Source organism: Kineothrix alysoides (assembly GCF_000732725.1).
In the GTDB taxonomy this organism is placed as follows: Bacteria; Bacillota; Clostridia; order Lachnospirales; family Lachnospiraceae; genus Kineothrix; species Kineothrix alysoides.
Genome location: NZ_JPNB01000003.1, coordinates 1 through 115343, shown reverse-complemented (window position 1 = coordinate 115343; position 115343 = coordinate 1). Strand labels below are relative to the sequence as shown.

Annotated in this window: 94 protein-coding genes, 1 tRNA gene and 2 pseudogenes (1 of these 97 running past the window's edge); 88 read left to right on the top strand and 9 right to left on the bottom strand. The window is 39.9% G+C overall.

The window, feature by feature from the left end:
- The 13 genes from CC90_RS0120325 to CC90_RS0120260 all read left to right on the top strand — a co-directional run.
- Nucleotides 1-274: the end of an S-layer homology domain-containing protein gene (locus CC90_RS0120325; RefSeq protein ID WP_031392552.1), read on the top strand. 6590 nt of this gene lie to the left of the window's left edge; only the last 274 of its 6864 coding nucleotides appear in the window; its start codon lies beyond the left edge, outside the window; the stop codon is at nucleotides 272-274.
- 559 nt (nucleotides 275-833) lie between these two features.
- On the top strand, nucleotides 834-6953 hold the full coding sequence (locus CC90_RS0120320) for a glucoamylase family protein (protein WP_165919327.1): 6120 nt from the start codon (nucleotides 834-836) through the stop codon (nucleotides 6951-6953).
- Nucleotides 6954-6973: 20 nt separating this feature from the next.
- Nucleotides 6974-9406, top strand: coding sequence for a GH36-type glycosyl hydrolase domain-containing protein (locus tag CC90_RS0120315; protein ID WP_051869898.1), 2433 nt, complete (start codon nucleotides 6974-6976; stop codon nucleotides 9404-9406).
- 637 nt (nucleotides 9407-10043) lie between these two features.
- Nucleotides 10044-10751, top strand: coding sequence for a LytR/AlgR family response regulator transcription factor (locus CC90_RS0120310; RefSeq protein ID WP_031392549.1), 708 nt, complete (start codon nucleotides 10044-10046; stop codon nucleotides 10749-10751).
- Nucleotides 10751-12064: an ATP-binding protein gene (locus CC90_RS0120305; RefSeq protein WP_031392548.1), complete on the top strand. Its 1314-nt coding sequence runs from the start codon at nucleotides 10751-10753 to the stop codon at nucleotides 12062-12064. Before CC90_RS0120310 ends, CC90_RS0120305 begins: the two co-directional genes overlap by 1 nt.
- Before the next feature lie 136 nt (nucleotides 12065-12200).
- Nucleotides 12201-12332 (top strand): GHKL domain-containing protein, encoded by a 132-nt coding sequence (locus CC90_RS25200; RefSeq protein ID WP_334291795.1) that lies wholly within the window; start codon nucleotides 12201-12203, stop codon nucleotides 12330-12332.
- 315 nt (nucleotides 12333-12647) lie between these two features.
- A complete protein-coding gene (locus tag CC90_RS0120295; protein WP_031392547.1) occupies nucleotides 12648-15827 on the top strand; it encodes a glycoside hydrolase family 3 C-terminal domain-containing protein in 3180 nt (1059 codons plus the stop codon).
- A gap of 99 nt (nucleotides 15828-15926) precedes the next feature.
- Complete coding sequence (locus CC90_RS0120290; protein ID WP_031392546.1) at nucleotides 15927-16565, top strand: carbohydrate-binding protein; 639 nt, start codon at nucleotides 15927-15929, stop codon at nucleotides 16563-16565.
- A 188-nt stretch (nucleotides 16566-16753) separates the two neighbouring features.
- On the top strand, nucleotides 16754-19768 hold the full coding sequence (locus CC90_RS0120285) for a glycoside hydrolase family 3 protein (RefSeq protein ID WP_035316000.1): 3015 nt from the start codon (nucleotides 16754-16756) through the stop codon (nucleotides 19766-19768).
- Nucleotides 19769-19830: 62 nt separating this feature from the next.
- The gene (locus CC90_RS0120280) at nucleotides 19831-22278 is read left to right on the top strand and encodes a glycoside hydrolase family 3 C-terminal domain-containing protein (RefSeq protein ID WP_081906087.1); all 2448 of its coding nucleotides are present in this window, start codon (nucleotides 19831-19833) and stop codon (nucleotides 22276-22278) included.
- A 350-nt stretch (nucleotides 22279-22628) separates the two neighbouring features.
- Nucleotides 22629-24374, top strand: coding sequence for a methyl-accepting chemotaxis protein (locus CC90_RS0120275; RefSeq protein ID WP_031392543.1), 1746 nt, complete (start codon nucleotides 22629-22631; stop codon nucleotides 24372-24374).
- Nucleotides 24375-24520: 146 nt separating this feature from the next.
- Nucleotides 24521-26938: a glycoside hydrolase family 3 C-terminal domain-containing protein gene (locus tag CC90_RS0120265; protein WP_031392542.1), complete on the top strand. Its 2418-nt coding sequence runs from the start codon at nucleotides 24521-24523 to the stop codon at nucleotides 26936-26938.
- Between the two features lie 15 nt (nucleotides 26939-26953).
- Nucleotides 26954-27553 (top strand): hypothetical protein, encoded by a 600-nt coding sequence (locus CC90_RS0120260; RefSeq protein ID WP_330373267.1) that lies wholly within the window; start codon nucleotides 26954-26956, stop codon nucleotides 27551-27553.
- 362 nt (nucleotides 27554-27915) lie between these two features.
- Here CC90_RS0120260 and CC90_RS0120255 read toward each other — a convergent pair.
- Together CC90_RS0120255 and CC90_RS0120250 are read right to left on the bottom strand one after the other, a co-directional pair.
- Nucleotides 27916-27988: transfer RNA gene (locus CC90_RS0120255), tRNA-Val, on the bottom strand.
- An 81-nt stretch (nucleotides 27989-28069) separates the two neighbouring features.
- On the bottom strand, nucleotides 28070-28927 hold the full coding sequence (locus tag CC90_RS0120250) for a DUF6544 family protein (protein ID WP_031392540.1): 858 nt from the start codon (nucleotides 28925-28927) through the stop codon (nucleotides 28070-28072).
- Nucleotides 28928-29211: 284 nt separating this feature from the next.
- Here CC90_RS0120250 and CC90_RS0120245 point away from each other — a divergent pair, with 284 nt between their 5' ends.
- Entirely contained in the window at nucleotides 29212-30387 is a 1176-nt protein-coding gene (locus tag CC90_RS0120245; protein WP_031392539.1) for an IS110 family RNA-guided transposase, read from the top strand.
- Between the two features lie 204 nt (nucleotides 30388-30591).
- On the opposite strand, the gene CC90_RS0120240 is transcribed toward CC90_RS0120245, so the two are convergent.
- Both CC90_RS0120240 and CC90_RS0120235 read right to left on the bottom strand, forming a co-directional pair.
- Nucleotides 30592-30987: an FMN-binding protein gene (locus CC90_RS0120240; RefSeq protein WP_031392538.1), complete on the bottom strand. Its 396-nt coding sequence runs from the start codon at nucleotides 30985-30987 to the stop codon at nucleotides 30592-30594.
- A complete protein-coding gene (locus CC90_RS0120235; RefSeq protein ID WP_031392537.1) occupies nucleotides 30984-31592 on the bottom strand; it encodes a TetR/AcrR family transcriptional regulator in 609 nt (202 codons plus the stop codon). The genes CC90_RS0120240 and CC90_RS0120235 overlap by 4 nt, the downstream gene beginning before the upstream one ends.
- Before the next feature lie 333 nt (nucleotides 31593-31925).
- On the opposite strand from CC90_RS0120235, the gene CC90_RS0120230 reads away from it, so the two are divergent.
- From CC90_RS0120230 to CC90_RS24280, 5 genes are all read left to right on the top strand, one after another.
- A complete protein-coding gene (locus CC90_RS0120230; RefSeq protein WP_031392536.1) occupies nucleotides 31926-32576 on the top strand; it encodes a TetR/AcrR family transcriptional regulator in 651 nt (216 codons plus the stop codon).
- Complete coding sequence (locus CC90_RS0120225; protein ID WP_031392535.1) at nucleotides 32566-33141, top strand: flavodoxin family protein; 576 nt, start codon at nucleotides 32566-32568, stop codon at nucleotides 33139-33141. The genes CC90_RS0120230 and CC90_RS0120225 overlap by 11 nt, the downstream gene beginning before the upstream one ends.
- 81 nt (nucleotides 33142-33222) lie before the next feature.
- The gene (locus tag CC90_RS0120220) at nucleotides 33223-33654 is read left to right on the top strand and encodes an FMN-binding protein (RefSeq protein ID WP_031392534.1); all 432 of its coding nucleotides are present in this window, start codon (nucleotides 33223-33225) and stop codon (nucleotides 33652-33654) included.
- A gap of 261 nt (nucleotides 33655-33915) precedes the next feature.
- On the top strand, nucleotides 33916-34224 hold the full coding sequence (locus tag CC90_RS24285; protein WP_031392533.1) for a hypothetical protein: 309 nt from the start codon (nucleotides 33916-33918) through the stop codon (nucleotides 34222-34224).
- Nucleotides 34225-34226: 2 nt separating this feature from the next.
- Nucleotides 34227-34601 carry a MarR family winged helix-turn-helix transcriptional regulator gene (locus CC90_RS24280; protein WP_051869896.1) on the top strand — a complete coding sequence of 125 codons (375 nt, stop codon included), beginning with the start codon at nucleotides 34227-34229 and terminating at the stop codon, nucleotides 34599-34601.
- A gap of 69 nt (nucleotides 34602-34670) precedes the next feature.
- On the opposite strand, the gene CC90_RS0120205 is transcribed toward CC90_RS24280, so the two are convergent.
- Genes CC90_RS0120205 through CC90_RS0120195 form a run of 3 tightly spaced genes read right to left on the bottom strand, consistent with a single transcriptional unit; the run spans nucleotide 34671 to nucleotide 37703 of the window.
- Nucleotides 34671-36371 (bottom strand): FtsX-like permease family protein, encoded by a 1701-nt coding sequence (locus CC90_RS0120205; protein WP_031392531.1) that lies wholly within the window; start codon nucleotides 36369-36371, stop codon nucleotides 34671-34673.
- A gap of 3 nt (nucleotides 36372-36374) precedes the next feature.
- Nucleotides 36375-37076, bottom strand: a complete 702-nt coding sequence (locus CC90_RS0120200; protein WP_031392530.1) for an ABC transporter ATP-binding protein — start codon at nucleotides 37074-37076, stop codon at nucleotides 36375-36377.
- Between the two features lie 15 nt (nucleotides 37077-37091).
- Nucleotides 37092-37703, bottom strand: coding sequence for a TetR/AcrR family transcriptional regulator (locus tag CC90_RS0120195; RefSeq protein WP_031392529.1), 612 nt, complete (start codon nucleotides 37701-37703; stop codon nucleotides 37092-37094).
- Nucleotides 37704-37911: 208 nt separating this feature from the next.
- Here CC90_RS0120195 and CC90_RS0120190 point away from each other — a divergent pair, with 208 nt between their 5' ends.
- The 68 genes and pseudogenes from CC90_RS0120190 (at nucleotide 37912) to CC90_RS0119845 (ending at nucleotide 113899) form a co-directional block, all read left to right on the top strand.
- Nucleotides 37912-39546: a glycoside hydrolase family 43 protein gene (locus CC90_RS0120190; RefSeq protein WP_031392528.1), complete on the top strand. Its 1635-nt coding sequence runs from the start codon at nucleotides 37912-37914 to the stop codon at nucleotides 39544-39546.
- Nucleotides 39547-39692: 146 nt separating this feature from the next.
- The gene (locus tag CC90_RS0120185) at nucleotides 39693-40799 is read left to right on the top strand and encodes a PQQ-dependent sugar dehydrogenase (RefSeq protein WP_031392527.1); all 1107 of its coding nucleotides are present in this window, start codon (nucleotides 39693-39695) and stop codon (nucleotides 40797-40799) included.
- Nucleotides 40800-41061: 262 nt separating this feature from the next.
- Entirely contained in the window at nucleotides 41062-42708 is a 1647-nt protein-coding gene (locus CC90_RS0120180) for a S8 family peptidase (protein ID WP_081906085.1), read from the top strand.
- Nucleotides 42709-43134: 426 nt separating this feature from the next.
- Nucleotides 43135-43959: a ParA family protein gene (locus tag CC90_RS0120175; protein ID WP_051869894.1), complete on the top strand. Its 825-nt coding sequence runs from the start codon at nucleotides 43135-43137 to the stop codon at nucleotides 43957-43959.
- Complete coding sequence (locus CC90_RS0120170) at nucleotides 43913-44968, top strand: ParB N-terminal domain-containing protein (protein ID WP_035315999.1); 1056 nt, start codon at nucleotides 43913-43915, stop codon at nucleotides 44966-44968. Before CC90_RS0120175 ends, CC90_RS0120170 begins: the two co-directional genes overlap by 47 nt.
- Nucleotide 44969: 1 nt before the next feature.
- A complete protein-coding gene (locus tag CC90_RS22725) occupies nucleotides 44970-51881 on the top strand; it encodes a DUF6908 domain-containing protein (protein WP_242843376.1) in 6912 nt (2303 codons plus the stop codon).
- Between the two features lie 8 nt (nucleotides 51882-51889).
- Entirely contained in the window at nucleotides 51890-52087 is a 198-nt protein-coding gene (locus CC90_RS0120160) for a hypothetical protein (protein WP_031392522.1), read from the top strand.
- 16 nt (nucleotides 52088-52103) lie between these two features.
- Nucleotides 52104-52877, top strand: a complete 774-nt coding sequence (locus CC90_RS22720) for a JAB domain-containing protein (protein WP_051869889.1) — start codon at nucleotides 52104-52106, stop codon at nucleotides 52875-52877.
- A gap of 58 nt (nucleotides 52878-52935) precedes the next feature.
- Entirely contained in the window at nucleotides 52936-53403 is a 468-nt protein-coding gene (locus CC90_RS23435) for a glycoside hydrolase family 71/99 protein (RefSeq protein WP_051869887.1), read from the top strand.
- Nucleotides 53404-53426: 23 nt separating this feature from the next.
- The gene (locus CC90_RS0120145) at nucleotides 53427-54458 is read left to right on the top strand and encodes a DUF3991 and TOPRIM domain-containing protein (protein ID WP_035315998.1); all 1032 of its coding nucleotides are present in this window, start codon (nucleotides 53427-53429) and stop codon (nucleotides 54456-54458) included.
- Nucleotides 54459-54722: 264 nt separating this feature from the next.
- Entirely contained in the window at nucleotides 54723-56972 is a 2250-nt protein-coding gene (locus CC90_RS0120140) for a coiled-coil domain-containing protein (RefSeq protein WP_031392518.1), read from the top strand.
- Nucleotides 56947-57498, top strand: coding sequence for a hypothetical protein (locus CC90_RS0120135; protein WP_242843360.1), 552 nt, complete (start codon nucleotides 56947-56949; stop codon nucleotides 57496-57498). Before CC90_RS0120140 ends, CC90_RS0120135 begins: the two co-directional genes overlap by 26 nt.
- Before the next feature lie 13 nt (nucleotides 57499-57511).
- The gene (locus CC90_RS23430; RefSeq protein ID WP_031392516.1) at nucleotides 57512-58594 is read left to right on the top strand and encodes a DUF5688 family protein; all 1083 of its coding nucleotides are present in this window, start codon (nucleotides 57512-57514) and stop codon (nucleotides 58592-58594) included.
- Nucleotides 58595-58627: 33 nt separating this feature from the next.
- The gene (gene mobP3 / locus CC90_RS0120125; protein WP_031392515.1) at nucleotides 58628-59839 is read left to right on the top strand and encodes a MobP3 family relaxase; all 1212 of its coding nucleotides are present in this window, start codon (nucleotides 58628-58630) and stop codon (nucleotides 59837-59839) included.
- The gene (locus CC90_RS0120120) at nucleotides 59829-60167 is read left to right on the top strand and encodes a hypothetical protein (RefSeq protein ID WP_031392514.1); all 339 of its coding nucleotides are present in this window, start codon (nucleotides 59829-59831) and stop codon (nucleotides 60165-60167) included. Before mobP3 ends, CC90_RS0120120 begins: the two co-directional genes overlap by 11 nt.
- 28 nt (nucleotides 60168-60195) lie before the next feature.
- Nucleotides 60196-60888 carry a hypothetical protein gene (locus CC90_RS0120115; RefSeq protein WP_035315997.1) on the top strand — a complete coding sequence of 231 codons (693 nt, stop codon included), beginning with the start codon at nucleotides 60196-60198 and terminating at the stop codon, nucleotides 60886-60888.
- 13 nt (nucleotides 60889-60901) lie between these two features.
- Nucleotides 60902-61717: a hypothetical protein gene (locus tag CC90_RS0120110; RefSeq protein WP_031392512.1), complete on the top strand. Its 816-nt coding sequence runs from the start codon at nucleotides 60902-60904 to the stop codon at nucleotides 61715-61717.
- Nucleotides 61718-61728: 11 nt separating this feature from the next.
- Nucleotides 61729-62418: a DUF7768 domain-containing protein gene (locus CC90_RS23425; RefSeq protein ID WP_051869886.1), complete on the top strand. Its 690-nt coding sequence runs from the start codon at nucleotides 61729-61731 to the stop codon at nucleotides 62416-62418.
- A 170-nt stretch (nucleotides 62419-62588) separates the two neighbouring features.
- Nucleotides 62589-64685 carry a VirD4-like conjugal transfer protein, CD1115 family gene (locus CC90_RS0120100; protein ID WP_242843359.1) on the top strand — a complete coding sequence of 699 codons (2097 nt, stop codon included), beginning with the start codon at nucleotides 62589-62591 and terminating at the stop codon, nucleotides 64683-64685.
- On the top strand, nucleotides 64672-65019 hold the full coding sequence (locus CC90_RS0120095) for an Mbov_0395 family pilin-like conjugal transfer protein (protein WP_031392509.1): 348 nt from the start codon (nucleotides 64672-64674) through the stop codon (nucleotides 65017-65019). The genes CC90_RS0120100 and CC90_RS0120095 overlap by 14 nt, the downstream gene beginning before the upstream one ends.
- Nucleotides 65020-65092: 73 nt before the next feature.
- Nucleotides 65093-65326: a DUF6133 family protein gene (locus tag CC90_RS0120090; protein WP_108702680.1), complete on the top strand. Its 234-nt coding sequence runs from the start codon at nucleotides 65093-65095 to the stop codon at nucleotides 65324-65326.
- 61 nt (nucleotides 65327-65387) lie between these two features.
- Complete coding sequence (locus CC90_RS0120085; protein ID WP_031392507.1) at nucleotides 65388-65663, top strand: SpoVG family protein; 276 nt, start codon at nucleotides 65388-65390, stop codon at nucleotides 65661-65663.
- 42 nt (nucleotides 65664-65705) lie between these two features.
- Nucleotides 65706-66548, top strand: coding sequence for a conjugal transfer protein TrbL family protein (locus CC90_RS0120080; protein ID WP_031392506.1), 843 nt, complete (start codon nucleotides 65706-65708; stop codon nucleotides 66546-66548).
- A 10-nt stretch (nucleotides 66549-66558) separates the two neighbouring features.
- Nucleotides 66559-66765, top strand: coding sequence for a hypothetical protein (locus tag CC90_RS0120075; protein WP_031392505.1), 207 nt, complete (start codon nucleotides 66559-66561; stop codon nucleotides 66763-66765).
- A gap of 147 nt (nucleotides 66766-66912) precedes the next feature.
- Nucleotides 66913-67617, top strand: coding sequence for a hypothetical protein (locus tag CC90_RS0120070; RefSeq protein ID WP_051869884.1), 705 nt, complete (start codon nucleotides 66913-66915; stop codon nucleotides 67615-67617).
- Entirely contained in the window at nucleotides 67614-67940 is a 327-nt protein-coding gene (locus tag CC90_RS0120065; protein WP_031392503.1) for a hypothetical protein, read from the top strand. The genes CC90_RS0120070 and CC90_RS0120065 overlap by 4 nt, the downstream gene beginning before the upstream one ends.
- A gap of 121 nt (nucleotides 67941-68061) precedes the next feature.
- Nucleotides 68062-69537, top strand: coding sequence for a DNA cytosine methyltransferase (locus CC90_RS0120060; protein ID WP_051869883.1), 1476 nt, complete (start codon nucleotides 68062-68064; stop codon nucleotides 69535-69537).
- A gap of 72 nt (nucleotides 69538-69609) precedes the next feature.
- Nucleotides 69610-70182: a prepilin peptidase gene (locus tag CC90_RS0120055; protein WP_051869882.1), complete on the top strand. Its 573-nt coding sequence runs from the start codon at nucleotides 69610-69612 to the stop codon at nucleotides 70180-70182.
- Nucleotides 70183-70221: 39 nt separating this feature from the next.
- Nucleotides 70222-71040, top strand: coding sequence for a Flp pilus assembly protein CpaB (gene cpaB / locus CC90_RS0120050; RefSeq protein WP_051869880.1), 819 nt, complete (start codon nucleotides 70222-70224; stop codon nucleotides 71038-71040).
- 12 nt (nucleotides 71041-71052) lie between these two features.
- Nucleotides 71053-71898: an AAA family ATPase gene (locus CC90_RS0120045; protein WP_051869877.1), complete on the top strand. Its 846-nt coding sequence runs from the start codon at nucleotides 71053-71055 to the stop codon at nucleotides 71896-71898.
- Nucleotides 71899-71973: 75 nt separating this feature from the next.
- Nucleotides 71974-73323, top strand: a complete 1350-nt coding sequence (locus tag CC90_RS0120040; protein ID WP_330373284.1) for a CpaF/VirB11 family protein — start codon at nucleotides 71974-71976, stop codon at nucleotides 73321-73323.
- A gap of 20 nt (nucleotides 73324-73343) precedes the next feature.
- Nucleotides 73344-74276 carry a type II secretion system F family protein gene (locus tag CC90_RS0120035; protein WP_031392497.1) on the top strand — a complete coding sequence of 311 codons (933 nt, stop codon included), beginning with the start codon at nucleotides 73344-73346 and terminating at the stop codon, nucleotides 74274-74276.
- 14 nt (nucleotides 74277-74290) lie between these two features.
- The gene (locus CC90_RS0120030) at nucleotides 74291-75166 is read left to right on the top strand and encodes a hypothetical protein (protein ID WP_031392496.1); all 876 of its coding nucleotides are present in this window, start codon (nucleotides 74291-74293) and stop codon (nucleotides 75164-75166) included.
- 9 nt (nucleotides 75167-75175) lie between these two features.
- The gene (locus CC90_RS0120025) at nucleotides 75176-75586 is read left to right on the top strand and encodes a DUF4320 family protein (RefSeq protein ID WP_031392495.1); all 411 of its coding nucleotides are present in this window, start codon (nucleotides 75176-75178) and stop codon (nucleotides 75584-75586) included.
- Nucleotides 75587-75617: 31 nt separating this feature from the next.
- Entirely contained in the window at nucleotides 75618-76157 is a 540-nt protein-coding gene (locus CC90_RS0120020; RefSeq protein WP_031392494.1) for a hypothetical protein, read from the top strand.
- A gap of 184 nt (nucleotides 76158-76341) precedes the next feature.
- Entirely contained in the window at nucleotides 76342-76875 is a 534-nt protein-coding gene (locus CC90_RS0120015; RefSeq protein ID WP_031392493.1) for a DUF6550 family protein, read from the top strand.
- A 111-nt stretch (nucleotides 76876-76986) separates the two neighbouring features.
- Entirely contained in the window at nucleotides 76987-77664 is a 678-nt protein-coding gene (locus CC90_RS0120005; protein ID WP_132038533.1) for a hypothetical protein, read from the top strand.
- Nucleotides 77665-77885: 221 nt separating this feature from the next.
- Complete coding sequence (locus CC90_RS0120000; protein ID WP_031392491.1) at nucleotides 77886-79010, top strand: hypothetical protein; 1125 nt, start codon at nucleotides 77886-77888, stop codon at nucleotides 79008-79010.
- Between the two features lie 200 nt (nucleotides 79011-79210).
- Nucleotides 79211-79690 (top strand): hypothetical protein, encoded by a 480-nt coding sequence (locus CC90_RS0119995; RefSeq protein WP_031392490.1) that lies wholly within the window; start codon nucleotides 79211-79213, stop codon nucleotides 79688-79690.
- A gap of 191 nt (nucleotides 79691-79881) precedes the next feature.
- A complete protein-coding gene (locus CC90_RS0119990; protein ID WP_035315996.1) occupies nucleotides 79882-81645 on the top strand; it encodes a hypothetical protein in 1764 nt (587 codons plus the stop codon).
- Nucleotides 81646-81660: 15 nt separating this feature from the next.
- On the top strand, nucleotides 81661-82350 hold the full coding sequence (locus CC90_RS0119985; RefSeq protein WP_031392488.1) for a hypothetical protein: 690 nt from the start codon (nucleotides 81661-81663) through the stop codon (nucleotides 82348-82350).
- Between the two features lies 1 nt (nucleotide 82351).
- Nucleotides 82352-84178, top strand: coding sequence for a VirB4 family type IV secretion system protein (locus CC90_RS0119980; protein WP_031392487.1), 1827 nt, complete (start codon nucleotides 82352-82354; stop codon nucleotides 84176-84178).
- An 85-nt stretch (nucleotides 84179-84263) separates the two neighbouring features.
- Nucleotides 84264-85085 (top strand): C39 family peptidase, encoded by an 822-nt coding sequence (locus tag CC90_RS0119975; RefSeq protein ID WP_031392486.1) that lies wholly within the window; start codon nucleotides 84264-84266, stop codon nucleotides 85083-85085.
- A 21-nt stretch (nucleotides 85086-85106) separates the two neighbouring features.
- Complete coding sequence (locus CC90_RS0119970; protein WP_132038532.1) at nucleotides 85107-86117, top strand: hypothetical protein; 1011 nt, start codon at nucleotides 85107-85109, stop codon at nucleotides 86115-86117.
- Between the two features lie 19 nt (nucleotides 86118-86136).
- Nucleotides 86137-86814 (top strand): helix-turn-helix domain-containing protein, encoded by a 678-nt coding sequence (locus CC90_RS23850; RefSeq protein ID WP_081906082.1) that lies wholly within the window; start codon nucleotides 86137-86139, stop codon nucleotides 86812-86814.
- Between the two features lie 117 nt (nucleotides 86815-86931).
- Nucleotides 86932-87143 (top strand): annotated as a pseudogene (locus CC90_RS23845) (DNA methylase); the annotation flags it as partial.
- Nucleotides 87144-87322: 179 nt separating this feature from the next.
- A pseudogene (locus CC90_RS25325) lies at nucleotides 87323-88302 on the top strand (polyprenyl synthetase family protein).
- Nucleotides 88299-89918 carry an SPL family radical SAM protein gene (locus CC90_RS0119945; protein ID WP_031392481.1) on the top strand — a complete coding sequence of 540 codons (1620 nt, stop codon included), beginning with the start codon at nucleotides 88299-88301 and terminating at the stop codon, nucleotides 89916-89918. Before CC90_RS25325 ends, CC90_RS0119945 begins: the two are co-directional and overlap by 4 nt.
- Before the next feature lie 4 nt (nucleotides 89919-89922).
- Nucleotides 89923-90543 carry a class I SAM-dependent methyltransferase gene (locus tag CC90_RS0119940; protein WP_031392480.1) on the top strand — a complete coding sequence of 207 codons (621 nt, stop codon included), beginning with the start codon at nucleotides 89923-89925 and terminating at the stop codon, nucleotides 90541-90543.
- A complete protein-coding gene (locus CC90_RS0119935) occupies nucleotides 90536-91753 on the top strand; it encodes a hypothetical protein (protein ID WP_031392479.1) in 1218 nt (405 codons plus the stop codon). Before CC90_RS0119940 ends, CC90_RS0119935 begins: the two co-directional genes overlap by 8 nt.
- Nucleotides 91750-92979 (top strand): U32 family peptidase, encoded by a 1230-nt coding sequence (locus CC90_RS0119930; protein WP_031392478.1) that lies wholly within the window; start codon nucleotides 91750-91752, stop codon nucleotides 92977-92979. Before CC90_RS0119935 ends, CC90_RS0119930 begins: the two co-directional genes overlap by 4 nt.
- Before the next feature lies 1 nt (nucleotide 92980).
- Entirely contained in the window at nucleotides 92981-94351 is a 1371-nt protein-coding gene (locus CC90_RS0119925; RefSeq protein ID WP_031392477.1) for a B12-binding domain-containing radical SAM protein, read from the top strand.
- 8 nt (nucleotides 94352-94359) lie between these two features.
- Nucleotides 94360-95562, top strand: a complete 1203-nt coding sequence (locus tag CC90_RS0119920; RefSeq protein ID WP_031392476.1) for a radical SAM protein — start codon at nucleotides 94360-94362, stop codon at nucleotides 95560-95562.
- Between the two features lie 30 nt (nucleotides 95563-95592).
- The gene (locus CC90_RS0119915) at nucleotides 95593-96528 is read left to right on the top strand and encodes a UbiA family prenyltransferase (RefSeq protein ID WP_031392475.1); all 936 of its coding nucleotides are present in this window, start codon (nucleotides 95593-95595) and stop codon (nucleotides 96526-96528) included.
- A complete protein-coding gene (locus CC90_RS0119910) occupies nucleotides 96525-97817 on the top strand; it encodes a B12-binding domain-containing radical SAM protein (RefSeq protein ID WP_051869875.1) in 1293 nt (430 codons plus the stop codon). Before CC90_RS0119915 ends, CC90_RS0119910 begins: the two co-directional genes overlap by 4 nt.
- A complete protein-coding gene (locus CC90_RS0119905) occupies nucleotides 97792-101325 on the top strand; it encodes an ABC transporter permease (RefSeq protein ID WP_031392473.1) in 3534 nt (1177 codons plus the stop codon). Before CC90_RS0119910 ends, CC90_RS0119905 begins: the two co-directional genes overlap by 26 nt.
- A 9-nt stretch (nucleotides 101326-101334) precedes the next feature.
- Nucleotides 101335-102027, top strand: a complete 693-nt coding sequence (locus tag CC90_RS0119900) for an ABC transporter ATP-binding protein (protein WP_031392472.1) — start codon at nucleotides 101335-101337, stop codon at nucleotides 102025-102027.
- Complete coding sequence (locus tag CC90_RS0119895; protein ID WP_031392471.1) at nucleotides 102008-103018, top strand: peptidase U32 family protein; 1011 nt, start codon at nucleotides 102008-102010, stop codon at nucleotides 103016-103018. Before CC90_RS0119900 ends, CC90_RS0119895 begins: the two co-directional genes overlap by 20 nt.
- Nucleotides 102993-103829, top strand: a complete 837-nt coding sequence (locus CC90_RS0119890) for a hypothetical protein (RefSeq protein WP_031392470.1) — start codon at nucleotides 102993-102995, stop codon at nucleotides 103827-103829. The genes CC90_RS0119895 and CC90_RS0119890 overlap by 26 nt, the downstream gene beginning before the upstream one ends.
- 16 nt (nucleotides 103830-103845) lie before the next feature.
- Nucleotides 103846-105084: a methyltransferase domain-containing protein gene (locus CC90_RS0119885; protein WP_031392469.1), complete on the top strand. Its 1239-nt coding sequence runs from the start codon at nucleotides 103846-103848 to the stop codon at nucleotides 105082-105084.
- A gap of 17 nt (nucleotides 105085-105101) precedes the next feature.
- Nucleotides 105102-106061, top strand: a complete 960-nt coding sequence (locus CC90_RS0119880; RefSeq protein WP_108702672.1) for a prenyltransferase/squalene oxidase repeat-containing protein — start codon at nucleotides 105102-105104, stop codon at nucleotides 106059-106061.
- Between the two features lie 26 nt (nucleotides 106062-106087).
- Nucleotides 106088-106882 carry an acyl-CoA dehydratase activase gene (locus CC90_RS0119875; protein ID WP_108702671.1) on the top strand — a complete coding sequence of 265 codons (795 nt, stop codon included), beginning with the start codon at nucleotides 106088-106090 and terminating at the stop codon, nucleotides 106880-106882.
- On the top strand, nucleotides 106882-107508 hold the full coding sequence (locus tag CC90_RS24900; RefSeq protein WP_031392466.1) for a 2-hydroxyacyl-CoA dehydratase family protein: 627 nt from the start codon (nucleotides 106882-106884) through the stop codon (nucleotides 107506-107508). Before CC90_RS0119875 ends, CC90_RS24900 begins: the two co-directional genes overlap by 1 nt.
- The gene (locus CC90_RS24895) at nucleotides 107502-107915 is read left to right on the top strand and encodes a 2-hydroxyacyl-CoA dehydratase (protein WP_031392465.1); all 414 of its coding nucleotides are present in this window, start codon (nucleotides 107502-107504) and stop codon (nucleotides 107913-107915) included. The genes CC90_RS24900 and CC90_RS24895 overlap by 7 nt, the downstream gene beginning before the upstream one ends.
- A 14-nt stretch (nucleotides 107916-107929) precedes the next feature.
- Complete coding sequence (locus tag CC90_RS0119860; RefSeq protein ID WP_031392464.1) at nucleotides 107930-109090, top strand: 2-hydroxyacyl-CoA dehydratase subunit D; 1161 nt, start codon at nucleotides 107930-107932, stop codon at nucleotides 109088-109090.
- A 9-nt stretch (nucleotides 109091-109099) separates the two neighbouring features.
- Nucleotides 109100-111052: a non-ribosomal peptide synthetase gene (locus CC90_RS0119855; protein WP_031392463.1), complete on the top strand. Its 1953-nt coding sequence runs from the start codon at nucleotides 109100-109102 to the stop codon at nucleotides 111050-111052.
- Nucleotides 111053-111962: 910 nt separating this feature from the next.
- On the top strand, nucleotides 111963-113486 hold the full coding sequence (locus tag CC90_RS0119850) for a Y-family DNA polymerase (protein WP_031392462.1): 1524 nt from the start codon (nucleotides 111963-111965) through the stop codon (nucleotides 113484-113486).
- On the top strand, nucleotides 113483-113899 hold the full coding sequence (locus CC90_RS0119845; RefSeq protein WP_031392461.1) for a hypothetical protein: 417 nt from the start codon (nucleotides 113483-113485) through the stop codon (nucleotides 113897-113899). The genes CC90_RS0119850 and CC90_RS0119845 overlap by 4 nt, the downstream gene beginning before the upstream one ends.
- A gap of 13 nt (nucleotides 113900-113912) precedes the next feature.
- On the opposite strand, the gene CC90_RS0119840 is transcribed toward CC90_RS0119845, so the two are convergent.
- Nucleotides 113913-114224 carry a hypothetical protein gene (locus CC90_RS0119840; RefSeq protein WP_031392460.1) on the bottom strand — a complete coding sequence of 104 codons (312 nt, stop codon included), beginning with the start codon at nucleotides 114222-114224 and terminating at the stop codon, nucleotides 113913-113915.
- A 131-nt stretch (nucleotides 114225-114355) separates the two neighbouring features.
- The gene (locus tag CC90_RS0119835) at nucleotides 114356-114967 is read right to left on the bottom strand and encodes a hypothetical protein (RefSeq protein WP_157837571.1); all 612 of its coding nucleotides are present in this window, start codon (nucleotides 114965-114967) and stop codon (nucleotides 114356-114358) included.
- A gap of 191 nt (nucleotides 114968-115158) precedes the next feature.
- Here CC90_RS0119835 and CC90_RS0119825 point away from each other — a divergent pair.
- Nucleotides 115159-115343 (top strand): helix-turn-helix domain-containing protein (locus CC90_RS0119825; protein WP_198528800.1); only part of this gene is annotated, 185 nt, incomplete at its 3' end.

Genomic DNA, 115343 nt, shown 5'->3' with positions numbered 1-115343 from the left:
CGCGGTAACGGCTATGCAGCAGGCAGGTATCATGATGAGCGGCAACGGAAATAAGTTTAATCCCAAAGATCATGCCACACGTGCCGAGGTTTCGATTATGCTGCATCGCTACATCAAGCTGACCATCGATCCTTCCACCGCTCAGGGCTGGGCATTGAACGATGCCGGACAGTGGTTGTATTACAAAGACGGAAAGCCACTCACCGGAACGCAGACCGTTGACAGCGTGGAGTATTATTTCAATGCCGATGGGATACGGGGAATCGGCCGTTAAAAAACAGAAAGAGCCTGTCTCTATTCAAGGAGGCAGGCTCTTTTTATGTAACAGGAAAATACGCCTATTACATAAAGATGGATGCGCAGCTACGCGCGCGGAATAAAAGCTGTGCTGCTGAAGCCCTTGGCGATGAGAGTGTATGAAGCACACTTTTGTTTTGTCCAAGAACAAAAAAGTTAACCGTTTCCCCTTTTGCTGATTTATGGAAAAACGGGAAGGGGTCTGTATAAATAATATAAATTTGGCAGGTAATTAATAAAAAAGATAAAAAGTGCAATAATACAGTATTGTGCTATTTTTATATCGTAGAAAAAACCTTGTTGTTTTAACGTGTGAAAGTACTGTCTTCCTATGATATAAATACGAGTGAAAAACACTCGTGCCGCCCTCAGGGCAAACGATGCGCAGCTACGCGCTCCCAAGCAAAAGCTATGTTGCCGGAGTGCCTGGCTGCAATAGGATGCGAAGCACATTTTGGTTCTTGAAAAATAAGCAGGTTGTCTGTGAAGAGATGTCATTATGTTTGAAGGATTTCTTAAATAAGGAGGAACTTCAATTGCAGGATTTATTCAAAGGAATTATTTTTTATATAAATTCACCGTTTATGCTGGTCGTTTTATTGCTGGTGATTGCATTATTTGGTTTTGTTCTATTAATGTTATATTATCGGCTCAAATATTGGGGGAAGAAAGTACATTTCCCGGTAAATTCCCTAAAAGAGGAAGAGAAATCCGGTCCGAGTGAGTGGGAAAAGCAGATGCTTATTCTGGCAGAAAGCCATAGTCAGGTCAAGCTGACCAGATATAGCTTTGTTCTTAGCGACTATAATCAGGCTGCATATATAAAACTAAATATAATCAGAGATAACATCTCTGCCGTATCGGGTGATATGATTTCCCTGATTCCGGCAGCGCGCTGGCTCTTTGACAATTTCCAGATGTTGTACCGGGAGATTAAAAAAGTGCGCACCTCAGGAACGAGCTATGCCGTATTACCGGTTCTGAAGGGAAAGGAAAACTGTAACTTTCCCCGTGTTTATGTTGTAGCAAAAAAGATGGTAGCTCTTTCCGGCGGGCATTTAAGTGAAGAAAATATTAGCCTGATGCTTAAGGCTTATCAGCAAAAGGTGTTGCTGACGGATAAGGAAATATGGGTCTTACCGGAGATGCTCGGTTTTTGCATTCTTGAAGAAATCCTCGATATCTCGGATGAAATTCTTGATATTATCGATGTAAAATCAAAAGCGGAAGACTTTCTTTGGGATAAGCTCGCAAATAAGCAAGGACCGGTCAGTATATCTGCACTGCTTTGCAAAATAAAGGATAGTTTAAAGCTGAATTACTCGTTTCATGCCCATGTAATATACTTGCTGAAGAACATGTCTTTCGATGAGGCATCCATTCAAAGATATCTGGAATATCATTTTACTTCCATGGAAAGACAGGTGAAGGCCTCAGGAATCTTTCTGGAAGAAGGAAAGATTGAATCGTTTCTTGAGACAAATATCAGAACTTTAATCGTCAGCCTGCGAGACATCAATGAAATGGATGAAGAAAAGTTCTTTGAGGAACATTCCTGCCTGGAGCAAATTTTGTCACAGGATCCGGATGGTGTCTATGCAAAGATGGAAGCACAAGCCAAGGGCATGTACCGTGAGGTCATCGTTAAATTGGCGCTTCGTCACCGGCTGAGAGAAGAGGAGGTAGCGAAGAACTGTTTGGAACTGGCCGCAGAGGGAAGGGATGACCTGCATTGTTCTCATCATGTAGGGGCCTATCTTTTGGGAAACGGTTATCCGGTTTTGAAGGCAAAGGCATTAGGAAAGCCTGCTCCGGAAAGTATTAAGAAAAGGATGAATATAAAAGGCCTTCTTTATTTTCTTGCACTTTTTCTCATAATTCCGGGGCTGAGTGTCTTCCTGCTCTATACGTTCCGGACCCTTGGCGGGCTGCAGAATACCAGCCGCAATGCAATTATCCTTTTGGCGTCAATGCCGCTTCTGATGGGCATTTCCATAGAGATTACAAATTTTATATTTACAAGAAGTATCAAGGCTAAGAAGCTCCCTTATCTGGATTATCATGAGGAAATACCGGAGGAAGCGAGAACCTTTGTGGTCATGCCGGTTATCGTTTCATCTAAGGAACAAGGGCTTCAGTATATGGACCGTCTTCAAAAACATTATCTGGCAAACAGGCAGTCCAATCTTTATTTTGCATTGATGCTTGATTTCGAGGATTCCCCGGACCAGTCTACGCCAAAGGATGGGGTGATTGAAAGTGCTCTTGTCTCGCGTATGAATGAACTGAATGAGCTATATCCGTCAGAGCATCAGCGTTTTTCGCTGTTCCTGCGCCGCCGCAAATGGAATAAGGCGGAGAATTGTTATATGGGATGGGAGCGTAAGAGAGGGAAGCTGGAAGAATTCAACAGTCTTTTAAATGGGATGGAAAGAGAGAATACCTCTTTTTCCGCTATTTACTGCGATGAAAAGCTTCTTACTACCTTCCGGTATGTCATTACATTGGATGCAGATACAAACCTGATTCATGATAATGCTTCGAGACTGGTAGGGCTCATCGATCATCCTCTGAATAAACCAATTCTGGATTTGGCGGGGCAAAAGGTGAAAGAGGGCTATGTCATCATCCAGCCTTCCGTAAGAAATCATATTGTGGATAAGAACGGCAGCAGGTTTACGAAAATCTTCGGAGGAGAATCGGGCCTCGCTCATTATGGGAGTGTGATATCGGATATCTATCAGGATATTTGGGACGAAGGAATCTATATAGGAAAAGGCATCTATGATATTAAGGCTTTCCAGAAGGTGCTTCAAAATAAGGTGCCGGAAAACCGGATTCTCAGTCATGACCTTTTTGAGAGCTGCTATGCGCGGACAGCTTTTTCCAGCACGGCCAAGATTATGGATACTTTTCCCGGCAGCGTTTTATCCTTTACCCAAAGGGAACACCGGTGGCTGCGCGGGGACTGGCAGTTGCTGCCTTGGCTGTTCATGAAGAGGACGAAGGACGGGAAGAATTTGCAGGCATTGTCAAAGTGGAAAGTCTTTGACAACCTGAGAAGAAGTCTGGTTCCCTTAAGTAAGACGTTGCTTGTACTGTTGAATCTGGCATGGGTGCCAAACGCATATTATCTTTGGTTACCCCTTGTTTTCTTTAATGATATATTTGCTCTGGTACTTTTGTTGTTTTCAGTGCTTGTTCAGAAGCTGTTACGGCCGAAACTTGTGCTTGTTTATAAGAGCTTCTTTAAAGAAATTGCCACGATGCTTAAAAGGGCATTTTTGGAGTTTACCATTACCCCTTACCGCGCTTACGTAGCATCGGATGCTATCGTCAGAACATTGTATCGGATCTTTATAAGTAAAAAGAATCTGCTGCGCTGGAATACGGCGGAAGCAGTGGATGCTTCCATTGTCAATACTCGAAAAGGATACTTCCTTACTATGTGGAGCTCCTTTCTTCCGGCGTTCCTGCTTGCAATAATTTTATTTATGGGATATTTGAACCCGGCAGGAATCATTCTGGCAGCAATTGTAATTGCTGATTGGAGCCTTGCATTTGAAATCGCATACCGGATCAGTCAGCCGGAGAAGACTCTTCCTGCGAGGGACAAAGCGCAGGATGTCGAGCTGCTTTTAGAAACCGCACGCAGAACCTGGCAGTTTTTCAAGGAATTTTCTACAAAGGAAAATAACTGGCTTTGTCCGGATAATTACCAGACTTCGGTAGTTAGAAAAATAAGCGATAAAACATCCCCGACTAATATCGGACTTCAGTTTCTGGCAATTCTGTCCGCCAGAGATTTCGGGTTTGAAACTTTTAGCGCTACGGTTGAAGCCGTGGAAAAGCTAATGGAAACGGTTCAGAAAATGTTGAAATATAAGGGACATCTCTACAACTGGTATCATATCAAGACATTAGAGGTGCTGGCTCCTGCCTATATATCGACCGTAGACAGCGGTAACTTTCTAGGGCATCTGGTCGCTCTGAAAAATGGACTTTTGGAGCAGATTGACAAGCCTGTATTTCCGGATAATTTTATATATGAACTCAGGTCCCTGCTTAAGAACAGCAACGAAGAAATGCAGATGAGGACAGGCAATCCTGCCGGAAACGGGCTTAAGCCTGAGTATACAAAAATAGGTGAGTTAATAGAAGATATTGCGGAGATTCGCGAAAACTTAAGTATCAGAGAGCTTAGGCCATCTGCGCACTATCGCCAGACCAGGCAATTGATGAATCTCATTGACAGCATTATTAATGAAGCGTCTGATTTAGGACTGAAGGAAGAGAACTTTTCTTCTTATCCTACGCTTCGTCTTATCGCAGCGGAGGGCAATGAATTCGCAAACGGCATGATCAGGCGTATCAAAGTGATATGCGATAAAATAGACGGCTTTTTGGAAGAGGCAGATTTCCACTTCTTATTTAATGAAAAGAGAATGTTATTCCATATCGGATATCATGTATCCTCGAACATGCTGGATGATGGATGCTATGATCTGATGGCATCGGAATCGGCACTCACAAGCCTTCTTGCAATATCCCTGGGAAAAGTGCCGTTAAAGCATTGGTATAAATTGGGAAGGCCTCTGACTATCGTAGGAGGTATTCCATGCTTCGTATCCTGGAGCGGCACGATGTTCGAATATCTGATGCCTAATCTCGTATTCAAAGAATATGAAGGCTCTGTCTACGCGCAAACTTCCAGGGCAGCGGTACTCCAGCAGATGAAGTATGCGAAGGAGGCCCGGATACCATGGGGGATATCGGAATCCCAGTATTATCGTTTTGACCTAAACTCTAACTATCAGTACAAAGCCTTTGGTGTTCCAAAGATAAGGCTTCAGCCGGTCCGTAAGAATTCCATGGTGGCCACCCCATATGCGACAATGCTGGCTCTGGATATTGCACAAGAGGAATGCATGAGTAATTTAAGGAGGCTGAAAGAATTAGGTGCCTTCGGCGTTTACGGTTTCTATGAGTCCGTTGATTTCGATGTGCCGAATTCCATGGAGATGACGCCTTACTGTATTGTAAAATCCTATATGGCACATCATCAAGGGATGAATCTGGCTGCAATCAATAATTATCTGAATGAGGGTATCCTTAGAGAGCGGTTCCATGCGGAGATGATAATAAAGGCCTCGGAAGTATTACTGGAAGAGAAGCGTCAGTCCTATTTGATTTCCATTGCCAGACAGGGATATACAATAAAAATCGGGAAGTCTCTTTTTAAAGAAAGTATATACAGCAGCAGAACGATAGGAAGTGCAGGCGTGAATGCACCGGTTGTAAATTATTTGTCAAACGGTAAGTATTCACTGATGATAACATCGGATGGAGACGGCTTCAGTAAATATGAGGACCGGATGCTTTACCGTTTTCGACCGGATATTTATGAGAATACAGGTAATTATATTTATATTAAGGACATGAAGCAGGGGAAGCTTTGGAGCGCTGCCTATCACCCTACAAGAACGGAACCGGAGAGCTATCAGGTAGTTTTTTGTCCTCATCAGGTGGAATTTAAGCGCAAGGACGGAGATATTTCATCAGACATGATCGTCAGTCTGGATGCGGATCGTAATCTTGAGATACGTAAGATTACATTTACCAATCACGGGAATGAAGAAAAACAACTGGAAGTGACCAGCTATTTGGAAGTGGTGGATGATACTCATTTGGCGGAATTAAGCCATCCCGCATTTAACAAGCTCTTTCTGGAAAGTGAATATCTGGAAGAGCAGGAGATATTTCTTGCCAAAAGGCGGAGGAAGAAGAAAAATGATAGTTCTTACGTGATGCATATGATAAGAACGGGAACGGCACTGTGTAAGAAAATAGAATATGAAAATGACAGAAAACGATTTATTGGAAGAAACAATACGCTGGAGAATCCTGACTGCGTGGTGAACAGCGTCGCTTTTTTCAATAATTCAGGTTTTTGTAATGATCCGATTATGAGCCTGCGGGCGCAGCTTAGCATAGGAGCAGGGGAATCTGTCTGTATTTCTTTCATTACCGGAGTATGCGGCAGTAAGGAGGAAGCAATAAAAATAGCAGGGGAATTGAATGTAAGTTATAGGATCGATGATATTTTGGAAAAATTTAGGCTTCAAAAGAATCTGGAGTTAAAGTATCTGGAGATTACCAGAAACCAGCTGAATGCTTTTCAGGATCTGATCAGTCCGATTTTCTATCCCGCAAGTATTTACAGAGGGCCGAATGAAAATATAAGACGAAACTTTTTGAATCAGAGTTCCTTATGGAAATTCGGCATATCCGGCGATAATCCTATTCTGCTTCTAATGGTCCGGTCTATGGAAGCGGAAAGGATTGTGAAGGATGTATTAAAGGCTTACGAATATCTTAGAACCAACCACGTTATGGTAGACCTGGTTATCCTGATTGATTCCAAGCATGGTTATCTTCAGGAAGTGGATGAATTAATAAACGATATGACCAGCTCTCTTCGAATTTATGATTCGGGAAGCGAGAAGCCAAGCTTTTTCACCCTGCATACGTATGAGATGAAACCGGCGGAAATCGACTTGCTGTATACGGTAGCACAGGTTGTATTTCCGGAGAGAACCGGGATTTATTTTACCAATGGTAAAGAGAATCTGTATGAGTTGCTCGAAGAATATTAGGCGTTAAGGAGGAAGAGGCTTTGGACAAAGCATATGCACAGACGGCACAGGAAGAAGAAACGCAAAATCACGAGTTTTTTAATGGATTCGGGGGGTTTGCCAATGAAGGCAGAGAATATGAAATTCTGCTGGAGGGTAATAACAGACCGCCGGTTCCCTGGATTAATGTTATTTCGAATGAGAGCTTTGGATTCCAAATATCTGAGTCGGGGGCCGGCTTCACCTGGAGTATCAACAGCAGGGAAAATAAGATTACGCCCTGGTCCAACGATCCCGTAAGTGACAGAGCCTCTGAAGCAATCTATATTCTGGATGAAATGACCGGTGAGGTAATGACACCTATGTCCCTTGGAAGGTCCGACCGGGGTATATACCGGGTAAGGCATGGTTTCGGATACAGCAGATTCCTTCATGAGGAGGCGCTTATCGGTCAGGAACTGACGGTTTTTACCCCTTTGGATGAGTCGTTGAAGCTTTGGAATCTCAAGCTCACGAACCGTTCGGATAAAGTGAAATACCTGAGCTTGACCTATTATGTGGAATGGGTCATGGGGACGGTGAGGGAGCATACCAGCCCCTACATTCTGACCTCCTATGATAATGAGAATGAATGCTTATACGCAAAGAACATTTATGCCATGAACTTTCAAAACATTTATTCCTACCTGTTTTCCAGTGAAACAGTAGTCGGCTATACCGGAGACAGACAGGAGTTTCTGGGGCACGGGAGCAGCATCCGAGCTCCGCGGGGAGCGGAAGTAAAGTTATCCTGCAATACGGGTGTATGCTTTGACCCCTGTGGAGCGATTCAGATATCCGTTGTAATGCAGCCGCAGGAGTGCAAGGAGGTACTATTCGGACTGGGACAGAGTAAAAGTCTTAACGAGATATATAAAATGAAAGATAAGTATCGAGCGTGTGCTGCCGCTGAAAAAGAGTTTGACAGGGTGAAAGCCCACTGGGATGGATTATTAGGGACGGTTCAGGTAAAGACGAAGGATAGGGCGGTGGATATCCTTGTTAACGGCTGGCTGCTCTATCAGACGGTGTCTTGCCGTATTCAGGCAAGGGCAGGCTTTTATCAGTGCGGAGGAGCATATGGATACCGGGATCAGCTTCAGGATTCCCTTTCACTTCTCATTGCAGATCCGGGCATATTACGCAGGCAAATTCTGATTGCCTGCAGCCGGCAGTTTGAAGAAGGGGATGTGCAGCATTGGTGGCATCCTCCGATGGGAATCGGGGTAAGGACGAGAATAACCGATGATTTGCTGTGGTTGCCTTATTGCACGGTTGCCTATATCCGAGGTACCGGAGACTCGTCAATCCTAAAGGAGTCAGTATCTTATATTAAGGGCCCGGCACTTAGAGATGAACAACAGGAGATCATGTTTGTACCGGAGATTTCCGAGCGCATAGAAAGTGTCTATGAGCATTGCAAAAAAGCCATCGATAGAACTCGTTTCGGAGAACACGGACTTCCTCTTATGGGAGGAGGTGACTGGAATGACGGTATGAATGAGGTGGGGATGCAGGAAAAAGGAGAAAGCGTCTGGCTGGCCTGGTTTTTGTATACTGTGCTTAGCGATTTTATTCCTCTGTGCCATCAGGAAGGTGATGGGGCCTATGGCCGGGAATTGGAGAAGAAGCGGGAAGCCCTGCTTCAAAGCATTGAAGAGAATGCATGGGATGGGGAGTGGTACCTTCGGGCTTTTTATGACGATGGCTCAAAGCTCGGATCGAAGGAAAACGATGAGTGCAGGATAGATTCCATCAGCCAGTCGTGGAGCGTAATATCGAAGGGAGCGGGAAAGGAACGGACAGAGGCGGCAATGCAGTCGGCCTGGCGTTATCTGGTAAGGGAAGAGGATGCCCTTTCCTTACTTCTTGCCCCTCCCTTTAATAAGACGAACAAAAATCCGGGTTATATTAAAAATTATATCCCCGGCATACGTGAAAACGGAGGTCAGTATACTCATGCGGCGGTCTGGCTGGCAATTGCCACATCGATGCTGCATGATTACAGCATGGCGGAGACCTTGTTTACCATATTGAATCCGATTCACATTACGCAAAACAGGAAAGATGTGCTTAAGTATGAAAAGGAGCCGTATGTAATGACGGCGGATATATCCTTAAGTCCGCCTTATACGGGAAGAGGCGGCTGGAGCTGGTATACCGGTTCCGCAGGCTGGATGTACCAAGGATTATTAAATTGGTTTCTGGGTATTCGCAAAGAGGGAAATGAGCTGATCATTGATCCGGCAACGCCGGCAAGCTTCGGTGACTTTTCCATTGAATACAAATACGGGAGTTCTTCCTATGAGATTAGTGTTGAAAGCAGAAGCAAGGGAATACTGATAACGGAAGCAATTACCGTGGATGACAGATCAATTCAGGGGAATAGAGTCATGCTTCAGGATGACGGGAAAAGGCATCGGATTATTGTATAATATTTTAACAATATTATACTGCGCCGAGCAGAGCGAGTGTGCATAAACATACTTTGTCCGCTTGCGGACAAGGTATAGCTATAAGCACTGCGGGATGTATCTGAAAATTGCAACGCATGATTTCTGCAATGGGTCGCAAGCGGCACGGGAAGCGGGTCTTTTTATGGAGGTTTTTATGGGGAAAAAATTAGTTTTAAGGTACAAAGCTTTAAAGCAGTCAGATTTATAGGCAAAGAAGTAATTGTTCCAAATGGATTCTCCCCGCTATATTCCTGATTGTCTAATGGGAATTGGCCGGATACAAGGTAATACATCCCACTTGGAAAAAGGAGCTCAAATGCTTTCTAAATAATTTTTTTGGTAAATTTTTTCCCGTTTGTGTAATAAAAGATGCAGTTTGTGAAATGCTTAGTGTATAGGTTAGGATTATATGGTAGTTTGTTTACAGTACAAAAGATGTTATACAGCATTGGTTGTTGTAATGTGTCAGGCAAGTAATGGCATTGTTTTAATAATTAAAAAGTATATGGAGAATAGGTGTTGCGGGGAAATTGACCGGCAATGCCTATATTTTTTATTATAGGAAAAATTATAAGCTTATTGTATAATATTGATAAATAAAGGAAGGAGAAATCCTATGATTCGTATTGCTGTTGTAGATGATGATTCAATAAGTATTGAACAGTTAAAAGAATATTTAATGCAGTATCAGAGAGAGCGAAGTCAGGAGTTGTGTGTCGTAACCTTTTCGGATGGGGATGAGATTGTTGAGAATTACAAGGCGGAATACGATATCATTCTTCTTGATATAGAAATGAGATTCATGGACGGGATGACGGCAGCCTCCGTTATCCGTAAAAGTGATCCTGAGGTAATTATTATTTTTATAACAAATATGGCTCAATATGCCATTAACGGATATACGGTAAATGCTACGGATTATGTTTTAAAACCGGTGTCTTATTTTTCATTTTCTCAAAGTCTGGATAAGGCTATCGGGCGTATTAACAAAAAGGTAAAGAATTTTATTGCGGTAGGAGTAAAGGGGGGGACAGTTAAACTTTATGTTTCTGATATATGTTACATTGAAAGTCAGGGACACCGGTTAATTTTCCATACCCGCTCGGAGGAATATGTTACCTTTGCCACAATGAAAGAGGCGGAAGAGCGATTAAAGGACTCGGATTTCTTTCGTTGTAATAAGGGCTGTCTCTTGAACTTGGCTTATGTTGACAGCGTACAGAATGATTGTGTAATTATTAACGGTGAAAGCATAGCTATCAGCAGGGGAAGGAAAAAAGAATTTATGGAGGAATTGACGAATTATTTGGGAGGAGCGATGTAATGGATCATGTAACCCTTACGGAGATTCCGAGATTGTACACTGGAATAGCAGAGTGGGCGGCGTGCAGCATATATATTCTCATGCTGAAGAAGAGATATAGCGGCATTTTTATGGGAATTCTTATGGGCGCAACGCTGATTGTACAATGTTTAGTTCAGGAGCTGGCAGGTCATTTTTCTGAAAATTTTTGGCTTTTGGGCATGTTTCTTGCGATTGGTCTGATGCTTCTTTACTTTTATTTTTCTTGTGAGATAACCTGGATTAACGCAGGATACTATTGTATAAGAGCTTTTATTTTGGCGGAGTTTGCGGCTTCCTTGGAATGGCAGTTGTATTATTATGCAGTGGAAAGCACGGAAAACTTAAGTTTATGGTTAGGCGTGGCCGTTTTGGCAGCAACTTATACAATGGTATATGCAGGGATTTTCTTTTTGGAAAGAAAGCACATGTATCTTTCTCAGGAAAAAACAACTGTAAAGGAATTGATCTTCGTCATTGCGATTGGCGCAACAGTTTTTTTCGTGAGCAATTTGAGCTTTGTTTATGCTAATACACCTTTCAGCAGCCAGATTACGAGGGAGATTTTTAATATTCGTACCTTGGTTGATTTAAGCGGTCTCACTATTTTATACGCATATCACATTTTGAGAAGAGAGATGCAGGCAAAATACGACTTGGATGCTATGCGTAATATTTTGCAGAGTCAATACACTTTGTATCGTAAATCGGGAGAGAGTATTGATATTGTCAATCGTAAATATCACGATTTAAAGCATCAGATAGCGGTTCTGCGGGCAGAAGAGGATTCGGCAAAGCGGTTGGCTTTCCTGGATGAAATGGAAAGCGAAATCAAGATGTATGAGGCACAGAATAAAACAGGAAACTCTGTAGTGGATACGATTCTTACGGGAAAAAGCATTACCTGCCAGAAACATAATATTGAATTGACCTGCGTGGTAGATGGTAAGCTCTTGAACTTCATGCATGTGATGGATATTTGTACGTTATTTGGTAATTCGTTGGACAACGCTATTGAATGCGAGATTCAGATTGAGGAACAAGAGAAACGGCTCATTCATGTGGAGGTGGTTTCGAAAAAGGATTTTATCGTGCTCCGTTTTGAAAACTATTTTGAAGGAGACCTTGAAATCGAGGACAATCTTCCGGCCACTACGAAGTTGAACAAGGATTTTCACGGATATGGAATAAAGAGTATCAAATATACAGCAAAAAAATATGGCGGATGGGTAACGATAAACAAAAAAGGAAACTGGTTCGAGCTTAATGTTGTGATCCCATCGCCAAAAGAATAAAATCCCATCTTTGACAGTTGAGAAAGTTCAGAACCGTTGTAAAGCCTTGAAATATTTGGCTTGCAGCGGTTCTAAACTGTTTCATGGAGTATGGTAATTTATCGCTTGCCCTTATTTTTTTCTGAATGGTTTTCATTTGACTTTTAGTGATGGACTGATAATCAGTGCGAAAGCCGCAAATATCAGGGATATCTGTACAATTTTTGGAAATACTTTGGACAACGCCATCGAGTGTAAAAAAAGGTTCCCGATAAGGAAAAAAGGCTGATTCACATGGCTGTTTTCTCCCAAAAGGACTTTCTGATTGTGCGGTTTGAGAAAAAGAAATATGGCGGTGCGGTACGTATCAATATAGAGGATAAATGATTTAAATTAACAATATTGATACCTTTTAACAAAAGAAGAATAAGATTGATGAATCTGTACAAAAATGCATCTTCAAATTTGTTAAATATACATATCTAAAAACAGTTTATGAAAAAAAGAGGACAGTTTGTGTAAACCAAGTCAAAAAAAGAAAAATTGTGATATATTTTAATTGTCTAAGTGATTTAAATATAGGCGAGAAAAAAGGAGGGAAAAAATGATTGAGAAAAAGTTAAAAAAATTAATGGCTCTGATGTTATCCGGAGCTCTTGTACTTGGTCTTACAGCCTGCGGAAACAATGCGGGACAGACTGAAAGCGCAACCGAACCCCCAAAAACATCTGCGAGTTCAGAAGAAACGCAGACAGAGTCATCGGAAACGCCTGTTCTGTATGAGTCTGCATATGCAAGTAAGGCAGAAGCATTACAGGCGGGACTTGATTTAAATGTGAAGATTTCTGAAGAGGGTATGATCCTTTTCAAGAATGAAGGTGATGCACTTCCGCTTGCAAGCGGCGCAAAAGTCACGATGCTTGGTTACGCGGCAGTCAATCCGAATGCAGGTGCCAGCCATAACGTCGTTGATGCTTCCGGCGGAGCAGCTATTGCGCAGGCTACCGTGATCTCCGGCATGGAAGATGCAGGGTTTGCCCTGAACAAAACAGTCCTTGACCTCTATGCTCAGTGGGCATCAGAGGATATAGAAGGAGCGGAGGCAGATGACAAAGGGAATGTTCCCAAGAAGACTTCCGATATTCTGGTTGCAGATGATTTTGCAAAAGCTTCCGGGACTAATGAATGGAAAGCATCCCTGGGAGAGTACGGCGATGCGGCTATCGTTGTCATTTCCCGCGGTACCGGTGAGATTGCAAAGGACGGTAGAATTCATTCCCTGCAGCTTGATGATGAGCAGTATGATCTGATCGATTATGCAGCTGCAAATTTTGATAAAGTTATTGTACTGGTAAATAGCTGTACTCCGATTGAAATCGCACAAATTCAAAAAAATGATGCAGTTGATGCGATTCTGAATATCGGCGAGCCCGGCGACAACGGATTTGAGGCGCTGGGGAGAGTTATTGCCGGTGAAGTGAATCCTTCCGGCAGAACGGTTGATACTTGGGCGGTGGATTTCACGCAGAGTCCGTCTTACAAGATTTTCAACACCAGAACCAGTGAAACTGCAAAGGGTGAAGACGGCAACGGCACAATGACCGGTTATACCCAGTACAGTGTAAACGGCGAACCGGTAAATACATGGTCCGTAGGTTATGAAGAAGGCATTTATGTGGGTTACAGATATTATGAAACCAGAAGCTATGAAGAAAACAAAGCAGGCACGGAGGATGCATGGTGGAATACGAATGTAAACTATCCCTTCGGTTATGGTCTTTCCTATACTGACTTTACATGGGAAGTTACTCCTTCTGCAGCAGCAGATTCTGCGGTGACCAAAGCGGATACTCTGTCATTTGACGTCAAAGTAACCAATACCGGCGATGCCGCAGGTAAGGAAGTTGTCCAGTTATATTATACGGCTCCTTACGGCACAGAGGAAACAGGTAATGATACGGTAATCGAAAAATCATATGTTGTTCTCGGAGATTATGCAAAGACAGGTATCCTTGAACCGGGCGCAAGCGAGGTCGTACAGGTTTCTATTGATGTTTCCGATATGGCTTCATACGATGATGTGACAGATAAGACATACGTTTTGGATGCAGGTACTTACAATGTTAAGGTTGCAGGCAATGCTCACTATGGTATGAGCGCCAATGACGCCAGCTTTAATTACACTGTTGCGCAGAAGGAATTGTGCAATGAAGCGGTTACAGGTGCGGAAATCACCAATGCTCTGGACGATGTAACAGAAGGTTTTGCAAGCGAAGGATATACAGCTTTATCCCGCAGCAATTTTAAAGGAACAATGCCGGATGGATTTGAGGCTGTAAAAGAAATCTCTGAAGAGGAATATGCTACATGGGACTATGATGATGCGGCATACAACGCTCATTATGATGCGGCGGCAATCGGCACACCCGTTTATGAGACAGATGCTGCAAACCGTACAGCAGATAAATATTCCATCGTTTTGTCCGATCTGACCGGCGCAGACGCAGACGATGCAAGATATCAGGAATTGGTTGAACAACTGACGTTACAGGAATTAGCAGATTTGGTCAATGTAGGCGGATTCAATTCCGTCGGCGTACCGTATATCGGTAAACCATATTCACGTGATACGGATGGCCCTAAGGGATGGACAGGTAACTACACCGATACAAATGACAGGTTCAACTACTTTGGATCGGAACCTATGATTGCATCTACCTTTAATGAAGACCTTCTTTATCAGATGGGAGAAATAATCGGCGAGCAGGGCTTGTGGGGTAACAGCACGGTATCGGGCGGAATCGTATACAGCTATACCGGGTGGTATGCACCGGGTATGAACATTCATCGTTCCCCTTTTGACAGCCGAGTATCAGAGTATTATTCTGAAGATCCTTTCCTGACAGGAAGTCTGGCTGCTAACGTATCTCAGGGTGCAAAAACAAAGGGATGCTATATTACTCTGAAGCATTTTGCATTCCATAATGACGGCGGCGGTGCTATGACATATCGTTTTGGACCTATATCAACCGGTACGGCAATGGATGGTCTGTCCGCATGGATGACAGAGCAGACAGCCAGAGAAGTTTACCTGAAAGGGTATCAAAAAGCAGTAGAAGAAGGCGAAGCTACTTTCGCAATGGGATCCTTTACCAGAATCGGCAAGACGTGGTGTGCTGCAAGCTATGGTGTTATGAACCAGATTACTCGAGACGAGTGGGGATTCAATGGTGCTGTTGTGACGGATATCGTAATATACAATGCTTGTAATGCATATCAGTTGATTAAAGCAGGCGCTAATATGATGTTAGATGCCAAGGTTTATGGCATTGAAGGCGGCACATATCTGGATGTAGAAGAGATCCTTGCTATGGATAAAGATGAACAGAATATTACAATCCACTGTATGCAGGATGCTGCCAAGCAGATTTTGTACATGGTTGCAAACAGTAATGCGATACAGCTTCCCAAGGGCACGAAGGTAATTTATACAGATACCGTTGAAGTTGATGGTGAAGATGTTGCTATAACGCTGGCAGATGCCAAGGTTGGTGAAGCATATACTTCAGATGCGTTGAATACTGCTGTTTTAAATACCTACTATGCATATTCTGATATTGCTTATGCGGTAGAAGGATTGCCGGAGGGCATGACCTTTGATGCGGCAACCGGTATTATCGGCGGAACACCGTCTGCAGCAGGCGACTACACGATTAAGATTACGGCAGAAGCGACGGGTTATGAACCGGCTTCTATTGAGCTTCCGCTTATAGTTGCTGAATAATCATATGGAATAAATAATAAGAAAAATAAATCGGAACAGATGCAGATGCAGCGCGGTAGGCAGGTGCATCTGTTTCGCTAAATCAAAAGGAGCGATGTAATGAAAAAGAGAGTAATAACAGCTTTGCTTATGGCGGCAGCAATGGTATTGATGACTGCCTGCGGAGGCGGCGGTGGCGGTACAGAAGCCGGAAGCCAAACTACGGATGAAGTGAAGAAAGCGGACGGAACAGAATTTATTTTTGAAGCAGAATACACTGTATTGGAAGGATTGGAGGGGCTTGGAGTATCCGGTTCCCCGACAGGCATCGGTCTTGCAAAAGAAAATGCCAATGCAAGCAATGGCTTTTATGTAGGAGAGCTTGGCACAAAAAGTCCGATTACCTTTGTGATCACATCAGATGCGGATACGACAGCTACGTTGAAAGCAGTACTTGGCTCGAATACATTAGGAAACTGTACGTGGAATCCTACAAGCTTCGTAGTTACCGTAAATGGTGAAGCAGTTCAGTATGAGGAGTTTACAACGGATAACGGTATGGATGCAAGCGATCAAGAAAATTTCAAAACAAAGAATCTTGGAGAGATCCAGTTGAAAGCAGGCGAGAACGAAATTGTTTTTGTTGCCGGTGAGAATACCTACCGCAGCAATATGCCAAGTGCGCCTTCCATTGACTGTCTGAAGATTACGGCAGGCTCAGAGCTTTCCATGGAAGATGTTGTAGAAAACATTGAGTAAAAAAGCAAAGATTGCTTTGTGAAAATCCATTAAAGTCACCTTCGGTGATGGGATTTTCACTTACTGTTCTACGTATCTTTACGGTCAGCGCAGTAAATGCGCAGACCTGTTGAATAGTTACGAGTAATACCATAAAAATTGTGTTCGCGGGCCGGAAATAAGAAGCCGCGGCAGAAAAGGAGATAATTATGGGTTTTATTTGGACTCATAAAAAAACAAAAATCTGGTTTATTGTGACAGCTATCGTACTTGTTCTGGAAATTACGGTAACGGCTGTTTTATTAAGCGTGCCCATTGTTACAAATTCATTAAGCCTTGTTTTTGGCGGAGAACGCGCCAATGTGGTAGAGGATAACAGAGCTGAGTGGTATGACAGACAGTATTCCAGTAAGGAAGAAGTATTAAATGCAGCCAATGATTTTGTGGTCGAGGTGGAAAAAGAGGGAATCGTTCTTCTCAAAAATGAAAATGATGTGCTTCCCTTGTCCGTCGATGGCGCACGTGTCAGTGTATTTGGCAAGAACTCAGTGAATATTGTTTATTCCGGTTCCGGTTCAGCCAGCAACAGTAGTTCAGCAGTGCAGAAGACGTTATATGAAAGCCTGGATGCAGCGGGAATCTCCTATAATGAAACGCTTAAGGGTTTTTATGAGGATTCCGGCAAATCCGGCAGCGGAAGACCGGGAAATCCTGCCATGACATCAGGACAGCGGTTGCCCGGTTTCGGAACCGGGGAAACGCCGATTGATTCCTATACCTCTGATGTGACGGGCAGCTATGCAGATTATCAGGATGCGGCAATCGTTGTTTTTTCCAGAATTGGCGGAGAAGGCTTTGACCTTCCCAGAACAATGGCAGACAGCTTTGGCGGCGGTGCCGTTTCGGGGGCTTCTTCTGCAGACAGCCATTATCTGGAATTGGACGCAAATGAAAAAGCTCTTTTGGAACATGTAAAGGAAAATTTTTCTAATGTTATCGTTGTTTTGAACGTGGGCACCACTATGGAAATACCGGAATTGAAGGCTGATGAAGGAATCGATTCCATTCTCTGGATGGGCTTTCCGGGGGCAACGGGCGTTATGGCTTTGGGACAGATTTTGACGGGAATAGATACGGAAGGGAACCAGATCAGTCCCTCCGGCCATACGGTAGATACCTGGGCTGCAGATTTTACAATGGACCCGACCTGGTATAATACCGGCGTTTATGGAAGTGAATTCGGCAACCGTTATCTTTATGACGGCGACAAAACGGATTATGCTTTTGTAAACTATGAAGAAGGTATTTATGTAGGATATCGTTATTATGAGACCCGCGGATATGAGGAGACGAAAGCGAACCCGCAGTCCACATGGTATGAAGACAGCGTAGTCTATCCGTTCGGATATGGTCTTTCCTATACTACGTTTGATTGGAATGTTTCCTTTGCGGAAGCGGATGGAAGCGCTATTACGGAAGAGGATACGCTGGAGGTATCCGTGACGGTTAAAAATACCGGGAATTATGCCGGAAAAGATGTTGTAGAGTTGTATTACAGCGCACCTTATGATTATGAAGGGCCTGCAATCGAAAAGGCACATGCTGTTTTAGGTGATTTTGCCAAAACAGGACTTCTTGCTCCGGGAGAAGAAGAGACGCTTACGCTTACTCTTGATGTGAAGAATATGAAGTCATATGACTATGCAGACACCAATGAAAATGGTTTCAGCGGCTATGAACTGGAAGCAGGGGATTATAATATCATCGTAGGAAGCGATTCACATACGGCGAAGGCAAATGCAGTATATACCCTGAATGACAGTGTGCAGATGCCCACTGATATGGATGCGGACGGTGAGGAAGCAGAAGTTGTAAATGCATTTGATGACGTGAGCGCCGGTATTTTCGGTACAAACACCTATGCATCCTATGTATCCCGTAAAGATTTTGCAGGTACGGTTCCCACAGCTTATCTGGATGACAGTGAGAGAACCCTGACGGATGACTTAAAGGAAGCGCTGGATGAATCCATCAAGCGTAAATACACAGAACCTGATGAAGGAAAGCCATGGGAAGTAATGGGCGATGCGCCCTCTGCCACACCGGTAAATAACGGGCTGTCTCTGAGGGATATGCTTTATGCCGAGGACGGAAATTATGTAGGAGAGGTGTCCTTCGATGACCCGCGCTGGGAAACGCTGCTGAATGAAATATCCATTGAGGAGATGAAGAATCTGGTCGGTTTCGGCGCTTTCCGCACCAATGAAGTAAATGGCATTGACGGGGTGGTCGACAAACCGCTCACGATAGACGCAGATGGTCCCAGCGGGTTTACGAGCTTTTTATCAGAATCAGTCGTATACGGGACTTGTGCTTATCAGGCAGAATGTGTAATGGGTTCCACCTGGAATGCTGCGCTGGCAGAGAGAATGGGTGAGCTGGTAGGTGAAGAAGGTCTTGCAGGCAATGAAAAAGGTGATGGATTGCCTTATTCCGGTTGGTATGCACCGGCCGTGAATATCCACCGTTCTCCTTTTGCAGGAAGAAACTGGGAATACTACAGTGAGGACGGCCTGCTGTCCGGCAAATTCGCCGCAGGTGTGGTTCGGGGAGCAGAGAAAAAGGGCGTCTACTGTTACGTGAAGCATTTTGCAATCAATGACCAGGAGACGGATCGTGAATATAACGGTATTCTCGTATGGGCGAATGAACAGGCAATGAGGGAGATTTATCTGCAGCCTTTTGAGATTGCAGTGAAAGAAGGCGGGGCAACAGGCATGATGACTTCCTTCAACCGTGTGGGGATGAAATGGGCTGGCGGCAGCTATGCACTGCTTACGCAGGTGCTTCGTGATGAATGGGGCTTCCATGGCTCGGTCATTACGGACTATAGCTTAAATACCTATACACACGTGGACGAGATGATTCGTGCCGGCGGCGACCTGTTCTTAACACAGGATGCCAAGACATTTGCTATGACTGATGATGCAACACAGATTACGCTTCTTCGGCAAGCGACAAAGAATATTTTGTATTCGGTCGTCAACAGCAATGCCATGAGTATTCAATCAGATGGCTATCTGTTGCCAATATGGATGCTGGTGATGATATTCGCGGACATTGCCATTATTGCAGCTTTAATCCTTTGGGGCGTGTTTGCAATCCGTTCCGTAAAAAGTGGGAGAAGCACGAAAAAACGTAATGTTATAAACAAAGTGTTATAAAAGATTAAAGAGCTGCCGCCAAAAGGTGGCGGCTCTTTTTCGCTGTGGAAGGGAAAAAAACAATGGAATTGAAATATAATGAGATTATTTCACAGATGTCTCTGGAAGAAAAATGCTATATGTTCTCCGGCAAGGATTTTTGGCTGACCAGAAGCGTAGAGCGTGTTGGAATAAAGAGCATCATGTTGGCGGACGGACCGCATGGAGTCAGAAAACAAGAAGGCAGGGGGGATCAATTGGGTATACATGGTTCCGTTCCCGCTACTTGTTTTCCGACGGCAGCGGCGATTGCAAATAGCTGGAATCCGTCCCTTGGTGAAGAAATCGGGCACTGCCTGGGCGAGGAAGCAGCCAGTCAGGGTGTAGGCGTTATTTTGGGACCTGGCCTGAATATTAAAAGAAACCCGCTGTGCGGCCGCAATTTTGAGTATTTTTCTGAGGATCCGTATCTTGCAGGAAAGATGGCGGCCGGTTATATCAGGGGAATTCAGGAAAACGGTGTGTCTGCCTGTCCGAAGCACTTTGCGGCAAATTCGCAGGAGATGAGGCGCATGGCAAGTGATTCAGTCATGGACGAGAGGACTTTGCGGGAGATTTATTTAACCGCTTTTGAAATCGCGGTCAAGGAATCAAAGCCAAAGAGTATCATGTCGTCATATAACCGTATAAACGGAGTCTATGCCAATGAGAATAAGCATCTGCTGCAGGACATTCTGCGGGATGAATGGGGCTTTGACGGATTTGTGGTTTCGGACTGGGGGGGAAGCAATGACCATGTGGAGGGTGTAAGGGCCGGCGCCCATCTGGAGATGCCTACCACAGGCGGTGACAGTGATGAAGAGCTGATTCAGGCGGTAAAGGATGGAAAAATCGGTGAGAGACTAATCGATAAGCGATTAGATGAGCTTTTAGATGTTATTTTTTCCGCAGGAGCGGCGGTAGAGAAGGCTTCAGGAAAAGCCTTTGATGTGGAAGCACATCATCAGATGGCAGAAAAAGCCAGTGAAGAAAGCATTGTTCTGTTGAAAAATGAAGATACTATTCTGCCGCTTAAGAAGGGGACTGCCGTGGCCCTTATCGGGGATTTTGCAAGGACACCACGGTATCAGGGAGCAGGTTCATCTGTGGTGAATCCCACAAAGTTGGATTCCGCAAAGGAAATGACCACGTGCTTCGAGTTAAAAGTAGTTGGGTTTGAGCAGGGATACACCAGGGTCGGACCGGAAAATGCTGAGCTGCAAAATAAGGCAGTGGAGCTTGCAAAGAAGGCGGATGTTGTTCTTTTGTATCTGGGACTGAATGAGATTTCAGAAGCAGAGGGGCTTGAACGCCCCCATATGAAGATGCCGGAGAATCAGATTTCTCTATTAGATGCAATTGAAAAAGTAAACAAAAATATAGTGGTGGTTATGTCTGCCGGTTCTTCAGTGGAGATGCCCTGGCTTTCAAAGTGCAAGGCGTTAATCCATGGATATCTGTGTGGTCAGGCAGGAGCGTCAGCTATGCTGAAAGCAATTATGGGGGAAGTGAATCCGTCAGGGAAGCTTTCAGAGACTTATCCGCTTACATATGAGGATACGCCGTCTGCTCCCTATTTCCCATCAAGGCAGAGGAATGCGGAATACAGAGAAGGCTTATTTGTGGGCTACCGGTATTTTGAAACGGTGGGTAATGAGGTGTTATTCCCATTCGGATACGGAATTAGTTATACCACCTTTACCTATTCCAATCTGCAAATTGAGAACCATAAAAAAGATATGGAAAATCCGGCGACGGTGACATTCACAATCACTAATGCAGGAAAAATGGATGGTGCAGAGATAGCACAAATATATGTAAGCGCCAAGGCGCCTGCTGTGTACCGCTCTGCAAAAGAATTAAAGGGCTTTAAAAAAATATTTTTGAAGGCCGGCGAGAGCAAAAAGGTCACGATTCCCTTGGATGATAAGGCATTCCGATATTTTAATGTAAAAACAAACCGTTTTGAGGTTGAAGGCGGCGAGTATGAGATTATGGTAGGCGCCTCCGTAGCGGATATTCGTTTAGCGGGAAGTGTGGTCATAGAAGGTACAAATGCGCCGTCTCCGTACGATATGGCAAAACTGCCAAGTTATGCGAATGGAGATATTTTATCTGTAACGGACAAGGAGTGGAAAGAGCTGTTGGGGCATGAAATTCCGGACGGAAGCTGGAGTAGGACGCTGGAAGCAAATGACGCAATCTGTCAGTTATACTATGCGAAAAGCGCGCCGGCAAGGCTGGTCTATAAGATATTGACAAGGATGCTGGATAAGAGCTTGGAAAAAGGAAAACCGGATTTGAATATCTTGTTTATTTATAACATGACCTTCAGAGGAATCGGAAAGATGACAGGCGGAATGGTCAGCAGTTATATGGTAGACGGAATCATGAGGATTATCAACGGGCATTTTTTTGGAGGACTCAGACAGGTGATTTCCGGATTTTTCAAACAAAGAAAAGTTGTGAAAAAAGCGAATAGAATGAAGTAAGGAAATAATTGGTATAATTTCGGCAGGTCTGTATAGACTTGCCGAAATTAATATATGGGATAGAATTAGAAGAAAAAAGCTATTGATGTCTGGAAACGGATTTTAGAATACGATGGGTATTGATTGCGGATAGCATCTATTATTCTGGCATGCGGGCATCGCGGAATACATAAGAAAGCCAGGAAAGCAGACTGTTTAGAATACACTCACATTTCATAACGGGAGTAAATGTTTAAAGTACAGTTTATGCTTTAAAACCAACAGTTTATGACATAAAAATACGTCAAAATAAGATATATGATAAGATAAAATCGCTGAAAATATATAAAAAACATTTCAAGGGGGAAGTCATGCGCAAATCCATAGTATCTCGTATCTTATTTATTCTAGTGTTTCTCACAGGATTGTTTGTGGTGAATACTGCTTTAAGCGGAGTTACCAATTCACAAGTCCGGTTGTCCTCAGATTTAATTTCGGACTCGTTTCTCAGTCTGGAATATAATCAGGTAAATCTGGTGAAGGGAATGGATGGAATCAATTTGTCCATCAAATCTTATTTGTTAGCTAACGCTGAAGGCAGTGGAAAGGAAGCAGCACAGGAAATTCAGGAATCGGCGCAGCGAAGCGGAGATGTTGTAAGCGATATTGCCGCCATTTGTGAGGAGTTTTCCGATAAAGCCATGAATACGGCATTGATGGAGGCATATGAGCCTTATTACAAAGCGATGGACTCCTATTTACAGCAAGTGTCTGTCATTGCCGGATATATAGAAAACGAGGACAGGGCATCGGTTGAAGTAGAATATGAAATATTAGAAAAATTATTCGCCAATATGACGGATGCCGAAAAGGGATTTCAGAAGGTACTGGATTTAAGTATCGAACATGAAACCGAACTGATACATTCGAGAGTGACCAGATCCACAGTAATCATATGGGTTATGGCGAGTTTGTTCATATTATCCGCAGGAGCAGCCTTTTTTATTTGTATGAAGACTATAATCAGACCGTTGAAAACGACGAAGGATGATTTGAACAGCATTATTGAGAAGCTGGAAGCCGGAGAGGGAGACCTGACGGTACGGATAGGCTGCAGCAGCAAGGATGAAATCGGGCAGATTGTAAAGGGAATTAATAGCTTCCTGGATGCTTTGCAGCGGGCTATGTTATCTATTAAATCCGGTTCCCATACCATTCAGGGCACCACTCAGATAATAAATAACCACATATTAGAATGTAAGGATTCTGCTTCTGATATTTCGGGTGCGTTGAACGAAATGTCGGCAAGCATGGAGGAAATAAGCGCAACCCTGCAAAACATGGACGGCGCGGCACAGAATGTTCTGCAGGCATCTAATACCATGGAAGAGTCTGCCCGATCCGGTTCTCTCCAGGTTGGAAACATTGTAACCCGGGCACAAGCGGTCAGTGCGCAGGCGGAAGAAAGCAAGGAGAGGACGAAAGATATATTGAAACAAATAGGCGGAAGGATGGAAGCCTCTATTGAAAAAAGCCGCTCCGTAGAGAAAATAAATGAGCTTACGGAGGCGATTCTGGGAATTTCTTCCCAGACCAATCTTCTTGCTTTAAATGCCTCCATAGAAGCGGCCAGAGCAGGCAATGCGGGAAAAGGCTTTGCTATTGTAGCGGAGGAAATAAGAAAGCTGGCAGAGAATACCAGGAACATTGCCGGTGACATCCAAACAACGAATACGATTGTAGTAGATTCCGTAAAGGAGCTTGCTTATAACTCTGATGAGATTATGTCCTATATTACGGAGATAATCTTAGAAGATTATGCTGAGTTTGCAGCCATTACAGGGGGCTATAAGGAGGATACAAGAGCGATAAATGAAATGCTTTCAGGATTTGAGGATAAGTCGCAGGAACTGCGGGAAACAGCATCTCATATGGCAGAAGGCTTAAGCGGAATTACTATTGCCGTAGAGGAAAGTGTGAAGGCGGTGGTACAGTCGAACGAGGATACTAATATTTTATTTAGTTCAATTACCACAATAAGCGACGAGGCTGCCCGCAATCTGGAAACAGTAAATACGTTAAGCGGTGAAGTGAATAAATTCAAGAAAGTAGAGTAAATAAAATACATTTTGTGAAACAGATGACGCATTTTGCGCAAGGAATAAAAAATGCCGGAAAGCTGTGATATGATGAACATAGTGAACAAAGTGTGGATAAGTAAAAAGCTATCATATGCAGGGAAGAAGAAAGGCGTGTGGAATACATGATAGATTATAAAGAATTGATAAATAAGATGACGCTGGAGGAAAAGGCATCCTTATTATCTGGAAAGGATATGTGGGAAACCAAGACCATAGAGCGGCTGAACCTTCCGACCATTATAATGTCGGACGGACCTCACGGGGTACGCAGGCAGGTAGGAGCGGGAGACCATCTGGGACTGAATGCGAGCTTGCCCGCCACCTGTTTTCCAACTGCGGCAACCGTGGCAAATAGCTGGGACCCCGAGATAGGAGAGCTGGTGGGTTCTTGTATCGGAGAGGAAGCGCTTGTGCAGGGTGTGGGTGTAATCCTGGGCCCCGGAATGAACATAAAAAGAAGCCCTCTTTGCGGACGTAACTTCGAATATTACAGCGAAGATCCCTATTTGTGCGGAAAAATGGCAGCAGCAGAAGTAAGAGGACTTCAAAGTAAAGGGATTTCTGCCTGTCCGAAGCACTATGCGGTGAACAGTCAGGAGCTGAGAAGGATGTCCAGCGACTCCATCGTCGATGAGAGGACTCTGCGGGAAATCTATCTGACGGCATTTGAAATCGTGGTAAAGGAAGCGAGGCCTAAGAGCATGATGACCTCCTACAACCGCATTAACGGAGTATATGCCAGTGAAAATGAGAAGCTTCTCCAGGAAATCCTCAGGGATGAATGGGGGTTTGAAGGCTTTGTGGTGACGGACTGGGGCGGTTCCAACGACCATGTAGAATCCGTTAAGGCCGGAAACCATTTGGAAATGCCTACCACGGGCGGAGACAGCGACAGAGAGCTGGCAGAAGCCGTGCGCAAAGGAATTCTGAAGGAAGAGATATTAGACCGGAGAGTGGAAGAGCTTTTAAAGGTCATTTATGAAATACATCCGGTCATGAAAGCGCATAAAAGTAAGGATATACAAATAGAGGAGCACCATAATGCGGCGAGGAGAGCTGCGGCGGAAAGTATCGTGCTGCTGAAAAATGAAGAAAATCTGCTCCCTGTTTCGAAGGACACAAAAGTGGCGATAATCGGAGATTTTGCAAAGACTCCCCGCTATCAAGGTGCGGGATCGTCCATCGTTAACTGCACGAAGCTGGAGAATACGATAGATGTTCTAAAGGACTATGAACTTACTGTCGTTGGCGTTGAAAGAGGCTATGCGCGGGGAGGCAGGGAGGATGCCGATATGCGCAGGGCTGCACTGGAGTTGGCGAAGAAAGCGCAGGTCGTTTTATTTTATCTTGGATTGGATGAAATCAGCGAGACTGAAGGACTGGACAGAACCCATATGAGGATCCCGGAAAGTCAGGTTTCCTTACTTGCAGAGGTGGCAAAGGTAAATCCCAATATCGCAGCGGTAATCTCCGCAGGTTCCGCTATCGAAATGCCCTGGATGGACAAATGTAAGGCGGCACTGCACGGTTATCTGGGGGGACAGGCGGGAGCGGGGGCAATGCTTCAGGTGATTACCGGTCAGGTATGTCCCAGCGGGAAGCTGGCAGAGACTATTCCTCTCAGGTGCGAAGATACCCCGGCCTACCATTATTTCCCGGGAAAAGAATACAGTGCGGAATATAGAGAGGGACTTTACATCGGCTATCGATATTACGATAAGGCAGAGGTTTCTGTGCAGTTTCCTTTTGGATATGGACTAAGCTATACTTCCTTTGCCTATTCCGAGTTAGGCGTTGCAGAAAAGGAAGTGAGCTTTATTCTGACGAATACCGGAGATACGGACGGCGCGGAAGTAGCGCAGCTTTATATCGGTGCGAAGAATTCAGAGATTTACCGTCCGGTAAAGGAGCTTAAGGGTTTTTCTAAAGTATTTTTAAAGGCAGGAGAGTCAAAGCGGGTGGTTATTCCGTTGGATGATAAAGCTTTCCGCTATTTCAATACGGGAAATAACCGATGGGAGGTGGAAGAGGGTGAATACCATATCTTTATCGGAGCCTCCAGTGCGGATATAAGGCTTAGAGGCAGTTTGCATATCTTAGGTGAGGCGGCAAAATGCTGGTATGATAAAGAAGCTATGATACCCTATGAAAGCGGCAGGATACAAGCAGTAAGCGATAGAGAATTCGCCGCACTTTTGGGGCATGATATACCCGATGGGCGCTGGAATGAGGACGGTATCCTGGATGTAAATGATGCCCTATGCCAGATGTACTATGCGCGAAATGGTTTGGCCAGATTAGCTTATAAGGTGCTGACGGGACTCAAGGAGCGCAGCGAGAAAAAGGGAATTCCCAACTTGAATGTGCTGTTCATTTATAATATGCCCTTCCGCGGAATTGCTAAGATGACTAACGGTATCATTACGATGGAGATGGCAAGGCAGCTTGTCCGGATGGTAAACGGTCACTTTTTTGCAGGATTTAAGGGATTCGTGGGAGGCTTTTTCAGAAGCCGAGGAGCTCAGAGAAATACGAAATAGGGCAGGAGGATGGTTTTGGACACGATAAAAAAGGATAATAAAATAGTAAGTATATGGAAGAGCTGGAGGAAGAAGCATCCGAATATCATGGAATTTTTAATTTTCTTTCTCATCAGTAACGGAGTAACGGTGCTGCAAATGGTGCTAATGCCCCTCATCAAGTTCATTTTCGGATTTACGGCTCTGGTGAACACGGCCTTTCAAGTAATTCCCGTTGGGACTAATCTGGATGGAAGCATTTATTATGTATTCGACTATGCGGTAGGAGCTATCGCGGCGGGCGGCGGCGGAGGACTGGCTTACTTCCTTGCGGTAGAAATCACTTTGCTCATCGCCCAGGTCATTAACTTTTTTTTGCAGAGGAATGTGACCTTCCAGTCCAACTCCAGTGTAAGAAAGGCGGCATTTTGGTACTTCGTGTCGTGGGTACTCATTTCTATCGGAGCGGCGGCATTGCAGGGACTTTATAAGACTCCGGTATACAATCTGCTGATGCAGATGTTCGGAACCTCTTTTGGAATGACACTGGCAGATATCGTGACGATGTTCGTCAACAGCATTATATCCTTCTGGGTATTCTTCCCGATTATGAAGATTATTTTTAAGAAACAGTGATGTGCTTTTTCTGCTTATGTATAAACATATTGTGAATTTGAATTGGTAAGGCAGCGCTCTTTGGCTGCCTTATGGACAATTGCATTTCCAAAGCCCACAAAACCAATGCCGGACAGAAGATGAATCAGTCGGTACAATTAATACATACCGAAAAATAATTTCATAATAACTCGTTACATTATTTCTTCATAATTTTTAGTGTGTAAAGTGGTTGAAAAAATATGTTTGGATAATAAGAAAAGAGTAACATTCTGCTTCCGGGCCAATTATAATGCAGTAGGAAACAGGAAGGAGTATCGGATAAAGAGTTAATTGAAGAAGTGATGTGATATTATGTGAGCAATAGGAAAGTAAAAAAATAATGGAGACAACTGGACTTGAACCAGCGACCCCTTGCTTGTCGAGCAAGTGCTCTCCCGGCTGAGCTATGCCTCCATAATATAAAATTGTAACATGACTTGATGTATTTCACAAGTATTCAATAAAGGCTGTTGATAAGAATACCAAATAATTAAGCTATAAAATTGTTTCATCTATTGAGTATTGAACCTCAATGTGGTCGCTCACAAAATAGGTGTTGTCACCATCCGGGAGCATCCAATTTACGCTGACACTTCCCGGCTGAAAGTAACCGTTCTGTTCTTTATAATCAGAATAGATTACATGCCACGGTACCAGTGAACTGCCTTTTCCATTTTCATCCATATATCGATCGTTGGTATCAAAACGACTAATGTTGCCATTGGTATCAAAAGAAAATCTTCCCTTGGCGGAAATGCCCTTCCATGAAATCTTACCTTCGATAGTGTGGTCGTCAATGTCGGCCCATGAAACATACTCCTGTAAAAATAAGGACGGCATATATACTGCATCTGCCAGTGCCGTTATCAATTGCCCCTGATCCATTTCTGCGCCGGTAGAACGGAAGAGCTGAAACTGCTTGGCAAGGACACCGGTCATAGAACCGAATCCGTCCAACATACTGTCTTTAGCCTGCAATGGAATTCCGGCAATTCGTCCTGTCAAGAAAGCATGCCTGTCAGGCCTGTTTACAAAATTGACCTGCATGAATTTAATCTTAATTGGTTTTTTGTCCGCTGAGATACGAAACTTTGTGTTGCGGAAATATATTAGCATGTTATTCATAATAGGTTTTCCGATGTATCCTCCATTGATGATATGCTGACGGAGCAAAGCAGGCAGCTTGGCAACATAATCTTCCGTAAATATACTTTGTGTGCTTTCCTGCCTATTGGTTTCAGCCAAAGAACCTTTTACATCTGCCAGATACTGTTTCCGAAGTCTTCCGCCGGGTATTGCCAGGTAAATCACTGTGATTGCCAGCGCAATCCAAACTATTACAATCCAAATCATATATTACACGTATAATCCAATTATCTCAGATGGTAATTGGATTTTTCCTTTCTCCCAGATTCTCTGGGCATTTTAATCCATCTCTGATATATTTGATAAGGCACTGTGGATCTGTACCTATATATTTACAGCTTTGACTGTTCCGAGGTGACTCAGACCACAGCTTTTCGTCTATTACTGTTGATCAGTTTGTTAACGCCTGACGTTTCTATTTACGTGATTACACAGCCGGATTCTCTGTGGAAGACAACAGTGCCAAAATACATATCAGGAGGTATAACTCTATGTCGATGTACTTTATTGGAATTGATATTTCCAAGTACAAACATGATTGCTGTATTATTTCAGCAACGGATCAAAAGGTTGTTTCAAAGTTTTCTATTAAAAATGATAAGGCAGGCTTTGAACAGCTACTCACTATTTTTCATTCTCTCTCCAATCCTCAGGACATAAAGATAGGGTTTGAATCAACAGCCCACTATGCCCTCAATCTTGAACTCTTCCTTGAAAATGCCAACCACAGCTTCATGGAAATTAATCCAGTTCTCATCAAGGAATACAAGAAATCCACATCTCTAAGGCGAACCAAGACCGACTCTGTTGACTGCGAATCAATAGCCCGGTGGTTAATGACTGTCGAGTACAAACCCCACTCAAAAGGATTTTACCACGCTTATTCCTTAAAGTCATTAACTCGTTTGCGTGACAGACTAGTTCGACAGCGTTCTTTTTATCTTGTAAAGATTACCAATGTGCTGGATCACACCTTCCCCGAATTCAAGCCCTTCTTTCATGAGCGTTTCTCTAAGACCGCTCTGTATCTGCTTGAAAACTACGGTTCCGCCGAAAAGATGGCAAGAATGAATTCCGCATCCTATGAGAAGCTCCGCTCTTTATCAAGGGGTAATTTTTCTCCCCAACAGTTCCTTCGGTTAAAGGAGCTTGCCGCCAATACGGTCGGTGTAAACAACTCTATTTTTGATGTGGAACGGAACAGCCTGCTCACCCTGTACCAGTCTCTCGTAAAAGAGATTGACACGCTTGAAACAGAAATCAACAAGCTGATCGAGGAAGTACATCCTCACTATATGTCTGTTCCTGGCATCGGGACTATATCTGCCGCCGTTATCTATTCGGAATATGGAGATATATCGAACTTTTCAACACCAGCCCAGATGCTCGCATTTGCAGGGATCGAACCAGGTGTAAACGATTCCGGAACAGAATCACACGGAGGAGGGATGGTAAAACATGGCTCGCCGGGGCTCCGGTATGTCCTCATCAATTGCTGCCTTCCTTTAATCCACTTTGATATGACATTCGCCGCCTACTATGCGAAAAAACGGGGAGAAGGCAAGCCCTACAGGGTTGCTATCACTCATGTGGCAAAGAAACTTGTTAGAGTCATCCATGCATTGGAGAGGCAAGGGGTAGACTTTAACGCTCAGAAGCTCCAATAGCAGCTGTATCATAAGAACATCATTATCCCATCTGAAATACGGTGTTTTCAGATGACTTGTTTGCTATATCCTTTTTTATCACTAAAGATTTTTTTTAAAAACCCCTTGACTATTTATAGTTTGTCACCTCATATGTCAAATGTTGATAATTCAAAGTACTTCGAATTATGAAGGCAAGCCGTTTATCTGTTTGTAGATAATTTCTTATTCTCCCTGCCGCAAAGCATTTTCTACAGCTTTTCGTATAGTGTCGCTGCTATATGTTGCAGAAGTGATAGCATCTACGTCCAATGATTGCTGTTCAACAATACTGTCAATAATTTTTTCGGCGGGCTTACCTAATAAATTATCATGTTCTAATATGGATATATTTAGAATCATCCCGTTACTAATTTCTACCGATACGGCAGCCTTTACTAATCCATTGTCGGCATTTCCAACATAAATGCCATCTTTGATCGCAGACACATCAACATTTAAGATTTCTAAGTCTTTTGGCTTTTGTGTCAGCAATAAGACAATAATAATACACAATAGAATAGTAAATATGATTGCTATTATTTTGAGAGTCTTTGCTATTATACTTTTTGATGTAGTCATTGTCTGATTCCCCCCATTAGGACTTCTACGAAATCATTCACAAGCCGATCGAAATCCTCCAGTTTATATAATTGATTTTCTATTGCACACATAGCGAAGCCGAGTAATGCACTAATTATCATCCATGAAGTATTTATTGCATTTGGCTTCAGAACTTTTTGGGCTATTCCGTCAGCAAGGAAATTATCAAGCATATCTATTCCCGAATTAGAAGGCTTATTATTTTTATTTTCATTAGCAAATATGACATTTGTTTCACTATACATAATAGCTTTTGCCATTTCCGGCTCATCGCAAAGGCTCGTAACAAAGCCGTTCAAGAGGCTATGCACTCGTTGATCTATGGAAAGCATGGAGTCATCACTCATGATAGCGGCAGTATTGCTCTCAATTTTATGATAAAGATCGGAGGACATATCTGTAATAATCTCTGCTTTGTCTTTGTAGTAAAGGTAAATTGTGGTCGGAGAATACTCAATTTTAGCAGCTATCTTTCTTATTGACAATTTTTCATATCCCTCTTGTTCAATAAGTTCAATAGCGGCATCTTTTATTTTCTTTTTCATTTCTGCTTTTTCAATATCACGCCGTTCTTTGATACCCATATAACTACCTCGATTAACAGTGTTAATTTTATTTACGATATAATTATATGTCGATAATCGCATTATGTCAATGCACTTCGGATAATCAATGCACTTCGGATAATCAATGCACTTCTGATAATCAATGAACTTCAAATAATCAATCTACCTATAATAATCAATATATTACTACATTTCTAAGGGTCATTAATTGTTAGATTAAGATACGAGAATGATTTATCAGCAGGTATCAGAAAGAAACATCCTTTTTTCGTATTAAAATACAAATTGACAAAAATAAAATACAATACTATAATTAAACCGTAAGTTTAATTAAATGAAATGAGGTCGATCATGGGACGAAGAAAAAAAGAACCGAAGAGTGTACACCGTGAAAATATTGCTTCCGCAGCTCAGGAACTTTTTATGAAAAATGGTATAGAAGCGACGTCTATGGACGATATAGCGAAGGCGGCGGGGTATAGTAAGGCTACTTTGTATGTGTATTTTGAAAATAAGGAAGAGATTGTCCGATTGCTGGTGCTGGAGAGTATGAAGAAGCTGTATGCTTATATTGCGGCCGCTTTGGAGAGGCAGGAAACGACGAGGACCAGGTATGACTATATTTGCCATGGTTTAGTGCAATATCAGGAGGAATTTCCTTTTTATTTTAAAATGGCGCTGGATAAGATTAATATTGATTTTGAAAGTGGAAGCTATTTGTCGGAGGAGCGGGAGACATATCGTGTAGGAGAGGAAATCAACGAAAAGATAAGGCAGTTTTTGTGCGATGGGATCGCGAGAGGGGAAATATATGCCGACATAAAGATTTTGCCTACAATATTTGTATTTTGGGGGATGCTGTCCGGTTTGGTTCAGACGGCGGCAAACAAGGAACATTATATTGAAAAAGGAATGGAAATGTCCAAAGAAGAGTTTCTGGAGTATGGTTTTGATACGCTGTATCATTCTATCACGATTAGGGGGAAAACGTATGAAAAGTAAAAAGATACTTGCCATTTTAGGAGGGCCGCATACAAACGGAATAACAGGGAGCATGCTCGACTGCGCGATTCGCTCATCAGAAGGGGCAGAGTATGAAATAAGCAGGATAAATCTATATGAAAAGCAGTTAGGTTTTTGCAAAGGTTGCCGGGCTTGTATTCGGACGGGAGTTTGTATTCAGAAGGATGGCCTGCAGGAAATTGCATCTTTGATGAAAGAATGTGATATGGTTATTCTCGCCGCTCCAATATACTGGGCAAATGTGCCTGCTTGTGTAAAAAATATGTTTGACCGTTTATTGGGAACGGCAATAGAGGAAACCAATACTTTTCCCAAGCCGCGTTTGCCGGGAAAGAAGTATGTAGTTTTGACGGCGTGCAATGCACCATTTCCTTTTTCGTGGATATGCGGTCAAAGCAGATATGCAATTCGCAGCATGGATGAATTTTTCAAGGCTGCCGGAATGAGTTGTGCGGGTAGGGTTGTATGTACGAATGCCGCCAAAAGAAAAGGAAAAGAGTTATCGGAAGCGTTGGTTAGAAAGATTGATAGATGTATAGTTTGAAAAGAAACGGAAAAGTTTTTGCTCACGGTTTTGTGTCTGCTGTCAAAGGGCAGCACATCGAAGGAAAGGTTGGTTAGTAAAATGAATAAAAGGAATAAAAGGAAAGTATCCGGGAAAAAGATTGTTATTTATACTATAGTATTTGTTGTGTTTCTTGCTTTTGCTTGTCTTGCAGTTTATCTGAAAAATGTCTCGGATTACAAACAGGCGGTTAAAAGTATTGCTTTTGGAGAGATAGATGTTTCGGAGGCTGCGGACGGAGTTTATATAGGAGAATGTAATGTCAATTTTATATATGCAAAGGTAGAAGTTACCGTGCACGCCGGAAAGATCGAGAATATCAACATATTAGAGCATAAAAATGAGAGCGGAGAATCTGCAGAGGTGGTAGTAGATAAAATCGTTGAAGAACAAAGAATAGATGTTGATGAGGTATCGGGAGCGACAAATTCCAGTATTGTTCTTAAAAAGGCCGTTGAAAATGCACTTGAACAGGCATATGCGGCAAGGTGATTGAGTGTAAGGTATAAAGTGCAGGAGAATAGAATAGGGTAGTGATATGTAATTAATAAAAAAATAATTAGGTGCCTTGACAATGTAAAGAAAATATTATATTGTTAAGGTACCTAATTAAATTTAAAAGAAAGAAGGAATATATTATGACAAACATAACGAATTGTAATCAATGTTCGAGACAATGCTCAATAGATGATTTACGCTGCGGAAAAGGCAGAAGGTATCTTGAAAGCCTTCGAGCGGAAGGAATTGACTTAGATGTCGGGATATCAAGAAACGTTTCGGATCATGAAGGCCGGAATGAAAGACAAGGACATTATGAAGAGACCAAAGGAAGAGGACAGGAGCAAGCAACATGCGACGAGCGCGAGAATGAAAGAGGAATGCATGAGCATGGCCAGCATGGATGCAGCCGAGGATTTGAAGGAAAATCAGAGCATGGACATGGCGGGCATGGATGCGGCCGGGGCGGATTTCAAGGAGATGAGTCAAAGCATGAGCATGGCAGATGCCGTAAACGGAACCATCGTGGAAGAGAGGAATATGATAACCCTGAGGATTTATTAGGAATGCTGAGAGTCTGCGGACACATTCTGTATCACCGTGCAGGCAGACAGAGCGGACAAGGAAGAATCTTGCATATCCTTTCTGAGAGAAGTGAGCTGAGCCAGAAAGAACTTCAGGAAATGCTTCGCGTACAACCCGGCTCGATGAGTGAAATTTTGTCCAAGATGGAGAGTAAAGGCTTGGTAGAACGTATAAGGGATGAAGAGGATAAGAGAAAGACGCAGGTAAGGCTGACGGAAACGGGCAAAGCTCATGTGGAGAATCATCATTGCGGGCTGGGAAATAAGGATATATTCTCAGCCTTGGACGAAAATCAGCAGGAGGAATTGAAGGAATTGCTCGCGCTATTGCTGGAGGATTGGAGACACAGCATGTAAATTTTATTTTATTTGTCATATGACGATTAAAGTTCTTTGTTTGCCCTTAAGGCGCAGCAGAGGAGGGTTTTAATTCAAGTATTTTACAGAATCACCGCTTTTTTGAATATGGCTGATTTTAAAATCAAATAAGTATTTGATGATGGAATAAAGTAAATTCAGTAAAATCAAAATTATCAAAGAAATAAACACATTGCTTTGAAAGGGAATATAATCATTTGTTGCCAAAGACAAAGCCTTGTGTATTGTTTTACAAATCTCAATACTTGGTATAAGCAATAGAAGAAACGCAATATTTAATGCCGGCCGGTACACGCTTATAAACATTTGATTGATTTGTTTGGAGGTATATCCCATCATATCCAAAATAAAAATGCTTTTTGTATCTTCCTGGAACTTCAGAAGTATTGTAAGGTACAAAAGCAGACACCCGATGATACAGGCTAATATTTGGCATATTACAGCGCTTATACGGTTTGAAACATTATTTTCTTCGAGCTGCTTTTCCCGCTCATAAATACTTTGTATATGGGCTGTATCAGGAACATCTGAAAGAACGTTTGTATATAGGCCGTTAAATGAGCCATCTTGAATATTTAATAACACCTCTAAAGTATTTTTTGATGTATATATTGTGAAATTATCTGCATTTTCTGCAATATCAAAGACGGACATGGAGATAGTTTTATTATTCAAGGTAATGGAAATACCTGTTCCCTGCTGTATGCTGTATAAGCTTGCAAGCGCCTGGCTTATGACAACATTATTTTCTGGAATATCCGTTATCACTTCCTTTTTCATATTATTTAACGATAAAAAGCGATTATCTGGTTCTATTCCCATAATAGATCCTTCTATTCTTTTTTTGTCCAGGTTGATGTTTATAGGTTCCGATAAATAATAGACATGATCCCGGTTGCCTTTCTGCCCGGTTTGTCGGGTAGGAAAGGTTATATCATATTTATAATTTCTTCCTTCAGACATTACATGAAAAAGATATTGGCTGCTTAAATTCAAAGAGAAGCTCATAGTAAAGAGTATTGTAAAAAGTGCAACGGCTATTGTAGACATAAGCAGTTGAAATGGCTTACGTAATGCCAAACGAAAGGAATACCCTAATTTTTCTGTCAAGTTTCGGGTAAATCTTCCTACGCGTAAATTTACTTTATTATTATTTTCATTCAATAGGTTTATGGCATCCTTGTCAATTGTTCTGATAATAATCGGTATGGAGGATAGCGCAGGCAAGAGCGTACATATCAAAGCGATAAGGCCATTTTGCATAGCTAATCCTTTTCTTAAGTATTCTAAAGAATATATCTCCTTGTAAAGGTTTAACATGATATCCGAAGAAATCCATCCTAAAAACAGGCCGCAAATATATGCGGCAGCAATAAAAGCAATGCTTATCAGCAACACAATTCCGGCCATTTTATCAGCAGAATATCCATGTGCAATAAAACAGCCATAATCCTTCTGATGTGAAGCGGAGTGTTTTTTATAAAACATAAAATAGATAAGACCTGTAATTAAGGAAAATATGAGCAAAAAAGAAAGTGCTAATGTCTGATTTGATTGTAGGGAAATAAGAAGTTCTTTATCTGTATTATTTAATATTGTCTTGCCATCGAGCAATTTGATGTTTCCATCAATAGAAATCTGAACAAAAAAATACATAAAGGATGATAACATACTGAGAGAGAAGAGAATGATAATATTGGGCTTCATGGATAGCAGGCTTTTACAAAAATATTTAGAAAAATATTTCATCAATTAAATCCCCCAATCGATATCTTGAACTAATGTAGGAGTACGATTTTGTATATCGCTGATTACTGCCCCATCTTTCATCGTTATAATACGGTCAGCCATTTTTGAAATTTTAATATTATGTGTTGAAAATATAATCGTTGTCCCATATTTTTTATTGATTTCTTTTAGATAGGAGACAATTTTTTTGCTGTTTTCCTCGTCTAATGCTCCTGTGGCTTCGTCACAAAAAAGAACATCCGGATTTTTAATGATCGCCCTTGCAATGGCTGCCCTCTGGCGTTGCCCGCCTGATAATTCATACGGAAAGCGTTTATCCAAGTGGACAATGTCTAAATGCTGCATAATTTCTTCATATGAGATATTCTTATCTTGAGCAGATTTTCCTAATTCGATATTTTCTTTTACCGTTAATTCGGATAAAAGGAAATATTCTTGAAAGATATTACTGAACTTTTCGTGACGTAAGATTAACCGCTCTTTCTTGGACAGATTTGTTATTTCTTCTTCCCCATAAAATATTTTTCCGCTTGTTGGTTTTAGCAGACTGGACATAATATTTATCAAGGTAGATTTTCCGGAACCACTTTGTCCTAAAATAACATGAAACATACCGGACTTAAAAGTCAAAGATACTTCTTTAAGCGCTGTTTCAAATGAATTGAACTTTTTACTGATATTAACTGTTTTCAATATTTCAGACATTGTTTCACTCCTGTATTAAAATTGAAAAAAAGCGATGTGCTTTTTAGTTCCTAATGATTTGTTCGCTAATTCCTCTAATGCATCAATCTTTTTTTTCATGCTTTCTTCTTTCCATTGAAAAAGAGTACTATCTAAATAGAAATTAGATAATGTCAGGAGCATTTCTGCAACTTCAAGAGGATATGGGGTTTCAAACTCATTGGTTTTTATCCCATCCTGTATAATGGAAGAATAAAATTGTGCCATACATTTTGTAAAAGCAATCATCAGTTTTTGGTGAAAGACTGCATTTTCGGGTCTGTTTATAACTTGCTCCTCTTCGATATTGCTGTGAAACAACTCAATACCGTTTCTAATTGCCTCTTGTAATCTGATGACTGCACATTCTGAGTGGTTATCCATATTATTCAAGATAGATACGGAACGGTTAACATAATCTTCAATTGCTGCATCGACGCATTCCTCCTTGGATTGAAAATAATGATAAAAGGCACCTCTCGAGATAGATAATTCTTTTATGATTACAGAGATTGTCATTTGTTCATAACCATATTTTAATAAAATATTCCAAATAGAAGTAATGATTTCTTGCTTTTTATTATCAAAATTAATTTTTGTTCTTGCCATAATTATCCTCTTTCCAATAAATAAACCGACTAACGGTTTATTTATAAGTTATCATTTTTCCTTATTTCTGTCAAGCATGATATGCAGAGTTTGATATATAGAGTCTGAATTATTTTTACAACTGGAAATAAGGAGCACTGATTCTTGACAACTCCACTGAAATAGCCTATCTATAATATATAAGAATAGCTTGTGGAAAGGAAAAAGTATGGGAAAAATAATAGAAAATCCGATTCTTAGGGGATTTCATCCCGATCCGTCAATTGTGCGGGTAGGGGAGGATTATTATTTGGCGACCTCCACCTTTGAATGGTGGCCGGGAGTCAGGTTACATCATTCGCGAGACTTGGTTCATTGGGAGCTGATGGAATATCCCCTTAACAGAATATCCCAACTGGACTTGCGGGGAGTAGGTGCTTCGCAGGGAATATGGGCACCATGCCTGACGTACTGTGAGGGAACTTTCTACCTGGTATATACGGTAGTAAAAGCGTTTTATTGCAATATGCAAGATACGATGAACTATCTGGTAACGACAAAAGATATACACGGACCTTGGTCCGAGCCGATAGCTCTGAATAATTTCGGTTTTGATCCGTCTTTATTTCACGATGATGACGGGAGAAAATACATGGTAAGCATGGTGACCGATCATAGAGTTCCCGCGAAGTATTCGGGACGTTTGATCCTACAGGAATACGACGATAAGTCTCAGAAACTGGTCGGTCCGGTAAGGGATATTTACAAAGGAGATAACATTTATTTGGAAGGCCCCCACATATTCAAAAGAAACGGCTGGTATTATTTGTTCAGCGCGGATTCGGGAACCGGAGAAATGCACGGACAGACGATACAGCGCTCTCACGACATATGGGGACCTTATGAAATGTTCCAGGCAGATTTCATGGAGAGAGACAATGAAAGGGAGGCTTATTCCATATTGACCTCCAGACATCGGGAAGAGATACCGATACAAAAGGCCGGTCATTGCGATTTAGTGGAGACTCAGGGCGGAGAGTGGTATGCGGTGCATCTCTGCGGCAGGCCCTCTGAAGAACGAAATGCTTCCGATGCGAAAAGTTGTCCCGATGGCCGAAGATACATGCTGGGGCGGGAGACAGCAATTCAGAAGATGCGATGGACGGAGGATGACTGGCTGATGCTGGATTGTGGAGGCAATACGCCGCAAACATATGTGGAGATGCCTGATTTGCCGGAATATCCGGCGAAATCACAGCTTATAAGGGATGATTTCGAGAGCAATGCTCTGCATAGGGACTATCAGTCTTTAAGGATACCGATGGATAATTATTATATTTCCTTAAGAGAGAGAATGGGTTATCTGCGCATGTATGGACGCTGCGGACTGTCGTCAAAATTTTCTCAGAGCCTCATTGCCAGACGTCTGACAAGTTATCAGATGCAAATCAGTACAAAAGTAGAATTCGAACCGGAAGTATTCAAGCAGATGGCGGGGCTGATTCTCCTATACGATACGGATAATTATCTTTATCTTCACATTTCATGGGATGAAGATGCAGGGAAGTGTATTACTTTATTGAAGGCGGAAAATAAAAAGTATGAATATTTGACTGACTATATTCCCATAGAGAAAGGAAAGGCACTGACCCTGAGGGCGAAGTTAGAAGGGACAAGGGTTCAATTTTATTTTGAGCCGGAAGGTGAGGATGAGCGGGAGATAGGGCCTGAGATAAAGGCCGGATTCTTATCCGATGAGGCGTGCGAGGAAGGCTGGTTTACGGGAGCAATGTGCGGCATTTGCTGTCAGGACTTGACCGGATTTGGAAAATATGCGGACTTCGACTGGTTTGAAGTAAAATAATCCGGAATTAGTATCTGGTCATAAAAGATAGTCTGTGGTTGTTCCCGCCTTTCTCAGGTAGAGCAATCGGAAGCAATTCGTATAGAGCATACCGCGCACATAATTCTGTTTTCCAGCATATAGTACTAGGAAGGACACGGCAGGAAATGCCGGTAAAGCGTGTTAAGGAAGAAGCCATGATTAGCGGAAGATTTATCATATTGAGCGAAGAGGATTATAACCAGTTAGGTGTACTTAACACTCGGAATTCTTCATTCCAGATTCAGACTATGGCAGAAGACCTCCATATACCTTGGGCAGTAGACATCAGTGAAGACGGCAGGCCGTTTTTTACGGAGCGCAGCGGAAATCTGCGTGTCATAGAAAACGGGATATTAAATCCGGTGCCGGTGTATACATTCGACTCTCCTTTTGTCAGTATCGGAGAAGGCGGGCTTATGGGACTTGCTTTGGACAGGGATTTTCTTTCAAACGGATATATTTATCTTATGTATACCTATGAGGAAAACGGAGGGCTTTACAGCCGTGTGGTACGTATGCGTATTCAAGATAATACAGCATCCGAGGAAGAAATTATTTTAGACCAAATCCCGGCAGGGCAGTTCCATAACGGCGGAAGGATAAAAATTGGCCCCGATGGTTACCTGTATATAACTGTCGGAGATGCCGGTGAACGTTATCTTGCACAGGATGTAAACAGTCTGGCAGGCAAGATCCTGCGGATTGGAACAGACGGAAGTATTCCGCCTGATAACCCTTTTCAGGATTCACCGGTTTACGCTCTGGGATTTAGAAATCCTCAGGGCTTGGCATGGAATAGCAGAGGGGTATTATATGCCTCAGAGCATGGAGAAACAGCACATGATGAAATTAATGCCATACAACCGGGCGGCAACTATGGCTGGCCTTTCGTTACAGGTGATGAGGAAATGCAAGGATATGATTTTATTAAGCCTGTCATACAAAGTGGGAATAATACATGGGCACCTGCTGGAATGGCCTATATAACCTCTGGTCCCCGAATGGGTCAGCTGCTTGTTTCGACACTCAAGGGGAGTGCGCTGCTGGCAATCACTTTCGACGAATCCGGGACACAAGTGGTTAATGTGGAACGCTTATTGCAGGGCCGTTACGGACGATTAAGAGAAGCATATCAGGCGGAGGATGGTTCTATTTACCTTACTACCAGCAATTTGGATGGCAGGGGGCTTCCGGGTCCCGTGGATGATAGAATTCTCCGGTTAGTGCAATAATATAACACAATTTTTCTCATATGGCAGACAAAGCGGGTCTAAGATTTACATCCTAGACCCATTTTTCTTTCATTCTCGCTAATTTCTTTAAATTTATATGCGCAAAAGTAAACCTAAGTTCTTTCAGGTTCATAATCACAGGGATTACAATAACTTTCCTATTTCTAAGACGTGCGTTCAGATAATAAAAATATGGAATTGCGTGAAAACTGTCAAGGGATAAAGCATACAATAAGAGTGATAGAAATTTTGAAGGATATGTATGGATTCTCAAAAATTAGAAAATCTTTTGAACCTGGCGCTGAATGCTTCCAGAGAGGAGCGGGAAAAGTCTCTGGTCTTGGATGTTGGATATGATCCTGAGTCGAGCGTGTGGGAATTGATCGTGAAATATAACGGCGATTTGAGTCGGTTAAACAGCCCCATTATTGGCGTGGAGGAACTGATTGCCGGTTATGCAATTATTACAATCCCGCAAAGCCTGATAGCTTCGTTGGTAGAGCTGGAGGAAATAGAATATGTGGAAATGCCTAAGAGTCTTTTTTTCGACCTGCAGCAGGGAAAAGAGGCGTCCTGCATATTGCCGGTTACCATAAGGGAGCCTTTTCTGACCGGCCGCGAGACGCTTGTTGCAATAATAGATTCGGGTATCGACTATGAAAGAATGGATTTCAGGCGGCAGAACGGAACGAGCCGTATCTCGTATTTATGGGATCAGAATTTACAACCGGATGAGAGCAGGGGCTTTGCCCCCCCGGAGGGTTTTCTGATTGGGGTAGAATTTAATAATATGCAGATAAATGCTGCTTTGGAGGAAAGCAATCCGGAGGAGAGGTTCCGCATGGTGCCAAGCCTCGACGTGACGGGGCATGGAACGGCGGTGGCAGCGATTGCTGCGGGTAACGGACTTTCGTCTAGCGGAAGATATGTGGGTGTAGCGCCGGAAAGCGAATTGATCATTGTGAAGCTGGGGATGTCCAGGCAGCCTTCCTTTCCGAGGACCACGGAGCTTATGCGGGCGCTGACCTATGTGGTACAGAAGGCAGTTGCGCTTGCCAAGCCGATGTCCATTAATCTGAGCTTTGGTAATACATACGGGGCGCACGACGGGACTTCCCTGCTGGAACGTTTCATAGATAATGTTTCTGAGATAGGGAGAAATGTTATCTGTGTGGGAAGCGGTAATGAAGGGGCTGCAGGAGGTCATGCGGCAGGTGTCGTATCGGGAGAGACAAGAGTAGAGCTGGCGATAGCGTCCTATGAGAGATCAGTCAGCGTGCAGCTTTGGAAGGAGTATGCGGATATTTTTCTGGTAACCCTCATTTCACCGGGGGGAGAGAGGCAGCTTGTGGATACCAGACGGCCTGGAACGATAAGGCTTACGATGGAGCAGACGGATGTCCTCATTTATATAGGGGAGCCGTCTCCGTACAGTATCGATCAGGAGATATATTTCGACTTTATTCCGCGACAGACCTATATCAATTCGGGTGTGTGGACATTTCTGCTGCAGCCGGTAAAAATTGTAACGGGGAATTACTATTTCTATCTGCCAAGCAGCGTAGTCCTTAACAGCGGAACGAGGTTCTATGCCCCCACGCCGGAGGTAACCTTCACCATACCCTCTACAGCGCACAAGGTAATCACGGTAGGCGCTTACAACAGCATCTACGATTCCTATGCTGACTTTTCGGGCAGAGGATTTCTTCTGGAAAACCGGTTGGAAACCAGAATTGCCAGCGAATGGGTAAAGCCCGATCTCGTAGCTCCCGGCGTGGACATATCGATCAGCAATGGGATGGGGGGGACAGAACTGGTGACCGGTACGTCTTTTGCCACGCCATTTGTGACCGGTTCGGCGGCGCTTATGATGGAATGGGGGGAGGGAGTTATAATAAGGTTACGTTAGCAAGAAGCCCGTAAGTAAAGGGGTTCCGCTGATTCAGTCCTATTAAAAAAACACTGATTTTGTTTGGAGTTTTGATTAGGACAGGCCTGTTTAATATCATTTTTTGAACTAAATCACATCATGTAGCAATTATGTAACACAAGGAGGGTTGTCCGTGGAAAGGATTACGCTACGTGAGATTATATTGTAAATTTAGGTGGGACTAAATTAGCTTTTGACCGGATATTCCGGTAGCAGCATGACTGCTTTTTGCAAAGCTTTTTAGTCTCATCTTTTTTCGCCCGGAAAAAGGTAGACAAAGGTTAAGCAAAACTAGAGCTGATTTGGTTACTTACCAGAACAGGAGGTAAATGCTTAACCCTATTTTTTATCCAATCAAATATAACCAATAGAATCAGATTCAACAGAAGAAAGGAAAGTAAGTGCATGGGAAAGGTTTGGGGTATTGTAAACAGAAAAGGCGGAGTGGGTAAAACTACGACCGCCATAACCCTGTCTCATTTGCTGTCAAAGGAAGGCTACAAGGTGGCGTTGATTGATTTTGACGGGCAGAGGCATTCAACAATTGTTAGCGGAGTGACAGAGCCGGAGAAGCTGTCAGTAAGCATTTATGAGATCTTAAAATGTATTGTTATGGAGGAAGAAATACCAGCAAGAGAAGATTATGTTATTACCACAGATTCCGGTGTTGACTTGATACCATCTAACAATAAACTGGATAGCTTTGAAAAGTTGATGAGTGATACTACATTTGCGGAATACAAGTTAAAGGAATTTGTAGATACCATTCGGGAGGATTATGATTATATTCTTATAGACTGTATGCCCAAAATGGGAACACCTATGATAAATGTAATGATATGCTGCGATGGATTGATTATTCCAGTACAGTCAGAACCGCTCGCGGTGGAGGGCATGGGGGAGTTCCTGCGGGCATTTCATAAAATTAAAAGTAATGTTAATGCGAAACTGGAAGTCATAGGGATACTGATCACTATGGATAGTGAGCGGACAAGGGTATCCAAGCGTGTGAAAGCGCAGTTACAGCAAGCATTAGGGGAAAAAGTAAGGATATTCACTAACTGTATTCCCCGTTCCACCAGAGTACCGGATGCTACAGATGCAGGCATGACGATCTGTGAATATGAACCGGAAAACGCCGCATCCAAAGCATATTATAAATTAGTGAAGGAGTTGATAAAGGATGGCAGCCAAGATACCGAAAGTGCCGACACGCAATTCAGTGCTTAATAATACGCTCAGTCATATGGATGATATTTTTGAGTTTGAGAAAAAGGAAGAAATCCCAAAGGTCGTAACAGAGCCAAGAGCTGGAGAACTTGTAGAAATGGAGTTTGATAGAATGGAATCATTTCCCGGACACAAATTTAAGTTATATACCGGTCAGAGGTTGCAGGATATGATAAATAGTATTCGGGAGTTCGGCATTTTGGAGCCATTGATCCTTTGGAAACATGAGGAGAAGCTTACGATACTGAGCGGCCATAATCGGGAAAATGCGGCAAAATTGGCAGGGCATACGAAAGGTCCGGTTATTATTAAGGAAAACCTGTCTTATGAAGATGCGGTATTGATTGTAACAGAAACGAATTTGCGTCAGCGTTCTTTTGCAGATTTAAGTTATTCGGAAAGAGCATTTTGTTTAAAACAGCATTATGATGCGATAAAGAGCCAAGGTAGAAGAAATGACTTATTAAAGGAAATTGAAGACCTTATGAACCCGCATGAAATCAAGGAAAACCCGACTTTGTTGGAAAACCCAACGAAGTTGCGGTCAGATGAAAAAGTAGGGGATGAATATGGCCTTAGCAGAGATAAGATTGTCAGATACTTGCGTATTGCAACACTTATCCCCTCACTTCTTGACTACCTGGATACGAAAAGATTAGGTTTTGAAGCCGCTTATGACATTTCTTTTGTGAAAGAAGCGCAGCAATTTCTGATAGCAGAAATGATAGAAAAAGAAGGCTTTACGATGGATACGAAAAAGTCAGCACTTCTGCACAGCTACGCAAAAAGTGGATCTTTAACCGATGAGCTCATTCGTCAGATTGTTAGTGGAGAAAGAGCAAGAAAACCGAACAGCAATAAAGCAAAGCCTATTCAGATTAAAGGAACAGTTATTACCAAATATTTTACGGAGAAACAGAGCAGGAAGGAAATCGAGGAGACGATAGAGAAAGCATTGGATTTGTACTTTGCAGAAAGAAGTACGGAACAGGAGTCAAAAGTTGGCTAAAGTGACATACCTTGCGGACTTGTATCATCAATCGGTACAGGAATACACCAAGACACCACAGGAATGGAAAGGTCTGTTGTCTTGTGCCGCACGGTTTTATAAACGTTCTTTTGACAATGCAGTGTTGATATATGCACAAAGACCTAATGCGACACAGCTAGGAACCTTTGATGAATGGCATGACAAACGGATTGGACGATATATCAATAAAGATGCTAAGAGCGTTGCTGTTATTGATATGGTAAATCCGAATGCCAGTATGAAATATCTGTTTGATTTTATGGATACGAATGGGAGCGTTCAGTCATACCGGAATCTACAAAAATACTTATGGGAATTGGAAGAACAGTATCGCCTTAATATTATGCTTCGTTTCCATGAAAAGTACGGGGTCCCTGCCTACAATATAGAAGCCTGTCTTTACAAGTTGGCAGACAAGCGAGTAAGACAGTGGCTTCCGCCATATCTGGAAAACTTAAAAGTACGAGACGAAAGAAGTCCCCTTTATGGTGTTCCGGAACAGGCAGTAAAAGCAGAATTTATGCAACTGATTGTGGAAAGTGTTGCTTATACGGTATTTTCCAAATGTGGTCTTTCCTTGGAAATATTTGAGGAAGATAGTTTTGAGAATATAGAAAATTATAATACTCTTGAACTTTTCATGGCATTAGGAAATTATACGGTATCTATTGCACGACCTATATTAAAAGAAATTTTTCAAGAAATTCAAGCGATCAAAAGTGAAAGGAGCAAAGTTTATGAGGACAGAACCCTTGATGAAATTCAACTACAGACAGGGAACGGACGGGATGATGCACCCCGAAATACAGATTTCAGAAAATCCCCAGACCGACAAAATGCCGGTGGGGAGATTCGGCAAACGATGGAAAGATTACATGATGGAAATGAACCCCCATCGTCTGTCGGAACTGGTGGCACAGGGAATGATCAACGAAATAATTCTAAAAGTGGACGAGGAAGCAGAGCAGGAGAAAGAGGAACTGATTCAAAGACTTCTGATCGTTCAGCCGATACCGGATATCGAGGACACATTACAGAGAGCAAGTCACATGAATATGATAACCAAGCAAGCAGAGGAGATAGTAATGAAAGAAGTGGTACTGAAAATCAGATAATATCTACGTCGCAAAACCTGCAGTCGCCCAAAGATGGATTAACACCGTCTTCGGGCGATTTTTTTCCTGTTCCGATAAAAACCTCAAAACCAGAAATGTCTGAACAGTCGGATATATTAGAGGAAACTGACACGGATAAATTGTATGGGATTTCTCCTGAAGAGGCAGAACAGGAAGAAAATGTACTTGATGAATTTGCAATTCCTGATGAAATCCATGAGATGAGTAATGCTTCGGGAGATACAGGAGCATCGGAAATTCAAAAGGAAAGGATGAGGAAATGGGACAAATGGTTTGCACAGGAGGAGGCTTCGGGTGATCAACTGGGATTTTTTGAGTTATTCGGCCAACAGGATTCCTATGAGGATGTAAATGATGCAGACAGCGATTCCATGTTGACAGAAGATGGTATTCGAATGCATCGAAAGCCTTTTTTTGAGAAAAAGAGTGAGACTGTAGTAGTGGAGGATGTATTGCCGCAGGAGCAGCGCAGTCGTACTGTAAATGGGTTTAATTATCGCTTTTCTGAGGAACACCATCTTTATGAGGGCGGTCCAAAAACGAAATGTCAGAATAACATAGAAGCCATTCGTCTTTTAAAAGAATTGCATGAGCAGGGGCGTATGGCAACGGCTGGGGAACAGATTATCCTTGCTAAATTTGTAGGATGGGGAGGCCTGGCTAATGCACTGACACCGGGGAAAAGCGGATGGGAAAAACAATATGAGGAAATAAAAAGTTTATTGACGGAGGAAGAATTTCAGGCAGCACAGGAAAGTACACTAACAGCTTATTACACAGAACAGAGTGTTATTCGGCATATTTATCATGCACTAAAATCGTTTGGTTTCAAAGGCGGAAATATCTTAGATCCTGCGATGGCAACAGGCAATTTTTTTTCTGTCCTACCGAAAAGTATGGCGGACTCTAAGCTGTATGGTGTAGAGATTGAACCAATTTCCGGCAATATTGCGAGGCAGCTTTATCCTGATGCAGACATACAGGTCAAAGGTTTTGAAAATGTCAATTATCCAGAGCAGTTTTTCGATGTGGTAATCGGTAACATTCCATTCAACTCCATTAAAGTAGATGATTCAAAGTATAATCGTCATAATTTTCGTATCCATGATTACTTTTTAGCAAAATCGCTGGATAAGACTCGTCCGGGTGGTATCGTGGCAATCATTACTTCAATGTATACGTTGGACAAGGCGAACCCGACTATCAGAAAGTATCTTGCCCAAAGAGCAGAATTGATTGGAGCTATACGGTTGCCTAATAATGCATTCAAGCAAGTAGCGGGAACTGAGGCTACTACCGACATTCTTTTTTTGAAAAAGCGGGAAAGGGAAATTGTGCCGAACGAAGAAAATAGTCCGTGGTTGTCTGTAGAGCAAAATACGGATGGCATTCCCTTAAATAGTTATTTCGTCGATCACCCGGAGATGGTATTAGGAAAAATGGTGTTTGATGAGAGTATGTACGGGAATGAAAAAAGTACCGCCTGCCATCCTCTGCCGGATGATGATTTAAATGAACGATTAGAACAGGTGATAAGTTATCTGGATGGTGAATATCAGGAGCCGGAACGGATAGAGGGATTTTCAGAAGAGAATGACATTATACAAATAAAATCGATACCGGCAGATCCTTATGTGCGTAATTTTTCTTATACAGTGGTTGATGAAAAACTGTATTACCGGGAACATTCTCGTATGTATCAGCAGAATATTACTGGAAAGAAGGCAGAGCGCATCAAAGGACTTGTAGAACTTGCGCAAGTAGTTCGCAGTCTGATTGCCTTTCAGAATGAACAAAATGCCGGTTTGCCTACCGCAGAATACGAAGCTGAATTGCGGACTCATATTGATAATCTGAATATGGTATATGACCGTTTTGTAAAGAGTTATGGTTATATCAACTCATATGCTAATGTGATTGCTTTTTCAAGAGATGCCAATGCGCCGCTTTTACGTTCCATCGAAAAAGAGCGTAAGGATGAAAAAGGAATATATGATAAAACGGCCATGTTTTATAAGGCAACGATACGGCCTAAGATTATGCCGAGTGTAGTATTTTCGGCAGAAGAAGCGTTGAAGGTATCTTTGAATATAAAGGGCAGGCTTGATCTTGACTATATGGCATGGCTATATCGTAAACCGGATCACCGTAAAGCAACGCAGGATGAGATTATCGAGGAGTTAGGAGATAAAATCTACCAGGATCCATCAGAATATATGGGAAATCCATATAGAGGGTGGCAGACTGCTGGAGAATATTTAAGCGGTTATGTAAAGGATAAGTTGGCAGAAGCAATTTTAAAGGCGGAGGAAGAACCGGAGCGTTTTACCCGGAATGTGGAAGCGTTGAAAGCGGTACAGCCGTTGCCGTTGACTCCTCAGGAAATTAGTTTTTCCTTAGGAACACCGTGGATACCTGTGGAAGTTTATCAGGACTTTATGCATGAGATTTTTAAAACACAGGCAGGAAATAAGTTCGGAAGGCATGCTACGGCATTGGAATTTTCCCAATATGGTGGCAGCTATTTTATTGTAAATAAGGGCGGTGAGAAAGAATCTGTCACGATCAATCAGATTTATGGAACGGAACGGATGAATGCCTATGAAATATTGGAAACATCCTTAAATCTTCGCTTCGTGGAAGTAAGAGACCGAGTGGAGTATGTAGATGAGTGTGGGGAAGATAAAGTAAAGTATGTACTGAATAAAAAAGAAACGATTCTTGCGCGGGAGAAACAGGCACAGATTAAGGCAGAGTTTGAACGATGGCTCTTTGCTGATGCAGAACGTGGAGCAAGGATGACTCAGTTATATAATGATAGGTTCAATAATATCCGTCCCCGTGAGTATGATGGATCGGATCTTGTACTGCCTGATTTATCGGAAGATATCCATTTACGTTCCCATCAACTTGATGTGGTGGCACATGGCTTATATGGGAAAGGAAATCTGCTCATGGCACATGAGGTCGGTGCGGGAAAAACTTATGCGGCCATTGTCCTTGCTCATGAAATGAAGCGGTTGGGAAAAGTAACAAAGCCATTAATTACTGTTCCGAATCACCTGGTCGGTCAATGGTCGGATGCATACATGGAACTTTACCCGAATGCAAATATCTTAGTAGCAGGGAAAAAAGATTTTGAGAAGCATCATCGCCGTCGTTTTGTCAGCCGGATTGCTACAGGGGATTATGAATGTATTATTATGGCCCATTCAAGCTTTGAATTGATTGGGGTATCCAGAGAACGGCAGTTTGCAGCCATGCAGAAAGAGCTGGATGCGATTACGGCGGCAATCGATGAACAGAAGTTTCGTGATGGGAAAGACTGGTCTTTAAAGCAGATGCAGATTTTTAGAAAGAATTTGCAATTTAGGTTTGACCGGTTGTTTCATGCAGAAAAAAAGGATGACGTCATCAATTTTGAAGAATTAGGAGTGGATGCTTTAGTTGTGGACGAGGCCCATGCTTACAAGAATAATTTTTCTTATACAAAAATGAGAAATGTAGCAGGAATCAGTGGGCAGAGCAGCCAACGTGCTATGGATATGCACCAGAAGTGCCAGTATATTAATGAGATTGGAAATGGGAAAGGTGTCATTTATCTGACGGGCACCCCGGTATCCAACTCCATGACAGAAATGTATGTACTCCAAAAGACCTTACAGCCAAATGAATTAGAGAGGCGTGATCTTTTGATGTTTGACGCATGGGCGGGAACTTTCGGAAAGATTACTTCTTCCTTGGAAATTAGGCCGGAAGGTAATGGATATCAAATGAAGAACCGTTTTGCACAGTTCCATAATCTTCCGGAACTGATGAGTATGTTTTCTATGATTGCTGATATCAAAACAGCGGATATGTTAGATTTGCCTACTCCGCTGTTGAAAACGGGTGGCCCGCAAGTGATCAAATCTGCCTGTACGCCAGATCAGAAACGGATTGTTATGGAGTTAGCTGAGCGTGCGGAAGCTATTCGTAATGGAGTGGTAGATAGTACCGAAGATAACTTTTTAAAGTTAACTCATGAAGCCCGTCTTTTGTCTATTGATCCCAGGGCTATTTCACCAGAGATTTTAGATGATCCGGGTACCAAACTAAATTTGTGTGCAAAAAATGTAGCAGAGATTTACCATGAAACCGCAGAAAAAGGGCTGACACAGCTTATTTTCTGCGATCAGGGAACGCCCAAATATGATGGGAGTTTTAACTTCTATGAGGCTACAAAAGAAGCATTGCTTGCGGAAGGTGTAAAAGAGAAAGAAATTGCATTTATTCATGATGCAAAGACGGATATACAGCGAGAACAGCTTTTTGAAAAGGTAAAGAAAGGAGAAGTCCGCATATTGATGGGCAGTACGGAAAAGATGGGAACAGGAATGAATGTGCAGGAAAAGCTTATTGCCCTGCATCATCTTGATGTACCATGGAGGCCATCCGATTTAACACAGCGTAATGGACGCATCTTGCGACAAGGCAATAATAGTGAGGAAATCTCCATTTTTAACTATATTACGGAAAATACCTTTGACAGTTATTTGTGGCAGATTTTAGAGCAGAAGCAACGGTATATCAGCCAGATCATGACTGGTCGTTCTGCGCTTCGTACTTGTGAGGATTTGGATGAGACGGTGTTGCAATATGCAGAATTTAAAGCGCTTGCAACCTCTGATCCAAGAGTAAAGGAGAAAATGGAAACAGATAACGAAATCAACCGGCTGACTGTACTGAAATCCTCATGGCAGAGCCAACAGAATGAACTTCAAAAAATGATTGGTCATTATTATCCAGAAAGGATCGCCTGGGAAGAGAAAAATATTAGCAAAAAAGAAATGGATATACGGACATATAAAGCGAATAAACCAAACGATTTTCAAATGATCATTGATGGCAGGAAGTATGAGGAACGGACAAAAGCGGCAGAACACTTCATGGTATATACTCGTAAGCTGGGAAAGAACATAGGGGATATTCTTATCGTAGGAACCTATGCAGGCTTTACACTCCGGCTTTTCAGACAAATAGGAGGAGGCGTTTCGATTCAGCTTTGTGGGCAAGGAATTTACAGTACGGAGTATGGAGAGTCTGAGTTAGGTAATATTACCCGTATTGTGAATATTGCGGAACGCATGGTTGTGAATATAGAAAATGATAAACAAGATCTCATCAACTTGAAACAGCAGCTTGAAACAGCAAAATCAGAAAGTGGCAAGCCGTTTCCTGATGAAGAACGTCTTCTGGAACTGCAAAAGAGAAAGGTTCAACTTGACCTTGCATTAGAATTTAAGGATGAGGGCGAGGATGTAATATCCGCAGATGGATCAGAGGAACCACAGGGTACGGATCAGACATCTCATACGTTGGAACAGAAGCTTTATAAGAGGTTAAATGTTTTTGCCGGTCCTATTCTCGACGAAACCGCTTACTATATGAAACTGGAATCAGATGGATTTGAGGATCTGGTGATAGAGAATATTGGTGGGAACGAATACAGTATTGCTCACTATTATAGACAGAACGACAGCGCTATGCGTGATCCGGAAATTACTTTTATTATTGATAAAGAAACACAATCTATTTACCCCACTTCGTATCTTCAAGACGATGTGGGGATTTTTTATGAAACATCAAATGCTTCTTCGGAGCAAATAACAAGTTTGAAGGAATTTATGGCACAGTGGTTTACAAATATCAAAGATCAAGGTTTTGAACCAGCCTTAATTGAAACTTATGAACAGGAAAATGATATGGAACAATAGGAGGTAAGATGAACGATAAAGAAAAAGGGCAAATGCTATGTAGACAATTATTGGAACTATTGGAACTGCCAAAAGGAGAGGAACAACAGCTAAGGCTTTTTATCGAGGAACATTCTATACAGCAGTTATTAGAAGCATATCCTTCTATGAATCTTGCTGAGGATACAAAGGCTAAGTTGGAAACTATTTCTGAATTGTTAACTTAGAGGCGGAGGGGATTGCGTGGAAATCATAAAAGGGAATCAGGATCAATTTCTGGAAGGCTTACACAGGCTGACTGGAATTAAAAAATCGGTCTTAAGTGATTATGCAAAGGAGAATGATATCCTGCATATTATCGACCATCCGGCCGTGATAAAAATCAGTGATAAAGAATATGAGAAAATCGTACAACTAAAGGATTTTATTAATCTATACCAATATTTTAGGGAGAATGAAAAAGAAGATATAGAAGTAATGGATTCTATTACAAAAGCGTCGGCTTACTGCTCATCACAATTATCATTTTATAGAGAAAGAGAAGCTATGCTTTGTATCTTTTTGGGATCGGGTATGCGAGTGTTGTCTTGTGAGAAAATATCGCAGGGAACCGTAGATATTGCCTATGTACATCCAAGGGAAGTAGTAAAGCGCGCTTTGCAACTGGATGCCGTAGGAATTATTCTGGCACACAATCATCCAGGAGGCTCCTGTAGGCCGAGCCAGTGTGATATTCGACTGACTAATACGTTCCACAACATTTTAAGACCATTTGAAATGCATGTATATGATCATATCATAGTTGGGGATGATAAAGCCTTTTCTATGAAAAATGAAGGCATTAGCTTTACAGACTTTGCTTATGTAAAGGGAGAGGAATATGAAAAAATTCCTATAGGACAAGCTGCAGAACGAGGCGTAGATCAACTAAAGGAGGAACTGCTATCAGAATATTTTAAATCATGGCAAGAAGTAAATGAAATAGAAGAAGTGGAGGAAGATGACATGGAAAGGTAGGAAAAATAGGAAAGTAACCCAAAAATCGAATGAAGAGAGAGCGGAATGAGGAAACAGGATGAATCAAAAATGCTTAATTGGTAATGTGTGTGGAGAAGAATTTTGTATTCAAGCGGATGCAGAGAATATATCTTCTTTCATTACAGGCTATGGATATGAAAAAAATATTATATTATACACACTGCATGGTTATCCCCTTCTTACCACTTATGGGGGATTTCTTGATCGTTGTTATGATCAGGACTTTTTACGAAATGAGCTCATGCCGGTATTTTTACCTATGCAGATGGGTGAGACAGCACCGAGGGAAACAGTATTTTTTAATAATATACAGGAACTTCCAGAGCATCCTGCGCCTGTACCAGATTGGGATTGCTGTAGTGGACACGGAATCTATAATCGTGATGATGTCTGGACGCCGAGTCGTGAATGGAGACCAGAAGATGGTGGATCCTTTGTAGCTTCCGGGAAAGAGTTGATAGAAGAAGTGACTTTGGAAAATGAAGAAGAGGGGATAGAAAGGTAAAAAAGTAGAAGGAGGTAGCCTAAATGCAGACAGGGGCAGAACGGAGACCAATGCCGTTTACGGAAGAACAGATGAAGCAGATTTATGGTACAAATATTATTGATTTTGCCGTAAGTAATGGTTTTGAAGTAGAAAAGGGAGATAAGGCCACGATGCATGTGAAGAACAGCGGAGGATTATATCTGTTCAAACATGGTCGTGGCTATTATTCTTTTACGGAAGAAAAAGGAGGGGACATCGTGGAGTTTGCTATGCATTATCTGAATTTGGAAAAGTTGGAGGCTATGGAATATATATTAGGAGACAAAGCATATGAGCAGACCGTTCATGTAATCCCGCCACAAGAAAAAGCATCCAGGGGAAAGCTGTCTTTGCCGCCCAGAGACGAAAATGACAGGCGTGTATTTGCTTATCTCACGAAAACCAGATGTATAGATTCTGAAATCGTGCAGGAGATGATGAAACAGGGCAAGGTATATCAATCGCGGCAGGAGATAAATGGAAAGATTCGGTGCAACTGTGCTTTTGTTGGTTACGATAAAGAGGGAACCGCAAGATATTGCTCCCTCCGGGGGCCTAGTGCAGATAGCAGTTTCCGGCAGGATATAGAAAATTCGGATAAAGCCTATGGATTTGTCATGGAGGGGAAAAATAAGAGAGTGTATGAATTTGAATCTCCCATTGATGCTATGAGCCATGCCACCCTATGCAAGATGCAGGGGATTGACTGGCGGCAGGATTACCGAATATCAGAAGGCGGATTGTCCAGCAGGGCATTAAAACATTTTTTGGAACAGCATTCAGAAGTAGAGGAAATCGTGTTTTGTTATGACAATGATTTGGATGGAAAATTGGCGGATGGGACGCCACATAATCATGGTCAGGAAAAAGCAAAGCAGGAAAAGGAGTATTTTGAATCTTTGGGTTACCGTACCTATATACAGACACCAAAACAGAAAGATTATAATAAAATGCTTACCGCTCTTTACAGAAGGCCAATCCAGGCGCCGGTCATCTTTGAGGAAGATGCAGAGGAAGAAGGGCTGGAGCCATAGGTAGTTTTTTTCCGCTATTTGGGAAGAAGGATGCTTTGCATCCGATGTGCCGAAGGCATAAAACTTGACGTCAAACTAAAGTTTGGCGGTTAAGGCAGGAATAGGCGGGTTCCACCGCGCCGGAAAACAGCTTGCAGGCAAAGCCTGCAACGGGGTTCTTGCATATATGCATGGGTTCTATATAGAACATCACAGAAGAAAAGGGATATCTATTTTTTATTATTGAAAATTACATAGAAAAACTTTGAAAGTAAAGGAGTATTCATGGAAGAAAGAAAAACAGGTACCAAAAAATGGGGAAAGTATGTTGTTGCCAGTACTGTCCTGGTAACTCTTATTGTATTGTTAATCGTATTGGGGAATCAGAGCAAAGCTGGTGCAGAAAATGAGAAAAACAATGTAGAACAACAGTTAGAACAGGGAGAAATGCTGGGAGAAATCAACGGCATCATGGAAAGCCTTGCACAGATGGATACTGTTCTTAAAGAAAATCAGATGTCGCTGGAAAACATTGGGGGATATCGTGATAACGTGGATATCCGTTTCGTGGAATTGAGTAAGAGCATAGAGCAAGTGGAGAAACAGATTAGAAGTTATCAGAATGTTACCACGGAAGAAAATAAAGAGTTGGATATCAAACTGGAAAATCTTGCAAATGAGTTAAAGCATATACAGGAGTCAATCCTATCTTCTCGGACAGAATTGCTATCTGTGTTAAATAACATGGAAGAGAAAGAAAAAGATGGCAGGGAGGATATGGAGAAGAACTTTGAAGGCTTAAGGCAATCTATAAAAGACAACAGGGAGCAGTTGATCAAGTTTACAAAGGAAATTGCAGTGCTATTAGAACAAATACAAAATGAGCAGGATGAGCAGTATCAGGAAGTCATCCGACTACTTTCGGAATCGGAAGAAAGACTTTCTGAAGTTACAGAAAATGGAATGGCTACCTTACTTGAAAATATGGACCTTCAATTTTATGATATGCAGATACAGATGGAAAATAATATGGTTGAGCTGTCAGAAAAGCTGGCGGGCATCCGTGTACAGATTGCAGGTACACAGGGAGAACTGGAACAATTGTTGCTTGATGTGAAAAATAATCAAGCGGAGAACCAAAAAGAGACTATGGAAACTTTTACTTCCATACAGAACTCAATGAATCAAATTTATACAGAATTTAATAGTGCCCATGAAGAAATCCGGGAGCTGATTACTGATTTGAAGGAAACCACGGTGGCGGGACAAAAGGAACTGTTAATTGTACTCGGTGAAATGGAAAGCGGAATGCAGGAAAGCGGCAGTCAGAATCTGAATCAGATACTTACCAGCATGGATAAAATGACAGTGCAGTATGATAATTCTTTTAATGTGCTGAAGCAGGAAATGAATCAGAATGTATCCAATGTAGGAAACAATGTGGAAAATCGGTTGGATATTTTGGAGACGAATATAAGGAATCAAAATACTAATCTGACGAATGTTGTAAATCAGGGTGATGAAGGACTGCGAGACTATATTTCTAGTGTTTTTGGCGCGGTAAGGCAGAGATTAGATTCGGTTTTTCAATCTGTGAGTGATGGCAAGAAAAAAATGGCATCCGCATTACTCACAAAGGGAATCAATTGCAAAGAGGATGCCACATTTGAAGAAATCACGGATGCCATACTTGCCATTCCTCAAGAACTGGTCATCGGTGAGTCACAAATCCCAGGGACTATTACCTACGAATATCACTATCACAAAGATCAGAATGGAAATGTTCAACATGTGGAACATCTTGCTCAGTCGGGAGGCTGCTATACTGTCCCTATTTACCATGTACATACGGGAGACTCCAGAAATGGGGGAGGTTGCTATATGGTTCCGATTATTCATAATCACACCTCATCCTGCTATGAAACAATAAAAAAGGTGCGTCAGGTGACTGGTTTTTGGTTTACCGGGCAGGGAACGGGGCATCCCTGCTGTGGTGATGCCTATGGGCAGAATTACGCTAAGTATCGTTATACGGAAAAAGTATATGCAAACGGTGTTTTGACCAGCTCGAAGGATGGAGAAGGAGATTTGGGTTATAGCTGCGGACTCTGTGTGCAGAGAAAAGCATACTCTCATGAGGAAAATTCGACGATAAACAATCTGATCTGCGGATATTCAGAGGGATTGAACGGATATCAATTAGGCTGCGGAAAAGATGAACATACGGTGGAGGCGTATCGTACCGGTTGTGGGCTGGGGGACGGACAGATTATAGGAGCGCACATAGTTTATAAAAATGGAGCTGCCATGATGAGTTCGTCTGCAATTGACATTCCTATGGAAACCATTCAAGAAGTCGAGAGTACGATACAAGAACCAGAGAAAATACCGGAGCAGTCAGAAGTTCCAGAGGATGAGACCACAGCACCTCATGAAAGTGAAAAGGAGGAAATATCGGGAAATCAAGGAGAAGTGATGGCAGAAGAACAGGAAGAAGCCGGACAAGAGATTGTTACTGAGTTTCAAAGTAATTGAAAGGAAATCCCGCCTAACATGGTGGGTTTTCTTATATTCCAAAGGAGGTGGTAGCATTCCTCAGAATACACAGAAGCGCTCTATCAACTTTCCAATCAAAACGCTGGAGACACTAGATAAGCTAGCAGCTAAAAAGCATACGACAACATCCGAGATTGTAAGGGAATATGTTGATAAAGGGCTTGCAATAGAGGGAAATCGTGAAGACATTGATTTTATTGCACAGATGATAAGACAGGAATTGACGGCAGTTTATCATGTGGATGAAATCAAAGCTATCGTAGACCATGATGCTGACCGTTTGGCAAAGATGCTGATGAAAATAGGCAAGATTAATGGTGCCATGTTCTTTCTTTTGTTAAAGGTATTGATGAACTTGGCAAATGAAGGGAGTGAGGACGATTTTGACCAAATGATTGCTGATTCTGTTAAGTTGGGTGTGGATTATATGCAGAAAAAGGATTTTCAAATTAATAGTTTTTTGCAGGATACAGGAAACTTAAGAAATTTATCTGAAAAAATATAAGGAGAGGAATATTATGTACGCATACGAGCAATTTAAAAATGTTATTAAGGAACGTATATTAGAGTTTATGCCAGAAGAATATCAGAACGCAGAGGTAATTCAAAATGAGGTTATAAAGGGAAATGATAATAAGTATTCTGCTTTGAGTATCCGGAGGGAGGGCGATGTTGTAACACCTAATCTTAATCTGGATAAGTATTATAGAGACTATGTAGAACGGGGAGAGATTGATGAAATAATGAAAGAAATGAGTGATGATTATAAGGAACCAATGAAGATAAGTAATTCTTTTATGACGTTTGATTTTCATAGTTATGAAGAAGTAAAACCAAGGCTTTATATGGTGGTGTTAAATAAGGAATATAATCAGGAATATTTAAAAAATGCATGTGCTATGGATATGCCGGGAGTGGATATGGTAGCTGTTCCAAAGGTTTTTTGTAAATCATCAGGAGAAAATGGGCATGCCAGTTTTTTAGTAAATAAGCAGCACCTTTCCCTGTGGAACGTAACAGAAGCTGAGTTATGTGAACATGCATTAAAAAATACGCCGATACTATTTCCCGTGGAATTAATAAATATGCGCGAAATGATGACTGAATTAATGCACGACTCATTTGACGGTGATTTTGATCAGGAATTATTGGAGCACCTTTTTTCTGATCAGTATAAAAAGCAGGACAACATATTTTCTTTGCAGCCATTTGAACAATATGTACTTACGAATACCGCTAGATTGAATGGTGCAACGGCGATTCTATACCCGGATCTTCTTAAGGAAATTGCGAAGGAGACCGGCAGTAATGTATTTATCCTGCCCAGCAGTACGCATGAAGTGATTTTGATGAAAGATAATGGAGATATGAGTGCAGAAGAATTACAGCGAATGGTCATAGAAATAAACAGAACCCAAGTGGCACCAGAAGAAGTTCTGTCGGATGAGGTATATTGTTATGACTGTAAAGAACAAAAATTAGTAATGGCAACAAATAAGGAACAAACACGGGAGTTTATTGATCATTTCATAAATAGCGGTATGGAAGGTTCAAATCCTGAACAGGAACAGGAAAATGGTGACTTGGAAAACTCTATGTAAAAAAGGATGTAAAATGAGAGGTAGGAGGATGCTATGTCAATCCTATTCTACAAGCAGCGCCATAGAAATCCCAACCGTAAGGATACAGCAGGGGCAAATTATGCTCATGTACGTTACATTGCTATAAGGCGAGGCGTAATGAATAATAAAGGCATGAACCATGGGCTGTTCGGGAAACTAGAGCCGGGAATCATTCAGGAATTTGAGGATTGGAGAGAAGTCGCAAGGCAGGTCTATAGCAATTCTAAGAAGGGAACCGTTATGTATCGGAGCGTGGTATCTTTTGTGGAAGAGACAGCGAAAGAACTTCTGCTAAAGGATCAGAAGAGCTGGCAGAGATATATCGAAAATCATATTTTGACTATAGCAGAGAAAAACGGAATAAAACGAGAACATCTGCAATGGGCTGCGGCCGTACATGGAGAAAAGAAGCATCCCCATATTCATATAGTGTTTTGGGATACTTCTGTGCGGGTTCAAAATCCTTATACGTCACCTAAGATACCAGATGCCATACGAAAACAGATGATAAAAGACACTTTTGCAGAAAAGATACTGGCTTATGCCAGGGAAAAAGATTCAGCTATTCGAGAACTCCGGCAGATTACAAATTATCTGATAGAACAATTTGAAAATAATCTTAGATGCAAAAAAATGACCGGGTACAAACAAATTGAGAAGATGTTAAATACGGAACTGGATACAGAGGCCTATTTTGACGAAAAACTTTTGCAGAATATTGCGGAACAGTTATTTTTATTAAAAGGCAGCTTGCCCAAAGAAGGCAGGCTGTCTTATCAATTTCTGTCACTTGAATGCAAAGAGAAGGTAGATGATCTTGTGGCGTTCCTTCTATCAATGATACCGGAAATCAAGCAGTGTTTTGACCGATATGTAGATGCAAAATACAGGATGGCAAAGTTATATGCAATGGATGAGACTATCCTTGCCAAGCAGAAGGGAGGTTTTGAAAAGGAAGCAGAAAAGATATTGGCGAATCGTGTCCTATCGGGAGTAAAGATGCTGCTTCGGCTGGAAAGTGAGAACCGAACTATTATCTATATGGAAAGGCGCAGAGAATATTTTGCATCCAGATTATTGTTGGATGCACTTAATACGCTGGCACAGACAGCATGGAAACAGGAAGAGGACTACTATAATTACCAAAATACGAGCAGTGACTTATCAAAGGAGGCAAAAAAAGAATTGTTTATGAAGAATCAGGATAAAGGATATGAGCATTGAAAAAAGAAGAAAATCGAGGGCGTCTGTAAAGTGTCATACCCCATTTCCCCAAGGGCATCCATGCTATGGATGCCCATATATCTATCGACCTGATGTGCCGGGCTGTATTATGGGTTCGATTCCGGGGGATTGTGCGTGGTATTTCTATAAAAGAATGTGTGGGCATACGGATGCTATGAGGCCAAAAGAAGAAATTTCAGATAGATATTTTCAGTTTAATGGAAAGCTGTCAGAGGACAGAAAAAAGCTGAATAAGGGAATAGAAATGTTAAGAACGACAATTGAAATGAAAGGTGGATGCATATACGGTGGAGATAGTTGGAAATAAGGCCGGAATGAAAAGCAGGAGGTAAATTGTGAAATCTAAAGTAGAATTTTATAAGGCATTTTTTGAAGAATTGGAAAGGAAAGGCTTTGGTGTACAGCAGCCCTCTTCTCCGGATTATGTGGTAGATATAGTGTTCAAGGGAAAAACAGTAGCTTTTTATACGAAAGCAGACATGATCGAAAAAAATCCGTTTGTAGAAGTACCGGAAAAACAGATGGAACGTCTTTGGAGCATTGCAAGGGCTACGGCCAGCTTATGCGGAATCTGTACGGATCAACCATATGAAGAGGACAAGGCAGAAAAGCTAAAGAACGGTGTAATGAAGCTGAACGAACATAACGGCGTGATTTTGGCCTGTAAGCAGCATCCGTTATTCGGGTACGTGCTGTCTACTTATAAGCAAGATGCACAGAATGATGACAAGCCGATTCAAAGGCAATATTTTTATAATAAGGAAGAAGCTTTTGAGAGTTTTTCTACACGTAGTGGGCTTGTGGATGAAAAGAAGATGTTTTCTGAAACGGAACTAAAAATAATCCATACCGGACTTATTAAGATGCGCACTCTGGATGAGGAGTTCTCCAAAAAGGATATGGAGGCAATAGGAACGCTTATCAACCGTGTGGAAGAGTTGTTGCCAGAGTTGCACAAAGAGGAAAGAAAGTTTGATGTAACAAGATTATTGGAAGCTCTTTCCGTGGGGAACGGCATGGAGCGATGAAAGGAGAAAGACAATGCAGCCACAAGGAGGAACAATATGGGGCAATATCAATTTATGTGTTGAGATCGCATTGAATATCTATTACATATGGGGAGAGAATGGCGAAGGAATTGTCATTCCAAAGGAACACGCAGAAGCAAATTTTTCCGATAAAACGGTAGCCGCCGGAAAGGAGTCGGAAGGAAATCTGTATTATAAAAAGGGAGATACCATGGATATGCCCTTATACGAGATTTTGCAGAAGCGAGCAGCTATGGCACGAAAAATGGAGATTACCACAGCAAATCAGATGGATACCATTAGAAAGAGCGGGCAGGAGATGGTTTCTGATTTCTTTCAGACCATGGAACCACCGAAACAAGAGGCCGCGCAGGTAAAAGCGGTCCGTGAGGGTATTTATATGGTATATGGAAAGGAAGCGCAGATTGCGATCCATGAGCAGATTGCAGAATATTTTCTTTCCCCATACGCTTGTGAATTTGGAAAAAATCAAGATGGGTATTTCTATTATTCCCTACAGGCAGGAGCAGTTCCTTTAAATGAACTCAAGGAAATTTTCCCAGAATGCAGACAGATGCTTGTTTCAGAGGAAAGTCTGTATGCTACAATCTGCCAGTATTATCCTACCTATCGGGAAGGGTACAATGGAATTGTGGGAAAAGACGAGCAGATTCCAAAGATAAAAGCACCGCTTAACCTATTCCTGCAGGAACAGCTAAATCAGGAACCGGATAACGAAGGAAAGAAAGATGTTATAGAACAGGAGAGGGAAGAAAAATATGAGGAAGAAGATTATGGAGAGCAGGTGGATTACGGGTTTGAACGGTGAAAGGAGAGGGAATGAAGCTGGTTTATATTGCAAGTCCTCTACGCGGAAACTATGAAGATAATATCCGGAAGGCATCGGAATATTGCGAGAAAGCCTGTTCTTTGGGAATCATCGCATTTGCTCCTCATCTGTATTTTACCCAGTTTTATAATGATACAATACCAGAAGAGCGGGAAAAGGGATTGAAAATGGGACTTGCTATGTTAGAAAAATGTGAGGAACTTTGGGTAATGGGAACGCATATCAGCGAAGGAATGCAGGGAGAAATCGCTTATGCGAAGGAACTTGGAATACCGATTTTTATTGTGGAACAGCCACAGGATATGGAGTGCTATCCCATCAGTACGGATCATAACATTCTGTTGGGAAATCATTCCTGCATAGTGGATAGTTCAAAACAGGATTATACCGATAGACTGTTGGTAATGAATTATGATACCTTGAAGCCGGAATATCGGAGCAGATCTAATCAAATATGGCTTGCTACAGGAGGTTTCGGATGCAGCCCGACGGCGCGTGGAAGAAAAGTTTTTGTTACCAGTGTCTATGACGGGGAACAGGCGAATTTTTACCGTCAGGATTTTGCAGGAATTATCCGGCCAGAGATATGGAAGGAAGTACAGCAACAATATGATTTCATCTATTTAAAAGAGGAAGTACATAGAACCACCCCTACGATTCAGGAAGGAATAGAACCATAAAGAAAAAAGAAAGACTTATTTTAGGAAGTATACTGCTAGGGTTTGGAACCCTATTCAATTTATTCTTTACCGCCGCACTGCACCAGATTTTATCCGGGCAGGCGGCTTCTTTTACGCTGGTTCCCATTTGGAACTGTATCGCGGGACTTTTCACAGAATCGAGGCAGGGGATGCTGTTTTTATCATTTGAAAGTTTTGCGGTACTTTGCTGCGTTTTGTTTTTTGTGCAGAATAGCAGAAGCTATCAGGCAGACTTGATGAAGGTAACAGATGATATTGAAACTCCTGTTCCGGTGGGGCAGTATCAGCATGGTTCTTCCCGATGGTTAAAGGAAGAGGAAATGGATAAGGTTTTTGCCGTGTGTTACTTAAATCCGGCAGATAAAATCATAAAAGAATTATTGGAGACAGGATATGACGGACTAGGTTTTCTAACAGGCGGCCAGACGGAGGATACCGGCATAATCGGGGAACAGGAGGACAGAAAGTTCACGAATTATGCCGTTCCTATAAACAGAGGAGAAGAGAAAGAAGAGGGAGAAAAAAAGGAGGATGTGGGAATCGAGGATGGTTTTGAACCTGTGGAATATACGTTTGAAAAAGGAGAACCGTCCGAAGAGAAAAAAGAACCAGAAATAAAAAGCAGGAAGCAAGAAAGGCAGGAGTTAGAAAAAAAACAGGTCATGCCGGATCCTTATTGTATTCTAAGGGAAGGGGGCATTGTGATAGGCATGACTAAGTGTGGAAATAAAGAAAAGATATATTATATTTCTGATGATACCCACACCTTGACCATCGGTGCCACTCGTTCCGGAAAAACAAGGACACTGGTATTACAGTCCATATGCCTTATGGCACTGGCAGGGGAAAGCCTGGTAATTAGCGATCCAAAGGCTGAACTGTATGAGTATGTAGCCCAGCTTTTGGAAAAGCTGGGCTACGATGTCATATGTCTGGACTTTAAAAATCCAGAAAAAAGCAGCCATTACAATCTTTTGCAACCGATTATTGATGCTGTGAATGCGGGTGAGATGGATAAAGCAGAAATGTATGCCTGGGATATCACGAATATTCTGGTAGGCGATAATACCAGTAATGAGAAGATTTGGGAAAATGGTGAGAAATCAACCATAGCAGCCGCAATATTATGTGTGGTGGTGGATAATGCAAAAAGACCGGAATACCAGAATCTTACAAACGTGTACTGGTTCGTGGCAGAGATGTGTAAAGCCGTAGGAAACAAAACACCCATGCAGGAATATGTAAAAAAATTGAAACCGGGGCATCCAGCAAGAGCGCTGTTATCTATTTCGGATGTGGCACCCAGCAGGACCAAAGGGAGCTTCTATACCTCTGCATTAACGACACTTCGATTATTCACTTCCAGATCAGTCTATTCCATTACCCATAAAAGTGATTATGACATAGCAGATATAGGACGGAAAAAGCAGGCACTATTTTTTATCCTGCCGGATGAAAAAACGACATATTATCCGATTGCAAGCCTTATGGTATCACAGATATATGAACTTCTGGTACGCCAGTCTGATGAAAGAGGCGGCAGGCTTATAAATCGGGTAAATTTCGTTCTGGAAGAGTTTGGAAATTTCACAAAGCTAAATGATCTACCCAATAAATTGACCGTGGCAGGTGGTAGAGGCATGCGGTTCCATTTTTTCCTGCAGGGCTTCGATCAGATTACGGAAAAATATAGCAAGGAAACCGCATCCATTGTCAAGGGAAACTGCCAGAGTTGGATTTATTTGCAGGCGGACGATAAGGAAACTCTATCAGAGATCTGCGACAAGCTGGGGAAATATACCTGTTCCGGCTATCAATTATCCAGCCAACATGGGAGATATGTCAATCCTTCTTCCAGCAGTACCCTGATGTTGGTAGGAAGAGAACTTCTGACTACCGATGAAATCAGGAGGGTATCCAGACCATATCAGATTGTAGTGTCTCGTTCTCATCCAGCCATGATGGTATCGCCAGATTTATCTAAATGGTATTTTAATAGAATGATGGGGTTAGGGGATAAAGAACATAACCGGAAAGTAAGGGAAGAACGGGAACGCAAACGTCCGGTACGAAGTAATCCTATGGTAGAAATTCCGCTGTGGAATATTTGGATTTACTATACAAAGGACTTGCAGATGAAAGAAGAACGCCAGAAACAGCAGGGGATGCCGTTGCAGGCAGGCTCCTTGTTTTCAGAAAAATTTATGCGGAGAGGAGGAAAGCAAGAAAACAATGAGGAAGAGTAGATGGTTAAGAAGATGTAAGGCGGCAGGGCGAACAGTTCTTGCCGCTTTTACCATGTTTTTGATAAATGTCAATACAGTATATGCCAGCGGTATTGGCGAGAGTAAATTGGCAAAGGGAACAGAAAATCTGATAAAGGATGCAACCACATGGCTTATGGTCCTTTCGCCAATCGTTGGAGGACTTTTGATTATCTATTTTTGCATCCGCAGAGCGGCAGCGGATGAGATGGACCAGAAGAAATGGAATAACCGTATTGTGGTTACCATTGTGTCCTGTATAGGAGCGGTGATTGGAAGTGCTACATTAAATATCATTATTGGATATTACAAATAACTGCAAACTGCGGCAGCAAGTGCCGGGAACAAATCATATTTTGGAGGAAATAGGAATGGATAAATTGAATCATATGGTAAACAAGCTGACGGTTTCTGTTTATGTGAGGGGTGAATGCATAAAAAGAAAAGTTACTAAAATATTAAGCGAAAAAAAGGGAGAAGGATTCGTGGATACCGCCCTGAAAATTTTGATCTCAGTTGTTGTGGGAGCTTTATTGCTTGCTGGGTTGTATACACTTTTCAAAGATAATATCTTACCAACACTTACCCAGCGGATTAACAGCCTTTTCAACTACGCCGGATAATAAAGAGTATCTGCGCCTGCCGGAAACGGAAGGCGCTATTTCATAGAATGGAGGAAAAATCATGAGAGTAACTGCAAAGATTACAAAATTCTTTAACAATGCTGGAAAACTGAAGGCTTTTGCCACAATCTGTTTGGCTGACACTTTTTTGGTAACAGGTGTCAGAGTCGTGGAATGTGAAAAAGGTCTCACTGTATTTATGCCTAGCATGAAGGATAAGGAGGACGAATATCGGGATGTATGTTTTCCGATCAAATCGGAGCTGCGTAGCCAGATTAACACGGTAGTTTTAAATGCTTATGATGCTGGTTTGAAAGAGAACGAAACGGATGAGTAATAGGGGATATTTGCTGTTCTCTGGCGAAGGGGGTGAACCGGAGTGGAAGTGATACTGGTACTGCTGATTGTGGCAGTTTTAAACGGAGCTATCGCCTATATTGATGAAATGTTACAGGAATTGGTTCCCATGACACTGTATGCTGACCGCTACATGATTGGTTCCAGCGGTGGGAGTATAGTGGAGGTATTGTTTGAAGTCATGCTGGGATTCGGGGTGTCGCTTATCATACTGAAATTCCTGAAAAAGGGGTTTGAGTGCTATGTCATGTGGACGGATGGGGATCCAGATACGGAGCCAGCCGGTCTTGTGATACGCTTTGTTCAGGCGGTTGCTGTAGCCGTCTGCTTTCCTATCCTATATGGATGGATGGCAGAAGTTACACAGGGACTGATTGAGGAGCTTATGGCAGCTATCGGGACTGTCACTTCATATGACTGGCAGGCATGGGTAAACGGTATTTCATCTTTGGGGCTGACCACAGCAATTTTCGGACTGATCTTTATTATTTGCTATTTTATGCTGTATTTTCAGTTCCTGATGAGAGGGCTGGAAATCGCCATACTGCGGATTGGAATGCCCATGGCCTGTGTAGGGCTTTTGGATAATGACAAAGGTGTATTTAAGACTTATATTAACAAGTTTTTTCAAAGTACCTTTGCAGTTGTGATACAGATATGTCTCTGCAAATTAGGAGTCGGCATGATGTTGAATATGGGAATTAACATGAACGTTTTTTGGGGACTGGCCTGCATGGTTCTTGCCATTAAAACACCGGCGTTCCTGCGTGAATTTCTTGTTTCAACCGGAGGCGGTGGAGGCGTAATTAACAACGTATATCATTCCGTCCGATTGGCAGGCATGGCAAAGAACATGATAAAGTAGGTGACGGTAAATGAAAGTAAACGATATTTCTGTGGCTGTTATAAGTCTAATACGATTAGGAGCGGTGTTTCGTTTTGTGTATTGCATGGTCCGACTTCAGGGAGCAGAAGAGGAAGCAACGCAGTATCGGAAGCGGGCAAAAAATATCCTGTTATTTTATATCTTAGCAGAAAGCATCTGGCAGATTAAGGATATTATAATGTATTACTATTCTTAAATTAGGTTTCGATTCAGATACTGATAAAAAACAATTGATAGCTATCCAAAAATAAAAAAAGGAGAGCGAGTCGTCCGGACATGATCTCATGAGTTCTCCAATAACAGCATGAAATATATTGCAAGTTGCAGTTTTGGAAAAGATAGCATGGCGACAATCATTTTGGCTTTAGAGAAGAAGGAACCGATAGACATGGCACTGTATGCCGAGGTAATGTTTGATAAAAATATCAGTGGAGAAATACCGGAGCATGCAGCATTTATTTATGAAAAGGCAATCCCAAGAATAGAAAAATGGGGAATACCTGTACAGGTGGTACGGGCAAAAGACACTTACATGGATTATTTTTTCCATACCTTAAAAAGAAGTGCTTATCCTGAATTGATAGGGAAGCACAGAGGATTTCCAATGGCTGGAAGGTGTGGGATTAATCGGGATTGCAAGCTGCGACCAATACATAAATACTTAAAGGAATATGGAAAAGGAGAGATCATACAGTATCTGGGAATTGCAGCAGATGAGAAGAAGAGATTGGAGCGGCTGGAAGGAAGTAATAAAATTTCTCTTTTGGATAAATATGGGGTATCTGAACAGGAAGCACTGGAAATATGCCGGGAAAATGGACTACTTAGCCCCATTTATCAATTTACAAAAAGAAATGGATGCTGGTTTTGTCCGAATTGCCGCGACATGGAAAGGAGGCATCTTATAGAGCATCATCCGGAATTGTGGAACAGATTGAAGGAACTGGAAAAGATTCCGGACAAGGTAATGAATAGATTTGATCGAATAGGAAGCGTAGGGGATGCTGAAAAAAGGGCATTTGCTTATAAAGAGAGAGGAGGAAAATGAATGATATGGAGCAATGGGCGCTTTATATCCCAAGTGGAGTAAAGGTACAAAATGAATTATTTAACGGTTTTGGAAAGAGGGAGCTTTTGCAAAGTGTTGCAGGCTCCCTTTTTGGCGGCGTAGTTGCCGCTGTTATCTGGATATGTTCTGCCAATGTCGCATTTACAGTGGTTGCCGTATTAACGGGTATTTTTGGTTCGGTAATGATGTGTACGAAGGATCTGAACAATCAGAGTGTAGTGGATCAAGTAGGTAATATGATACGGTTCGCAAAAAGCCAGCAGATATATCCCTACCGTGCATTGAGTGAATGGGGTGAATGACAAAAGAATATAATGATATTTTTCCATGGTTGCGATTCTATCTGCAATGACAAAGAAGCTATTCTATCAATCAAACAGTAAGGCGTCTTGAATACCTCTCACATCATAATTGGAGGTCTGTTTGGAATTTTTAGATTTATTTAGTGGAATAGGTGGATTTAGAAGAGGATTGGAACGAAGCGGACATAAATGTGTCGGGCATGTGGAAATTGATAAATACGCAAATATCAGTTATATGGCAATGTATGGACTTTCTTATTGTAAGTATGAAAACAGTGAGGAAGGAAATATCTGTAGAATCTGTGATTCGGAAGTGAGGGAACACTGTGACGGAAAGAATTGTAAAAGCGAGTGGTTCGCAAAAGATATTAAACAGCTTGGAACAGGAGAGATACCAAAAGCTGAAATCTGGACTTTTGGATTTCCTTGCCAAGATATCTCCCTGTCAGGTCGAAGGGCAGGTCTTGCCGGAAAACGAAGTGGATTATTTTTTACGGTTGCTGGCCTGCTCAAAAGCACAAAAGCCGAAGATAAGCCCCGGTTCCTTATCGTTGAGAACGTTAAGCATCTTATGTCAAGCGAGGACGGAGGGGATTTTACCACCGTTCTCCTTCATTTATGGGAAGCAGGGTACGACCTTGAATGGCAGTGTGTCAACAGTAAAGACTTCGGAGTCCCTCAGAACAGGGAGCGAGTGTACCTTGTTGGATATTTTGGAGGAAGAGGTGGAAGAAAAGTATTTCCTCTCACCGGAGCAAACACAGCGTCTGTTAAAAAAATTATAGATGGCAGTCAGGGTGCGAGGGTATATTCTTCGAAAGGCCTTTCCGTGACTTTGACAGCGGAAGGCGGAGGCGTGGGTGGAAAAACCGGACTGTACCTTTGTGAGACAAAGAAACCGGAAGAGTGGATGAAATGTTTCAATGAGCAGGACCTTTTGGAGTGCGGTGCCCATCAGTATGCTGGTTTTATATCCTATAAAAAGGAACCGGATATGACACAGTGGGCAAGGTGTCTTGTGGCCCACTATGATGCCGGTATTACCAGGTTCGGCACAAGTTCTGGTGTGTTACATTGTACGGCATGTATGGAAAAATGTACGCAGGCAAGAGCAACATTGACTCCGGAACGGATGGAAAAGCGGCAGAATGGACGACGATTTAAAGAAGATGGAGAACCGGGTTTTACCTTGACAGCAGTTGACCGTCACGGTGTCATGCTCCTTCAGTGTCCGTACAAAATGGGATTGCCGATCAAGGAAGCAACCAAGAAAGGCTATGTGCTTGCCAGGCATGGGGATGGAATCAATCTGGCCTATCCCAACAGCAAGGTAAGAAGAGGCCGTGTTGGAAAACAGTGTGCCCAGACACTTTTAACGGAAAGTAGTATGGGGGTATTGGTCTACTGCAGGATACGGAAACTGACGCCAAAGGAGTGTTTCCGGTTACAGGCTTTTGAAGATTACCTGTTTGAAAGGGCAAAAGCAGCAGGGGTAAGCGATGCACAGCTTTATAGACAAGCGGGTAATTCTGTGACCGTAAACATTGTGTATGAAATTGGCGTGTGTCTTGCGGAAATGGAGGACAAATATTATTAAATTGTCGGCACGGATATGAAAGAGAGACTGCAAAGATTTGAAGAACTGAAGGAATGAGAGAGGAAATGAGAAATGATATGGGACCTTGAGCCGCATAAGGTTATGGTGGTATTGTCAGTCAGCTTTTTGTGTGGAATATTGATGGATATGGTGTTACAGAAGCTGGTGGCTCCGGGAAGAACAAAGTATACGGTAATATTGGTTACCTTAGTGACCGGGATATTTATGGGAGCCTATGGTATGAACCTGCATGCACTTGTCTGTATTCTATTCGGACAGGTGCTTGTTTTTGCAGCAGAATATGATATAGCAACCCATACCGTGCCGGACTATGTACCGGTATTGATACTGCTGATTGGATTGTTAGAAGTACAGTTTGCTCCGGCAATGTTGGGGCTTATTTTAGTGCCGCTTCCGTTTCTGGCGGCGGCACTTCTAAAAGACGGGAGTATCGGCGGTGCAGATATCAAACTCATGGGAGCCAGCGGGTTTGTACTGGGAGTTACCAGGGGATATGTTGCGTTAATGCTTGGATTGCTTATGGCTGTATTATGCCAACGGTCATTTGGCAAAGAAGAGGAGAAAGCCTTTGCCTTGGTGCCTTATCTGGCATTTGGTTGTATGATGGCGCTTCTGCTAGTATAGCTTGAAATTGAAAAAATATAAAAATGGAGGAAATAAGAAGTGAAAAATTTAATGAAGAACCGAATCATTATAGGTTTGATCTGTATCATTCTGTCGCTGATTATATGTTTCGGACTTACTCCGATGTTCAATAATGCGCTGAAATCAAAGGTATCGTTAGTCCGTGTGAATACAGAAATAAAAAAAGGTGATCAGATTACGGCAAAAATGCTGATTACCGTAGATGTGGGTGGGTATAATCTGCCTTCCGATGTGGTGTATCAGGCAGAGGATGTCATCGGAAAATATGCCAATGCAGACCTGTACAAAGGAGATTATATCTTAAGGAGCAAGCTGTCGGACACATCTATGCTAAAAAATGCATATTTAAATAAGCTCAATGGAGAAAATCGTGCCATTTCCGTAAGTATCAAGTCTTTTGCTGCGGGACTGTCTGGCAAGTTGGAAGCTGGGGATATCGTAACACTTATCGCTTCGGACGTGGGAGAATTGCGAGAAACACTTATACCGCCAGAATTACAGTATGTAGAAATTATAGCTACTACCACAAGCACTGGTGCCGACAATGACGTTCAAGCAGAAAATGTAAACGGTGAGGAGCTGGAATTGGCATCTACTATAACTGTTCTTGCCACGCCGGAACAGGCAAGGCTTTTGGCAGAACTGGAACAGAACGGAAAGATTCATGCCACTTTAGTATTCCGTGGAGATAGTATGCAGGCACAGCGATTTTTGGAAGTACAGGAGAAAATGCTGGATGAGCTGTATATAGGAGAAGGGCAGGAACAGAAAGATGTAGAATCAGCCGATACGGAGCAAGAAAGGATTGTAGATGAAGAGCAGGAAGCAGGAGAATAACGGGAGGAAAAAATGATGGAATATGGAAATATGCTTGCAGTTGTGGGGAGTCCAAGCAGCGGAAAGACCACAATCAGCATAAAGCTGGCTGTAGAAATTGCGAAGAAAAAGAAGAACGTTATTGTTGTGTGTGCAGATCCTTTTGCGCCGCCAGTTCCTTTTCTGCTTACGGCAGATACAGAACAGAATACTTCGTTGGGGGCACTGCTTACAGCACCAACTCTGACTCAAAATAAGATATTGGAAGCCTGTGTGTTAGTTCCTTCCAGTGAACATATCAGCCTGTTAGGGTATTGCCTGGGAGAAAACCCGATGAGCTATCCCAAGGTCACAAGAGAACGAGTGATAGATTTTTTAGTCAGTCTACGCCATCTGGCGGATTATGTAATATTGGATTGTACGGCAGTATTTGAAGCAGATATATTTTCTATTCTTGCTATGGAGCTGGCAGACCGAGTGCTGCGGATGGGAACCTCTAATCTAAGGGGTATCTCTTATTACCGCTCCCACGCCGGAATGTTGGAAGACCGGAAGGATGGCGGAAAATATATTAGTGCCATAGGCAACTTCAAGACCGGTCAGGAATGGGAAGCGGCCGCAGGGCATTACGGCGGTGTATCCTTTGTATTTCCATATGTTCTGGAACTGGAAGCTCAGTATGACGAACTGCATTTGTTTGAAGGGCTTACCTCTAAGGAATCTAGCGCTTTTCAGATGGAAATAAGAAAACTAATGACGGAGATATCCGGTTTACAAGTACATATTCAGGAACAAAAGCCAGAGGTAAAGAGAACTGTTACAGCAAGAAAAAAGTCATCCTTCCAGAATCCCTTTGCAGGACGGAAAGGGGAATTTTGACCTTGTGCGATAGGGGAGAAAGAAGCGATAGGAATAGTTATTGAATGTGGAAAAGGAGAGTGACATTTGGAAATAGTGAACATACATGAAATGGCAGGATTTATCAGAAAAAATATGGTGATTCGCACTTTTCCGGAAATTTTAAAGGATGTACAGGAATACATATCCAAAAACTTTGCATCTGTCCTGCGAGATAATCCGGATGAGAACAAAGAACTGATACAATCCTACATTGCAAAATATTTGGAGGAAAATCAGGTCGGTGTGGAAGGAATGGAGCTGACAGAGCTATGCGAACTTTTATATGGAGAAATGACAGGTTTTTCTTTTCTGACAAAATATCTTTACCGGGATGATGTGGAGGAAATCAATATCAATCAGTGGCGGGATGTGAAAATTACTTATTCTACCGGAGAGATCCTGCAGGCGAAAGAGTCTTTCAACAGTGCAAGCCATGCGGTGGATGTAATCCGCAGACTGCTTCATAAGTCCGGCATGATATTTGACAACGCACAGACTATTGTGGTGGGACATCTGAATAACAAGATCCGTATAACAGTTATGGGGGATGGTGTGATTGATAAGGAAAAAGGATTGGCGGTTTCTATTCGTATTGTCAATCCAAAGAAATTGACAAAAGAAGAATTTGTAAGGTTTGGTACTGCAACAGCGGAGATGCTTGACTTGCTATCTCTATGTTTTATTCATGGGGTATCTATGTGCATTACCGGAGCTACATCTTCCGGTAAGACTACGTTAATGAGCTGGATATTGGGTGAAGTGCCCTATAATAAGCGTATTGTTACAATTGAACAGGGATGCCGGGAGTTTGACCTGACAGTAGAAGATGAAGAGGGAAATGTCTTAAATAATGTAGTTCATCTGGTTACAAGATTCTCCGATGATCCGAGACAAAATATTGATATGGTAAAGTTACTGGAAATCACTCTTACGATTAACCCGGACTGTATTTCAGTAGCGGAAATGAAGGGCGGTGAGAGTATGCAGGCCATAAATGCAGCAAATACAGGACATGCAGTGATTACCACTACTCACGCCAATTCCTGTGAGGACACATATTATCGTATGGTTACATTGTGCAAACAGGAACAGCCAGGGATGGATGATTCTACGTTGCAGAATTTAGCAACCAAGGCATTTCCCATTGTAGCTTTTACCAAACGCTTGGAGGACAATTCCAGGCGCATTATGGAGATGATAGAATGTGAGACGCTGTCGGATGGAAAATGCCGTATGCGTACTTTGTATCGGTTCAATATCACCGATAATATCATGGTGGATGGAAAGCCGAAGATTATCGGACATTATGAAAAAGTAGAAAACCTTTCGGAAGGATTACAAAAAAGGCTTCGTGAGAATGGACTACCGTTAAAAATGCAGGAACAGCTTCTTGCAAAGAAATAGGAGAAATGGAGGTATAACCAATGGCACTACTTGTGACAATTGCCTTTTTTATAGCAATTGCAGGAAGCTTCATTATGCTGAATATGTCGCCCTTTATGTTTCTGGACGGTATAGCTGGATATTTGAGACCAAAGAATGAAAGCATGAGAAGCAGGATAAAGGAAAGTAAGAAAACGAAAGAATCAAAGGGATTGTGCCTTTTATTTGAGGAAGTGAAGGAAATCCTTCGGCTGACGGGACGGAGTACGCAGTTTGCGACTCTCTGTGTCCTTGCAATGATTCTGTTTGTCATGGGAGTGTTGATTGCGCTTACTATGGACAACGGCTTTTTAATGCCGGTGCTGGCAGTGGGGTTCGCCTTGCTGCCTTTTTATTATGTAAAATTTACGGCATCCAGACACAAAAAACAAATTAATACGGAATTAGAAACTGCACTTTCTATGATTACAACCAGTTATTTGCGAAACAAAAATACTATTGTCCGGGCAATCGAGGAGAATTTGCCATATTTAAACCCGCCAGTATCAGAAGTATTCCGTAATTTTATGATGGAAACAAAGCTCATTAATTCCAATATGGCAGAAGCACTGGAGAGCCTAAAAAAAGGAATGGATAATGCAGTTTTTCACGAATGGGTGGATGCTGTCATTGCTTGTCAGGAGGATTACAATCTAAAAAGTACCCTGCCGCCGGTGGTAGCAAAGTTATCTGATATGCGTGTGGTATCTTTCGAGTTAGACCTGCTTTTGTATGAGCCGATCAAAGAGTATATTACTATGGTATTTCTGCTTTTGGGGAGCATACCACTTTTGTACTTCTTAAATAAGGACTGGTATGAAACCTTAATGTTTACTGGATTTGGGAAGGTACTTTTGACAATTTGCGGAACTGTAATATTTATTTCAGTGGCGGCAGTGGCAAAGCATACCAGACCCATTGAGTATAAAAGATAAGGAGACTGGAAGATATGCAGAATCTGATTTTACTGCTTTTTGCCGTGTTTTTTACGGCAGGAAGTTATTTGTTATTGGCAGAATGGTGTAAGGTTCCTACTTACCGTACCAGCCGGGTAATCCTGTCTATGGGAAAAAGGCAGAAAAAGCAGGCAAGAAGTTCGGATGCATTCATCATGGAGTTTGCGGCGAAGCTGTCAAAGTTTTTACCCATGGATACCTATAAAAAAAGAAAGCTGGAAGCAATTTTACGTTCCGCAGAAATTGCTATGACACCAGAGGTATATATGGCACAGGCTTATATAAAAGCAGGGATGATTCTTTTGAGTATTATTCCATGTATAGTTATTTTTCCGCTTCTTACTCCGGCTTTCCTTATTGTAGGAATCGGAGTATTTTTCTCTGAAAGTGGAAAAGCAGAAAAAATGGTAAGGAAGCGGAGGGAAGAGATTGAATATGAATTACCCCGCTTCGTGGCTACCATAACCCAGGAGCTGATGGCGAGCCGGGACATCTTATCCATGCTGGAGACCTATCAGAAAAATGCTGGCCGAGCTATGAAAAATGAACTGATTATTACTACGGCAGATATGCGGACGGGAAACTACGAGGCGGCACTGACAAGAATGGAAGCGAGAGTATCCAGCGCTATGCTGTCCGATGTGGTAAGGGGATTGATTGGATGTATTCGTGGGGATGATGGAGTGACTTTCTTCCGGATGCTTTCCCATGATATGAAACAATTAGAAATACAGCGTCTAAAACGGCTTGCATTGGAACGGCCGCCAAAGATTAGGCGGTATTCCTTCCTTCTGCTGGCCTGCATGCTGATCATCTATATGGGTGTCATGGGGTATCAGATACTGGGAACTATGTCGGGGATGTTTTAAGGAGAGTGTATGAGAAAGAAGCTCAAAAAGTTAAAAAAAGATTGCAGGGGAGAAAGCTATATTGATACTGCCATAGGCGTTCTATGCCTGATGCTGGTAGTGGCGCTTGCTATGGTGCTGTTTCCCGTTTTTATACAGAAACAGCAGCTTGATACTTTTGCGGATGAAATCGTAAGGCAGGCAGAAATTGTAGGAAGTACCAACGTATCGGTAAGAATTGAGGAGTTGAAAGCAAAGACTGGGCTGAATCCAGAAATATATTGGGACTGTGATTATTACAGTGGAAACAAAGTACAGCTTAATGGAGATATCAACGTAACTTTGAAACAGCGGGTAAATATTGGGTTCTTTGTGTTTGGTTCCTTCCCTATCGAGTTGCAGGCCAGGGCAAGTGGCAAAAGTGAAGTCTACTATAAATAAGTGGAAGTGTGAAAAGAAAGTGATTATTCATATGAAAAAATTTAAGAATATTCTGCGGGATAAGCAAGGCATGTCTACCTTATTGACGGCTTCGTTAGTGCTTGTTCTGCTACTATTACTCTGTGTCATATCGGAATTTTTTCGATTGAGCATAACTGCATCCGGGGTAAGAAATTCTTTACAGGAAGCAGTCATATCCGTGGCAACCACTAATTACAACGAGGTTTACAACGGATTGAGAGAAGGCTACAGCGGAGGATATTATCTGGATGAAGACGGCTGGGTAGAAAATTTAGACTATGGAGATATCTATAGCCAGCTTGACCGGACATTAGGAACAAATCCCTATAATGGATATCAGGTAAAGTGGCAGGGAGAAGGATATGAGTTTCGTATATCAGGGTTGGAGGTATCAATTAAAAATGTACCGCTGACACCGGGAAGTGCCGGACAAAATTTTGAAGCAGAGGCAGCGGTACAGTTAGAAGTACCGCTGTCCTTTGGATGGGAGAATCTTCCACCGTTACAGATGAAAATTAAGACAAAAGCTGCCTATATGCCCAAATTTTGATACTGGAACAGGTAGACAGACAACATCAGGCATGATAAAGTTATTAGGCAGGAAGTGGAAAAACTACCACATCCTGTAGGGGAATGTCTGGACTTTCTGTCTAAAATCTTGTATGATAAAGATGGATAAAAAGTAGGGCAGCATTTGCCGTAAAAGTGATTTTATGGAAAGTGAGGTCTTTTAGATGAAAAAAGAATATGATAAGAAAAAGAAGCTGGTAATTGGCAGTCTTGCAATAGTGGCTGTGTGTTTAGTGGTAGGATTATGTTGGTATTTAGGAGTAATCGGACATAATGAAACACCGAAAGAAGCATTGGTAGAGATAGAAACTGATAATATAGAAGTGACGGTGCCTGAGATTACAGTTCCGGTGGAAGAGCCAACAGGCGAATTGGAAGCGGCAGGGGATTCTGAAGTGAAAAATACGCTTGTGGAAGAGAATGCAGAGCAGCAACCACAGACCAAAGAAGAAGCACAGCGGCCAGAGAGCAAACCAGAGGTAACAGATAATAATTCTGTGAACAATTCAGGGAAAGCACCCCAATATGCGCCGGAAGTGACGGAACCCCAACAGCCGCAGGATCCCGCAGGAGGAACGAATAGTGGAGGTAAGATAAATGTTCCGGGATTCGGATATGTGGATGATCCGGGAGCGCCGACTGGAGAAAATGCAGGTTCGGATGGGGATTGGAATAAGCAGGTCGGTGATATGAATTAAATATGAGAAAATAGGGAGCATGGCTGGAGCCATGCTCTCAAAATATAGACCAAATCAGGACTTTTTTATAATGTTACATAAGTTTCTATTTTTAAGAAAGTATTGGATTGTTTGGAAAGATGGGGAAGAATGATGTGGAAAGACTTCATAATAGAATTTTTTGTTATAACGATTGTAGGGGGGACAATATCGGGTCTTCTAGTACATTTCTTAACAAATCTGAACAGAAAAAACAGAGATGATGATATTCCCTCAACATCAACTCTCGGTCGGAAGAGAATAATTCCTTTTCCAATAGGTCCTACAGAAGCCAATGAAAAAAATAAAAAAAGAGAAAAATTGAAAAAATGGATATGGATAGCCATTGGTGGTATTGGAAGTGCCCTGATAATTGTTCCGATACTTGCGGCTCTATCTGATAATAAGGGAAAGGGAACAATAACGGAACCGCCAGATTTACTGAAAGAAGTGGATGAATATTTTGTTTCAGTAGCAGTGTCGGATACTATAAGTGATAATTTTGAGCCTGCAAAAAAGATTGTTGTGACAGCATCGGATGATACGGAGAATATAACACTAACAGGTGAATCATCGACAAAAGTTTTTGGGCCTTTTAATATGACGATGGAATCCTCAAGACGTTTTAGTTTTATCGCAGTGTTTGAAGAACCAGACGAATACATAATTACCATTAAAGCAGTTAGTAAAGAGGAAGAGGTTGCCACTGAAAAAATTAGCATAGATGCTCAGGCTGATTTTGGTATAACAATGCCTGATTATTTGTATTAGAAAGATATTTATTAAATATCATATATATGAAACTGGAACTATAAATTGGATAAGCATATAAGAGAACGTATAATATTTTTGTACTTTTTTATTGCTATTCTAATACAACTCATAAGTTATTAATACTTTTTGATGTTGTTGATAAATTAGAATATGCTGATTTAGCTAAGCCAGCAGTATAGTAATAATGGGAATTGTTGTAGAAATCAAAGAGGAAAATAATGGATAGAATGCTTATTGATGAGTTTCGTGAAAAAGTAAATGAACAAGACTTAGTTTGTCACATTTATCATAACCATAATGGAAAAGATCAATGGAGTATCATCTGCTCTGCAATGGACTGGATTGATGTCGTGGTAGATTCGATTGATACAAATAATCTTTCACGTAAAAATGATAATGAATCAAGCATCAAAGTAATTACTTTCATAACTTGCATAGACGTTCTCTGGGAGGCAATCCAACAACTACATCGTGTGTTTTTTAACAATAATGAAATACCGTTTGTTGCTGATAATTCAGTATTTAAGCATAAACTTTTTAAAGCAACCGATAATGATTATTTTAAGACGATACGGGCCTGCTTTGCTGCACACCCCATAAATTTGAATGATAATTTCACCGGAGCAAATAAAGCCGAGCGACGATATGCTAGTTGGTCTGGTGGCGGTTTTAGTGAGGGGGATTTTTCTGCCATTCTCTATAGCAATCAACCTGATAAGGAATCTTTATACTTGAATATTTATTTTGATGAATTACTTGCCTTTGCAGAGATTCGTTATAACTATCTTTGTACTGTAATGGAAGAAATAGACATGAAGGTTGGGCAATATTTCAATTCGTGGTGTAATCAAAGAATAATGAGGGATGATAATCCGGCTGCTCAAATAGAGATTTTAGTTAAAGAGGCTAAACAAAGGTTAGATAATGATTATTATAATTCGGAATTAAAAAAACTCAGAATAATTTTCACGACATCTATTACTAATCCCCAAAATCAAGAAGTTGTTAATTATTATAGAATTGCTCTTTTACATAAAATTGAAGAGTTATTCACATGCTTACAACAGATGAATTTTTCCGAACTTCAAAGCATTGATGACTCGTATCCAACTAATTGCGGATATGCGTTTTCAAAATTAAGTGATGTTGTATATGGCAATGGCAATTCTGCTTTTATACAAGTAGAAAACTTTAAGACTTATTTGGGTGAAATTGTTGATTTTTCTAAATACAAGACTTATGAAGAACTTTATGTAATTATAAAAGCAGGCTTTTTTTGGATGAATACGAATGGGCAAAAAGTAAAGAAATGTAATTTATTAAAAATTTTTATAAAGAAATAAATAAGCTTTCCATTATGTTTATATAAAACTTAAAAATTACATTTTTTCAGTCTGATAAATTGGAATTATAAGAGAGTTATTATAGACATAGAAAAAAGCTAAGTGTATTATCAAAGGTAATTAAAGTATTAAATGAAAAATAATATTGTTTGGGATATGCTGGAAATGTTGTTATAAGTGGAAGGAAGAGGAGATGGAAAATGAGCAATATTAGGTTTGATAAAGAAACAAATGTATTATCCATATGGAGTGAACTTCTTCAGAAAGCAATTACAGATATAGAGAAAAAAACTGGTGTAAAAGATGATGAGATAGAGTGGATTATATTTGATGAAAAGGATTATTTAAAGTGTAATTTTTTGAAAAAGAATATGCCGTCATTTATATATCAAAATAATTATAAATATGGGTTTTGTTATGTGAATAAAAAACAAATATGGATTTCTACATCAGCCATCATGACAAGTTCTTTTACGGATTTTAATAGAAAGTTATCGATGGCACCCATTAGGCAGAATAAAAAGGAGATTCTTTTGGTTAATGTAATATTGGATGAATTAGCACATATAGTGACTAAGGAAAATCATGGTAATAAGGAATACGATTCTAAATTGGAAAGATATCATAAGGCATATTATGGGCAAAATTGTTTTGAAATAAATTCCCTTTTAGAAGTGTAGACATAGATATAGCATCCAATTTGTATAAATAACAAAATCCTATATTGTAATTTGGAATAGAATGCAGTTTATTTCCATTTTATGAGTATGGCAAATGTCATGCTCTTTTTTAAAAAGAAAGTTTATTAATTATTATTGTTAACTGACACATGGCCCGCATTGCGGGCCTTTTTGTGTAGAAAAGAGGAAAATTGAAAAAAACATGTATCGCAGTATGTATATTCACAATTTTTTTCTACTTTGGTACGCTGACAGCCTATGCGTCTGGAAGTGGAAATGTAGATGGTGGCGGTGGCGGACTGAATCAAGGAACAAAAACTTGTAACTGGCCGGGAAATTCCTATCAAGGAGTCAGAATTACAGTAGTAAATGCGGAAACGGGTGCTATTGTAAGTAATCCTATCGATTTTACAAATAAGAACCTTTCGGCAACAGCGGAAAGAATGTTCCATTTCGGAAAGGTCAGCAAGATGCAGTATCGAAATGGCGCGGCACTTACTTTGCAGACTACAAAATATACTTATTATATGCCGGATAATCCAATACCTCAGATTATCTCCAGCAATAGCGAAAAAGCAAGCATTACACAGATTAAAAGGTATTTTTGCTCCGAGGGTGCGGCATCCATGGTGGCGGCCAAGACTGGAATAAATGTTTCTGCATTGACAGACGGCTCATATAAACTAGTGATAGAGCCGGTTATCTATCTGATTTACAATAATCTGTATTTTGCCATGACTACCACGGAAGCTGGACTGTATAACCGTATAGTGGGCGGGGATTTGGGAACACACTTTCCTACCGTAGTGATGAAAAATCTAGCCCTTGCTCTCTTTTTGGAAAAAGCAGACTTAGGTTTTTCAGCCTGGACTGGTTCCAAAAATACAGCGAGGACAACGGAAGAAATAATACAGATATTAGGGATTGGTATAGTCAGCTATAAGGGAGTACCGCCTACAGAAGCAGAATATGACATTACTTACCGAATAGACACGGATGTGATTACAGCAGTCACTCTTTCCACCAGAGAGGAAATCAATAACGATGCAAAGGCTACCGTGACTTTTTCTATTGCAGGCAGAAGCTATCAGATGGCCGGGGTAGTCATTCCACAAAATGGCAGCCAGCTTGTATGGGTAAAGTGGCATACGCCGTCCGAACCGCAGGAAGTGACCATAAATGTATCTACGGATAAGGGAAGTCTCAGTAACAGCACCATCCATGCCAATGTGGTGGATTTAAATGAAGATCCGCCGCCTGATCCCCAGGCAGATGATCGATATGATGGTTTCGTGCGCCCTTCTATCCCGACAGGGCAGAATGTGGCAAGCCTTACCTGGGGGGTATGGAAATGCTGGTGGCATGAAAATTGGGTGTGGATTTCTGACTGGAATTGGGAAAGTGGGAGCCATAGCGCGAGTTGCCCGGATGACTGTACTTCCAGTCATGGACGTTGGGTAGATAACGGGGAATGGGAAGATAAGGGCTGGTATGTTTATGAATGGACTGCCTACTCCGCAGCTCTTTCTGCCATCATGCAGATTCAATCAGATGAGAAGAATCCAACGGCAAACGGCAGGACGATGAAATCGGGCTATGGAATCAATATGGAAGTATCGGCACAGATGCGCTCCGGCGCACCGTCCAGCCATATCACACAGGTACAGACATGTGTTTCTTATTTTCCGGAATTTGAATATAACGATTACTGGAGACTATTAGAAAGAATAACATCCGGTTATTCGGCAGTGTTTCAGTTTCAGAAAAATGAATACAGCACCTACAACCGGCGGGTACACTTCAGCACAGTGTGGTACCCTGATGGGAACTACACGGTCTATGGGCGGGTCATAGATGCGTGGACGCCGGCCGGAATGTTGCAAGTTAACCTAACGGATTCCCTGACAGTGTATGACAACTTATTTTCGGACTGGCATATACGTCCGGATAACTAAATAGTGGAGGAAAAAATGGAGAGTTTAATATTTCCTATTATCATGCTTGCCGTCACCTTAATTGGTGGCGGCATTTTGCTTCTGTTTCTAAAGAATGGAAAGGGAAGCAGGGAGACAGAAACAGAGAGTGCAGCCTTAAAAACGGCGCAGCACTTTATCAATGTGAAAGATATTCAGGACAAATATCTATATACGAGAGACGGCATGATATTTGTCTATCTTCGTATCCATTCAATCAGTATAGATCTATACAGTAATTCCGAAAAGAATGTATTAATAAAGACTCTGACAGCGGAGCTTTCTAATATTCAGTATCCTTTTAAATTCATGGCGCTGTCAAGGCCGGTAGATATTTCCCCGCTGATCACAGAAATGGGGGAGATGTTAAAGTATGCAGAAGAAAAGCGGAAGGAGCTGCTGCGACAAGAGATTTTGCAAATGGGTGGATTTGCATTGTCCGGTGAAATTGTTGAGCGGCAGTTTTATATTGCCCTTTGGGAGAAACAGGAAGAAGGATGTGAAAGAGATCTATTAAAAAGGGCATCCCTGCTTTGCGAGAAGTTTTCGACAGGTGGGATCATGTGCGACATTCTAACAGAGAAGGAAATTGTTCGTCTGTTAAATCTGGTCAACAACCCTTCTTATACCCATTTGGAGGATACGGAAATCACCGCCAGCATTCCCATAGTAAAGGAGGTGGTGTGAGATGAAGCGAAAAGTACAGACAGAAGAACAAATACCGGTCAATCATGCCCTGTTAAATGTTGTGACACCTATGGGACTGGAATTTCAGAAAAATCGGCTTTCCATCGGGGAAAATATGGGTAAGGTATACGGGATCATTCAGTATCCGCAAAAGGTGGATGTAGAATGGCTTTCCAAACTGACGAATATTCCGAGCACCTTTGTGTCTATTGGGTTTCAGCCGGTGGATAACGGAGCCCTTATCAATGCGATATCCCGAAGTGTGGTACAGCAAAGAGGGATTGTAGAAGGAGCGAAGGATCCCCTTTCCAGACAGCGTGCGGAGAAAGCAGCCGAGGACGGGGAGAAGATCATCCGGCAGATTGACAGAGAGGGAGAGACAGTTGGACTAATGAGCGTGGAGGTCATGCCGGTGGCAAGGGAAGAAAAGGAGTTCAAGAAAACCTGCCGCCGGGCAGAGAGCACGGTAAGTGTGATGAAATGTAAAATGCGAGCTATTCCAAATCTGCAAAAGGAAGCATTTATGCACTTATCGCCAATGTTCCCCAATCATGGAAAGATAGAGAGCATATTACAGAGGGTAGTTCCCTTTTCAACATTCGTAGGAGGATTTCCATTTGCAAGCAGCGGCTTTAATGATGGAGAAGGGTATTATTTGGCTAAAGATACCAACGGTGGTCTTGTCATTGTATATATATGGAAACGTGGTGGAGACCGGACAAATAGTAATTTCTGTGTCATGGGAAATTCCGGAGTAGGAAAATCGACGGCAATAAAACATATTTTGATGTCAGAGTACATGAAGGGAACCCGCATTATTGTGGTAGATCCTGAAAGCGAATATAAAGATCTTTGCAAAAATCTAAATGGTGACTGGATAAATGCTGTTGGTGGTTCCCATGGAAGGATCAACCCTCTGCAGGTGAGACCATCTCCAAGAGATGAGGAGAATGAGGCCGACCGTTTATATCGGGATGAAGGGTATGGCATGAATGACCTTGCCCTTCACATGAAAAATTTAGAAATCTTTTTTAGCCTATATATCCCATCTCTTACGGATATGCAGAAGGCTGTTCTTAAAAAATGTCTAATAGAATTGTATGCTCAGTTCCACATCACATGGGATACCGACATCACAACACTGAAACCCACTGATTTTCCTATTTTCTCTGACCTTTATCAGTTGATACAGAAAAAGGCAGAGGGAGCCTGGGATTCTCAGGTATACAAAGACCTTGCCATGCTTTTGTATGATATTGCAGAGGGCGCAGATAGCTTTATTTGGAACGGTTATACCACGGTATCGTCTGACTCCAGATTTACGGTCATGGATACCCATGCTTTGCAGGAAACCGGGGATAATATCAAGCGTACCCAATATTTTAACATACTGACATACAACTGGGAACAGATGAGCCGTGACCGCAATGAACGGGTCATGCTGGTCTGTGATGAAGCTTATCTGATGATAGACCAGAAAGTTCCACAGTCATTGGTATATCTGAGAAATGTGATGAAGCGGGCAAGAAAATATGAATCGGCACTGGGAATCATCTCACATAGTCTGGTTGATTTTTTGCATGAGAGTATCAAACAGTATGGGCAGGCACTGCTTGACATTCCATGCTATAAGATTCTCATGGGGACGGATGGGAAAAATTTGAAAGAAACAGCAGACCTTTACGATCTGACAGAAGCAGAGCAGGAGCTTTTATTGGCAAGAAAGAGAGGACATGCCCTGTTCATGGCAGGAGCCAAACGGCTGCATATCCAGTTTGATATACCGGCTTACAAGCTGCAATATATGGGAAATGCTGGAGGAAGATAAAAGAAAACTGCTCTTGTACAGACCGCACCTATCAAAAAATATGTGCGGTCTGTATTTGGCTGGAAACAAGAAAGGAAGTGGAAACGTGGCAAATCCGGCAGTAATAAAGATTCTGGTAGAAGTGGCCCTGCAGGTATCAAAGGATGAGGAAAGCAGAAAGAAAATGCTTGCCATTATTTTAGGTCCGGTCATATTTTTGCTGGTATTGACTTCTTTGGTTTTTTATCTTGCGATCAGTCCATTCTCAGCATTGGCAGGATGGCTTGTAGGGGATGAGGTAGAAGCGGTGGATGCTTTTCAGAAGGATTATGGGTATACTCATGATTCCGGTATTTTTGAGAGAGATTTTAGAGAGGGAAGCGGGCAGGAATATGACAAGGATATTCTGTTAGGGAAAGAAGGAGAAACACCGGTTGTCTACTTTAGTCAATTGGATGAGAGATGGGCAGATGAAGCTTATGGGAGGGACAAAATTGGAACCCATGGATGCGGGCCTGCCAGTATGAGTATTGTGGTGTCTACTCTAACTGGAATACAAGTAACACCTTTTGAAATGGCAAAATGGTCTTATGAAAATGGGTATTATTGTCCGGGCGGTGGTTCCTATCACAGTCTGATACCAAATGCAGCGATGCATTGGGGCTTGTCTGTGGATAAAAATCTTGATGGTGAGGGGGTAGCGGCAGCTCTTGCTGATGGAAAGCTGGTGGTGGTAATCATGTCAAAAGGACATTTTACATCCAGCGGACATTTCATTGTCCTGCGGGGTATCACAGCGGAAGGAAAAGTGTTGGTGGCGGATCCAGCCAGCGTGAAGCGGAGTAACCAGGAATGGGATATCTCTATTATATTAAATGAGGCCCGTAAGCGGGTGGGCGCAGGAGGTCCGTTCTGGGCGATTGGATAGGAATTAATGGAGGAGCAAAGAATGGTTTTATATTTATCATCACAGCAGCACACGAATCTGCTTGATTTCTTAATGGAGCAGGAAGAGAATGGCCTGCCGGTAAAGAAAATGACCGGTAGTTTTATGTTAAAACAATTTGTTATTTATGATATGCGGAATTTTTCCCACTGTACGGAGCTGGTACTTGACCGGATTGCATTTGGGGATGAGGATAAAGACTTTGTAGAGGCAATCGCAGAATTTCTGACAATGTATAATGCAAGAATCACGGTAATTTATGAAGGTCTAACGGAACAGACGTCTCTGTTCCAAAGCTTGTTAGAGGCTGGTGTAGGAAATATTGTGACGGAAAACATGGTAGAGGGCATACAGGAAGAAATCAGACAATCTCTGAGTGAGCAGGGAATGACAAGGTACCATCCGAAAGAGAGGAACAGACCGGAGCAGACAAGAGAGAGTTACCGCTTTGATGCAGACAGGGTAAGAATTGCCATGATAAGTTCCCAAAGCAGGATTGGAACTACAACAGCGGCATTGGGATTTGTGGCATGGATTGGAAGTGTAGGCAGCAGAGTGTGTTACATAGAAAAAAATAGTGGAGGTATTATTCCCTATTTGGCGGATGCTTATGAAATGAAAGAGGAAGCAGGCGGTTACCGTCTGGAAAATATATGGTATGGGGAAATTACGCCTGAAAGCGGGTTTCAGTTTTCCCTGGAGGATTATGGAACCAGTCAGGAAATAGTGGGAGCAGATATTGTTCTGTTGGTTTGCGGAACAAAACCATATGAACTGCCATATAGCGTGAAACTTTTACGACAATATGAGACGAAGTCAGCTTTTGTACTATGTCCCTTTGTGGATGGAGAACTACGCGAAACCTATACAGAAGCACTGCAATCTGATTATCACAAGGTATTGTTTCTGGAATATCAGCCAGATTGCATGAACGGCAGTCCAAATGCAAAGTTATATAAGACAATCGTGCAAAGATACATTGGCGGGAATGATATCCCCGACAAGAAAGCATAAAATTTTGGAGGAAACGTATATGAACCAGTTCGAAATGAAGCAAAAAGCATACCAGTCCAATTTAAAGAGCCGTGCCTTACAGGTACTGCTTTATCTGATTGATCGTTCAAACAAGGAAAAAACCTGTTTTCCAGCAGTCCCTACTATTAGCAGAGAATTACATATCAGTATATCTACGGTCAAACGTGCTATGAGAGAGTTGGTAGACGCAGGCTATGTACAGAAGGAGAGCCGGTTCCGTGAGGGGAACCGGGGGCAGACTTCTAACCTATATATATTATTCTTTCAGGAAGTGAAGAAGAGTGAAGATTGTGGGAATGAAATGAAATCGGTGAGGGCTTCGGATAATGTAGAACAAAAACATATGGTATATGTGGAGCTGAATGCAACGGAGAAACCTTTGATAGAAATAGAGGTGGAATTTATATCAGAAGAAGCACAGGACAGGGTATATGAGAAAATAGATGAGACAGAGGCCGAGGAAGAGGTTTCTGAAAGAGCGATGGCAGAAGGTACGACAAAAATAGAAAAGATGGAGCAGAGAAACATTCTAAAAGTTAGAAAAGATAGAAATATGTGGATATTTCTTATTAAGAGATATTCAAACTTTTTAGAATCGTTAGTTTATTATTTTGAGAAATATTGCACCTTATGCCCGGTGTGGACGGGGGAGGAGGTCAATCTGATACCTCCTTGAACTGCTCAGTTTAACATCTAAGAAAATAAAAAGCGAGAAATAAGATTATAGGGAGTTCATATTAATTATATATGCTACCTATAAAGTAATCTGTTAGCTCTGCTGATTTAATTCATTCTTTGTAAGATTGCTATGGATATTGAGGCGAAGCACATAGCGGCAGATGAAAACGGTGTGCTGATTGCGGAATTAGATGAAATGAATTACCGTCATTCGCTGTGGGATGATTATTACAACGAGGATTTGTTGTATAAGATGGTATTAATGCAGAGTTGCTGATAGACCATGCATGGGGATGGGAACCATGCACCATTGTGGATGTGAGAGCAGTCTAAGAATTTATGACAGAATTTAGGAATATAAACTAAATTCATTGACAAAACATACCTTTATTACGTATAATATACACAAATAATATAAAATATGAAAAATATTTATATTATTTTTTACTTATTTATTTTACTTATTTAATATTTTAGTAATTAGATATAGTTAAAAGGGGAATGAAATGGAGTTATTTAATGAAATTAATGAAATAGTTAGAAACGATTATAACAATCAAGTCTTAAAAATACTTGCTGGTATAGATGTTTATAATAAAATTCCTGAATTAAAGCAAGTAATAGAATCTCCGGGGAAAATGATTCGTTCTACTTTTACGTATATTACAAGTTTTTTAGAGAGCGAAGAATCCCATCCAAATCTTTCCCATTTATCAATTATTATTGAATTTATACAAGCTGCAAGTCTAATCCATGATGATATCATAGATAATGGCTTGTATAGAAGAGGCCGTAAAACAGTTATTAATGAATACGGCCTCCATTCTGCGTTATTATTAGGTGATTATCTTATATTCATAGCTATGAGATTGATTGCTGAAGTTAAAGCGGAAGAAAAAAAAAACAAATTCTTAAAAGTGTATCTTCATGTTTGTTACATATGTATGAAGGACAGAGGTCTGAAAGCATCCTGATAGGAAATTATGAAATTAGTGAAGAAGATTATTTTAAAGTTATCAGTAATAAAACATCCATATTTTTTTCAATGGCATGTGAATTAGGTACAATAATAGCAGGTGCCAGCGAACATTATAGAAAATCTTTAGTATCGTATGGCTACAATCTAGGAATTGCTTATCAGATGATGGATGATTTAAAAAGCGTTATTTTTTTAAAGATGGAGAAAGAAGATAAATCCTATCAGACTGATTTTGAGAGAAGACTTGTAACTTTGCCAATAATTGTTGCTTATAAATTAAGTAATAAAGAAGAAAAAGAAATTATAAAAAATTTTTATAATGGAAAGATTTTTAATAAAGATTCAGTAATTGAAATAATAAGCTGTGATATGGTTATTGCTGAAGTCAAAAAGAAAATTGCTTGTTATGTATTAAAGGCCAAAGAAGAATTAAGGGACATAAAAGAAAGTAAATATAAAATTGCTTTGCAAGAATACTGTGAGCATTTTCTAAAGGAGACGGAATGAATATTAATTTGATTATCAATGAAATTAAAAGAAATCCGGAAATTAAGACATGTAAAACCCTATTAAAAAATGAAATAGAATCCGAATCAAAGGTTAATGATTTTGAAGATGTTCTTACACTTTTAGAGTCAGAAGATGAATATGTCAGAATCTTTGCAGCTATGTATATGGCTCACGAATACAATAAGTTAGAAGAAAACAGAGAATCAATTCAGGAAAAATTGATAGTGCTATCTAATGATTGGAGTAAAAAGTTCATCAGATATGGTTTGATACCAAGTTTTGAAACAATATTGTCAAAAGAGGATTTTAAATTTATATCATATATAAGAGAAAAAATAACTGATCCGGAGTTTCCGGCATTACCCCGTATATACTTGGAAGTATACAGTAAAGTATTGGCCAAAAAGAACAATAGGGAGGAAATTATCGCTTTCTTGGATTCAGCAGAGAATTATATTGAGTCAAATAACCTGGATACTCAGCAGGGTTTGATTTCTGCCATAAATAATTTAGGTAAGAAAAATGTTACTTTGCTACAAAAATACTTTATTGATTGGATAAATAGAAAGAATATCAATACTTTCTATGTTATTAGAAAGGTGTTTGAGCTTAAGTTTGGCGAATTGGTTGAATCGGGTTTTAGGAAATCATGTGAAGATAAAATGAATGAATATGAGGAACAAAGAATTCGATTAATTAGCGAGAAGTTCAGCAGTGATGAGAGTAAAGTAGATGTAACTTATCAGGAGATTATTGTTTCTACTATGTTGCATTTCATTAATTCACCTATGTTGCCCTTTAATTGGGGAGCAAATCCTTATAGAGGATGTTTGCATGCTTGTGAATATTGTTATGGAAGAACCAGCCATGAATTTATGGGGCATACCAAGGATGAATTTGAACGTTTTATCTATGTAAAAATAAATGCAGATAAAGCGCTAGAAAAACAGATTATTGTTCCTAAATGGAGAAATAGTAGAAATAAATTGATTAACCTTGGCACAGTAACAGATCCATATCAAAAGATTGATGAACATTATGAAATTACACGGAAAATTCTTGAGACACTGTATAAGCATAAAAACCCAGTTACAATTACGACAAAATCAGATTTGGTAATCAGGGATATTGATATATTAAAAAAGTTAGGATCACTAACAGATGTTGTTTTCAGTATACCTTCTCTGAATCAGACATTTCTCGATAAAATTGAAAAAAGGGCTGCACGTATAGAGGATCGTTTGAAAGCGATAGAATACTTAAAGAAAGCAGGTATCACAGTTGGTGTTCTAATGATTCCTATATTTCCTTACATTAATGACAGTGAAAATGAAATGGAAAATATTATTAGAACACTAGCTGATTATAAAGTAGATTATGTGATACCGGATATTTTGAATTTGCGTGGTGACAGCAAGTTTAAAATAAAACAATTTATTAAGGAATATTATCCTGATTTAACAGAGGCATATAATGATTTGTACGTCAGAGGAGAAGATAATCTTTATGTAGATAAAGTTTACCAAAAGAAAATATTCGATTATCTTATGAAAGATGTTTTGAAAAAATATGGACTCAATGATTATTCAAAAATGATTAAAGGAAAATGGTAGTAGTATGGAAACAAAAGAGAAGGTTGATTGGGATTTCTTTTGGAAAAGGGTAAGGAAACATCCTCTGTTTTTGGAATTCCTTTATTTCCTGCATTTAAAGAAGTATAGAAAAGTTTTAGAGAAAATCGAACTGAGAGAGCCTAGCGTTCTTGAAGTAGGTGCTGGTACAGGAGCAGCGTCTGTACATGTTCAAGATCTATATGGGGGTAATATAACACTCGTAGATAACAATGAGATTGCCTATGAAATGCATAAGAAATTATTTAGGAATAAGGCAGCTGGTATCAGGTATCTGAGAGAAGACTTTCTCAAGATTGATCGCAAACCGGAGTATGACTTGGTAATGAGTGATGGCTTACTTGAACACTTTAGTAAAAAGGAAGATATCATTGAGTTACATAAATCCTTTACTAAAGTGAATGGATATATATTAATCTTTGCGCTCAATAATAATTTATTTACATGGTTTCTGGAATTAGGAGAGAAAAAAATGGGTTATTCAGAGCCGATAAACATGGATGAATGTATGCAAATATGTATTAAATCAGGCTTGAAAGTAGTAGGTACTGTAAAATATTTTTTCGAATATGGAATTTTATGTGAAAAGGTAGGCGAAAATGGATAAACAATGGGAATTATGGTGGGAAAAGATACTGATTCGCATTCAAAACCAAGACAATCTTACACAGGAAGAGGTAAGAAAGGGATGGAGTTATTTATGGAATGAATGGAAGAGTATTGAAAAAGGATTTGTAAACATGAAGTTTTTACCTAAAAAACTTCAAATGCTTATGGCTTTAAAATCAATTGATCCTTTTACAATATTGGTTGCCCCAACCTTTTTGACAGGTATATTTGCAAAGGGAATCACGATTGATGAAATGAAAGGGTTTATTCAGAGCTTTAAAGACAATGGCTGGTTTGGGGGATTCCAAGATGTTAAGTCATTTAGCGATAATCTAATATATACCAATGGATTTGGTGGAGATGAGATTAGAACAGTCAATGTTTCTACGCCCTCAATAATAATGGCAGCTGCAGCTGGAGCCAACGTATTGAAAATGGGCAGTCATTCCTATTTTGGAGCTTCAGGAGCTGGTAATTTTACGGATAATATTGGATATCAGGCCATTACAACCCCAGAAGCAGTAGATACAGCTTTTACCATGAGCCGGGCAGCATATATCAATGGTGAATCAGCAGCAGATGCAAAAACGCAGGATATTGCAACCTTTATGTCGCAGGTACCGAATGGTATGCACATTATGAAGGCTTTATTCTATCCATTTCGTTTTCATATACTTTGTTTTGATTTTTTTCAAGCCCCATATCAACAAAGAGGAATCAGCGTTTCAAATACAGAGTTAGTTGGAGAGCTGATTGTGGAGCTTTGTACATATATCAAAAAGGGCATGGTGGTCTATGGTATGGATGAAGAAGGCCATTCTTTGGATGAAGTCTCTAATGTAGGGACTACAAAGATTACAATGATTGAAGATAATAGGGTAAAGGATACTATATATACAACTCCTGAAGACTGGGGAGTAAAAAGAAGAAAAACAGAAGAGATTACATTATCGAAATCTGATGATAGATTAAGAATCACTCTGGAATCTATGACTGGTAAAAGAGATGATGGATATTCTGATTTACTCATCATAAATGCTGCACAATATCTATTTTTAAATGGAATGGCAGATACATTTCAAAAAGGAACAGATCTTATTAAACAGTCTATTGCAAATGGTAGTGTGACAGAGGAGTTAATAAAGTTTGTAAAATCTACAAATGGGGATTTGACGTTGATTGAAAAGGGGTTGTCCAACATAAAATGAAAATAGCATTACCTTGTTCCTGGGATTATAAATTTTTTGACTATCTTCCAGAACTCCAAAAAGGAAAGAATAAAATATATGAGCTATATGGTTCCCTAAAGTCCAGTTACCTGGGAGCTGGTCATTCTTCAGCAGCAATTCGAGGCGATTACCTGAAAAGAGAAGATGTTGAAAGATATGTAAAGAAAGTTCATGAAAATGGATTGGAATTTAATTATACAATAAACGCCAGCTGTCTGGGTAATTTGGAGTTTAATCCACGATATAAGGCAAAAATGCTGGATGAACTTGAATGGATATGTTCGTTTAGTGATACTGTAACCGTAGCTGTTCCTTATCTCATTGAATTAGTAAAGGAAATAAGTAGAAACAGGGTAAGAATTGCGTTATCAACAATTGTAGGAGTTGATAGTATCGGAAAGGCAAAAAGATTTGAAGAGTTAGGTGTTGACCGCATTGTATTGAATATTAATTTAAATCGAATGCCTAAAGTAGTAAATAGTATACGTAACCATACAAAGATAGATCTTGAAATACTTGTGAATGACAGTTGTTTGAAAGATTGTCCATATCGTTATTATCACTATAATTCAGGTTCGCATGCTTCTGTACATAAGAAAGCTTTTTATTTGGATTATTGCATATATAATTGTTTGAACAAACGGTTATTACATGTGGATGAAATATTGAAAAGCCCATGGTTGCGACCTGAAGACTGCAGTAATTATGAAGGTATCATAGATTATATGAAGATTGGAGGTAGAGAGAAGGGGTTAGATTGGATTATTCGGGCAGCAGTAGCTTACAGTAGAGGAACATATAATGAAAATATTCTTGATTTATTGACAATAATCTCTCCTGAGTCCCATGAATTAGGGGAACTGATGTTTAATAATAAACTTAAATTCATCTCCGATAATGAGAGGATTGAAAAGTTTTTCAATCGTTTTTTTAAAGATGGATATGAATGCCAAGATTGCACTAAATGTAATTATTGTAAAAACCATTTTAGAGAAATTGTGTATTACGATGATAAGGCATTAGTGGATTATCGTGCTAAATTTGAGGTATTAGGGAGAATGATGGATATTAAGAAGAATCAAAATGTTTTTAAGTTTTTATTGATGAAATATGCCTTTAATCAATATGTAAAGGATACAAAGAAGTGGAAAATGATGAAAAAGCATTTACCGTACTTCAAAGATAAAATATTTAGGGGGAATTAATATGCGTGTAACTTTAGTCAATCCAAATTACGATGAACCCAGAGTATTAAAATTCATGGGCCTGCCCAGCATTCCAATTGGACTTGCATATGTAGCTGCTGCAATTGAACGGGCGGGGCATGAGGTAAAGGTAATAGATGCTTTTGGATTCAAGTATTCCGTAAAGAAGACAGTTGAAGAAGCACTTAAAACAAATCCTGACTTTGTAGGAATATCCTGCGTTACCTGTAATATCGATTATGGCAAGCAGATTGCTGAACAACTAAGAAAGCATTATCCGGTAGCAATAGGGGGAACAATGCCGTCCTTAGAACCAGATACAGTTGTCGAATATGCAGATTATGTAATGTATGGCGAAGGAGAAAAAACGTTTGTAGAATTGTTAAGTGGTAAAGATCCGGAAGAAATTGATGGTCTTATGTTTAAAAAGGATGGAAAAGTAATAAAAACTAATCCAAGGGCACCGGAAGAGGATTTAGATAAGATTCCGTTTCCAGCCAGACATTTATTTCCAATGCATAAATATAAACTTTTCGGACCAATGAGTATGGCAACTATGATGACCAGCAGAGGATGCCCTATGGCTTGCAATTACTGTTCTATTTCTCATTTATTTCCAAGCTGGAGAGGCAGAAGCGCTAAAAATGTTGTGGATGAAATGGAATCACTTATTGAACAATACAAGGTCAAAGGAATTTCATTCGTTGATGAAGATTTTTTAGTTGATTTACCTCGGGCGTTAGAAATATGTGATGAGATTGAAAAGAGAAAATTGAAAGTATGGTGGGGGATGCAGACCAGAGCAGACCGGGTACCTGATTTAGAAACTATGAAACGTTTTTATCGTGCTGGTTGTGAATGCTTATTGTTTGGAATAGAGTCTGTTCAGGAAAAAACGATGAAGAATCTCAATAGGGATATTTCAAATGATCTGTTTTTCCGGGCTGTACAATTAGGACGTGATTCCGGAATGAGAGTGGCGGTGTCGTCTATACTCGGATTTCCGGGGGAAACAATTGCAGATGCAAAAGCTACGGTGAGTTTTGTATTAAAATTAGATCCAGACTATGTATTTTTTGGCGTTCCGACTCCATTTCCAGGAACAAGATTCTATAAGTCCTGTGAAAACGAAGGATTAATTAAGGAAAGGAATTTGTTGCGGTATACGATTATGAGTCCAATTATTGAAACTAAAGAGATATCGCTTAAGGATGGACAAAAGCTATTAAATTATTCTTATCGGAAATTTTATTTTAGACCTATTAAGATGATGCAGCGTGTAATTGCAGAAGTAAAGAAGTTGGATAAAGAAACGTTTAAGGGATTCTTTAAATGGTCGATTGGTGGCTTTTTTGACTCACAGAAATGGTAGGAAAGGGTATGGATACTGGTTTTATTACTTCCATTAATGATTTGTCTAATCCAATATTAGGACTTATTGAAGTGACGCAAAAATGTAATCTTAATTGTCCAATCTGTTTTAGAAGATTAAAGAATGCATGTAAAGGAAGTACATCCAAAGATTTGGTTTTTGGCGAAATTATTGAGCGATTAGAAAAGTTAAAAAAAGATAGACCGGATATTAACCCAACAATTGCGCTAACCGGTGGTGAACCTACCCTTCGTGATGATCTGCCTGACTTGATTGCAAAAATTCATGAAATGGGATTTAAAAGAACAGAGGTCATGACGAATGGGATAAGGCTTGCTGATGATATAGGACTCGTGAAAGATCTAAAAAAAGCAGGATTGAGTCAGATGGGTTTGCAGTTTGATGGATTCAATGATAAAGCTTACCAATTAATGAGGGGAAGAGAACTGGCTGAGACGAAAAGAAAGGTCTTAGAAAACCTAAAATCTGTGAAACAGGCTACAATACTGGCAGCGTGCATTATGAAGAGGGTGAATGACGGAGAAATTGGTTCTATTATTGATTTTGCAGTAGAAAATAAGGATTTTATAGAACATGTAAATTTCCAATCCTTTATACGGAACAGAAATAATTCGGATGAATTTAGTTCTACATACATCTTTGACAAAGACCAGATTGTAAACAGTATTGAGTACCAGACAAATCAACGGATTAGGAAAGAGCATTTCACACCACCGGCTTCCATTCTTCCTGTTCCAGAATTTATTGAAGCGGTAAGTAAAAAGCAACAAAAACAGTATTTTCCCTTATTTCATAAGGAGTGTAATTTAACAACTTATGTTTATGTAACAAAAAACAAGTCATTAATTCCTGTGCAGGAAGCATTGAATATGGATTCTTTTCTAAAATACTTAGAGAAGTTGACAGTGGAACTTAATAATACTAACTCATGGGGCAGAAAAACGTTCTTGATGACAAAATTAACTTTAAAAATGTTTCAGCTAATTAAGAAGCAAATCTTTAGAAAAATGTTATTTTCATCAATGCTGAAAAAAGAATTTGACCCTTTGGCAAATTTAAAAGAAGTTTTAATGATTAGTTGTGAGAACTATATGGGAGATCATCAGTTCAGTGCTGAACGAAATCAAAAATGCGGTCTATTTTTTCTGGAAGGGGATAATTCAATACGACCATTCTGCCAGCAGGACTAAAACACATTTGAGGAGATTAGGAGGAGAGAAATGAAAGCTATTAAAAATTTTTTTATTCTAGTTAGATGGGAGTATTTACCATCAGCGATTAATGAAACTGGTATACCGGCATTATTGGCATTATTATTTGTTCCATTTTCTTCACAGTATGTTTTCCGAGTTATCATGAGCCTGCTCATATGGTATGGTGCCCATTTTATTGGTGCGCAAATCAATAATATAAGTGATTATGAATCAGATAAGAAATTTAAATCATATATTTCTGATTCGATTGAATATTTTGGGATGAAAAAAGTTAAGCAGATGATTATTATTGAAACCATTATCGTTTCGGCACTGACCATTGGACTCACTATAGTGCGTAGGCAGCCTATGCTGTTAATACTGTGGTTGATAGGATTGTTTTTTGCATACGCATATTCCGGCAAGCCTTTTAACTTCAAACGCCGCACAGTAATGAACCCAATAACTTTGGCATTGGTCTTATACTTAATTCCGATGTTATTTGCTTATTTATTAATAGCCGGAGATTTTCATGGATTGTCTGTTATTACAATTCTGATTTTTGGTGTACAGATGGTTCCAATGTTCTTTATGGATGAAATAAGTGATTATGAAGAAGATAAAGAAGCAAATGTGATGAATCCATGTGTCAGATTTGGGCGGAGAAAAACAGTTATGATATCAATCATAATTGGTAGCATTTCCAATGCAGCTATGCTGTTTTATTGGTTTAATAACATATCTTATTTTTCATCGTTGAAGATGGTCCTTTTTATCATTGCTTTATTATTTTTTGTATTTGTAATATTAGATTATGCAAGAATATATAGGATGTCAGAACCTTCATTGTTGAGGGATGAGTCAAAATTAATGAAATTAAAGAAAAGTATTCATACTCCAGTTTGGCTTATGGGAACAGGGGCGGCAACATTACTGTTGATCTTTGAAAGTTGGGTGAAATGATGAAACTTTTGTTTATTGCTCCTCCAATAGGAAAGATGGCAAGCAAGTATCTTGCACCGCCTCTTGCTATCGGTATACTGGCTGGTTTAACACCAAGTCATTATGAGGTGCAATTCATTGATGGTAATATTGAGACAGTAGATATATTAAGTGGGTGGGATATTGTAGCAATTACAGTATCCACCCCTGCAGCACAAGCTGCTTTTGAAATTGCGAAACACTATCAAGAAACCGGTGCAACGGTAGCAATGGGTGGTATGCACCCGACAGTCATGCCTGAAGAATGCCTTGAATATGCAGATGTTATTTTTATAGGTGAAAGTGAAGAGACATGGGGAGAATTTCTTAAAGATTTTGAAAATGGGAAGCATAAATCCATTTATAAATCGGAAAGAGCAATGAAGCCGTTAAGAATTCCTGAAATTCGTAGGGATATTTTCAGTAAAAGCGGATATTTGGTAACAAAGACGGTATTAATGAGCCGGGGATGCCCAAATACATGTGAATTTTGTCTGGTTAAGAAAATATATGGGCCTACTTATAGGACAAGGGAAATTTCAAAAATAATAGAAGATATCAAAAGCTTACCTAAAGGAGGAATGCCAGTAATTGTTTTTGTTGACGATAACATTGTTGGTGACAGAGAGTTTGCAAAAGAATTTTTTAAAGAACTTATCCCGCTAAAAATAAAATGGTTCAGTCAATGTTCCATTAGCATAGCCAATGATGATGAGTTATTGGATCTGGCAAAAAGGAGTGGATGTATAGGTTTATTTATCGGGTTTGAATCTGTTGACGAAAATAACTTAATTTCAAATCGTAAAAATGTAAATAAAACTTCTTTATTTATAGAACAGATAAAAAAGATTAGAAAAAAGAAGATAATTGTACATGGGGCCTTTATCTTTGGCTTTGAAAATGACAACATTGAAGTATTTGAAAAAACTCTTCGGTTTGCAAAAGAGGCAAAACTGGATGTCGCTAATTTTGGAATATTGGTTCCATATCCAGGAACACCTCTTTATGATCAATATAAGGAAGAAAATAGAATTTTTAATTATCAATGGAAAAATTATGATGCTGCTCATGTAGTATTTACTCCTCATAAAATGAAAGCTATGGAATTGCAGCAGGGGCAATATATAGCCATGAAGGATTTTTATTCATGGAGGAATATTTTGTTACGTATCCTATCGAACCCTAGTTTTTTGAATATTGTATTAAATCTCTCACAAATAAATGTGGTAAAGGAGTTGAAAAAAATTGTTCAAGAAAGTCGTTTCGTATAGCATCATATTTATTTTATTGCTATTATTCGTTAATCCTGTTGTCGTTGAAGCGGCACCAATTACAGATGAACAATTGGAAGATTCCATTGTAAGAGCTGGAGATTATTTGTTGTCCCTTCAAACTGATCGAGGATTGTGGCAGGCAGATATAAGGATAAATCCCAGAGAAACTGCATATTTCATGATAACGGCCAAATATCTACAAATAGAAGATTTAGAAGAAGCGATAGGAACATCAGCAACATGGCTTTTGGATCATATCAATGAAGATGGAGGCTGGGGTTTTTTTGATGAAGGCGGAACGTCTGAGGTTTCTATAAGTGCAATAGTCAGATTAGCATTGCTGGTTAATGGGGTGGATGAAAATCGGGAGGAACTAAAAAGAAGTGCTGTCTTTGTCGAAAATAACGGTGGTTTAAAAAATACAGATATATTCTGTAAAACTTTCTACGCTCTTTTTAATCTTTATGAAGAACCATGGGACAGCCCTCATTCTAAGATTTTTTTCCCTGACCTTTCCATATTGTATTTAGACAATACTGATGAATATAGCCCATATTCCAGTATGGCATGGGGAAGAGAAGCTGGGATTGCAATGAGCGTGATAAAGGAATATCGAAAAAGAGAAAATCTGCATATAAAGTCATCGGAGCTAAACTTAGCGGAACAATGGATGGTATCGCATCAATTAGAAGATGGATGCTGGTATACATTATTGGGAACATGCCTTAATATGATTGCTTTACATGAAATAGACAGTGAAAAACATGCTCCACGAATTGAAAGAGGTATGGAATGGATCAACAGTAATAGGGAGTCTGACGGATATCAGAAGAGATTTATTCTAAGTGTTTGGGATACATCTTTTGCGATTAGTGCCTTGAGCAAATCAAATATTGATTCTTCAGCAGATTCCTTATTAAAAGCGGCTACCTGGATCGTGAACGCACAGACACAAGGCGGAGGATATAATTGGTCCAATGCACCTTCAGGCGGCTGGTCTTATAATGAATATAATATCTTGTATCCTGATAATGATGATACCGCATTAGCAATTAATGCGTTGAATGATTTACGTTTTACGTCATATTCAGCTGAATTTAGAAAAAGAATGGCCGTTGAAAAAGGAAAAGAATGGCTCTTATATATGCAGAATGATGATGGAGGATGGGGAACATTTGAACGGTTTGATGGAGACAAGGATTTTAAAGACCCTACAGAATCAACGGAAGATCCAAGTGTAGCCGATATTACAGGACATGTACTAACGGCATTGTCTTCATGTGGCTACACTGTAGATGATCCGGTTATCCAAAAATGCTTAGATTATATTAAGAAAGATCAAAATGATCAGGGAGCCTGGTATGGTAGATGGGGGCTGTGTTATTTGTATGGAACCTCTTGTATTTTGCAAGGTTTGGCAGATATTGGGTATGACATGAATGATGAATTTATTGTAAAGGCAGTAGACTGGCTTCTCGCCCAGCAGAATGATGATGGAGGATGGGGAGAACATTTTTCATGGTGGAGTGAGAAAAATGGAATTTCTTTTACAGAAATGGGGCCCAGTACACCCGAACAGACTGCCTGGGTGATCATGGCACTCATGAAAGTAGATTCCGATAAATATATGCCTCAAATTGAAGAGGGAGTACAGTACATACTTGATAATCAGAAAGAATATGGAGGCTGGGAACATCCATATTATACGGTACTTGGTCTAAATCCATATAAAAACACATATTATCCCCATTATTTTTCATTAGCAGCTCTTTCAGATTATGCCAAGGTAAAAGGAATTGTCATTGATACACCTGCTGCAAATGGTGAGGTTAGAACCGATAAAGAGACATATTTAATGCTTGATAACTTCTCCTATGAAGATGTAGCTGATGAAGTAAAGGGTTCCCTTAAAAAGGCAGATTTGAGCGTGACATTTGAAGAAACTGGTAAAAATGCATTTCTTCTAGGCTTATATAATGGTGGTAAAGAAGCATTAGAAGATGTAGTAGTTACTGTTTATGATGAAAAAACAAATGATATAATTTTGACTTATGATTTTGATACATTAAAAGGGGAAGAAAGAATATCAAAGGTCCTTTCTTTTTCCGATGAAAGAGAAGATAGCAAATCACTAAGAATTGTGTCCGAATATACATCAAGGGGAGAAGGAAGGGAAATAGTTGATAGATATCAGATTTCCTTAACAAAGGTCAATAGAGTAAATATATCAATATTTACAATTGTAGTTTTTGTCGTTATTGTACTTTTGTGCATCTGTTTATTTATACTGTTTAGGAATACGAATATACAATTAATAAAATTTGCCTTTAAAAATTTAGGAAGAAATCGGACTCGTACAGTTTTAACTTTTATTGGGATTGTGATTGGGATTTCTGCCACTGCCGGTTCTATTTCATTAGGTCAAGCATTTGATCAAAAACTGAGGAAGGATTTTGAAAGTTTTGGAGCAGGTAGAATTATTATCTTGTCGGAAAAGGTTGATATAAGTGTATCACCGCCTACGCAATCATTTGAAAAAGCAGCTTCATTAAGGCTTACTGATGATGTGGTCAATGAGATAAAGAAAATAGAAAATGTGAAAAGTGTTTGCCCAGTAATGAATTATGAGACAACTGTTACATTCAGGGGTGAGAGTACAAACTGTTTTATTCAGTTTGTAGATCTTGATACATTCCAGCAAATGACACCGTTGCAAATTGACAAGGGCAGAATTTTAGAAAAAGGAGATGGACTGACAGCTAATGTTGGATATGACATAAGTGCAAAAGCATTTTCTGAAACGATAGAAGTAGGTGATACATTAAGAATTGGTAACTTTAATGTTAGTACAAAAGGGATATTTCAAGAGACGGATGGAATGTCCGGAAGGATTGAGTCTATTGTTACACCGAATATTGTGATATATCTTCCGTTGGAGATGGCTGATAAATTTGTAAGAAAAGATTATTATGATGTAATCGAAGTAAAAGTGATTGATACAAATAAAACAAAAACAACAGATGAAAAAATCAATAATATTTTAGAGGATAAATATCCAAACAGGATATTTAGCACTGTGTATACAGAAAAGCTGCAGAGTACGGTTTCGGAAATACTCTACCAGTTTGACCTAATTATATCACTCATAGGAATATTCTGTCTGTTAGTAAGTGGAATTGGTATTATGAATATGGTGATAGTAAATATGACTGAAAGGCGTCAAGAAATAGGAATTATGATGGCGATAGGGGCACCTAATAAGACAATCATAAAAATTTTAGTTCTAGAGCTGGTTTTTCTTGGCATCGTGGGTGGTATAGCTGGATTCATTGGAGGACTGTTTGTCGTGCTGATTACGCAGTTTATTGCTCAAATATTGACTATGCCTAATTTTGCCTTTATATTGAGTCTTTCCATGTTTCTTGGAATTGCAATTGTTTTATTTTTTGGGGTAATACCTATTATAAAAGAATTGAAAAAGGAACCGATTGAGGCATTGAGATGAGGTGAATAGATGATAATTAGAGCACAAAATATATCAAAAGTGTATAACCTTAATACAGAAGCTGAGTTCTTTGGTATTAGGGATGTATCCCTAGAGATAAATAAAGGTGAATTGATTGCAATTGTTGGACCCAGTGGGGCCGGTAAAACAACTTTGTTTAATATATTAGGGACGCTGGATACCCCTACTTTTGGACAGATAGAAATAAAGAATAAAAATATATTAAGTATGGACGCAAATGAAAAATCAAAACTCCGTAATAAAGTAATCGGATTTATTTTTCAGCAGTTTCGGTTAATACCTACCTTATCTGCTCTGGATAATGCATTACTTCCGCTTTTGGTTAGTGAAGAGGGTGTGGATTCTCCAAGGAAAGAAAAGGTGATACATCTATTTGAAACGTATGGGTTAAAAAATCAACTAACTAAATATCCCAGTCAACTATCGGGTGGGGAACAGCAAAGAGTAGCAATTATAAGGGCTTTAGTAAATGATCCAGATATCATATTAGCCGATGAACCGACTGGAAGCCTGGATAGTAAGATGTCAGAGTATGTATTTGATACTTTGCAGCAAATACATAAAAATAATGGTAAGACTGTCATTTATATTACACACAATTTAAATTTGGTAGAAAAGGCGAATAGAGTTATTAAAATCGAGGATGGGAGGGTAATTTCGGATGAAACATGTTTGTGTTAATTCACCAGTAAGTTCATTAGAAGCGGCAAAAAAGGCAATCGATGCTGGTGCGGATGAAGTCTATTGTGGTGTGCGTTTAAAAGGTATAAAACATGTTACGTTTAATGGCAGGCCAAGCTATGGTAGCCTGGAAGATTTTGCAGAACTGAAAAAAGTAACAGAGTATGCCCATGCCAGAAACAGAAAAGTAAATTTCGTTCTTAACCTTCCGTTTATGGCAGATATTTTAGATATTTTAGCAAAGCCCCATATAAAGCAGGCGGTGAAAGCGGAAGTTGATAGTTTCATAGTAGCCGATTTAGGTTTGATATTATTGTTGGATCAAATGAAAGTGAAGATACCAATACATATAGGTAGTTTTGCTACAGTAAGAAACAGTGAGGCGATAGGATTTTATTCACAATTTAATGTTTCGAGGATTATCGCACCACCGGATACTACATTAAAAGAATTATCCAGGTTATCCGAGAATCCATATAATTTGGAAATAGAAGCGTTTATTCATGGGCAGGGATGCTCTAATGTTAATGGAAACTGCTATTTATCCCACTCCTATAAAAAACAAAGTGTTGAATTTCCGAATGACCCATTGTGGAAATTGGATAATGACAAATCATTCGTTTCAATTGGTATCCGTAATCCCTGTATGTTTTCTTTTCAAATAGAGGATTGGAAAAGTAAGGAGAAGATGGAGCATAACTGCCTGAATTGTTATCCGTTCTGTTCATTGTGCTATCTGCCTGATCTGTTAAAGACGAATGTTTCTGTCTTGAAAATTGAAGGAAGATGTCAGCCGATAGAATATCAGGAAAGAGTTCCAAGGGAGTATACTGCGCTAGTTAAATTTTTAGAAAACAATGATAAAAATGGGTATGAGGAATACATAGATAACTTGAAAAAGAATACACCAGAATTGCTTGGAGTCTGTCAGTTAAAGAAATGCTTCTACGAAAGAGAGGATACAAATGGAACGGTTTGTGCAGTGCATTGATAGTAATGATCTGGATGGCATTGAGGAAAATCACATTTTAACGGAAGCCTTTGAGTTAAGATTTGGTAACGAATTTTGTTTCAAAAAATGTTTGCCTGATGACAAATTAGATGAAGCAATGAACTTAGCTGAAAGGCATGGAAAAAGAGTATCATTCATTTACCCACGTTTGAATGATGATGAAATAAATCAGGTAAAACATCAGTTATGTAAAATTAATGAATATAATCTACCAGTTTATATTATTGCAAATGATTTGGGTATTAGCCAATTAATAAAATCTTTGTCATTAAAGAATCTAAAGGTGATATTAGGTCGCCAAACCATATCAGTACCAATGAGAGCCAGACCAGCAATGCCTTCAGTTATGGATAAGGATAGTATAATTTCTGACTTTGCGGATAAGAAATTATTTCATTTGTCTAATTTAAATTACAAATTAACCCTAAAATATATAAAAAGTAATGATATCTATGGGCTTGAATTTGATTATATACCCGAAACCTTTCCCTTAATTAAGAAATTGCAAAAAGAGGGAATGTATATTTATGTTCACAAAGGAAATGTAATGGTTGCATTGACAAGAAAATGCCATACCAAGCGATTGGTTTGTGAAGAGGGGGAGAATTGTAAATTAGCTTGCAAAAATAAAAAATTTAAATTGTTTCATGAAGTAACGGATGAATTATTTATGGATGGGAATGCAATTCTTGCGGCAATTCCATATAACGAGGATGATATACGAGAACTTAATAATGAAATGGTCAGCATAGTTGACAGTCATAAATGGATAGAAGAATACAATAAGTAACTTTGGGGGAGATTTTATGAAAAGATTACATCTCTTGCTATATAAATATCGGGTTTTGATGGGAGTTCTCCCTGTGGCTGTTAGCATTTTATACTTTATATTAGATGAACATAGCAGGTTCAACAAGACAATGCTTGGAGTAGGTACAATTGTTATGTTTTTAGGCATAATTTTAAGAATCTGGACATCAATGTACAATTGGGAAAATATAAATTCCATTAAGCCGATAGCGACAAATGGTATCATTACAAACGGGCCTTATCGGTATTGTAGAAATCCAATGTATTTTAGTGCCATTATACTTACGTTAGGATTTAGTCTAATCTTTGATTCGTGGCAGGTTGTTGCAATTGCTGTTTTGCCTACCATAGGGGTACACATGCATCAAATATATGTGGAAGAAAAATTCTTGATAAATATATGCAATGAATTTTATGATACATATAAAAAAAAGGTGCCCAGACTGATTCCTTATCGTGGAAAAGTTCTTGAGATTCCAGCACAAGGGAAAGCTAATTGGAAACGTGGGTTACAAAGAGATGCTGGACCGATTTTCGGAGGAATAGTATTTGTATTTCTGATAATCATACTAATGCCGTTTTTAAAGTATGATTACACATTTCTTGGAATCACATTTGTTATTACTATCATACTGAACTTTATTATTGTAGGAAAAATAAAGTCAGATGCAGGTAAAATAAAAGCTATACCATCAACAGCTCCGCCATATGTACTATTGCAGCCATTAAGATATTTATTGTTTCCTACATATAAATACATAGCAAATTTAAGTATAGATGAAAAGGTTGAGAATCCTGTGGTACTGGATTTGGGATGTGGACCAGGATATTATTCGATACCTTTGGCACAAAAAATTGGTGGCACGTTGATTGCAATGGATATCAGGGAAAAAATGCTGCAGATAACTCGAAAAAGAGCAGAAAAAAAGAATATAAAAAATATAAAATATATAAAGGGTGATAGTTGTTCAATTGATCTTTCAGATGACTCAGTAGACCTTATTTGCATCAATTTAGTACTAGGCGAAATTGTTAAATTGGATGAAAGTATTAAGGAATTAGCAAGGATTTTAAAACTAACAGGAAAAATTAGTATTATGGAGTCTATATTTGATGATCATTTTATGAATGCTGAAGAAGTAAAGGAGATATTTGGAAAGAAGGGGTTTGTTTTAAAGCTAATGGAAAAGAAGAAGACTTATTATATCCTTGAAGCCAATAAAGAAAATAAATAAACATAGAGGAGCAGACCATGAAATTAAAGTATGATTATATGGATTATTTAAAAAGACAAAAGCAGCCTTGGGTAGAATATGGTATCAAAAGATTTCTGGAAAAGAATGAAAGCGGTGCTGAAGAAATGAAAAAGCAATTGCTTTCATGTGATGAGGTAAAAAAAACAATCGAAATTGTGGAGCAGTGGCCGGAACCGCCATTAGTTAGACATAACGATGTAAATCATCCAATACATAAGGCACATCTGCTTTTGGAAATGGGAATTGATGGTAAAGAAAAGGTAATACAGAATTTGGCAAGGAAAATATTTGAGAATCAAAATGATGAAGGAGTTTTTTTATCTTTATTACATGTGCCAGAATCTTATGGCGGTGCAAAAGAACCTCGTATGGATTGGTTAATGTGTGATTTTCCTCTGCTCATTCACTTTTTAATAGTAGCAGGATATAAGGAGGATGAGCGTGTAAAGCGGGGAATTCAATTTTTGGTTTCAAAAGCTGAAGATAATGGATGGAGATGTTCTGGTTCTGTCAGCAATTTCCGAGGGCCCGGAAGGAAAACGGATTATTGCCCAATAGGTTCGCTATGGGCTTTACAGGTTTTTTCTTTATTACCAGAATATCATGATAAAGAGTTTGTGAAAAATGCGATTGATTCGATCTGTGACCATTGGAAACATACGAAGGAAAGAAAAATATACATGTTTGCTATGGGTACAGACTTTAGAAAGCTAAAATATCCAAATCATTGGTATGATATTATACATGTTATTAAAGTTTTGAGTAACTTTGAATACGCAAAGACACAGGAATCTTATAATGAAATGGTATCAATATTATTAGACAAGCAAAATGAAGATGGTTCTTTTACACCGGAATCAATCTACACTGGATACAAAGGATGGGATTTTGGACAGAAAAAGTTGCCGTCACCTACATTAACATTAGCAATAGCAATATTGGCAGATAATATTTAGATGAGATATTAGTTAGGAGGGTGATTATGTTTGCTGGGATTGATATTGGATCTAGTTCAACGAATATTGTGTTGATTAATGATGAAAAAGAAATAGAAAGTTATGAAGTGATCCAGACAAGTGCAAATCATAAGGAATCTGCACAAAAAGCGTTAAACTTGGTATGTGAAAAGAAAGGATGCTTACAGTCAGATTTAAAATATATGGTGAGCACTGGATATGGAAGAAAAAATGTAGATAAAACATCTAAAAATGTTACAGAAATATCATGTCATGCCAGAGGGGCGAGATATTACTATCCAAAAGTACGCACGATCTTGGACATTGGAGGTCAGGATAGCAAAGTAATTAAGGTTGGAGTTAACGGACAAGTGGAAGATTTTTTAATGAATGAAAAATGTGCAGCTGGCACAGGTAGATTTCTGGAAGCAATGGCAAGGGTTCTTGATGTCAATGTTGATAAAATGGGGGAATTATCAGAACAGGCTTCAAAAGAAATTAAATTAAGCAGTGTGTGTACTGTGTTTGCAGAGTCTGAAGTTATCTCAAAAATAGCGGATGAACATAGGATAGAAGATATAATTGATGGGATTCATGATTCTGTATGTTGTAGATCAGTAGCAATATTAGAGAGGGCAATAATAGAACCGAGTGTCGTAATGACTGGTGGTGTGGCAAAAAATATGGGAATAGTACGTAAACTTGAAAAATATATCGGGCAAAAAGTCTTCATTCCACCGGAGCCACAGATAGTAGGAGCACTTGGAGCGGCTCTTATAGCTTTAGAAGAATACAAGAAAGTGGGGGGTGGCAATTGTTAATGATACGTCCGGATATACATATGGCCTATATGTGTGGAAATGCGATTCCCTTTGAAGTATTCCTTTCATTTGGTATAAAGCTTACAAGAATAAAGGGTGATGGTTTGGTATCTTATAATTCCAGATGTTATTTCCCTACTTATATGTGCTCATATGCAATGAGCTGCTTAGATATTATTATAAGAGAAGAACAAAAATATGATGGATTTATTTTTGAAAATAAATGTCATGCAATGGTGGCCCTGTATGAATATTTACATGAATATATGCCTAACAAAAAAATATTTATGATTAACATACCAAAGATAAACTCTCTGTATTCATTGGAGTATTATAACATTGAAGAACTGAAGCTGATTAATTTTATAAGGAATGAATTTAACGTAATTATTTCTGATAATATCTTACAGGAAAAACGCCTTGAAATAAAAAGAATAACGAAATATAAAAAAGAAATTGTTGATGATATTGCGAAAAACTCTGTCCCTTTATCCCTAAGAGATATTGAAGTTCTTGATGAATTTCCAGGGGAACTGCATGAGATATATGATAAGGAATTAAACAGTCTTGAAGAAAAACGAAAAGAAAGACTGAAAACGAATGTTATTCTCCTGAATTATTGTTAAGTGGAATACAAATTACACCATTAGATATTATACAGGTGATTAATGATTATGGTGGTAAAGTAATTTCATATGACAATTTTGAAACTAATGACTTAAAATATATTCAGCAAGATGACTTAGGTAGTAGTAAATATACAAATAATCAATCTAATCATGAAAGTATCATATGCAATTGGAATTCTGGATGGATAAAGAAGTTTGAAGATAAGCTTGAAAATTATAATGTAAAAGGAGTTATATTTTCAACAATTAAGTTTTGTCCTATACAATCATATGGAGTGATTCTCTTATCAGAAATCGCAAAGAAAAAGAAAATACCTTTTCTTGTAATAAATGATTCTTTTTCTGGTAGCTGCTCTGCACAGATACATACAAGAATTCAAGCTTTTATAGAATGCTTAGAATAGGCAGGGGATAATAGATGGAAATGGATATACATTATTATGAAGATTTTTATTTCAGCTTAATCAAATTCCAATACAGGTTCTATCGCGGAATGTCCAATTATCAGGGAAAGATTATTTTTAAGGATATTGGTTTTCCACAGGAAATAATTTTAGGTGCAGATCTTATGCCTGTAATCGTTGAGTCCATGATTGGAATGCTGCCTCCTACAACTATACACGAAAGGGGGTTGGATAGGGCAAATAGCTTATTTTATGATACAGGTGGTTGCAGTTTTCATCGTCTAGCATTATCTGCTGTCAATAATAATTTGATACCATTACCAAATACCTTTGTGGGGCTAAATGCGTGCCAAGAGGTAGTAAATGACTTCTTTGTTATGTCAAATCAACACAAAATACCTTTTTATGCGATTGATCTACCTTATGAAAGGTCAAATAATGCAGCATTCTTTGTGGCCAAACAATATGAAGAGACTTATGTAAAACTGTGTGAGATTTCTGGAATAGAACCTGATTTAATTAAATTATCAGAAGTTATCGACCTCTCTAATAAAGCAGCAAACTATTTCAGAAAAGCTAATAATATAAGAAAAAAATACCCCGGGTTGATATATGGCGGACAGATGCTTAAATTTGTTAATTTAGTTATGCTATTTGGGACAGAGGGAGCTTTGCAGGTGGCTCAGGAGTATTATGAAACATGTAATAAGTATGCGCAATGTAATGAAAAGAAGATTGCTCCAAAATGCAAAATACTATGGTGTAACATGGGTATTTCTTATGATGATAAATTATATGAATATATAGAAAAAGAGCTTGGAGCAATGATTACAATTGAAGAGTTTAATATTTTACCGGAAATAGAATTGACCACAGAAAATCCTTTTTTAGGGTTAGCTGAAAGAACATTAAATACTCCTTTTATCTGCGATGTTCAGTTAAGAGCAAATAATATAATAAAGCTGGTTTTAGATTATGATGTTGATGGTGTTGTGTTTTTTTCACATATGAATTGCAGATTGTTTAATTCAAGATTCAATATCATAAAGAAACATCTAAATAGAAGGGATATTCCTATAATAGAGCTTAATGGTGATTGTTTAGATAGTCGGAGCTATAATAGGGCGCAACTGTTAACTAGGCTAGAAGCTTTTGTAGAAATGATTTCAAAGTAGGAGGATAATATGTTTGATAGTTTAATTGATATGATGAGTTCTAATAAGTCGGAGGATATTGGCATAACTTTTATATTGAGTGAGGAGAAAGAAAAGTTTGTATCTTACAATGCTTTATACGAAAAGGCATTAAGGTTACTTTATGTGTTACAAAGTAAAGGTATTAAGCCAGGAGAAAAAATCATTATTCAAATTGAAGATCAAGAAAAATATATATATTCATTATGGGCATGTATTATGGGAGGGATTATTCCGGTTCCTTTATCAACGGCTATTACAGATGAGCAAATGTCAAGAATATTCAGAGTATATAATTTATTTGATTATCCATATTTATTAACATCAGATGATATATTTGAGATTATTAAAAGATTTAAAGAAAATGCATCTTCTGAAATCATAGGACAATTCGATTTAAAACGAGTATTGTTTTATGATGAAATAGATACAGCAGATGAAAAGGGAACTATTCATAATGCTAATATAGATGATGTAGCTCTAATTATGTTTTCATCAGGGTCGACGGGTGAACCCAAGGGAGTAAAAACAACACATAGGAATATTTTGGTGACAAATGAGGATCTGGTGGAAAAATTTAATGTTGATTCAAGTGATGTTTCATTACATTGGATGCCACTAACTCATATGGTTGGAATAGTGTTTTGCCATTTGTTCCCCATAATGACTGCTACTCCACAGTACCTAATGGATAAGCGGGTATATTTTAGATTTCCAAAGTTGTGGTTTAATAAAATATGTGAACACAGAGCTACCATTTTATTAACAGCTAACTTTGGTATGAAATATTTAATGTCGAAAATTGATCAAAATGAAAAGCACGAATGGGATTTTTCTCATATAAAGTTAATTACAGTAGGAGGTGAACCATTATCCATTCCGTTAGTCAATTCATTTATTTCTTCGTTTGAAAAATATAGAATTAAAAGGAGCATGATCAGCCCTGTTTACGGGGTTACAGAAGCAATGGTAGTTGCCTGCGTATCCCAGGAAAAAACCATAAATACATATTTTTTGGACAGGGGTAGCTTATCCATTGGTTCATTAATTAAAGAAAATCCTCAAGATGGTATATCATTTGTTGGCCTTGGTACTCCCCCTAGACGTTGCAAAGTTAGGATTTGTGATAATGAAGATAGATTATTGGAAGATGAAAAGGTAGGCCATATTCAAGTAGGAGGACCTAACGTTTCTCCAGGGTACTATAAGCCTAATGACGATGCCTTTACTGCCGATGGGTGGTATAGATCAGGTGATGTGGGCTTTATAAAAGATGAAGAAGTAGTAATTACAGGGCGTGCTAAAGAAATGATTATTGTAAACATGGTTAATTACTATTTATTTGATATTGAAATGGTTATTGAAAAAGTTGATAGCTCATTAGTAGGAAATATAGCTGCTTGTGGCATACAAGATAAAACTTCTATGGAAGATGAAGTCCTTGTGTTTATGCAATATGAAGGTGATGAAATACATTTCAGTGAATTGGCAACAAAAATTAGATATTCGGTCAAATCTAAAGTAGGATTAGATCTAAAATATATAATTCCGTTAAAGGAGTTGCCAAGAACTGCAGTGGGAAAAGTGAATCGTGTTATTTTAAAAAATATATTTTTAGATGGTAAATTTGATGAAATAATTAATAAGCTGAATCAAGACCATATAGATAATAAAGGTGAATTGAAAAATAAACAAAATGAAGCTGATATTAGAGAAAACCTTGTTCGGATTATAAAATCAGTATTAGAAATTGAGAATGTAAATTTGACCGATAATATTTTTGAACTGGGTGCAAAGTCTCTCACAGTTATGAGTTTATCGGTTGAAATCGAAGATTTTTTTAATGTACTTATTGATATTAGGAGTATATATGAAAGACCTATGATTGAAGATATATGTAATAGCATTCAACATTTAATAACAGAAAAGGAAAAGATTTCCTAATTGTTTTCGAATTTGGTCTATTGTAAGCAGTTATCAAAGTCATCTGGGAGTTCCTTAGGACAGTCCTATTCCAGTTCAAAGAGCTTAATATAGCAAAATCATTATTGAAGTATGCTTACTTATAGAGGTAAGTACAGCGTATCGAAAGATAATATTACATCGCAAGGTCATTCCATAAAAATATCAAGATAAATACAGGGGAATTCTGGAAAAAATACTATCTTGTTAAGTAAACTTTTAGACACGGTAATTTTAAATAAATATTACCGTGTCTTTTTTTAAAATAAAAATTTAGAAAAGATTGATTTATGGGTTATTGGGCAACGGCAGTGAGCCAAATTATTTTACTGGAATGTTATTTACTTTAGGGGGTATTTTCAGACTGCGAAAAATACTCAATACTCAGGTGTGTAAATAATTTGCTTATCTTTAGTAGTTGCATTCTTATCCTTATTTTTGGTGGTACTTACCGTTTCAGAGATATGGATTTGTTTATTTCCATTTTTATTAATTAAAAATCTATTTTTGGAATTATTAAAAGCTCTCCTTTCCGGGCTCCGGTGTTTAGTATAAATGCTAAAGTGGGACAATATCGGTAAGAAAGTTTCCCACTTGCTTCGTAACTTAAGACAACCCTTTTTACTTCCTCGAGATATTCATCTTGAATAATCTCAAATTCCTTTGTTTTTATAGAAATGACAAATTTATCAGGAAGATTTACTGTATTTTATGCGGGTGGTTCATGTTTCCTGATCTATATACTTTCCAAATACTTGAAGGTTTGTAAGTTCCAGGAATTGTCCCAATTCTATTTACACGAACAAACGTTCTTGATATAATATGTCCAGTGTATATAAAAAATTAAGTACTTCTAAGCAGATCATTGTGAGAGAGGAATTGGAGCATCTATATGAAAAATAGAACCTATATTGCAATTGATTTAAAATCTTTCTATGCTTCCGTTGAGTGCATAGAGAGGAAACTTGATCCTCTAACGACTAATCTTGTGGTAGCAGATGTAAGCCGGACGGAAAAAACTATTTGTCTTGCCGTCTCGCCCTCCCTCAAAACATACGGTATTTCCGGCAGGGCAAGGTTATTTGAGGTCATACAGAAGGTTCGGGAAGTAAATGTCCAGAGGCGGCAGAATGCGCCAAGACACACCTTTTTTGGGGCATCTTTTAATGATATTGAATTGAAATCCTCACCGGAACTTGCGTTGGATTATATTGCTGCACCGCCGAGAATGGCCCATTATATAGAGTACAGTACACGGATTTATAATATTTATTTGAAATATGTTGCTCCTGAAGATATGCATGTTTACTCTATTGACGAGGTGTTCATGGATGTAACTGATTATCTAAAATCTTATAAGATGTCAGTACGTGAGCTTGCAACAAAAATGATTCAAGATGTTCGAAAAACCACAGGTATTACAGCGACGGCAGGGATTGGAACAAATCTGTACCTTTGCAAGATTGCTATGGACATTCAGGCAAAGCATATTCCGGTAGATCGAAACGGTGTACTGATTGCAGAATTGGATGAGGTAGGTTACCGACATTTGATGTGGTCACATCGGCCACTTACCGACTTTTGGCGTGTTGGGAGAGGACATGCTAAGAGGCTGGAGGAACAAGGGCTTTTTACTATGGGAGATATTGCAAAATGTTCTCTCGGTAAGCCAAGTGATTATTACAACGAAGATTTGTTGTATAAGATGTTTGGTATCAATGCAGAGCTGTTGATAGACCATGCATGGGGATGGGAACCATGTACGATTGCTGACGTGAAAGCCTATAAGCCAAGTACAAACAGTATTGGATCAGGGCAGGTATTGCAATGTGCCTGTTCTTGTGATAAGGCAAGACTGGTGGTTCGGGAGATGACTGATTTGTTAGCACTTGATCTAGTGGATAGAAGTCTTGTGACGGATCAACTTGTGCTGACGGTTGGATATGATATTGAAAATTTGTCAGATCAAAATAGAAAGCAACTATATCGCGGGCCCGTTACCACTGATCACTACGGTCGTTCTGTTCCAAAATCTGCTCATGGCACAATAAATCTTGGGAAACCAACAGCCTCTACAAAGAGAATGCTGGATTCTATTACGGAGCTATTCGAAGAAATTGTTGATAGGAATCTTTTAGTACGAAGAATTAATATCTCAGCAAATCATGTGGTGGATGAGTCAACCATGCAAAAGACCGATTGTTTTGAACAGCTTAGCCTCTTTACGGACTATGCCGCAGCACAGGCGGAAAAAGAAGAGAAAGAAGCCGAACTTGCAAAAGAAAAAAAGGTGCAGAAAGCGATGCTGGAGATAAAACGGAAGTACGGAAAAAATGCCATTTTAAAAGGTATGAATTTGGAAGAAGGAGCCACCACTGTACTCCGAAATAGGCAGATTGGAGGGCATAAAGCATGATGAAGACATATGATGACATAATTCATCTACCGCACCATGTTTCTTTCACGCATCCCCATATGGCAGTGATTAATCGAGCGGCTCAGTTTTCCCCATTCGCTGCATTGACCGGTCATGACGCTGCCATCAAGGAAACTGCAAGGCAGACTGATAAGAGAGTAGAACTGGATGAATATGTGAAAGATTCTTTGAAAGATAGGCTACAGACTATAGTGGATGAGATAAAAGAACATCCTCAAATCACAATCACTTATTTTCAACCGGACGGAAAGAAGGATGGCGGCGCTTACGTTTCTGTCACCGGGGGAGTAAAAAAGATAGACCTATATGCGAGAATCCTTGCTATGATTGATGGAGAAATGATTCCTATTGATGATATAATTGGTATAAATGGGGAAATCTTCGAATGTTAATATTCCTATGTTTTTAGTTTTCATTTATGACTCTTATTCTCCGAGCTAGAATCCATTGTAAGTTTGAATATATATCATTGGGATTTAAGCTACGAACCCTAACTGAAGAAACTACATTAAAATTTGAAAATAACATAATAAATTTATCTGAATCATATTGTTTTGCCTGGCCATATGATGAAGAAGTAGAAGTATTTTTTTCATACCACAAATCCGATAATGTATAACATTCTAAGTCACTTTGAAAATATTTTACAACGGTATCCATCGGATTATTTATATCTTGTTCTCTATAAGCTTCCGATGCTGTAATTATTCCCTTCACGTTGTTAATATCTCCATCATTAATTCTGAAAAATAGATTTGTGATATCAGTCTGTTTTGGAATTAGCTAATAGAAAGAAACTATGACTTCGTAAGCATGTACTATAAGTTATATAATACACTTTCACATAATCATGGTTTTTCAATTTCTACATTTTGTTTAAGAACTGATAATGAACGTACTCCTGTTCTATATTTTTGATATAGTTTAACAACTGAAAGCCCCAATTCTTTTGAAAGTTTGCTTGTGGGTGTACCATCATTAAGTTGCGTATATACATATTGTATATCGGTTGGTAGAGATGCAATAATTTTCTTAACTTTTAATTGTGTACTTTTATAAGTAATATCAGTCAGAATAATCTTTCCTTGTTCTTGCTGTTTTTTTAATAAAGATAATAAACTCATGTGAGTAATAGAAAACTTATCATAAAGGTAGTAAAAGACAAAGTCAGATTCTGTTATTATCCATTTTTGTACTCGTAAACTATTATGATACCAATGGTCGTTTTTACCAGGTACATGCAGAATAAAAGAATTATCATAATTTTGTAAATTTGACATCTCTCCCATAGGAGTTTCAAAATAATGATCTTTGTAATCTTCCGACCGATAGTTTACGCAAACAATGCTGATATCTTTATCTTTATGCATTTGCTGTAGTTGTTTCACTGCTCTAAAGCAAATATAAGAAAAATTATCTTTTAAGTAGAAATAAAAAATAAAACTATTATCGCAGGGCAAAACAGCCTCAATTTCTTTTTAATTTTTAATTTTAATTTTTTGTTATATACTTCTTTCTGCCCAAAAAAACTACAAACTTTCATTTTTCCCTCCATAATACCACTCATTTGTATGGTACTGGCATTACTTATTTTGACTATTATACCACTAAAATGAGTGGTAGTATAGTATAAATATGAAAGGATATAAATATGGATATACAGGGAAGAATAAAGCAACTTATGCAAGAACGTAAATGGACAGATTATAAACTGGCGAAACAGGCTAACTTATCTGAATCAACAATCACAAATATATTTAAAAGAAATAATTCTCCAAGTTTTAATACATTAGAAGCTATTTGTAAAGCCTGTGGTATTACTTTGGCTCAATTTTT

Bases quoted from the DNA above. Each gene is read 5' to 3' on its own strand.
- CC90_RS0120310 (WP_031392549.1), top strand. From the start codon at position 10,044: ATGATTCGTATTGCTGTTGTAGATGATGATTCAATAAGTATTGAACAG.
- CC90_RS0120305 (WP_031392548.1), top strand. From the start codon at position 10,751: ATGGATCATGTAACCCTTACGGAGATTCCGAGATTGTACACTGGAATA.
- CC90_RS0120295 (WP_031392547.1), top strand. From the start codon at position 12,648: ATGATTGAGAAAAAGTTAAAAAAATTAATGGCTCTGATGTTATCCGGA.
- CC90_RS0120290 (WP_031392546.1), top strand. From the start codon at position 15,927: ATGAAAAAGAGAGTAATAACAGCTTTGCTTATGGCGGCAGCAATGGTA.
- CC90_RS0120285 (WP_035316000.1), top strand. From the start codon at position 16,754: ATGGGTTTTATTTGGACTCATAAAAAAACAAAAATCTGGTTTATTGTG.
- CC90_RS0120280 (WP_081906087.1), top strand. From the start codon at position 19,831: ATGGAATTGAAATATAATGAGATTATTTCACAGATGTCTCTGGAAGAA.
- CC90_RS0120275 (WP_031392543.1), top strand. From the start codon at position 22,629: ATGCGCAAATCCATAGTATCTCGTATCTTATTTATTCTAGTGTTTCTC.
- CC90_RS0120265 (WP_031392542.1), top strand. From the start codon at position 24,521: ATGATAGATTATAAAGAATTGATAAATAAGATGACGCTGGAGGAAAAG.
- CC90_RS0120250 (WP_031392540.1), bottom strand. From the start codon at position 28,927: ATGATTTGGATTGTAATAGTTTGGATTGCGCTGGCAATCACAGTGATT.
- CC90_RS0120245 (WP_031392539.1), top strand. From the start codon at position 29,212: ATGTCGATGTACTTTATTGGAATTGATATTTCCAAGTACAAACATGAT.
- CC90_RS0120240 (WP_031392538.1), bottom strand. From the start codon at position 30,987: ATGACTACATCAAAAAGTATAATAGCAAAGACTCTCAAAATAATAGCA.
- CC90_RS0120235 (WP_031392537.1), bottom strand. From the start codon at position 31,592: ATGGGTATCAAAGAACGGCGTGATATTGAAAAAGCAGAAATGAAAAAG.
- CC90_RS0120230 (WP_031392536.1), top strand. From the start codon at position 31,926: ATGGGACGAAGAAAAAAAGAACCGAAGAGTGTACACCGTGAAAATATT.
- CC90_RS0120225 (WP_031392535.1), top strand. From the start codon at position 32,566: ATGAAAAGTAAAAAGATACTTGCCATTTTAGGAGGGCCGCATACAAAC.
- CC90_RS0120220 (WP_031392534.1), top strand. From the start codon at position 33,223: ATGAATAAAAGGAATAAAAGGAAAGTATCCGGGAAAAAGATTGTTATT.
- CC90_RS24285 (WP_031392533.1), top strand. From the start codon at position 33,916: ATGTCGGGATATCAAGAAACGTTTCGGATCATGAAGGCCGGAATGAAA.
- CC90_RS24280 (WP_051869896.1), top strand. From the start codon at position 34,227: ATGCTGAGAGTCTGCGGACACATTCTGTATCACCGTGCAGGCAGACAG.
- CC90_RS0120205 (WP_031392531.1), bottom strand. From the start codon at position 36,371: ATGAAATATTTTTCTAAATATTTTTGTAAAAGCCTGCTATCCATGAAG.
- CC90_RS0120200 (WP_031392530.1), bottom strand. From the start codon at position 37,076: ATGTCTGAAATATTGAAAACAGTTAATATCAGTAAAAAGTTCAATTCA.
- CC90_RS0120195 (WP_031392529.1), bottom strand. From the start codon at position 37,703: ATGGCAAGAACAAAAATTAATTTTGATAATAAAAAGCAAGAAATCATT.
- CC90_RS0120190 (WP_031392528.1), top strand. From the start codon at position 37,912: ATGGGAAAAATAATAGAAAATCCGATTCTTAGGGGATTTCATCCCGAT.
- CC90_RS0120185 (WP_031392527.1), top strand. From the start codon at position 39,693: ATGCCGGTAAAGCGTGTTAAGGAAGAAGCCATGATTAGCGGAAGATTT.
- CC90_RS0120180 (WP_081906085.1), top strand. From the start codon at position 41,062: ATGGATTCTCAAAAATTAGAAAATCTTTTGAACCTGGCGCTGAATGCT.
- CC90_RS0120175 (WP_051869894.1), top strand. From the start codon at position 43,135: ATGGGAAAGGTTTGGGGTATTGTAAACAGAAAAGGCGGAGTGGGTAAA.
- CC90_RS0120170 (WP_035315999.1), top strand. From the start codon at position 43,913: ATGGCAGCCAAGATACCGAAAGTGCCGACACGCAATTCAGTGCTTAAT.
- CC90_RS0120160 (WP_031392522.1), top strand. From the start codon at position 51,890: ATGAACGATAAAGAAAAAGGGCAAATGCTATGTAGACAATTATTGGAA.
- CC90_RS23435 (WP_051869887.1), top strand. From the start codon at position 52,936: ATGAATCAAAAATGCTTAATTGGTAATGTGTGTGGAGAAGAATTTTGT.
- CC90_RS0120145 (WP_035315998.1), top strand. From the start codon at position 53,427: ATGCAGACAGGGGCAGAACGGAGACCAATGCCGTTTACGGAAGAACAG.
- CC90_RS0120140 (WP_031392518.1), top strand. From the start codon at position 54,723: ATGGAAGAAAGAAAAACAGGTACCAAAAAATGGGGAAAGTATGTTGTT.
- CC90_RS23430 (WP_031392516.1), top strand. From the start codon at position 57,512: ATGTACGCATACGAGCAATTTAAAAATGTTATTAAGGAACGTATATTA.
- mobP3 (WP_031392515.1), top strand. From the start codon at position 58,628: ATGTCAATCCTATTCTACAAGCAGCGCCATAGAAATCCCAACCGTAAG.
- CC90_RS0120120 (WP_031392514.1), top strand. From the start codon at position 59,829: ATGAGCATTGAAAAAAGAAGAAAATCGAGGGCGTCTGTAAAGTGTCAT.
- CC90_RS0120110 (WP_031392512.1), top strand. From the start codon at position 60,902: ATGCAGCCACAAGGAGGAACAATATGGGGCAATATCAATTTATGTGTT.
- CC90_RS23425 (WP_051869886.1), top strand. From the start codon at position 61,729: ATGAAGCTGGTTTATATTGCAAGTCCTCTACGCGGAAACTATGAAGAT.
- CC90_RS0120100 (WP_242843359.1), top strand. From the start codon at position 62,589: ATGCTGTTTTTATCATTTGAAAGTTTTGCGGTACTTTGCTGCGTTTTG.
- CC90_RS0120095 (WP_031392509.1), top strand. From the start codon at position 64,672: ATGAGGAAGAGTAGATGGTTAAGAAGATGTAAGGCGGCAGGGCGAACA.
- CC90_RS0120090 (WP_108702680.1), top strand. From the start codon at position 65,093: ATGGTAAACAAGCTGACGGTTTCTGTTTATGTGAGGGGTGAATGCATA.
- CC90_RS0120085 (WP_031392507.1), top strand. From the start codon at position 65,388: ATGAGAGTAACTGCAAAGATTACAAAATTCTTTAACAATGCTGGAAAA.
- CC90_RS0120075 (WP_031392505.1), top strand. From the start codon at position 66,559: ATGAAAGTAAACGATATTTCTGTGGCTGTTATAAGTCTAATACGATTA.
- CC90_RS0120070 (WP_051869884.1), top strand. From the start codon at position 66,913: ATGGCGACAATCATTTTGGCTTTAGAGAAGAAGGAACCGATAGACATG.
- CC90_RS0120065 (WP_031392503.1), top strand. From the start codon at position 67,614: ATGAATGATATGGAGCAATGGGCGCTTTATATCCCAAGTGGAGTAAAG.
- CC90_RS0120055 (WP_051869882.1), top strand. From the start codon at position 69,610: ATGATATGGGACCTTGAGCCGCATAAGGTTATGGTGGTATTGTCAGTC.
- CC90_RS0120045 (WP_051869877.1), top strand. From the start codon at position 71,053: ATGATGGAATATGGAAATATGCTTGCAGTTGTGGGGAGTCCAAGCAGC.
- CC90_RS0120035 (WP_031392497.1), top strand. From the start codon at position 73,344: ATGGCACTACTTGTGACAATTGCCTTTTTTATAGCAATTGCAGGAAGC.
- CC90_RS0120030 (WP_031392496.1), top strand. From the start codon at position 74,291: ATGCAGAATCTGATTTTACTGCTTTTTGCCGTGTTTTTTACGGCAGGA.
- CC90_RS0120025 (WP_031392495.1), top strand. From the start codon at position 75,176: ATGAGAAAGAAGCTCAAAAAGTTAAAAAAAGATTGCAGGGGAGAAAGC.
- CC90_RS0120020 (WP_031392494.1), top strand. From the start codon at position 75,618: ATGAAAAAATTTAAGAATATTCTGCGGGATAAGCAAGGCATGTCTACC.
- CC90_RS0120015 (WP_031392493.1), top strand. From the start codon at position 76,342: ATGAAAAAAGAATATGATAAGAAAAAGAAGCTGGTAATTGGCAGTCTT.
- CC90_RS0120000 (WP_031392491.1), top strand. From the start codon at position 77,886: ATGGATAGAATGCTTATTGATGAGTTTCGTGAAAAAGTAAATGAACAA.
- CC90_RS0119995 (WP_031392490.1), top strand. From the start codon at position 79,211: ATGAGCAATATTAGGTTTGATAAAGAAACAAATGTATTATCCATATGG.
- CC90_RS0119985 (WP_031392488.1), top strand. From the start codon at position 81,661: ATGGAGAGTTTAATATTTCCTATTATCATGCTTGCCGTCACCTTAATT.
- CC90_RS0119980 (WP_031392487.1), top strand. From the start codon at position 82,352: ATGAAGCGAAAAGTACAGACAGAAGAACAAATACCGGTCAATCATGCC.
- CC90_RS0119970 (WP_132038532.1), top strand. From the start codon at position 85,107: ATGGTTTTATATTTATCATCACAGCAGCACACGAATCTGCTTGATTTC.
- CC90_RS23850 (WP_081906082.1), top strand. From the start codon at position 86,137: ATGAACCAGTTCGAAATGAAGCAAAAAGCATACCAGTCCAATTTAAAG.
- CC90_RS0119945 (WP_031392481.1), top strand. From the start codon at position 88,299: ATGAATATTAATTTGATTATCAATGAAATTAAAAGAAATCCGGAAATT.
- CC90_RS0119940 (WP_031392480.1), top strand. From the start codon at position 89,923: ATGGAAACAAAAGAGAAGGTTGATTGGGATTTCTTTTGGAAAAGGGTA.
- CC90_RS0119935 (WP_031392479.1), top strand. From the start codon at position 90,536: ATGGATAAACAATGGGAATTATGGTGGGAAAAGATACTGATTCGCATT.
- CC90_RS0119930 (WP_031392478.1), top strand. From the start codon at position 91,750: ATGAAAATAGCATTACCTTGTTCCTGGGATTATAAATTTTTTGACTAT.
- CC90_RS0119925 (WP_031392477.1), top strand. From the start codon at position 92,981: ATGCGTGTAACTTTAGTCAATCCAAATTACGATGAACCCAGAGTATTA.
- CC90_RS0119920 (WP_031392476.1), top strand. From the start codon at position 94,360: ATGGATACTGGTTTTATTACTTCCATTAATGATTTGTCTAATCCAATA.
- CC90_RS0119915 (WP_031392475.1), top strand. From the start codon at position 95,593: ATGAAAGCTATTAAAAATTTTTTTATTCTAGTTAGATGGGAGTATTTA.
- CC90_RS0119910 (WP_051869875.1), top strand. From the start codon at position 96,525: ATGATGAAACTTTTGTTTATTGCTCCTCCAATAGGAAAGATGGCAAGC.
- CC90_RS0119900 (WP_031392472.1), top strand. From the start codon at position 101,335: ATGATAATTAGAGCACAAAATATATCAAAAGTGTATAACCTTAATACA.
- CC90_RS0119895 (WP_031392471.1), top strand. From the start codon at position 102,008: ATGAAACATGTTTGTGTTAATTCACCAGTAAGTTCATTAGAAGCGGCA.
- CC90_RS0119890 (WP_031392470.1), top strand. From the start codon at position 102,993: ATGGAACGGTTTGTGCAGTGCATTGATAGTAATGATCTGGATGGCATT.
- CC90_RS0119885 (WP_031392469.1), top strand. From the start codon at position 103,846: ATGAAAAGATTACATCTCTTGCTATATAAATATCGGGTTTTGATGGGA.
- CC90_RS0119880 (WP_108702672.1), top strand. From the start codon at position 105,102: ATGAAATTAAAGTATGATTATATGGATTATTTAAAAAGACAAAAGCAG.
- CC90_RS0119875 (WP_108702671.1), top strand. From the start codon at position 106,088: ATGTTTGCTGGGATTGATATTGGATCTAGTTCAACGAATATTGTGTTG.
- CC90_RS24900 (WP_031392466.1), top strand. From the start codon at position 106,882: ATGATACGTCCGGATATACATATGGCCTATATGTGTGGAAATGCGATT.
- CC90_RS0119860 (WP_031392464.1), top strand. From the start codon at position 107,930: ATGGAAATGGATATACATTATTATGAAGATTTTTATTTCAGCTTAATC.
- CC90_RS0119855 (WP_031392463.1), top strand. From the start codon at position 109,100: ATGTTTGATAGTTTAATTGATATGATGAGTTCTAATAAGTCGGAGGAT.
- CC90_RS0119850 (WP_031392462.1), top strand. From the start codon at position 111,963: ATGAAAAATAGAACCTATATTGCAATTGATTTAAAATCTTTCTATGCT.
- CC90_RS0119845 (WP_031392461.1), top strand. From the start codon at position 113,483: ATGATGAAGACATATGATGACATAATTCATCTACCGCACCATGTTTCT.